The following is a 115,343-nucleotide window of genomic DNA, read 5'->3' as shown; positions in this document are numbered from 1 at the left end:
GTGGCCGCAAGCCGCCGCGCCTGATTGCGAGCGAGGTAGCGGAACGCGCGCATTCGTTGGGCGCCCACCGAAATCGTGATGGCGAGGAAGGCGAGAGCCAGCATGACGATCAGCAGCTCCACGACCACGTCGGGCGAGAGGTTCCAGTGATCGGGGTCGGCGAGGTTCATGAGCGCGACGGCGGCCAGCGACGCCACGATCTCGAGGGTGCCGTAGTAGGTCGCGATCCAGGCGATGGGGAAGACCCACAAGAAGCCGAGGCTCGGCTGGCTGAGGGTCAGCAGCCCGATCGCGACGATGTCGACGAGGGGCAGGACGAAAGCCGCGTGCTTGGGGATCCGCGCCCACGGTGTGACGAGGGTCGCGATCGACGCGATGACGATGACGAGGATGCCGAAGAGGAAGCCCGGGGTGGCGAGCAGGCCGACGTCGAGGACGCCGACCGCGACGGTGATCGCCACGACGCTGAAGGTGAAGATCAACTGCCATTGCCACACCGACCGGACGCGCGTGCCGATCAGCTGGTTATCCGCCCAGCGGCTCTCCACTGCGTGGCGTTCGGTTGTCGGCATCAGGTTGGCTCCGCCGCCAGTGTGGCACGGATCGAGGGACGCCCGTCAATGCGCGCTCGCGCCCGGAACGAGGACCGCACGCACCGTCTTGACGAGGATGACGATGTCGTTCGTCAGCGACCAGTTCTCGACGTAGTAGAGGTCGAGGCGTACCGCGTCCTCCCACTCCATCGTCGAGCGGCCACTGACCTGCCAGAGACCGGTGATCCCGGGGCGAGCGAGCAGGCGGCGTTTGGCCGCGTCCGTGTAGAGGGCGACTTCGGCGGCGATCTGCGGACGGGGGCCGACGATGCTCATCGACCCGCCCAGGACGTTGAACAGCTGGGGTAGCTCGTCGAGCGAGTACTTGCGGATGAAGCGCCCGATCGGCGTGATGCGGGGATCGTTCTGGATCTTGAAGAGCGGCTTCTCGCTCGTGCCCTGCGCTTCGAGAAGCGCCTTCAGCTCCTGGTCGGCGCCGACGCGCATCGACCGGAACTTGAGCATGTGGAAGGGGATGCCCGACAGGCCGATGCGCTGCTGGCGGTAGAGCAGCGGGCCGGGCGACGACATCTTCACGGCCAGGGCGACGCCGGCGAGAACCGGGGAGGCGACGACGATCAGGGTGACGGAGCAGACGATGTCGAAGGTCCGCTTGACGAGGCGCTGGCCCTTGCCGAACTTCGGCGTCTCGACGTGGATGAGGGGCAGTCCCGACACGGGGCGAGTGTGAATCCGGGGACCGGCGATGTCGGCGATGCCCGGGGCGAGGACGAGATGCTGGCGGCCTGATTCGAGGCCCCACGAGATCTCCTTCACCTTGTCCACGGGGAGCTCGTCGGTGCTCGTGACGACAACGGTGTCCGCACCGCAGGCGGTCATCGCATCGGCGACTGACGTGATCGATCCCATGATGGGGATGTCGGTTCCGGGGATGGTCTCGGCGACGGCACCGGTCGGAACACACGCGCCGACGAGGTGGTATCCGGCCGTGGGGGTTCGCAGAAGCTCGGTCGCCGTCTCGAGCACCGAGCGCCGGGACCCCACCAGGAGCACTCGTGCCGAGAACGCGCCGGATGCCCGCTGCGCGACGAGCCACTGACGCCACAGCCACCGTTCGAACAGCAGCAGAAGGATGCCGAGCGGCAGGCTGATGAGCAGGAACCCGCGGGCGACCTCGGTCTGCGTGAGGAAGGCGACGATCGCGATCACTCCGAAAAGGGTCACGCTGGACCGCGTGATCCTGGTGTACTCGACCGTCCCGCCGCCGATGACGCGGTGATCGCGGGTGTCGGCGAGGCTGAGGGTCAGCATCCACACGAGGATGAGGGCGGCCGAGAACCCCCAGTAGGAGACCTCGCCGGCGACGCGCCCCGTCTGTATCGCGAGATCCGCGGCGCCGAGACCGAACCAGGCGATCTGCGTGCCGTAGACGACCCAGATGAGGACGAGCAGATCGCTGAGCCACAGGCGGCGGGCGTACGTGCGGCGCCAGTTCCGTACCGGTTCGGGGCGGCGGACGCGTACGACGGTGGCGCCGCTCTCTTCCGAATCCGTCGTCATGGTGTCTGCCATGCTTCCGCCACTCCCCCCGGAACACCCATTGCCTGAGCGAACGCTAGCAGTGCGGTGTGACGGAGATGTGACGACGATGACCTCATGCGTCGCCGTCGGTGAGCGCGGGCAGGCGGAGCACGGCTGACACGCCGCGGCCCGCCTCGGAGGTCACGGTGACGTCGCCGCCGTTGCGCCGCGCGAGATCGCGCGCGCTGCCGAGGCCCAGCCCGACGCCCGACGACCCGCGGCCCTCGGCTTCGGGCCCGCGGTAGAACCGGTCGAAGGCTTGACGCAGGGTGGTCGGCGACATGCCGGGGCCGTCGTCGGTCACCGAGATGAGCACGTCGTCGTCGACACGGGTGGCCTCGAGTGTGACGGTGCCGTTTTCGGCGAAGGTGACGGCGTTCGATACCAGGTTCGAGAGGGCACGCTCGGCGTCGCCGTCGCTCGCCCGCACGACGAGACCGCACGGCTCGGTGATGATCGAGGCGCGTCGGGTCGAGGCTTCCGTGGCGAACGCGGTCTGCACGCGCGAGATGAGGGAGTCGACGGCGATCGCGTCGCTGCTGTGCGACTCTCGGGCGTCGATCATCGTGTCGATGAGGCCCTGCAGTCGCTCGGCGCCGCGGCGCGCGGCGCCGAGCCACGAGCGCTGCTGATCGTCGAGCCGGGTGTCGAGCAGCAGGTCGGTGTATCCGAGCATGTTCGTCAGGGGCGTGCGGAGTTCGTGGCTCGTCGCCACCGCGAAGTCCTCGCGCTGGCGCTGCAGCTCGAGCTGCTCGGCGAGGGCGGCGACGCGAGCGCGTTCGGCTCGGGCGATGTCCTCTGCCGCGGTGAGGGCGATCGCGGCGTTGGCGCGTCCTTCGTACCGCGCCGCCGAGACGAGCAGGCTGAAGACCCCCACGGTGCTCATGAAGACCACGAGGGTCACCGGTGAGGTGCGCGACGCCGCCAGGTCGAAGCCGAACGAGCCGCCGGCGGTGAGGGTCAGGAGCAGAGCGGCGACGCAGATGAGCAGGGACTGGACGATCGCGAATCGGATCGGGAAGCGAAGGCACGCCGCGGCCAGGACCGCGAACACCAGGAAGCTCACCTCCGTGGCGCCGCCGGGGCCGAAGGTGAGGAAGAGAGTGGCTGCAGCGACCGCGGCGTGGACAGCGACTTCGATCGGATTCGCCCGGTGTCGCTCCCGGGCCGGGAGGACGGCGAGCGCCCCGATCAGCATCACCGCAGAGCCGTGCGACGCGAAAGCGACGATCGCCACCGAGGCGAACGAGGCGCCGGCGAGTAGCGCCCCCGTGCCGGCGATCGTGAGTCCCAGCACCAGCGCACCCAGCAGGGCCGCGCTGACGAAGCGGACGGCGTTCCCGAGTGTGTCGAGCCGGAACGAATCCCGCTGCCGACCGAGGGCTGCGAGGAAGACCACGATCTCGACGGTGTTGCACAGCCCGTACAGCAGGCCGAGATACCAGGGTCGGCCGACGAGGATGTTCGTCGTGACGGTGGCGAGGGGGATGGTCAGCATCAGCCACGTGCGGCCCTGCCGCGGCACCCGGAGGGCGAACCAGGCGGCGGCGCCCGCGGCGGGCCACCACCAGGCAATGGGGAGCTCGGGCGACTGGAGCGTGAGACCGGCCAGACTCGTCACGAAGAGGCAGGCGAGGGCGGTGAACCAGTAGCCCCAGCGACGCCCGCGCGACCACCCCGTGGGAGGCGCCTTCCCTGCGGCGGTGGCGGTCGTCACGCGTACACCGTACATCGCGGTCATCCCGCGTGTAGTCTCGTGCCATCGCCGATGTCTCGATCGGCTAGTGAAACCCCGAGGTAGGCCGCAATGGCATCTGTCCTGGTCGTCGAAGACGACATCGACGTGGCCTCGCTGCTCAGTTACGTACTCCAAGGTGTCGGGCACGATGTCGAAGTCGCGCACGACGGTGGTGCCGGGCTCGAGCGGGCTTTCCAGCGGCATCCCGACATGGTCATCCTCGACTGGATGATGCCGATCAAGACGGGCATCGAAGTGTGTTCCACGCTGCGCGCCGACCCCGACTTCTCGTCGACGCGCATCCTCATGCTCACCGCTCGCTCGTCCCCCCAGGACGTCGCTCAGGCGCACGCCGCGGGCATCGACGACTACGTCGTGAAGCCGTTCACGCCGCGTCAGTTGCGCGAGCGCGTCGCGGCTCTGCTCGAGACCGCCTGACTTAGGTCGTGGCGCTCGGCGCCGACGGCAGCGGGAACAGCCCCTCCAGGACGACGCGGTCGCCCGCCTGACGCAGGACCGTGCGCGCTCCGCGCGTTCCGATGCCGGCGACACGTTCACCCGTCGACGGAGTCGCCGCGGCGAGGATGCCGGGACTCGAGACGCGAGCGGTGATCGCCTCGCCGCTGCGGTCGATCCTGATGTCGGCCCACCGGGCGCCGGAGTGCTTGACGGCATTCACGAGCCCTTCATTGATGAGACCGTGAACGGCGTCGGCGACGGCCGGGGCCGACAGCCCGGCGCGTGCGTCATCTGCGACGGTGAGCGTCACGTCCATCACGACCGACCACGCGCGCACGAGGTCGTCGATGTCCTCGCCGTCATCCGTCGTAGGGGTGTCACCGGCGCGGACCTCGTCGAGGATGTCGTCGGTCTGCGTGCGGAACGCCTCGAGGGTGCCGACATCGGGGACGTTCTCATCGACGTGCGCCGCGAGGATCACGCACCGCCCCTGCAACCGGCCGTGCAGCACGTCGATCGCACGCTGCAAGGGCGCCGCGGTCGTGTCGACCTCGGCGGCGAGCCGGCGGGCCGACGCGAGCAGCACCGTCGTGGCGCGTCGCTCTTCTATGCGGGCTCGTCGGTAGGCGTCGACGGACAGGCTGATGACGGCAGCGACGAGCGGCACCCCGAGGAGGGGAACGAGACCGAGCGAGCCGACGGCCGGGATGAGGGTGAACGTGAGCGTCATGACGGCGGCGCCGGCCGCCAGCCACACGGCCAGGAACACGATGCCGCGCAGTCGGGGTCGCAGACGGCGAGCGGCGCGGAGGAGGACGAAGGCGACGAGATCGATCGCGACGCATGCCACGATCGCGGTCGCCGCAACCGACGGTCCGCCGTGCGCCAGGCCGAAGGGCAACGTCGCGGCGACATAGGTCAGCCCGACGGCGAGCGGAGGCGTCGCGCCGAGCCTGCCCATGACGGGAAGGCGCCGGCGCTCGCCGAGGTCGTCGTCAAGGGTGCCCGGCGCGGGTCCGGTGGGAAGCGAGTCGAGGTGGTGGGATGCCGCGCGCACGCTGTTCGAGTAATCGCGCACCCGCTCGTAGGTCACCTCGGACGCGAGAAGAGCGTCGCGCGAGGTCCGCAGCTCGTCCACGAGACGGTGGCGTGCGGCCGTGGCCGCGTCGCGCAGGCGACGGACCTCGGCGATGCCGGCACGCATCTGCACTCCCGCGAGCTGAAGGCGTTCCGTCGTGGCACGAAGGCGGCGGTGGTAGATGATGGCGACGGCGCAGACGGTGAACAGCGCGACGCAGGTGACGAGGTTCGTGGTGATTCGCGTCGTCCAGTTGCCGCCGGTGGACGTCGCGAACACGAGGGTGCTGATCGCGCCGTTGACGAACGGACGGATGCCGGAGATCGCCATGGTCGCGCCGGCGACCACGAACCCTCGAGCGACGCGGTTCGTGAGGCGCCGTTCGCCCCACGCGGCGGCGAGGCCGATGGCGATGAGCAGGGGAGATCCGAGGGCGGCGACCGTCACGCCGCGGAGGTAGCCACCGAAAGACGGCGATCCGACGCTCGGGACACTGAGCAGCACACCGACGGCGAGGGCGAGGATCAACGACCAGCGCGTGAAGTACTCACCGCTGACGAACGTCGCCCCCAGGGCCCGCCAGACGCGGACGGCGCTGCGCATCACCGCGGCGTGCTGACGAGGTCGTCCCCCGCCCAGACTCGGATCGCGTCGGCGGTGACGGCGAGAGCGACGGGGCCGTCGGCATCCACGTCGAGGCACTCGAGAGGGGCAGCGTCGGGTGCGAGGGATGACACCTGCAGCCCGTCGCAGTCCGAGCGCACGAGGGCGCCGATGATCTGCCCGTCGCCCACGTCGAGGGCGGTGACCCCGTCGCCGATCTCGGTCGTCTCGCCGTCGGTGATCTCGTACGCGGTGCCGTCGCAGATGAACGCGGCCGTCTCGCCCGAAGCGCGAAGGGCCCAGGGCTGCTCGCACGGTGCGTCGCGGCGGGCGCCGTCGAGGACGACGGTCGACCCGTCGAGGTAGGTGGACTGCGGGAGGAGGTCGTCGTAGGGCGACCAGAACCGCCCCTTCGTGAAGGTGCGCAGGGCCTGCGTTTCGCAGTCCGCTCCGACGTCGGCGACGATGTCGGCTTCGGTCTCGGCGAAGGGGGTGAGATCGCGCAGCTGCGCGATGTCGCGATAGGTGGGGGTGACGTCGGACCAGGTGGCGCCGTCGTCGTCGGAGCGCTCGATGATTGGGGCAGCGTCGCCGCACTGTCCGGCTGTTGCGCGCCACATGGCGCCGGCGCCGACCGCGAGGAAGCGCTCGGCGGCATCGGGCGCGGTGGGTTCCTCGGCGGAGGCGATCGGCGTCGGGGTCGGGGTCGATGAGGGGGAAGAGCCGATCGATGGTGCGGGCTTCGCGACCGTCTCGGGGCCGGCCCCACGTCCGCGGTCCAGCGCGAGCACCACGAGAGCGCCGACGGCGACGGTGAGCGCGACCACGAGGACCGCGATCACCGCCGAGGGCATTCCGCGGCGGACGGGCGAGCGGTGTGCCATGCGTCAGCGAGTGCCGACGTCGCCTGCGCTTCGCGCGTCGCGTCGCGAGTCGAAGCCGGTGTCGCCGATCAACGAGGCCGTATCGGGGACGACCGCGACCGGCGTCTTGCGCTTACGTCCGCGGGCGGCTTTGGGCTGCTCCTGCGTGTAGCCGTAGCCATACCCGTAGCCGTACCCGTTGTAATAGGAGTCAGGTCCGCGGGTGGGCACCATCGACATGACGAACCCGGCCACCTTCGCGCCGACCGTGTGCAGCGCCTCGACGGCGCCTTCGAGCTGGTGCCGCGTGACTCGACCGGCCGAGGCGATGAGGATCGCGCCGCTCGTGCCGCGGGCGAGGATGGCGGCGTCGGTGACGGGCAGCAGCGGGGGAGCGTCGCACAGCACGACGTCGAAGTCGCGCTCGAGCACCTCGAGGAGGGTCGCCATCTGCTTCGACCCGAGCAGCTCGCTCGGGTTGGGCGGGATCTTGCCGGCGGGCAGCACGAAGAGGCTGCGGCCACCCCACGGGAGCATGACGTCGCCGACGCGCACACGGCCGATGAGCACGTCGGTCAGGCCGACGCCGCCTTCGATGCCGAGGTATTCGGCGACCTTGGGCTTGCGCAGGTCGGTGTCGAGCAGTGCGACTTTCTTGCCGGCGTCGGCGAGGGCGATCGCGAGGTTGATCGTCGTGGTCGACTTGCCTTCACTGGGAACCGAACTCGTCACGACGAAGCTCGCACGGCCACCCATGTCGAGGAACTGCAGGTTGGTGCGGAGCGCGCGGAACGACTCGGCCCGCGGGCTGAGGGGGTCGGCGTGGACGATGAGCGGGCGCTCTTTCGCCTTCGCGTCGTAGGCGATCGCACCGAGCGACGGGGCGGCCGTGATGCCCTCCGCGTCACGCGGGGTGCGGACCTTGTTGTCGAGGACGGTGCGCAGGACGGCGACGCCGACGCCGAGTGCGAGGCCGACGAGCACGCCGAGCGCGAGGTTGAGCGGGACGTTCGGGCTGGCCGGCGCGAGAGCGGGCTGCGCGTCGCTGACGCGGGTTAGCCGCACGGGGCTGCCGCCCTCGATCTCGGGTTCGATCTCGGGGACGACTTTCGAGAGGCTCGCCGCAGCTTGGTTCGCAAGGTTGGCCGCGACGACAGGGTCGGGGTCCGTCGCGGTGATCGTGATGATCGTTGTGTTGAGTGCCGAGGACGCCGTGATTTGCTTCTCGAGTGCGTCTGCCGTCACCCCTAGGTCGAGGTCGGCGATCACCGGGTTGAGGACGATCGGGGTCGTCACCAGCCCGACATACGTGTTGATGCGGGTCTGCGCGAAGTTGGCGCCCTGCTGGATGTCGGATGCCGTTCCGCCGGTCTGCGTCGATACGGCGACGCTGCTCGACGACTCGTACACGGGCGTGCGGGTCAGAGAGTATGCCGCTGCCGCGCCCAGGCCGACCAGCGTCAACACGACGATGATCAGCCAGTTCTTGCGGAGGACGCGGATGTAGTCGCTGAGCTCCATGGTGCCTCTCGTGGTGCCGCCCGGCGGGCGTAGGGTCAATGCGGCTCAGTCTGCCATAGGGGTGTGTCGGACAAATGACGCGAGAGGATCGCACCGTGACCTATCTCCCCGACGACGTGTACGCCCTCATAGAGGAATCGGTGCCCGTCTTGTGCGTCGACTTCGTGCCGGTACGAACGAACGCACAGGGTCGCGAGGTCGGTCTCATCCTGCGCGATTCACCGTTCGGAGCCGTGTGGTGTCACCTCGGCGGGCGTGTCATGCGTGGCGAGACGCTCGTGAGTGCACTACGACGTCACGCCTCCGACACCCTGGATGTTGATATCGCCGTTGACGCGAACGCGCAGCCACATCACGTCTACGAATGGTTCCCGGTCGAACTCGCTCCGCGCGACGGAACGAAGCATGGACAGGATCCACGCAAGCACTCCGTCGGGTTGTCCTACGTAATGGAGATAATCGGCGAGCCCGCGCCCCGAAACGAGGCGACGGCGTTCGGCTACTTCCCCGTCGACGACCTCCCCGAACCGATGTGGCCGGGATCGGAAGCGTTGGTGCGCCACTTACTCAGCTGATCCGGTCGCCGATCCACCAGTCCGAGATCCTCGCCATCTCCGCGGCGATCGATTGGTGCCGGGGATGTGACCGAAACGCCGCGAATGCTTCGGCGTCTGAGAACTCGGCTTCTTCGATGACGATGCGTCCCTTGCGCTCGTCGAGAGATCGCGCGATGTGCCAGCTCACTATTCCCGGCAGATCCGCAAGTGAGGTCAGCTGCCCGATGGCATGCGCCACATCGTGCTCGTCGACATCGTCATGGACCCGGAAGAGCACGATGTGGCGATACGCCATGGACTCACTCGCGAATGCTGTCGACGTGGTCGCGGTACCACGCGACCGTGCGCTCGAGTCCCTCTTGCAGACTGATCCTGGCGGTCCAGCCGGCCTCCGCCAACTTGGAGACGTCGAGCAGCTTCTGCGGGGTGCCGTCAGGCTTGGTGGTGTCCCATTCGGTCTCGCCGCCGAACCCGGTCACGTCGGCGATCGTCTCCGCGATCTCGCGGATGGTGACGTCGCTACCGGTACCGACGTTTACCTGATCGGGCCCGTCGTAATGCTCCATCAGGTGCAGAACTGCGTCAGCCATGTCATCGGAGTGCAGGAACTCACGTCGTGGGGTTCCCGTGCCCCAGTTCGTGACGGCGGGAGCACCCGCTTTCGCCGCCTCGTCGTAACGACGAATGAGCGCGGGGAGGACGTGCGAGCCCTTCGGCGAGAAGTTGTCGTTCGGTCCGTACAGGTTCGTCGGCATGGCGCTGATCCACGGCAGCCCGTACTGGCGGCGCACGGCCTGCGTGTGAAGGATGCCGGCGATCTTCGCGATCGCGTACGCGTCATTCGTGGGCTCGAGGTGCCCCGTGAGCAGCGAATCCTCACGGATGGGCTGCTCGGCGAGCTTTGGATAGATGCACGACGATCCGAGGAAGGCGACCCGTTCGACGTCATTGGCGAGCGCCGCGTCGAGCACGTTCGTCTGGATCCGCATGTTGTCGGAGAGGAAGTCCACCGGATAGGTGCTGTTGGCGAGGATGCCGCCGACCTTGGCTGCCGCGAGGACGAGGTACCGCGGCTTGATCTCGGCCATGTAAGCGAAGACGTCGTCGCGGTTCTTCAGGTCGAGATCTGCGGAACTCTTTCCGACGACATGGGTGAAACCCTCCGTCTCGAGTTTCCGAACGATCGCCGACCCGACGAGACCGCGGTGCCCGGCGACGTAGAACGTCGCATCGCGATCGAGCTCGCTCGGCGTATAGGTGACTCCGTCGGTGGCGGTACTCACGCGGTTCCCCACGACGCCAGCTTCACGGTGTCGATCCATTCCGGACCCTTTTCGAGTGCTTCCACGTCGGCGTCAACCATGAGCTTGGCCAGTTGCTTCCCATCGATCGTCGGGACCCAGCCGAGCTTGTCCGCTGCCTTCGACGGGTCGCCGATGAGGGCGTCCACCTCGGTGGGCCGCAGGTAGCGCTCGTCGAACTTCACGAACTCCTGCCAGTCGAGCCCGACGTGACCGAATGACGTCTCGAGGAAGTCCTTAATCGTGTAGCCGACGCCCGTGCCGAGGACGAAGTCTTCGGGCTCGTCGGCCTGCAGCATGCGCCACATGCCCTCGACGTACTCCGCGGCGTAGCCCCAGTCGCGGATCGACTCGAGGTTGCCGAGATAGAGATCCTTCTGGACGCCGGCTTTGATGCGGGCGACGGCACGCGTGATCTTTCGCGTGACGAACGTCTCGCCTCGGCGAGGCGACTCGTGGTTGAAGAGGATGCCGTTGACGGCGAACATGTCGTACGCCTCGCGGTAGTTCTTCACGATCCAGTACGAGTAGAGCTTGGCAACGCCATAGGGCGAGCGCGGGTAGAACGGCGTGCTCTCGCCCTGCGGCGGGGGCGTGGCTCCGAAAAGCTCTGAGGTAGACGCCTGGTAGAACCGCGTCTTGATGCCGGAGAGGCGGACGGCCTCGAGCAGTCGGACCGTGCCGGTGCCCGTCGTATCGGCCGTGTGCTCAGGCTCGTCGAAAGACACGCGCACGTGCGACTGCGCGGCAAGGTTGTAGACCTCGTCGGGGTTGATCTCGCTCATGAGAGTGACCATGCGGGCGCCGTCGCTCAGGTCGCCGTAGTGGAGGAAGAGCTTCGCCGACGGATCGTGCGGATCGACGTACAGGTGGTCGATACGGTGCGTGTTGAAGGTCGATGCTCGACGGATTAGTCCGTGCACCTCGTACCCCTTCGACAGCAGTAGCTCGGCAAGATATGAGCCGTCTTGGCCAGTGATGCCCGTGATGAGTGCGCGCTTGGTCAAAATTGTTCCTCCCCTAGTGACGGCCCACAGCCTAGCGGCAGGTTGTTGCGGGTAGGTTGCGCCGCCAACTCAGCCAGCAAGGCCACTCTGATCACGCCGAAAGGAGATTGCTCACAGCTCTAGACCAAGCTGCCCAAGCCGCGTTTATATCCAGAACCCGCTCTCGATAGGCCCGTCCAGAAGCTCCAAGACTTCCTGCGAGACTGGGCTCTGAACCGATCGCAAAAACGGCGTTCAAAAGATCTTCAGGCCGGCCGGCCTCGACGACTAATCCTGCGCCTGCATTTCGCACCTCGTCCGCTGTGATTCCTTGCACGTCGGTCGCAGCGACAACAGGCCGCGCGGCGTCGAAGTACGAGGTCAGTTTGCTTGGGACGGCCATCCCTGAGACTCCAGGTTTCTCATTAACCAGCAGGACGTCTGCGGCGGCCAAGGCAAGTCGGAACTCTCGATCCTCAAGCGAGTCAACGAAGCGGAGTCTTTCGATTCCTGCAGCGATCGACTGAAGGTGAGCGCGCTCGGATCCGTTGCCGAGGAGAATGAATAGAACGTTTGCGCCTTGCGAATCTGCCAGGCGAGCTGCCTCGACAACGTTTTCCAGACCCTGCTTAGCCCCCATGTTTCCCGCGTGCACCGCTACCGTCCGGTCGGTCGGCCACCCGAGCGCGTCGCGGGCTGCATCTCTATCGGTTGCCTCAGCGGGCGGGAGGTGTGTCCAATTCCGCACAACTGTGATGCGCTGCCTGTCGACACCGAGGTTGTTGGCAACCCAGTCCGCAAATCTCTGATGCACCACTACAACTTGATCGGCTTCCCGTAGTGTCCAAGACTCAACTCCTCGCGTGACCGTGGAGGCCAGTCGATTGCCCTGGCCCGTCTCAGCAAGCCCGAGCGTATAGATGTCCTGCACCCATACGATCAGCGGTCGTCGGCGAAGCCGGAACTTGTTTCGGAACGCAGCTAGCGCGCTTGCGAACAACGATGGTGAGACGCAGATGATCACTGCCCCTTCGGTGCGCGCGAAGAAGAGTCTCACTCCGAAGCTGAGCTCTGAAGCGAGCCGCTTGAAGCCGCGAGGCGGACTGGGCACATAGTGACGTAGCCGCCGAACTCGGAGTCCTGCAACCACTTCCGTTCGCGACCACTGGCCGTAACCTGCGCGTATCTTCCACTCTGGATAATGAGGGTGGGTGGTGGTCACATCCACACGATGACCGAGAGCATGAAGGCCCTTCGACAGTGAGCCTGCGTAGGGCGCGTTCCCCGTCGGCTCCGGAGGGTAGTGAAGACTGAGAATGGAGACTCCTGGAAGTGGCATCACAAGGTGACAATATCCAAGCCGAGCCGGTCATCGACCTCTCTCAGGCTCCTGGTGAGCGAGCTGCCTGGGGGCGGCCAGCCTGGGTCGTCTATGCCTGGGCAATCGCTGAGCGGTTGCTGATCACCAATTCATGGCAGATCAGCTCTCGTCTTCGCGTTGCCACGCTGCGCCTCTTCGGGGCAGAGATTGGAGCCAACGTCATTTATCGGCCGAGGACCCGCGTCGCCTTCCCATGGAAGCTGAAGATCGATGACAGGGCGTGGATTGGTGAGGGGGTCTGGATCCACAACCAGGATGTCGTGAGCATCGGGCACGACGCGGTCGTGAGCCAGGAGGCGTTCATTACGACTGGAAGTCATGCCCACCGCATCAACATGGCTCTTATCACCCGTCCAGTCACAATCGAGGCGGGCGCATGGGTGACGAGCCGCTGTATCGTGCTTGGAGGGGTGACTATCGGTCGGAATGCTCTCATTAAGGCGGGGGTCCGCGTGGATGCGTCCGTTCCCGCGGGCACAATTTGGGACGCAAGCGGAGTCGTGGGACGGAGATTTTCGTGAGTGGATCGAAGGTATCCCAGCAACCTCGCTTTGTTGCGTATTTGGCCGTCCTCCCCTTCTATAGAGAGCGCTGCATGCGGTTGTTGACGTCTGCGCTAGGGGGCGACTTCCAGGCATTTGCGGGCGATCGCCACATCGATGCGACGGTGCGAACTGGAATCTCCCACGATATGTATGCGCCCGTGCTAAATCTCCGGTTCGGTGGAGCGCTCTTCCAGATTGGCGGATGGTCGCGGGTCATCAAAGCCGAGGTCGCGATACTCGATCTGAACCCGCGCAGTCTGAGTGCTTGGATCCTCCTGCTCCTTCGTCGGGGGCTGGGGCGTCGAACTCTTCTGTGGGGCCACCTCCATCCGCGGTCTGGTGCGGGGTCGAGGACGAAGGCTCTCAGGGAAAAGATGCGTTCTTTGGGACACGGGACAATCTTGTACGGCTACGACAGTGTGGTACCCGCGTTGACGAGCCTCCCCGCAAATCCTGTCTGGGTTGCCCCCAACTCGCTGTACGACGCGGAGGAAATGCTGCCCGCTCAGCTCGATTCAGATTCGAATCGGTTCGTCTACGTTGGTCGGTTGGTCGGCGAGAAAAAGGTGCATTTAGCAATACGGGCCATCGAGCGCTTAGTCCAAGCCGGTAGGAACGTCGGTTTGGACATCGTCGGTCAGGGGGAGGATGAGTCGATGCTTCGAGATCTCGCCTATGAATTAGGGGTCTCAGCAAATGTCACCTTCCACGGTCAGATGGCGGACCCCGTGGACCTCTTCAATGTCTACTCCCGGTCAGTTGCCGCGCTGTCGCCAGGCTACGCAGGGCTGAGTCTCACTCAGAGCGTCGGATTCGGAGTGCCGATATTGGTGGCGCGCGAAGAGCCACACGCGCCGGAAATTGAGCTCGCCCGTCTCGGAGGGGTTGAGTTTTTTGAATCGGACGACGTCGACTCTCTCGCGCAGACGATGCTCGGCGCCTTGGAGCATGCCGGTACACAGGACCGGAAGGCTCTCTCGGAGAGGGTTCGCGGCGCTTACTCGGCCGCAGCGATGGCCGAGGGATTGATCCGTGCGCTTCAGGAGGCGCCACAAGAAATCGACAGTTCCGGTTGGCCGACAGGGTTAGGAACTCATCTTGGGTGAATCGACTCGGAGCAGGATACCGAAGCCACTAATTCGCGTGGTCCGATCCCTACTCGCAGCTCGCCAAGTCGGAACCAACGTCACGTTTGGTCCGGACCTTAGGTTGGGCTTGGGGAGCTTCGTATCCAGTCCTCACGGGCTCACCATCGGCTCAAACGTCGCCATCGGGCAGCGAACTCACATAGAAGTAGATGGCAGGATTGGCGACTTCTGCCTCATCGCCAGACACGTTCAGATCGTCGGCCGACTTGATCACGAAATAGACCAGGTAGGCGTTCCTATGGCTGAGTCGACATGGGTGGGGGATCGAGTTCAGAGGGACAGCGACTCCGTTCAGATTGGCCGAGATGTCTGGATTGGTGCAGGTGCAATCGTGGTCGGCGGTGTCGAGATTGGAGAGGGGGCCGTCGTCGCTGCTGGAAGCGTGGTGACCCGCTCGGTGGAGCCGTATTCAATCGTCGGCGGGAATCCTGCTCGGGCGATTCGGCAAAGGTTTAGTTCTACCGAAGCTTCGGAACATTCCAAGGAGTTGGACCGTCGATCACTCCGGTGATGATCTTCCGAGAAATCTTGGACGTGTGTTGCGACGGGCGATCTCACGCGGGAGACGGGGGCCGCAGCTCGCAACTCGGTTCAAGTCTTGTGAGCGGCGCGCAGTATGGCGACCATGGTGATGAGTTGACCAAGAATTGGAGCCAGCGGGAGCCCAACTGGCGACACCCATCCACTAATCGCGAGAGTTGCCAGCGTCACGCACGTTCCAGTCCCGATGGCCAGGGCTGCCGGGCGGGCTCGGTCGATTGAATAAAGGAACGCCTGCGCTGTGCGGCTGATACCGCTGACGGCGGCGGCTATGACTAAGGCTGCGACAAAGGGTGCGGATCCTGAAAAGCCCGGACCAAGTGCGTGCTCGACGACCCACGCGGCTGGCGTCGCAATGACCACAGCGGCGCCAGCGGACGCGATCGCAAACTTCCGCATCTTCTTATAGATGGATCTCTTTGTTGCGGTGTCGCTGGCGCTCATCTGCGGGACGGCGATGGTTACGACTGCGTTCGTGACCAGGTTGACGGGGCCGGCCAGCCGAACGCCGAGGCTATAGAAGCCTGCGGTCGCCGCATTCCCGAATAGGCCGACTATCGTCGGCTCCAACTGAGATGCGCTGGACGTCACAGTCGCTCCCCAGTAAGCTGAAGCGCCTTTAAATGTCAGCCTCATCCGGTGCGGACGGCCGATATACCGAAGCCAAGGTGCAGCGGCGAGGACGGAAGAGCCTACAAATCCCAGTCCTGCCCACAGAGCGACGTCAGTTGTTAGCAAACCCACGATGACGCCGGCCAAGGCAAATAATCGCTGAGCCACGAGGAAGATGGCGGCTTTAAGCACCTCACGTCTGCCGGAGAGTATCCCTTGGGTCAGATCGCTGACTTGTTCAGACGCACCTGCCGCGCCTGCCAACCAGATAAAAGGCCCGGTTCCCGCCAAGCTCTTTTCCGATATGACGCCGGCACATGCGATCAGCACGAGCAAGACGAGGATTGCAATCGTGCGCCAGGCGATCATCGAGCGGAGAACATCAGGGGCTTTCCGGGACGCGTAATTGAGTCGGAGCGCATAATTGTTGAGACCCAACCCGGTTACGGCCGAGCATAGAATGTAAATTGAGAATGCGATCGAGAAGACTCCGAAAAGAGTTGCGCCCGCTCCCCGAGCAATAACGAGGAGTGAGACCGCCTGGACGATGGCCGCTAAGCCGACTGCGGCGATCCTGACGACGAAGCCACGACGCATCAGAGCATCCGAAGGCGTTTCGCGAAGTCAGACGGCGTTGCCCCGCTAGTGCCTCCTACCCTGCCTGCTGAGACAGCCGTCGTGATCGCGCGACCCAGGTCGCTCGGGGAGAGCCGTGTGCTCAGCACGTGACGTGGCCACGCGCGGGATAGCGCGTGCAAGGATCGCGAGCCTGCAGTGACGACTGGCGTGCCGGCAGTCATAGCTTTTCCGGCGATTCCGCTGGGCCCCACGTTCGTATAAGCGAGAACGACGCAAGACGCTTCCAGGATGAGTGCGTCGAGTTCGGAATCGCTCAGGTGGTCCTGGATGACAATGACTGGCCGCCCGGCACTTGTCATCGGGCTCATCCATTGCTCGAGAGTCTCAGGCGCGACGGAAGACTTGCCGGCGATGATAAGTCCGATTCGTGTAGCGCTCTTGGAGACGGCATCGGCGACGACATCGATGTTCTTTCGTGCGTTTATACCGCCGACGACTGCGGCCCATCCAGATGCTTCAGAATCGCGGCCACAAATGCCTTTCGCCCAATCCCGCGAGTCCTGAGTGGTTGTGAAGACGACCGGGTCAGGCACTCCCCAACGACCCCAAGAACGCGCGTGCGAGTCGGTCAGGGTCAAAACCCCCACTCGAGCGTGCCGAAGGCGCACGAGGGATCGGATGGAGGCTTTGACGAGTGTCTGCATTGCCGCGACGACGGTCGAGGAGTGCTGCCCGTCGGGGCGCATTACAAGCAGTCTCAGCGACTCGACCGACTTGGGAACTTTGTTCACGGCGAGCCACGCTAGCCAGGAGTCGCCATCGGGAAGCAAGATGGTCCTCGCATCTGACGCACTCGCGGTCGCCAGCACATCCGAGGGGGCGAACGACGCAGGGTGAACTACGCGAACTGTGTTCTGATCACTCAAATGTATCGACCAGTCGCGGGACGCAACGGCTTCTCGGGTGGCCGCGATCAGGTAGTCCTCGCCGTTACGGTGGAGGTCGTCGACAAGGTGCCGCACGTACGTCAAGCGATGTCCCTCGTGATTCGGAACGACTATCAGATTCATGGTGTCCTGCGTTCGTCGATAGTTGTGAGCGACCGTTGTCCAACGGGAAGCTACCAGTCGCTTGTAACGCCGGTGGGTCCTTCCGTTGCGGGAGCAACTAGGTTTCTGAGGGAAGTTTGTTGCGGTGGGCAGAAGGTGTATCGTATCCCTTTGGTGCCTGCGCCCTGCTGGCCTCGCACCGCGAACGTGAGCCCTCCACTGGCGTGTTCGATCGGTATCCCGAGCGAACCACCCCGGAGTGGGATTCACGAACTCCTCCGTTCGAATCTATGAAAGCAGCACTACTGTGACGCGCACTTACACGCCCAAGGCTGGTGAGATCACCCGCGAGTGGGTGGTCATCGACGCATCCGACGTCGTTCTCGGCCGCCTCGCCTCGCACGCTGCCACGCTCCTGCGCGGCAAGCACAAGCCCACGTTCGCGAACCACGTCGACACCGGCGACTTCGTGATCATCATCAATGCCGACAAGGTGGCCCTCACCGGCCAGAAGCTCGAGCAGAAGAAGGCCTACCGCCACTCGGGTTACCCGGGCGGCCTCAAGTCGGTCACCTACTCCGAGCTCCTCGAGAAGAACTCGGTTCGCGCTGTCGAGAAGGCCGTCCGCGGCATGCTCCCCAAGAACAGCCTGGGTCGTCAGCAGCTGACGAAGCTGAAGGTCTACCGCGGTGCTGAGCACCCCCACGCTGCCCAGCAGCCCACCACGTACACCTTCGACCAGGTCGCCCAGTAAGCGCCGCCGAGAAGAATAAGGATTATCTGATGGCGAAGATCGCTGATTCCCTCGACCAGACCCCTGAGAACTACTCGACCGAGACCCCGGCCGCCGCTGAGGCTGCCCCGGTCCGTCCCGTGCTCTCCGTCCCCGGTGCCGCTGTCGGCCGCCGCAAGCAGGCCATCGCCCGCGTGCGCCTGGTCCCCGGCTCGGGCACCATCACGGTGAACGGCCGCACGATCGAGGACTACTTCCCCAACAAGCTGCACCAGCAGCTGATCAACGACCCGTTCACGGTCCTCGGCCTCGCCGGTGGCTACGACGTGATCGCCCGCATCTCGGGTGGTGGCCCCTCGGGCCAGGCCGGCGCCCTGCGCCTCGGCATCGCGCGGTCGCTGAACCAGATCGACGAAGAGAACAACCGCCCGACCCTCAAGAAGGCCGGCTTCCTCTCCCGTGACGCTCGCGTCAAGGAGCGCAAGAAGGCTGGTCTCAAGAAGGCGCGTAAGGCTCCTCAGTACTCGAAGCGTTAATCCTTCGATGGCACTGTTCGGGACGGACGGTGTGCGGGGCCTCGCGAACGGCCCCCTCACCGCCGATCTCGCGCTCACCCTGGCCCAGGCGACCGCTGTCGTCCTGGGCCAGGGTCGTATCGCGAACGCACGCAAAGCCGCCGGCAAGCGCCTCACCGCTGTCGTCGCACGCGACCCCCGGGTCTCCGGGCACTTCTTGAGCGCGGCCGTCGCCGCGGGGCTCGCCTCGTCCGGCGTGGACGTCCTCGATGCCGGTGTCTTGCCGACCCCTGCCGCCGCCTTCCTCGTCGGCGACATCGACGCCGACTTCGGCGTCATGATCTCGGCGTCGCACAACCCGGCACCCGACAACGGCATCAAGATCTTCGCGCGCGGCGGCGTCAAACTGCCCGATGTCGTCGAACGGCGCATCGAAGAAGCGATGACCGGCCCGAAGCTCGCGCCCACCGGGGGAGCGGTCGGTCGTATCAGCCGGTTTGCCGATGCCGAAGACCGCTACGTCGTGCACCTGCTCGCGTCGCTGCGCACCAGCCTTCGTGGGCTGCACGTCGTGCTCGATTGCGCGCACGGCGCCGCGTCCGGAGTCTCGCCCGAGACTTTCCGCGACGCGGGCGCCAAGGTCACCGTCATTGGCGCCGACCCCAACGGCCTCAACATCAACGAAGGCGTCGGCTCCACCCACCTCGACGTTCTCGTCGCCGAAGTGCTCCGCACCGGCGCCGACCTCGGCATCGCCCACGACGGCGACGCCGACCGCTGCCTCGCCGTCGACGCCGACGGCCGCATCATCGACGGCGACCAGATCATGGCGATCCTCGCGGTATCGATGAAACAGCGCGGGCTGCTGAAGGACGACACGCTCGTCGCCACCGTGATGAGCAACCTCGGCCTGCACCGAGCGATGGCCGACAACGCCATCCACCTCGAAACGACCGGCGTCGGCGACCGTTACGTTCTCGAGCGCATGAACGAGGGCGGGTTCTCGCTCGGCGGTGAGCAGAGCGGCCACGTCATCATGAGCGAGTACGCGACGACGGGCGACGGTGTCCTCACGGGACTGCACCTCGCCGCGGAGGTCGCGCGTCAGCGCAAGCCGCTGTCGGAACTCGCAAAGGTCATGACCGTCTTCCCGCAGGTGCTGATCAACGTCAAGGGCGTCGAGCGGTCGCGTGCCACCGATGCCGACGTACTCGCTGCGGTCGAGGCCGTCGAAGCGGAACTCGGCGACACCGGCCGAGTGTTGCTGCGCCCGTCGGGAACCGAACAACTCGTGCGGGTCATGGTCGAAGCGGCATCGGAAGAGGATGCGAAGCGGGTCGGCGAGCGCCTGGCGGAGGTTGTGCGGGGCTGACGTGGATCTGTACTAGCGGCCAAGCCTGTCCGGTCTGCGCCGTCGCGCCTGATCTCGACGATGCGACGTGGGCGCAAGGATGCCGTGCTCGGTGTACTCAGCGACTCGACGTGTCACGAGACGACGGAGTGGATCTACCTGCTCCTGGTCTGGCTCGGCACGATCTTCCCTGCGTGGACGATCACCTGGCGTGTGTGGGACGACGCTGTGCAGCAGTATGAAGCTCCTGTCACCATCCAGGCAGACACGGGTGCTCGCACGCTCACTGTCTACAACGGAAGCAAGCCGGGAGCGGGTTCGCACTACCCGTGCGAGAACAGCAACGTGTCGCGGTTCCTCGAGACGCTGCCGGTCGAGCCGACCGCCGTGATGCTGAGCTTTGGGTACAACAGTGCGCTGGCCTACTACCGCGACTCCATCATGGAGACACAGAGGTGGGTCTCGGGTACTACCCGAAGACCGAGCTCATCGCTGTCGCGCAGCCGCCGAAGGGCAACCTCGACCCGGATCAGGCGAACAGCCTGAAGCGATCCCGCGACGTACGCGACGTGGCCCTCGCGAACGGATGGGGGCTGATCGACGCGGCGCAGGCGTTCCTGGACTACGGCAACTTCACTGCCGACCTGATAAGCAGCGACGGCATCCACCCGAATGCAGCTGGATCACAGGCGTGCGCGGACGCGGCCAAGCGCTACTTCATCCCGGACGCGGGGTCCACGCCTTACTGGACGCCCGCACCGACTATGGACCGGTTCTTCATCCCGGCGAAGTCGTTCGACGTGACGCTGCTATCCGGGCGTGTGCGAGATCGGGAAGACCCCGGCGAACGTGCCTTGCTTCCGGTTCTCCGACTCGAACGACAACATCATCGCCGCGGTCGCGGACGTGCCCCCATCGTGGGCAGCCGTCAGCGTCTACGCTCTGTGGTCGACGGCGGGCGGGTCCACGAACTCGGTCGTCTTCTACGTCGACTGGATGAAGCTCACCGATGGGGTCGGTGTGCCCCTGTCCGGCTTCACCCCGGCGGGCTTCACGACCGGGACGAAGAACGTGGTCAACTCGCAAGCTGCGGTCACCTCGCGATCGACGAAGGTCCACTCGTGCGAGTCATCCAGCGGCGGTCGTCCCATCGTCTTCCGGGTGCGGCGTGACGGGCCTGACGCCGCAGACACAACCAGCGTCGAATGGTACTTCTACGGGCTGATGGTGGAGCGGGCCGAGTAGGTCAGCGTCGCTTCGCGGTGCGGACGAGATACGCGACGCTGAAGATCAGGGCGAACGACGCCGCACCCCAGAACAGGGGAGCGATGGCGGTCCGGTCGTCCCAGATCAGAAGGCAGACCACCGCGGCGACGACCCCGGTGGGGAGGGCTGAGTACAGCGCGAGGCGCTGCGTGTCAGTCCACTGAATCTCATCGACGAGACGAAGCGTAGCGCGTGAGCGGCCGGGCGGGGACTATGTCCTCTGCTCGGCCGCTTTCGTCATTTCGGCGGTTGGCGTCGCGGAGAGCAAGCGCGGCGACGAGCAGGCTCGCTGCGAGTAGTGCTGCGCGGTTCTCGGCCCACGGCGAGAAGAGGACGTCCCACACTCCCTGGATGCAGACGAGCGCGACCAGCGGGTACAGGCGTCCGCTGGCGCGGAAGAGCGTCACGACGAACAGAGCGATCAGGGCGAGCGGGAAGATCGCGGCCAGGATGCCACCGGTCACCCACGACTCGAAGAGGATCGAGTGGAGCGAGATGCGACCGTCGGCGCGCACCCACATGCGGTAGTAGGACGGCAGATCGTACATGCCGATCGAGTTCGCGAACTGGGCGCCCAGGCCGAGCGTGTCCGTGCGGATGGCGTTCGGGTTGCCCCAACCGCCGACCGGGTTCTGAACGATGGCTGCGAGGGACAACGGGGGCTCGACTCGTCCACTCAGGAGCGCCGGCCCGCCGCCGCTCAACTGCCACTCCGTCTTCGAGCGGAGAGACTCGCCGAACGCACCGGATTCGATGACCGCAATGAGGACGGTCGAGATCCCGATGAGGAACCCGGCGACGATGCCTGCGCGCAGCCACCAGTAGCGGCTTGACCCGGCCCGGGAATGGAAGACCCATGCGACGATCGCCGCGAGGCACAGGCCGGAGAACGATCGGTATTCGAGTGCGAGGCTAGCGACTGCGAGGCCCCCGAGGGCGATGATGGGCAGCAGGCGGTGGGCGCGGCTCGTGATGTAGAGGATCGCGGCTGTCGCTGGGAAGGCGATCCCGTATTTCCAGATGACTTCGAGCTCGCGAGACCCGTCCCACCCGACGACGACGAAGTAGACGACTGTGGCCGCTCCCGCGATTGCGAGCATCGCCGCGGCGTCGTCAACAGTCCCAGCTACCTTCGAGAAGCCCGTGAGACAGAGGGCGAAGACGACGACGCCGAGGATGTGCGTCGTGTACCACCCGGCAGGGGAGTAGGCGCCAGCGATAAACATCGCGACGACGGCGAGGGCCGCGGACCACAGGATGCTTTTGACCCACCGTGTCCACGGTGCCGCTGCGCGCATGGGCAAGAGCGCGGCCGACAGAACTGTCGCGGCCGGGACCATCGAAGAGATGACCGGCACGGCTGCGGACAATCCCATGCCCCAGCGGAGGGCCGACGGTCGTCGCGGTGCCGCGATCTTGTCAGTCCTCATGGGCGCGATCCTACCCGCGAGCTGAGGAGCCCGTTGACGCTGGGTCTATCGAGAAAGACCAGCGTTGATGGATGCCGCGAGGACTTGGTAGCCCTCCTCGTTCGGGTGGACCTTGTCTGGCCCGATCAGATCAGGACGCCCCTCAAGGGGCTGGCCGAGGTCCAGGAAGGTCGCGTCAACCGATTCTGCGGCGGCCCGCTCCCATTCGGCGAGGTCGTTGAGTTCATCGGGCGCGGTCTCGTCCTGCCACAGGGGAGACGTCACGTAGATAGTCGCGTCGGGTAGTTGAACGCGCAGCTCCTCGAAAAAGGCACCGATTGATTCGCGGAGGACATCGGGGTTTGCGCCGACGCCGTTCCGGCCACCATTGACGACAACGATCTCCGGATCGATCTTGACCGCAGCGGGGATCTGCTCGATAAAGGACTCGCAGTAGTCAGCGCCACACGCTGTACGCGCCTGCTCGACCGTCTGATCTGGGTTCGGAATGAAACCCGTGCCACCCCGAGCAAGGTTCCTGCTGGACCATTTCTGCTCCCGTGCGATCGCAGTTACGTAGCCACCCTTCTTGCTCCCGGCGCCCGTCGTGTACGAGTCGCCGAAGAACACAGCGACAGGTGGTCGCTCCGTCAACGTCCACTCCACCGGGCGCAGCTCGCTTGCAGAGGTGGGGCTGGGCCGATCGAGGATGGATGGGACAGCAACGGCCGCAACGATGGCCAAGAACGCAGAGGCTCCCGCGACACCCCAGACCGGCATGCCGCCGTACTGCTGCGTCCAAAAGCTCGCCTGTGACCGCGGACGTTGCCGGCGAAGTCGTTTCCCCATGCGCTCGATCATATCGACGCGATGAGACGGCTCTCATCTCTGCCCAAACGAACGCTTGAGCACCGATGCGGAGCCTCGTGTGCAGAGCTGCTTGTGGCCACGAAGCGTGCGTGGACCTCCCCTAAGCAGGCCCGTCGCACTTGCGGCGCCGTCGCTGAGGCTCAGGTGGTCCTCCAAGCAAGCCCATCACGACCCGCAACCCACGACCGCGAACCGAGACATCCCCCGCCACCGGGTAGTTTTCTGATCGGCAGTGACCGATCGGGAGGAGACAGGACGCCCTCGACGGCCACCGCCCGGCAACGCATCCAGGGGTCGGACCTCCCCGCGGATGGGCGATCCTTCTGGTGCTTATGCGTCACTCCTGGCCGCAGGTCTTCGGCGGTGCCGGCGTCGGCGCGTCAGCGTAAGCCGCTGTCGGAACTCGCGAAGGTCATGACTGTCTTCCCGCAGGTGCTCATCAACGTGAAGGGCGTCGAACGCTCGCGCGCCACCGATGCCGACGTGCTCGCCGCGGTAGAGGCCGTCGAAACGGAACTCGGCGACACCGGCCGGGTGTTGCTGCGCCCGTCGGGCACCGAGCCGCTCGTGCGGGTCATGGTCGAAGCGGCGTCCGAAGAAGACGCGAAGCGGGTTGCGGAGCAACTTGCGGAGGTCGTACGCGGCTGAGGTCACGTCTGCAGGAGTGGCCAAGACCGAACAGGTCACAGCGGCATCCATAGATGACCCGCTCGAATCGCCCCCACTCAACAGTCCCCACGACTGAGCGGGGGCGATCCGACGTTGATGGTCGGAGCTCCGCACCGTTGCGTGCGACCCCCCGGCCGCTGAGCCGACCACCCGAAATGTTCGGAACCCTGCCGAATTCGGATTGGCCCGGGCACTCCGCGAACGGACGCGTAAGTGCAGAACGACCCGCGGGACCACAAGTGCGTCGGTGGCAACGTGCGCCCACCCGCTACTCTCTGATCGGCAGTGACCGATCGGGAGGAGACCGGATGCCCTCCACGGCCGTGAGCCCACATCGCATCGAAGGGCTTGACCTCCTCCGCGGGCTGGCGATCCTGCTCGTGCTGCTGCGGCACTCGTGGCCGCAGGTGTTCGGTGGCGCCGGCATCGTCGGGGTCGTCGTGTTCTTCACCCTCAGCGGGTATCTGATCACCGGCATCCTCGTCTCCGACGTTCGACAGCACGGGCGGGTGCGGTACGGGCGGTTCTACCGCAACCGCGCGATCCGGCTGGTTCCCGCTCTGGCCTTCCTCCTCATCGGGTTCGTCATCGTCGAAGGCGTCATCGACCTCATCGACACGCGCGACGCGGTGTGGCGCACGGTGGTGCTCGCCGCGACCTACACGACGAACATCCCCGGCCTCGAGCCCACCAGCCGCTCGATGACCCACCTGTGGACGCTCGCGAACGAGGAGCAGTTCTACCTGGTGTGGCCGCTCCTGCTGGTGTTCGGCATCCGTTTCCGAAAGCTTCGTGCCGTCGTTTTCGGAGCGGCGGCCGTCGTCGTGGTCGCCCTGGCCGTCACGATCGTTGTCCACCGGGACGACCCCACCTTCCTCTACACGCTGCCGACCACGTGGACCATCGCCATGATCATCGGCGCCGCTGCCCGACTGGCGCAGGTGAGGCTCAACTGGATCATCACGGAACGCCGGCGACCGTGGGTGGCCGGGGCAGCGGTCGCGGGTCTCATCGCGCTCGTGTTCATCCCGGATGCGAAGAGCTCGCTCATCGTCTACGCCGTCGGCGGTGTGCTCATCGGCGTGCTGACCGTCGCGCTCATCTGGTACCTGCGGACCATCCCCACTGTCGCCTCGATCGCGAAGCCCCTCCTCGGCCTCGGTGTGGTCTCGTACGCGGCCTACCTGTGGAACTACCCCGTCACGTTCTGGGCGCGCGACCTCGCGCCGAACAGCTGGCCCTGGATCGCCTCCATTGTCACCATCGGGCTCGCGACCGTCAGCTGGTTCCTCGTCGAGCGGCCGTTCAATAGGTTCAAGGCCCGGGTAACTCATCCGACCGCAAAACACCAGGGCCTCGCGGCATCCCCCTCCCGTTCGTAGCGTTGACGGTCCCGGAACGTTCCGCTCCCGGGACATCGACGAAAGGACCAGATCATGGGACTCGACGACAAGATCAAGAACACCGCCCAGGACCTCACCGGCAAGGGCAAGGAAGCGGCCGGTAAGGCCACCGACAACGAGCGCCTCGAGGCTGAAGGTCACAAGGACCAGACCGAGGCCAACGTCAAGCAGGCCGGCGAGAACGTGAAGGACGCGTTCAAGTAAGCCACTGACGCGAACGCCCTGGCCCTCGGGCCAGGGCGTTCTGCATGTGCATCGAGCGGCGCTATCTCAGCTCCAGGTGTGCACCGGCTCGTTCGTGTGCATCGCCTCGCGGTACTCGAGCAGCGTGGTGCGGAGAGCGTCGTCGCGCTCCATCCCCGAGCGAGCCCGCATTCGACGGGCGAACCATTCGGCGCCGTTCGTCCTCGTCACGCAGCGGCCCTCGATGATCCCGAGGTAGCGGTCGCGCTCGTGGGGCGGAACGCCCCACGCATCGAGGCCCTCCGCGGCGAGGGGCAGCAGGGTGTCGAGGATCAGGCCCGTCGCGGGCACCTGACCGGTACCCGGCCACGACAGCTGCGCGTCGATGCCCACGCGCGCCGCCGACTGGAAGTTCTCCTGCGCGGCGGCGAACGGCATCCGCGACCACACCGGGCGCTCATCCTCCGCGAGCGAACGCACCAGGCCGAAATAGAACGCGGCGTTCGCGACCGTGTCGACCACCGTCGGACCCGCCGCGAGGATGCGGTTCTCCACACGCAGGTGCGGCATTCCGTCGGCGATGTCGTACACCGGGCGGTTCCACCGGTACACCGTGCCGTTGTGCAGCTTCAGTTCCGCCAGCGACGGCACGCCGCCCGACTCGAGCACCTCGAGTGGGTCCTCATCGTCGATGATCGGCAGCAGCGCCGGGAAGTACCGGACGTTCTCTTCGAACAGGTCGAACACCGACGTGATCCAGCGTTCGCCGAACCACACCCGAGGACGCACGCCCTGCGCCTTCAACTCCTCGCTACGTGTGTCGGTCGCCTGCTCGAAGAGCGGAATCCGCGACTCGCGCCACAGCTCCCGGCCCAGCAGGTAGGGCGAGTTCGCCGCCACCGCGAGCTGCGCACCCGCGATCGCCTGCGACGCGTTCCAGTACGACGCGAACTGCGCGGGCGAGGTCTGCACGTGGAACTGCGTGCTCGTGCACGCCGCCTCGGGCACGATCGAGTCGGCCGTCGTCTCGAGTCGCTCAGGCCCGGCGATCGAGATCGCGATGTCCTCACCGCGCGCGTCCAGCACCTGCTCGTTCAGCAGGTCGTACCGCGAGTCCGGGCTGAGGGTGTCGCTGCTCAGATGACGCTGCGCCAGGGTGGGCAGGATGCCGATCATCACGAGGTGCGCGCCGAGGTCGGCGGACCGCACCTCGGCGTCGTTCAGTCGCTTTCGCATGCCGTCCTCGAAGGTCGAGAGACCGCCCTCGCGCAGCTTCGCGGGCGGCACGTTGATCTCGACGTTGAAGCGACCGAGCTCCGTCACGAACGCGGGATCGGCGATCGCCCTGAGGACCTGCTCGTTTCGCATGGCGGGGTCCCCGACGGCGTCCACGAGGTTCAGCTCGAGTTCGAGCCCCGTCATCGGGTCATCGGTGTCGAACCGGGCTTCGCGCAGCATCCGTTCGAAGACGTCGAGGTTCCGACGGATCTTCTCGCGATGAAGGGTGCGGTCGGCACCCGTGATCTCCTGCTTCTCGACTTCTTCTCCCACCCCGCCACGATAGGTCGGGCCGTCGCGAGCGCCGGGGCCGTTGACAAGCGTCGCGCTCGTCCCGCGTTCGTCATGTTCTCGGCAGACACTCTCGCCGAGGGGCCTCCGCCGCTAGACTGACGCCGGGCCGACAGGCCTCTTTCTGGGGAAAGAACGACGAATGGCTGGGCGGGCACCCGAACTCGCTGCGCAGCGGCGCATCATCCTCGGCGTCCACGTGTGGTGGGATGCCGTCACCAGTCGCGCCTTCTTCACGCGAACGGCGCTGTGGATCAGCCTGATCGTCTCGCTCACGGTCATGGCGCCGTTCCAGCACTTCTCCGGTCCCTCCGGCTATCTGCAGGTCGTGGTCATCGCGGTCGTCGGATGGGCGACCCTCGTCGCCGCGCTGATCCCCGTGGCCCGCGCGGAGAGACGGATGCGGCGGGCGACGGCTCGCGGCATCCTCGTCCTCGCGGCCGTCGTCATCGCCGCGATCCTGCGTCCGTTCGTCAACGAAGGCGTGTACGTCCTGGTGTTTGCCGGGACGCCGGACTTCAGCGGTCTCACCGCCCGCATCACCTCGAACATTGTCGTCTGGGTGGCGGGGCTGTCGATCATCGCGATGACCGTACGATCGATCGAGCTCACCCGCGGCAGCCGCGCCCGTCTCAGCGCGGCCATCGTCACGCTGACCGACGGGCGGCGCCGCCTGGCCCGATTCGAGTCCGAGAACCGCGAGGTGCTCAGCCCCCTCATCTCTCGGCTTCGTCGCAGCCGTGAGGAGATGCTCGCCGGGACGATCGACTTCGTCGCGGTCCGCGACTACTCCGAGGAAGTCCGCACCGCCAGCCACCAGCTCGAGGAGCGCAGCGGGCTCGACCTGCGCGTCATCGCCGCAGCGGCCGAAGAGCAGCCGGCCGACGCGCCGCCGCGGTCCGCGCTGACGATGCTGAGACCCACCCCGTTCGCGTTGACCGGTTTCGTCTTCTTCCTCGGCGCCGTCCCGCACGTGCACCACCTCGCCGGCCCGTGGGTCGCCGGGGGAGCGATCCTGCTCGGCATGCCGGTCACCCTGGCCGCCGACCTCGCCATCCGGCTCCTCACCCGGGACGCGCCGCCGTCGCGACGCGGACGCATCATCGTCGGCACGTGGATCGCCGCCGGGGTCGTGATGACCCTCGTCGCGCACCTCTTCATCGCCCCGAACGACCCCACGCGCCTCGTTCCGCTCGCGTCGCTGCCGCTCGTCGCCCTCGCGCTCGCCGCCTGCACCGACGCCATGGCCCGCGCGTCCGACAGTGCGCACCGGCTCGAGGTCGTGCTCGCCCTCGTCGCCCGGACCCTGACCGCGAAGACCGCCTCGGCACGCCGGCCGCTGCGCAACGCCGCGCACGTCCTGCACGGACGCGTGCAGGGTCGCTGCGTCCTGCTCGCTGCCGCGGCGGACGAGTGGGAGCTCACTCCGGACGACGTCGCGACGTTCCGCCGAGAGACGGATGCCGCCTTCGATTCGATCCTCGCGTTCATCGCCGAGGTCGACTCCGCCGCGCTCGAGGGGACGGTGCAGAGCGCCCACGAGGATCTGTCCGAACTCGTCGCCACCTGGCGATCCGTCGTCGGGGTCGACAGCACCATCTCGCGCGCCGCGACGGACGCGCTCACCGACCCCGCGCTCTCCCGCCGCGTCGCCACCATCGTCAACGAGGGTTTCGTCAACGCGATCAAGCACTCCATCGCCAAGCAGGTCTGGGTCGACATCGACGTCACGGGCGATGCGCTGCTCGTGCGGACCTGGTCGACCGGCATCCTCGACAAGGAACCCGTCGTCGCCCCTCAGTTGCGCGGCATCAGCGTGCTGGGCGTCGGCGCCCGCATCTACCAGCAGGGCGACGCGGTCGTGCTCGAAGTCCCCGTGCCGCTGAACCCCGAACGCGACCAGGTGCCGGCACCCATCGCGGTCCTGCCGCGCCGTGCGTGGTGGTCGCGCCGCCCCGCGGGGGCGTCCCGGGTCGGCTGACTCTCAGTACTCCAGCAGAGCGGCGACCACGAGGGCGATCACGCCCAGCGCGACGACGATCACGGCGGCATACGCCCACCACCGCAGACCCGGTGGCTTCGGAGCGGAACGCTGACGCGAACGGCGGTGCGACGAACGACCGGACATCGGTGACCTCCTCAGACGGCAGCGCGGATGCGCTCAGACTCGAGTGATCGGCACCGTTGGCGAAGACGTGCCGCTCACCGTAGCGGACCGACGTGTCCGGAGGATGACGGCTGCGGTTCAGCGGCTCGCGAGCAGGAGATCGGCGGTCCGGAGTGCGAGCGCCATCTGCGTCAACGCGGGGTTCGCCGTCAGAGCACTCGGGAACGTCGAGTTGTCGCAGATCCAGAGGTTCTCGATCTCGTGCGACCGACCGGATGCGTCCACGACGCTGTCGGTCGGATCGTCACCCATCCGGGCCGTCCCGAGCGTGTGGCATGAGCGCTGCAGGACCCGCGTGCTGCGGGCACCCGCGGCCCGCAGGATCCGCTCCATCACCGCGACGCCGTGCCGGTCGATGGCCCGCTCGTTGTCCCCCTGCGAGAACGTGATCTCGGCCCGCGGCATCCCGTCTTCGGCGAGCTCGTCGCTGAGGGTCAGGGCGTTGCGGTCGTCGGGGAGGCATTCGCCGTTCATGCCGACGCCGGCGCTGAACGGGTACGCGCTCATGGCCGACATGAGGTCGTCGCCCCAGAGCCCCGCCCCGCGGACGAGTTGCGTGCCGAAGTTCAGCGGCATCACGCCGAGGCTCTGCAGCAGGTAGCCGCCCACGAAGTCGGCGTCGTCCGGACGCACGAAGTCCTCGCTGATGATCGACGATGGGTACCCGCGGTAGCCGCGGATCGGCTCGTCGAACGTGCCCCACACCTGGACGCCGCCGTGCGCCATGAACCCGCGGCCCACGACGCCGTTCGCGTTGCCGACTCCGGTGTGCAGCAGCAGCCGCGGCGTCTCGACACCGCCGGCCGCGAGCACGAGCGCGGCGCAGCGCTGTCGGTGGTCGGCACCGCCGGAGCGGTACACGACGGCCGTGACGGTGCCCGAGGCATCCCGTTCGATCCCGTGGACGAAGGCGTCGGGGCGCACCTCGGCACCGGCGGCCACGGCGGCAGGCAGGTACGTGTTCGCGGTCGTCGCCTTCGCGCCGAAGCGATCGCCCTGATGGATGTCGCCGTTGTCGAGCGTCGCCGAGCGCACGCCGTAGTGCGGCTGGTCGCGGTCGCGCGTGAGGATCGCCGCCGGTCCGTCGGTCGCCGTGATGCCGAGTGCCTCGCACCCGCGGATCATCACGTCGGACGAGCCGTTGCGCCGCACCGGCGGGTAGGCGTACGAGCGCGAGGGGTCCCACGGGTAGTGCGCCGGTCCGCTGACGCCGATGTCGGATTCGACCCGCTCGATGTAGCGGATCAGCTCGGCGTGATCGATCGGCCAGTCGCGCCCCTCGCCCGTGTCGGTGCGCAGGCGCAGGTCGCGCGCATCCGGGCGCGGCGTGAACGCGCCCCAGTGCAGCGTGCTTCCGCCGACGCCGTAACCGCTGTTGTTGGGCCCGAACGCCGTCGGATCGTCGCCGCCGCTGAGGCGCTCCGACATCCAGTTGATCTTCGTGGACTCGAGCTCATCGGGGGTGAACTCGCTCGGCGCGAAGTCCGGGCCCGCCTCGAGCGCCACGACCCGCAGGCCCGCCTCGGCGAGACGCGCGAGCAGGGGAGCGCCGCCGGCACCCGTCCCCACGACGACGACGTCGACGACCTCGTCCAGATCGAACCTCTGCATGCCCGGGTGATCCGTCACCCGGCGATGATCGCCGGTCACGCGGCTCCCTCCACCACTGTCTCGCCGAGCTCGCTCGGCTCCCATGTCTCTCGTTCGCCCGCCGAGACGGCGGACCATCCCGCCGGACGCGGGCCGGTACCGCCGACCGCGAAACCGTCGAACCCGATGCGCGCGAGCGACGCCGGGTGGGCCAGCCACATGCGCAGCAGATCGTTGCGCGCATCCTCGAACCACGAGCGGATGCCGTCTGCCCCAAGGCCCGCCGCGTCGATGCCGTCGGTGATGAGCCGCACGATCAGGCTGCGCTGCTCGGTGACCTCGCCGGGCCACACCGCGGCGATCGCGTCCAGGCCGCGGGCGTACGCGATCGGATCGGCGGGGGAGCCGAGCGGACGCCAGCCGTCGGTGCCGCCCTCGGCGAGCATGTCGTCGATGCGCGACGCCAGGTCGATGGACGGCCCGTCGCCCTGCGGCACGAGCAGCGCCGCGAGCGCACGGAGCGTCTCGACCTGAGCACGGTTCAGCGTGCGGGGCGCGCGGCCCCGGTCATCCGCGATCGCGCGGTGGGCGAGCGTCCGCCGCACGGCGACATCGACGCGCGACGACGCGATCACGCGCCCCCACTCCGCCGGCACCACCGGAGCCGCCGCGCGGATCGCATCCCACGTCTCGGCAAGCACCGCGGCGACCCGCTCGGGAGCCTCGTACGGCAGCAGGTGGCCGACGCCTGGCATCCGCTCGACGCGGGCGCGGGGGTATACCTCGGCGATCAGATCGGGCTGCGCGTCGGCGCCGAGCGCCTCGTCGTCCTCGCCCGCCAGTACGACGACGGGCAGGTCAAGCACGCCCACGAGCGACGTCGCGTCCTCGAGGCTGCCCGCGGTGAGCCAGTCGCGCCACGCGGATGCCGGTTGCCGCACGACGGCATCGATCGCCGCGTCGTTCACGTCGGCGGAAAGGGGGGTGGCGACGTTCGCCGTGACGAAGGCGGCGGCATCCTCCCGTGACAGGTGGTCACCCTGCGCGGTGGCGAGCATCTCGGCGCGCTTGTCGTCGGGCATCGGCTCCGGCGTCGGGGGAGAGGGAGCGAGGAGCACGGCGCCCGCGAGCCCGAAGACCTGCTCGGTGCCGGCCAGCACGCGCGCCATGACGCGAGCGGCGACTTTGCCGCCGAGGCTGTGTCCGCACACGAGGAAGGGGCCGCCGTCGGCCTCCGCCGCGATCCGCTCGAGCGCGGTGTCGGCGAGGTCGTCGACGGATGCCGCGCGCCCCCGATCGAGCAGATCGATGCCGACGACGCGGAGCCGCGGATCGGCCGAGGCCGCGACGGCGCCGGCAGAGGCGGCATCCAGTCCCAATCCCGGCAAGAAGAAGACGGTGCACTCGTGAGGGTGGTTCGCAGCGCTCGGCACGGCTCAACTGTAGGAACGCGGATCATCTCGTCGGAACGCTTGCGCCCGGGATGAGCACCTGCGATCATCCCGGCGTCGGCGGCCCGATTCCGGGCGCCGGATTCGGACATCGAGCTCAGATTTCGATGGGATACCGATTCCCGATCCGAATCCGACGCCACCATCCGAATCCGGCACGCGCCCTGCCTCGCCTCCCGGACGGGCGCAAGGGGGTGAACCGATGCCCCGCCCCGACCTAACGTGTCGGGCATGACCGACCAGTACACGTTCGACAACCCCGTCACCCGCTACGCCCGCGTCGAGCCGCCCGTGCAGCACCAGCCCGAGCCCGGCGTGCAGGCGCGGATGACGCCGGTCCCCGACCTGGGCGAGCACACGTACCGGGGGTCCGATCGCCTGCGCGGACGCAAGGCGCTCGTCACGGGCGGCGACTCGGGCATCGGGGCGGCCGCGGCCATCGCGTTCGCGCGCGAGGGAGCCGACGTCGTCATCGTGCATCTGCCCGACGAGAGCGAGGATGCCGACCACGTCCTGCAGGTCATCGCCGAGGCCGGTGTGCGCGGCCACGCCATCGCCGCCGACATCGCCGACCCCGCGCGCTGCCGCGACCTCGTCGCCGAGGCGGCGGAGTTCCTGGGCGGCATCGACATCCTCGTCAGCAACGCCGGAAAGCAGGTCGCCGTCGAGCGCGTCGAAAACCTCTCCGACGACCAGTTCCGCACCACGTTCGAGACCAACGTCTTCGCGTTCTTCTGGATCGTGAAGGCCGCGCTCGCCCACATGCCGGCCGGGGCATCCATCATCAGCACCGCCTCGCTCGAGGCGTACAAGCCCGCCCCCGACCGCCTCGACTACGCCGCGACGAAGGCGGCGGTCAACAACCTCTCGAAGGGTCTCGCACAGCAGTTGGCTCCCCGCGGCATCCGGGTCAACGTCGTCGCGCCGGGCCCGGTCTGGTCGGCGCTGCAGGTCAGCGACGGCGTCTCGGACGAGCAGATGAAGGCCTTCGACGAGGAGAACGAGTACAAGCGGGCCGGGCAGCCCGCCGAGATCGCGCCCGCGTTCGTCTTCCTCGCGTCTGCGGAGTCCAGCTACGTCTCGGGCGAGACCCTCAACGTCAACGGCGGGATGGTCACGCCCTAGCGGTCAGCGCGTCACCGACAGAGTCAGGGGAGGGGATGCCGGTGCCTTCGGCGCGGTGAAGATCGCTCCGACGTCGACCCGGGACCCCTGCGTGAGGTTCGCGAGCCCCCACTCCGTGCCCGAGCAGCTGATGCGCGCACTCGCCGTGCCGGGACTCGCGACGCGGCACGACATGCCCCACGCGCTGTCGACGGCGGTCGCACCGGGCGATGCCCACGACGCCGTCCACGAGCGCACCTTGACGCCCGACGAGGCCGTGAGGGCGAGGGCGATCTGATACTTCGACGGCCACGAGCTCGTCACGGTCAGGGTCGCCGAGACGCCGTTCGAGGACGCGCTCGTCGACTTTCCGACCGAGGGGTCGGGCGTCGAGCCGGGCGCGGGCTGCTGCGGGGACGGCCGCGGCGCGGGCGTCGGAGCCGGGGCGGCGGGATAGCGCACGTTCCTCGGCGTCAGGATCGGCTTCAGCGCGGCGAGCTTGGTCTTCTCGCGCGTGTACCAATCGTCCTTCAGCAGGCCGCCGGTGTCGCCGCTGTTCGGGTTGAACGACCAGTACGCCCAGCTCATGCGCCGGTCCTTCAGATACTGGACGAGCTTCGACAGCCACTTCTTGTCGGACGAGGACTGCAGCTTCGTGCCGAACTCCCCGACGAACACCGGGGCGATGTTCTTCGTGACGATGTAGCCCCACTGCTTGTCCCACAGCGCGCGGAGGTTCTCGGGGTAGCGCTTGTCGCGGAACCACGGCTGGTCGAACACCGTCGACGGGTACTCGTGCGGCGAGTAGACGACCCGGTTCTTCACCTTCAGGGTGACCGGCTTCGACTTCACGCCCGTGAGGTTGCCGCCCCACCACGTGCCCTTGCCGTCAGCGCCGTACTGCACGCCCTCGACGATGATGAGCAGCCTCGAGTTGACGGTGTGGATCGCATTGCCGGCGCGCATCGCTGCGGCGCGCCAGTCGCGGGAGCTCACCCCGCAGCCCCAGCACGCCTTGCCGCGCGGCTCGTTGTGCAGGTCGAAGCCGATCACCGTCGGCTGATTCTTGTAGCGCTTGGCGAGCATCTTCCAGTCCGAGATCCACCGGGACTCCGAGTACTTCTTCGTGTACCAGAGCTCGGACTGGGCGTCGGAACCCGGCCGGTGCCGGTCGAGGATCACGCGCAGGTTGTACTTGCGGGCGCTCGCGATCACGGCATCCATCACCGACAGCGCCGAGGCCTTCGCGAGCGTCGGGTTGAGCGCCGTGTTGACGGAGCCGACCGACCTCTTCGTCAGGCATTCGTTCGAGAACGGCAGGCGCACGGTGTTGAAGCCCATGCCCGCGATCTGCGCCATGCCCTGGTCGAGCGTGATCGACCACAGCCCGTGCGGAGCGCACGTGTCGGTCTCCATGCCGAACCACGACGTGGCCTTGAGGGTCACAGCCTTGCCGCTCGAGGCGTCCACGATCTTCGACCCCTGCGTCCTCAGCCAGGGGAGCGTGGCGGCATCGGCCGTGTCGGGGGTCGAGGCGACGCCGAGGGATGACGTCAGCACCACTGCGGCCAGGACCGCGAGCACGCGTCGCAGCATCGGAAAAACCCCCGTCGAGAGCGGCAGAACAGCCGCGATGGAACACCGAGTTCTCAGAGTACGGGACACGCCGCCTCTCGCGCGCGTGCGTCCCGCGCGTGAGGGGCGTCGGCGTCGGACTAGAGTTGCCGCAATGTCCCCCGATGAGACGCCGACGACCATCGACTCGTTGTACCGCGAGATCCCCCGCGCCGAGTGGGCCCGCATGGCGGCCGGCGTGGAACAGCCGCTCACCGAGAACGAGGTCGTCCAGCTGCGCGGCATCGGCGACCGTCTCGACATCACCGAGGTGCGCGAGGTCTACCTGCCCCTCAGCCGCCTGCTCTCGCTCTACGCCTCGGCCACCAAGCGGCTCGGTTCCGACACGGCGGACTTCGTCGGCGAAGCGGATGCCACGACCCCGTTCATCGTCGCCGTCGCGGGGTCCGTGGCGGTCGGCAAGTCGACGGTCGCCCGTCTGCTGCGCGAGCTGATGAGCCGGTGGCCCGGTACGCCGCGCGTCGAACTCGTGACGACCGACGGCTTCCTCTACCCGAACGCCGAGCTCGAACGCCGCGGGATCATGGACCGCAAGGGCTTCCCCGAGTCGTATGACCGCCGCGCGCTCGTCGAGTTCCTCGTCGCCGTGAAGTCTGGGGAGCCCGAGGTGCGGGCGCCGTACTACTCGCACATGCGGTACGACATCATCCCCGACGCGCAGGTCACGGTCCGCCGCCCCGACGTCATCATCGTCGAGGGCTTGAACGTCCTCGCGTCCGCGCCGAACCCCCATGACATCGCCGTCAGCGAGCTGTTCGACTTCTCGATCTACGTCGACGCCGATCACGACCACATCGCCCAGTGGTACGTGAACCGGTTCCTCGCGCTCCGCGAAGCCGCCTTCTCGAACCCGAACTCGTTCTTCAAGGTCTTCGCCGACATCTCCGACGACGAAGCCGTCTCACGGGCGCTGGGGTACTGGAACGACATCAACCTGCCGAACCTGCTCGAGAACGTCGAGCCGACCCGGCACCGCGCGAAGCTCGTACTCCGCAAGGCCGCCGACCACACCGTCGAGACGGTGCGCCTGCGCAAGCTCTGACTTTCATCGCCCATAACACCGGGACGATAGGATCGCCGAGGCTCTGTCTTCACGCTGGGCCGCGACATGACAGGGGGAGCCATGAAGGGCATCATTCTCGCCGGGGGGTCGGGCACGCGACTGCACCCGATCACGCTCGGCGTCTCGAAGCAGCTCATCCCGGTGTACGACAAGCCGATGATCTACTACCCGCTCACCACCCTGATGCTGGCCGGGATCCGCGACATCCTCATCATCACGACGCCGCACGACGCCGAGCACTTCGAACGGCTCCTCGGCGACGGGTCGCAGTTCGGCATCTCGCTGACGTTCGCCCAGCAGCCCTCGCCCGACGGTCTCGCTCAGGCCTTCACGATCGGCGCCGACCACATCGGCGACGACTCCGTCGCCCTCGTGCTCGGCGACAACCTCCTCTACGGCCCGGGTCTCGGCTCCCAGCTGCAGCAGTACCGGAAAGTCGACGGCGGTGCCGTCTTCGCCTACTACGTCGCGGAGCCCAGCGCCTACGGCGTGGTCGAGTTCGACGGCGACGGCAAGGCCATCTCGCTCGAAGAGAAGCCCGCCCAGCCCAAGAGCAACTACGCCGTCCCCGGGCTGTACTTCTACGACAACGACGTCGTCGAGATCGCTCGCGGGCTGAGCCCGTCGCCCCGCGGCGAGTACGAGATCACCGATATCAACAGCGCCTACCTCGCGGCGGGCAAGCTGCAGGTCGAGGTCCTCCCGCGCGGCACCGCGTGGCTCGACACCGGAACCTTCGACCAGATGCTCGACGCCGGCGAGTACGTCCGCACGATCGAACGGCGCACCGGACTCAAGATCGGCGTTCCGGAAGAAGTCGCCTGGCGGCAGGGCTTCCTCAGCGACGATGAGCTCCGCGAGCGCGCCGAGAAGCTGATCAAGTCCGGATACGGCACGTATCTGCTCGACATCCTGAACAGGGGCGAATGACCATGGCACACCTCCTCGTTACCGGCGGCGCCGGCTTCATCGGCTCGAACTTCGTCCACCACGTCGTCGCACACACCGACCACACCGTCACGGTGCTCGACAAGCTCACGTACGCGGGTAACGAGTCCTCGCTCGCCGGCCTCCCCGAGGACCGCGTGAACCTCGTCGTGGGCGACATCGCCGACGCCGAGCTCGTGGACGGCCTCTTCGAGAAGGCGGATGCCGTCGTGCACTACGCGGCGGAGTCGCACAACGACAACTCGCTCCACGACCCCCGGCCGTTCCTCGACACGAACATCATCGGGACGTACACGCTGCTCGAAGCAGCACGCCGCCACGACACCCGGCTGCACCACATCTCGACCGACGAGGTCTACGGAGACCTCGAGCTCGACGACCCGGCGCGGTTCACGGAGCAGACTCCGTACAACCCGTCGTCCCCGTACTCCTCGACCAAGGCGGGCAGCGACCTGCTCGTCCGCGCCTGGGTACGCTCGTTCGGCGTCCGCGCGACGATCAGCAACTGCTCGAACAACTACGGGCCGTACCAGCACGTCGAGAAGTTCATCCCGCGACAGATCACAAACGTGCTGCGCGGCATCCGTCCCAAGCTCTACGGCAAGGGCGAGAACGTGCGGGACTGGATCCACGCCGACGACCACTCGTCCGCCGTGCTGACCATCCTCGACAAGGGTGAGATCGGCGAGACCTACCTGATCGGCGCCGACGGCGAGAAGGACAACAAGACCGTCGTCGAGCTGATCCTGCAGCTCATGGGCGAGTCGCCCGACGCCTACGACCACGTCACCGACCGCGCCGGTCACGACCTGCGCTACGCGATCGATTCCACCAAGCTCCGCACCGAGCTCGGCTGGACCCCCACCTACCGCGACTTCGAGGCGGGTCTCGCCGCGACGATCGACTGGTACCGCGAGAACGAAGCGTGGTGGGCTCCCGCGAAAGACGGCGTCGAGGCGTTCTACGCCAGCAAGGGACAGTGACCGTGACCGATTTCGGTAAAGCTCTCCGCTCCACCGAAACCGGCATCCCCGGCCTCGTCCTCTGGGACCTGCCCGTCCACGGCGACAGCCGCGGCTGGTTCAAGGAGAACTGGCAGCGCGAGAAGATGACGGCTGCGGGTCTTGCCGACTTCGGGCCCGTCCAGAACAACATCTCCTTCAACGATGCCGCGGGGACGACCCGCGGCATCCACGCCGAGCCGTGGGACAAGTGGGTATCCGTCGCCAGCGGCCGGATCTTCGGCGCATGGGTCGACCTGCGCGAGGGGCCGACCTTCGGCGCGGTGTTCACCGCCGAGCTCGACCCGTCGCGCGCGATCTTCATCCCCCGCGGCGTGGGCAACTCGTACCAGACGCTCGAGCCCGACACCTCGTACACGTACCTCGTCAACGACCACTGGTCGCCCGACGCGTCGTACTCGTTCCTCAACCTCGCCGACGAGACGGCCGCGATCGACTGGCCGATCCCTCTCGCCGACGTCGAGATCTCGGCGAAGGACCGCGCCCACCCGCGGCTCGCCGACGTCGTGCCGATCCCTGCGAAGAAGACCCTCGTGGTCGGTGCCGGCGGACAGCTCGGACGCGCGCTGCAGGCGGCCTATGCCGATGATGCGAGCGTCGAGTTCGCCGCCCGTGCGGACCTCGACCTGACGGGCGATCTGTCGGGCGCTCGCCGCTGGCGCGACTACAGCACGATCATCAACGCGGCCGCCTACACGGCCGTCGACGGCGCCGAAACCGACCGTGCGGGGGCGTGGGCGGGGAACGTGACGGCCGTCGCGCAGCTCGCCAGGATCGCCGCCGAGAACGGCATCACCCTCGTCCACGTCTCGAGTGACTACGTGTTCGACGGCACCGCCGACGCTCCCTACACCGAGGCTGAGCCGGTCGCGCCGCTCGGCGTGTACGGCCAGACCAAAGCCGCCGCCGACGCGATCGTCGCCACCGTTCCCCGCCACTACGTCGTTCGCACCTCGTGGGTCATCGGCGAGGGCAAGAACTTCGTCCGGACGATGGCCTCCCTCGCCGAACGCGGCATCGCGCCGTCCGTCGTCGACGATCAGATCGGGCGTCTCACCTTCACCGACGACCTGGCGGCCGGCATCCGGCACCTGCTTTCGACGGGCGCGGCGTACGGCACCTACAACCTCACCGGGTCGGGGGATCACGCCTCGTGGGCCGACATCGCCGCCGAGGTGTACGAGCTGACGGGCAACGACCGTGCCGCGGTCACCGGGGTCTCCACGGCCGACTACTTCGCCTCGGCGACGGATCCCGTCGCGCCGCGACCGCACTGGTCGGTCCTCGACCTCGGCAAGATCGAGGCCGCCGGCTTCGCACCGCGCGACTGGCGGGACGCCCTCCGCAGCTACCTGAGCTGACGGCGCCCGGACCGGCGCACCCGGCGCCACACGGCCAGCGCGAGCATGCCGACGGCTGCGCCGGTGAGGTTGGCGACGATGTCGAGCACGCTCGGCACGCGCGCCGCGAGAACGAGAGCCTGAGCGGACTCGATCGTCACGGTCGCCACGAGCGCGATCGGCAGCACCAGTTCGCGCGCCCGGCGCAGGATCAGCGGCAGGAGCACCCCGAACGGCACGAACAGCGCGATGTTGGCGGCGAACTCGACCCGCGGGCCGGTGATCGCCGGCACCCGGCGCGACAGCGCGTCGATGAGCGGCGCGACGCCCGCGTCGACCGGCGTCGGCCAGAACGCGATGAGCGCCAGGGCGATCAGATAGCCGGCGAGAGCGAGGACGGGGACGGATGCGCGCCGCACCCGAGGCGGCGGAACGGTCGCCGGCAGCGGCGGCCGCGGGGGGATCGATTGCGGCGGGATCGGTCGCGGGGGAATCGGCGGGGCGTCGGGCATCGGTCCTCCTCGAGGGGCTGACGCGACGCTGCGGTGTGAGCGACGAGTCTACGACCGCCGGCCCGACGCTCCGCCGGATGTCACCTCGAGTAGTTGCCGAACACCTGCGTGTAGAACGGCAGGCCCTTCGAGGAGCACGCGACGCCGATCCCGATCCGGTTGTACGAGCCGAGGATGTTCGCCCGGTGGCCCGACGACGTCATCCACGCGGCGTTGACCTTCTGCGGGGAGTAACCGAACGCCACGTTCTCGCCGGCACGCGTCCAGCCCGACGGGATCTGCGAGGAGTACCTCGGGTTGTGGCTCATCCGGTTCGCGGCAGCCTGCTTGCCCGACCAGTTCACCGCGACCGTCGACATGGCCGAGTTCAGCGTCAGCGCCTTCTTGCCGTTCGCCTTCCGGGCGGCGTTCACGTCGGCGAGGATCCGCTTCTGCACCGCGGACTGCGTCGTGCCGGTGCACGACGTCGACACGGCAGCGGATGCCGCCGTCGCAGGCACGACGGCGAAGGTGAGGGCCAGCGCCGCCGTCAGGACGAGGGCGGAACGGCGATGACTGAGGGGTCTGCGGGCGAGGGGGGATGCGGACATGGGGGGACTCCGTCGTGTGGGGGCACGGCCGTGCGGGGGACACGGCCCCTCATACGTACCAAAAGGGATGCCGCCTCGCCAGGCCCTGCCGGGCCGACGCGCCCGATGGTCGGGCCCACGTCGGAGTCCCAGCCGGCCGCGCCTAGCATGGAGCCCATGTGTGGAATCGTCGGATACGTGGGGCCTCGTGACAGTCAGGCCATCCTCCTCTCGGGCCTCGCCCGCCTTGAGTACCGCGGTTACGACTCCGCCGGTATCGCCGTCATCGACGGCGACGGCGATCTCGAGATGCGCAAGCGCGCCGGCAAGCTCCAGATCCTCCGCGACGACCTCGCCGCCCACCCCATGTCCGACGGCACCACCGGTATCGGTCACACCCGCTGGGCGACCCACGGCGGACCGACCGACGTCAACGCGCACCCCCACCTCGCCGACGACGGCAAGCTCGCCGTCATCCACAACGGCATCATCGAGAACTTCGCCGAGCTGAAGGACGAGCTGCTCGCGCAGGGCTACACCTTCGAGAGCGAGACCGACACCGAGGTCGCCGCCGTGCTGCTCGGACGCGAGTTCGCGGCATCCCACGACCTCGTCGCCGCTTTCCGCGCCGTCGTCGCCCGCCTCGAGGGTGCGTTCACGCTGCTCGCGATGCACCAGGACCAGCCCGGCCTCGTCGTCGGCGCTCGCCGCAACTCCCCGCTCGTCATCGGCCTGGGCGAGGGTGAGAACTTCCTCGGCTCCGACGTCGCCGCCTTCGTCGAGCACACCCGCAACGCGCTCGCGATCGGGCAGGACCAGATCGTCGCGATCACGCCGCAGGGCGTCGAGGTCACCGACTTCGCCGGCGGCGCCGTCGAGGTCGAACCGTTCGAGGTGGTCTGGGACGCCTCGGCCGCCGAGAAGGGCGGCTGGTCGTCGTTCATGGCGAAGGAGGTCTCGGAAGAGCCCGAAGCCGTCGCCAACACGCTGCGCGGCCGCCTCCAGGACGGCGCCGTCGTGATCCCCGAGCTCGACGGGCTCGACGACCTGTTCACCGGCATCCACCGCGTCATCGTCATCGCCTGCGGCACCGCCGCCTACGCGGGCATGGTCGGCAAGTACGCGTTCGAGCAGTGGACGCGGGTCCCCGTCGACGTCGAACTCGCGCACGAGTTCCGGTACCGCGACCCGGTGATCGGCCCCGACACCCTCGTCGTGTCGATCTCGCAGTCCGGCGAGACGATGGACACGCTCATGGCCGTCAAGTACGCCCGCGAGCAGGGCGCCAAGACACTGTCGATCTGCAACACGCAGGGGGCGACGATCCCGCGCGAATCCGACGCGATCGTCTACACCCACGCGGGCCCCGAGGTCGCCGTCGCCTCGACGAAGGCCTTCGTCGCGCAGATCACGGCGCTGTACCTACTGGCGCTGCACATCGGTCGCGTGCGCGGCTCGCTCTCGTCCGAGACCTCGCACGACGCGGTGGCCCAGCTCGAGGCCATCCCCGCCGGGATCGCCCGCGTGCTCGAGACCGAGCAGGAGCACATCGAGCAGTTCGCCCGCTGGATGGGCGACACGCAGTCTGTCCTGTTCCTCGGCCGCCACGTCGGGTACCCGATCGCCCTCGAGGGCGCCCTCAAGCTCAAGGAGCTCGCCTACATCCACGCCGAGGGCTTCGCCGCCGGCGAGCTCAAGCACGGCCCTATCGCGCTCATCGAGCCGGGCCAGGCCGTGTTCGTCATCGTCCCGTCGCCGCGTGCGTCGAGCGAGCTGCACAAGAAGGTCGTCTCGAACATCCAGGAGATCCGTGCCCGCGGTGCACGTGTCATCGCCGTCGCCGAGGAGGGGGATGCCGCCGTCCTCCCGTTCGCCGACGAGGTGCTGCGCATCCCGCTCGCGGGTCCGCTGTTCGAGCCGCTGCTGGCGGTCGTGCCGCTCCACATCTTCGCGATGGGCCTCGCCACGGCGAAGGGCCTCGACGTCGATCAGCCGCGCAACCTCGCGAAGTCCGTCACCGTCGAGTGAGTCAGGCCGGGCCCGTGCCCGTGCCCGACCCGAAGCGCGCGCTCCGCGCCTCATCGACCCAGGCGCTCAACTGCCATGGCGCGAATCGGAACAGTCTCGCGACGTCCGCCTCGGGGTAGCCCGCCTCGAGGACCGCGGCCACCGCGAACTCCTTCATCGAGGCGAACTCCCGGCCCTCGAGGGGTCCGGTCCGCAGATCGCGGAAGCTGCGCAGCGAATGCGCGGGAGCCCTCCGCGTCGGGTGCGGCGTCTCCTCGTAGTGAGCCGAGATGACGTACCCGGGTGGCGGCGTGTGCGCGGGGGTTTCCGCGGGCGCGACCGGCTGAGACGCGGTCGGGGCGTAGGGCGCGTACTTCCAGGGCTGCGTCGGCTGTGGCGGTGGCGACGCTGGCTGCGGTGGTGTCACGGGTGGTGCCGCTGCCGTGACGGGCTCCGGCTCCCACGGGGCCGGCATGTCGAGCGGCTGGTACCCCGGCGGCGGTTCCGCCAGCAGGTGGGCGTCGGGCCAGAGCAGCGACGCGTCCTCGGGAGCGACGCGATCGGGCGGCGTGAACTGCGGCGCGGGAGTGGGAACGCCTTCTGCGGAGGTGCTCATCGTGACGTCCTCTTCGGGTGAGGTGATGTCAGAAACTCGACGGGATGCTGCTGGTTGCGCTCACGATATCGATCCACGTCGGCCGCGTCGAGGGATCCGGGGCACTCCCGTGCATCCGCCTCGACACCTCCCAGACACACCGCCGAGAAAAGATCGACCCGGGAATCTGGTAGAAACGACCGGGGTGTCGAGGACTCGGCGCCGTCATGGAGGGACTCTCACGATGCGACTTTCTGTCATCGGATGCGGCTACCTGGGTGCCGTCCACGCCGCCGCGATGGCCTCGATCGGCCACGAGGTGGTCGGCATCGACGTCGACGAGCGCAAGATCGCGACCCTCGCCTCGGGTAAGGCGCCCTTCTTCGAGCCCGGTCTCGCCGAGATCCTCGCTGACGGCATCGCCTCGGGCCGGCTCTCGTTCACGACCGACTTCGCCGCCGCCGCGGGGGCGAAGGTCCACTTCGTGGGTGTCGGTACGCCGCAGGTCAAGGGCGGCTACGCGGCCGACCTCACTTACGTCAACGCCGCCGTCGACGCCCTCCTGCCCCACCTCTCCGAGGGCGACATCGTCGCCGGCAAGTCGACCGTTCCGGTCGGGACCGCGGCATCCCTCGCCCCCCGCGTCAGCGAGGCGGGCGCAACGCTCGTCTGGAACCCCGAGTTCCTGCGCGAAGGCTTCGCCGTCCAGGACACGGTCGACCCCGACCGTCTCGTCGCCGGCGTTCCCGCCGGTGAGGAGGGCGAGCGGGTCACGCAGGTCCTCCGCGAGGTGTACCACCCCTCGATCGCGAAGGGCACGCCCTTCATCGTGACCGACTACGCCACCGCCGAGCTCGTCAAGGTGTCGGCGAATGCGTTCCTCGCCACGAAGATCAGCTTCATCAACGCCATGGCCGAGATCGCCGAGGTCGCCGGTGCCGACGTCACGATGCTCGCCGACGCGATCGGCCACGACGCGCGCATCGGTCGCCGCTTCCTCGGAGCCGGCATCGGCTTCGGCGGCGGCTGCCTGCCCAAGGACATCCGCGCCTTCTCGGCCCGTGCCGAAGAGCTCGGCCGCGGCGAGTCCGTCGCCTTCCTGCGCGAAGTCGACGAGATCAACATGCGTCGTCGCGACCGCGCCGTCGACCTCGTCGTCCAGGGCCTCGGCGGCAGCGCTTACGGCAAGAAGGTCACCGTCCTCGGCGCGGCGTTCAAGCCGCACTCCGACGACATCCGCGACTCGCCCGGTCTCGACGTCGCCGTCCGCCTGCACGGCCTCGGAGCCATCGTCTCCGTCACCGACCCCGAGGCGATCGAGAACGCCCGCCGTCAGCACCCGCAGCTGTCCTACGTAGCCGACCGCGATGAGGCGCTCACGGGCGCCGAAGCGGTGGTCCTCGTCACCGAGTGGGACGAGTACCGTCGCGAGCTCGACCCCGAGCACGCCGCGCAGCTCGCCGCCGGACGCATCGTCGTCGACGGTCGCAACGCCCTCGACCCGGCCGCCTGGCGCGCCGCCGGGTGGACGTACTACGGCATGGGTCGCCCCTGACCGTTCACCCCTGATCGGGGGTCCGGGCTCCGGCGGGTGGTGTCACTGCCCGCCGGAGATCACGCCGCCCGCGGCGAGGAGCAGAAGCATCGTCGCGTTGTAGACGACGTGCACGAGCACGGCGCCCCAGATGCGACCCGTGAGGATCACGAGCGTCGCGCACACGAGCCCGACGGCGCCCACCGAGATCGACTCCGCGACCGGCAGCGACCCGTCCACCACGTGGATGAGGATGAACGTCGCCGTCGACACGAGAACGGCAGCGACCGCCGCGGCCAGCCGTCCGGCGGGGCGACGAAGCAGCGAGTAGACCGCCACCAGGATCACGGTGCGGAAGAAGAACTCCTCGACCGCCGGGCCGATGAGTCCCGCGGGGAGAGCCTCCGTCAGCAGCCACGAGGGGGTCGGGTCCGCCGTCGGGAAGGGGCGGGATGCGGCATCCGTCACCCACCCGTCGAGAAGGCGGAGCCCGAGGCCCAGGGCGAGCGCGTAGACGAGGTCGGCCGCGCGGAACCGCAGCAGGCCCGCGGGCCATCCCCGGCGGAAGGCCACCGCGACGGGGACGAGCATGCCGACCCACAGAACCACGGTCGACGCGAGGGGCGCCCACGGGTTCGTCCACAGCAGCTGGACGAGCGACCCGGCGAAGATCGCCGCACCGAGGCTGAGCAGGGCCACGACGAGGAGGCTGCCGTTCCAGGAGCGGACGGCCGTCCCACCCAGGCGCCAGTCGGTGCGTCGCTGCCGCCGCCCTCGACGGCGTGGCGCGTCGACCCCCGTCTCGGAGGGCGGCTCCGAGACGGGATCGGCGGTCGTGTGGCCGTCGCTAAGCTGATCCTGCACGGGCCTACCGTATCGGGTGCCCGTCCGCGTCCCGCCGCAGCGCCGTCGTTCCGCCGAGCACCGAGGTGGGGCCGTCGGCGAGGGGCGAGCCGCGGCATCCGTTCCGAAGGGGTACCGCGTGATCCACATCCTGACCGTCTGCACGGGCAACATCTGCCGCTCGCCGCTGGCAGCGCTCGTTCTGCAGCACCGTCTCGGGGACCTCGGGGTGACCGCGACGAGCGCCGGTGTGCGCGCCCGCGGCGGTGACCGGATGCCGGTCGAAGCCGCCGAGCTGGCGGCAGGGTACGGCGTGCCGGCCGATCGCATTCAGGCCCACGGCTCGCGCTTCTTGACGGAGGGCCTCCTCCGGGAGCCCGACCTCGTGCTCGCGATGGACCGCGAGCACCGGCGCGGGATCGTCGAGCTCGCCCCGTCGAAGCTCCGGTCGGCCTTCACCATCCGCGAGTTCGAACGACTCGCCGCCGCGACCTCCGACGACGCGATCCGGGCCGGTGCGACGGGTAGCGATCCCCGCGAGCGGCTGCGCGGTGCGCTCGCCGTCCTCGCCGGGCAGCGGGGGCTCGTCCTGCCGCCCGGCGACCCCCTCGACGACGACGTCGTCGACCCCTACGGCCGCTCGCGGGAGACGTATGCGCGCTCGAACGCGCAGCTCGCGCCGGGCCTCGACGCCGTCGAACGCGTCGTGCGCCTCGCCGTCGCCTGAGCCGCGCCCGATCGCGCCCCGTCGCCTGAGCCGCGCCCGCCGCCGCGAACCCTGAGGCCGAATCACCAGCGACGCGCCGAATCACCACCCGAATGCGTGCCAGCGCCTGGTGACTCGGCACGCGGGTGGTGATTCGCGGCGCCGCCGCAGGCGCGCTCGTCTCGAACGCGGCGTGTGCTCTGCAACGCCGCCCCGCCTCGCCGTCGCCTGAGCCGCGCCCGATATCCTGATCTGATGCCGTAGAGCGCGGCGACAGGAGGCGGGATGATCATCGGAATCGGTGTCGACCTCGTCGACATCCCGCGATTCGAGCGCTCGATCGAGCGCACCCCGAAGCTCATGACCCGGCTGTTCACGGCCTCCGAGCAGACCCTCAAGCCCCACTCGCTGGCGGCTCGCTACGCCGCGAAGGAAGCGCTCATCAAGGCGCTCGGCGGTTCCGAGGGCGTGCACTGGACCGACATCGAGGTGGCCTCCGAGCCCTCGGGCCGCCCCGTCTTCGCGCTGTCGGGTGAGACGGCGGCGACCGTCGCGGGCCGCGGCATCCAGACCGTCCACCTGTCGCTCTCGCACGATGCGGGACTCGCGACGGCGTACGTCATCGCGGAGTCCGCGTCATGAGCCGGATGCCGCAGGGCGTGGCCCGTGAAGCGGTGATCGACGTCGGCGCCATCGAGCACAACGTCCGCCACCTCGCTCGGCTCACCGAGTCCGAGGTCATCGCCGTGGTCAAGGCCGACGGCTACGGTCACGGTGCCGTGCGGTCGGGTCGCGCGGCCCTCGACGGGGGAGCGGCGCGCCTCGCGGTCGCCGACATCCCCGAGGCGCTGCAGCTGCGGGACGCCGGGATCGACGCGCCCGTGCTCGCGTGGCTCCACGCGCCGGGCGCCGATTTCGCCGCTGCCGCCGCCGCCCGCATCGAGCTCGGCGTTTCGAGCCTCGAGCAGCTCCGCGCCGCCGCACGGGCCGGATCGCCGGGTCGGCCCGTGACCGTCCAGCTCAAGGTCGAGACCGGCCTCGGCCGCAACGGCATCGCCCCCGCCGACTACGGGGTCGTGTTCGCCGAGGCCGCCCGGTTCGAGCGCGAGGGTCTCATCCGCGTGCTCGGCATCTTCAGTCACCTCTCCAACACCTCGGACGCCGATGACCGCACCGCGCTCTCGCGGTTCACGGTCGCGCAGGCGGCCGCGGAGGGAGCGGGCCTCCGCCCGCCGCTGCGTCACATCGCGGCCTCGCACGCCGCCATCGGCCTCCCCGAGGCTCGGCTCGGCTGCGTCCGCCTGGGCGTCGCGATCTACGGCCTGTCGCCGTTCGAGGATCGCTCCTCGGCCGACCTCGGCCTGCGTCCCGCCATGACGCTCCGCGCCTCGGTCGCCGCCGTCCGCCGCGTCCCCGCTGGTCAGGGCGTCTCGTACGGCTACCTGCACCGCACAGCGCACGAGTCGACCCTCGCGCTCATCTCGGTCGGATACGCCGACGGAGTGCCGCGCGCGGCATCCGGAGCGGGTCCCGTCTCGATCGGCGGGCGGACGTTCCCCGTCGCCGGCCGCATCGCGATGGACCAGTTCGTCGTCGACGCGGGCGACGAGCCCGTCGAGGTCGGCGACGAGGCCGTGCTCTTCGGCGACCCGGCGACCGGCGTCCCGTCCGCGACCGACTGGGCCGATGCGGCGCACACCATCAACTACGAGATCGTCACACGCATCGGACCGCGTGTGCCGCGGCGGGAGGTGCGGTCATGACCGGCATCGAACAGTTCGAGGGGCGCCGCGAGATCGCGTCGCCGGACGACATGGAGGCGCTCGGCCGCGAGCTCGGCGCCGTCCTCACCGCCGGTGACCTCATCGTGCTGACCGGTCCGCTCGGGGCGGGCAAGACGACCCTGACCCGCGGGATCGGCGCGGGCCTCGGCATCCGCGGTCCCGTGCAGAGCCCCACGTTCGTCATCGCGCGCACGCACCCGTCCGAGGTGGGCGGTCCGCCGCTCGTGCACGTCGACGCCTACCGGCTCGGCTCGCCCGCCGAGCTCGACGACCTCGGCCTCGACCCCGACAACTCCGTCACGATCGTCGAATGGGGCCGCGGCATGGTCGACGGTCTCGTGGACGCGTGGTGGGAGCTCGAGATCGAGCGCGGCTGGAGCGGCACCGGCATCGACAACGCCTGCGGCACGACCGGCCACTACGCCGCGGAGCTCGAGGACGCCGCTCCCCGCATCGTCACCGTCTCGCGGCGCTCCTGACGCGGCGCGGCATCCGCTCGCCCGGATACCCTTGACCCTGTGATTCTCGGCATCGACACCTCCCTCGGCACGGCCGTCGCCGTCACCGACGCCGACGGTGCCATTCGGGCCGATGCCGCCAGCGCCGACGCTCTCGGCCACGCCGAGATCATCGGCACGCTGCTCGAGACGGTGATGACGGATGCCGCGCACGGCCCCATCGGCGCGACCGGAGCTCCCGAGCCCGTCGGCCTGACCCACGTCGCCGCGGGCATGGGCCCGGGTCCATTCACGGGACTCCGGGTCGGGATCGCGGCGGCGCGCGCGTTCGCCCTGGGCCGCGGCATCCCGGTCGTCCCGGTGCGGAGCCACGACGCGGCCGCCCTCGCGGTGCTGCTCGCCGACCCGTTCGCCGACGTGCCCCGCTTCGCGGTCGTGACCGACGCGCGCCGCAAGGAGTTCGCGTTCACGGTCTACGACGGCATCGACGACGACGGCCTGCCGGTGCGCGTCACCGACGCGACGCTCGTGAAGCGCGACGACATCGACGCGGCGCTCGCAGAGCACGACGCCGAGCGGCGCGACACGACCGTCATCCCGGGAGTCATGGTCGCCGTCGTCGCGGCCCGCGCGGTCGCGGCCGGTCGCGTCGAGGACATCGGGGAGCCGCTCTACCTGCGCGCCCCCGACGTCACCATGCCCGGCCCGCGGAAGAAGGTCGGCCAGTGACCCTCCGTACTGCCACCGGCGACGACCTCGACGACATCATGCGCCTCGAGCGCGCCTCGTTCCCGACCGACGCCTGGAGCGACGTGCTCATGGCCGGCGAGCTCGCCTCGCCCCACGGCCGCTACGTCGTCGACGTCGAAGCGGGCCGCCTCGTCGGGTACGGCGGTGTCCGCGCCGTCGAGGGCGCAGCGGATGCCGACATCCAGACCATCGCGATCGCCGCCGACGCGCGGGGTCACGGTCGAGGCCGCGCGCTCCTGCGCGAACTGCTGACGACCGCCCGCAGTCGCGGCGCCCGCGAGATGTTCCTCGAGGTCCGAGCCGACAACCCCGGCGCCACCGCGCTGTACCTGTCTGAGGGCTTCGTCGAGGTCGGCCGCCGCCCCCGCTACTACCAGCCCGACGACGTCGACGCGGTCGTCATGCAGCTGAACCTCGTCGCCTGGGAGGCGCGGACCACGGCGGCCCCGACGGCCGAGAGGGGCTGGTGCTGACATGACGCGCGAACCCCTCGTGCTGGGTATCGAGACGAGCTGCGACGAGACCGGCATCGGCATCGTCCGCGGCCGCACCCTGCTGTCGAACACGATCGCGAGCTCGATGGACGAGCACGCCCGCTACGGCGGCGTCGTGCCCGAGGTCGCCGCCCGGGCCCACCTCGAGGCGCTGCAGCCTGCGATCGAGGCGGCGCTCGCCGAGGCGCAGGTCACCCTCGCCGACATCGACGCGGTCGCCGTCACGAGCGGCCCCGGCCTCGCCGGCGCCCTCATGGTCGGCGTCGGCGCCGCGAAAGCGCTCGCCGTCAGCCTCGACAAGCCGCTCTACGCCGTGAACCACCTCGTCGGCCACATCGCCGCCGACATCCTCACCGGCGACGAGGTCGAGTACCCCACCGTCGCCCTGCTGGTCAGCGGCGGACACACCTCGCTCCTGCTCGTCCGCGACCTCGTCTCGGACGTCGAGCTCCTCGGCGAGACGATGGACGACGCCGCCGGCGAGGCCTTCGACAAGATCGCCCGCATCCTCGGGCTGCCGTATCCCGGCGGACCCGAGATCGACCGCGCCGCAGCATCCGGAGATCCGAACGCCATCCGGTTCCCGCGCGGCATGTCCCGCGCGTCCGACATGGCCGAGCATCGGTACGACTTCTCGTTCTCGGGTCTCAAGACCGCCGTCGCGCGGTGGGTCGAGCAGCACGAGGCGACGGGGGAACCCGTGTCGGTGCCGGACGTCGCGGCATCCTTCCGCGAAGCGGTCGTCGACGTCCTCGTCACCAAGGCCCTCGACGCCTGCGCCCGCCACGGAGTGCCGCGCCTGCTGCTGGGTGGCGGCGTCATCGCGAACAAGCGCCTGCGCGACGTCGCCCTCGAGCGCGCCGAGGCCGCTGGGGTCTCCGTCCGCATCCCGCCGCTCTCGCTCTGCACCGACAACGGCGCCATGATCGCCGCGCTCGCCTCGGAGCTCATCATGAGCGGCCGCCCCGCCTCGACCCTCGCCTTCGGTGCCGACTCCACCCTGCCGGTCACCACGATCCAGGTGGCGGCGTCGTCATGACCGACGAGCGGATGCCGCGCCCCACCGCTTCGACGCAGGGTCCCGCCTCCCCGTCTCAGGGGCCTGTGGTCGAGCCGGCGTCGGAGGACGTCGCGCCCGCACCGACCGACTCCGCCCTCCCCGGTGCCCACCGCGGCGGCTTCCGGCGCGAGCTGACGCAACCGCTCCCCGTCGCCCCGCCCCTGGCGGTGCACCCGGACCCGGCAGAGGACGCCTCGCCCGACGTGCGGTGGATCCCGCCGACGCCGGTGCTGCCGCGAAGCGCCGGATGGTCGGTGCTGTTCGGCGGGCTCGGCCTGATCCTCGCGTGCTTCGTCGGCTGGGGCTTCCCGGTCGGGGTGATCGGCGTCGTCCTCGCCGTCCTCGCGCTCCGCCGCCCGTGGGAGAAGCGCGAGACAGCTCTCTGGGGCCTGGGACTCAGCGTCGGGTCGCTCCTGTACAGCGCCGGCTGGCTGTGGTGGGCAGGGACCCAGGGCGCGCTCTTCGGCTGAGTCAGACCCGGTCGGCCAGAACCGCGACTCGCTTCGCCTTCGGACCCTCGCCGAGTCGCGTGAGGATGAGCGTCGCCGACGCGTCTCCGCGCAGCGTGAGCTTGCGGCGGAACTGCGCCGGATCGACATCCACGCCGCGCTTCTTGATCTCGACGGTGCCGATCCCGTTCGCCTGCAGGGCGGCGTTGATCGCCGGCACCTTCACCGGCAGGACCTCGCGCACGCGGAACGACTGCACGAACGGATTCGTCAGCGCGGCATCCGACGTCAGGTAGGCGATGCCGTCGGCGACCATGCCTGCGTGCAGGTCCCGCGCCACCTCGCCGATCAGGCGAGCGCGGATGACCGCGCCCTCCGGTTCGTGGAGGAACGCGCCGAGCTCGCGGACCGGCTCATCGGGGGAGTCGGCCGGGGCGGTGAGCTCCGCTGCCGACCCGCCGCGGATGACGAGAGCCGACCGCCGCACACCCTCGCGCCGCAGCGACCCCGACCAGAGCACGAGCTCGACGGTCGAGCCGTCGACGCTGATCCACTGCGCCTCCACCCCGTCGGGGATGAGGTCGCGGTCGAGTCCCGGACCGAGCTTGATGCCCACCGGCATCCGCTCCGCCAGTGCGAAAGCCCACTCCAGCGACGGCGACCAGTCCTCCGGCCGGGTGCGCGAGGTCTCGGAGTGACCCGCGGTGCGGCGGGCCGGGTCGAGCCAGACGGCGTCCCAGCCGTCGAGGTCGGTCTCCTCGGCGAGGCCGCTCCGGATGGTGACCGCCTCGCCGAACGGTGCGAGGTTGTAGGCCGCCAGGGCTGCGGTGGTCTCATCCGCGTCGACGGCCAGGACGTCGAGCCCCAGGCCCGCCAGGCCGAGGGCATCGCCCCCGATGCCGCAGCCGAGGTCCGCGACGCGCTGCACCCCGGCATCCCGGAATCGCCCCGCGTGACGCGCGGCGACCTCGAGGCGTGTGGCCTGCTCGAGTCCCGCTCGGGTGAAGAGCATACGGTCCGCGAACGGGCCGAACTTCGCGGCGGCCCGCACCCGCAGGTGGGCCTGTCCGACGACGGCGGACACCAGGTCGGGGGAGTGGCCCGCGGCGCGCAGACGCGAGACGGCGGCGGCGACCTCGGTGGTGGATGCCAGGGGTCCGACCGCGTCGACCATGCGCAATCCCTGCGGTGTCAGGAGGGCGGTCAGCTCGGCCTGTTCCATCCGGCCAGCCTAGGCGCACCGGCATCCCGATCACTGTTGGCACTCGCGTTGCATGAGTGCCAGCCGCGCCCTAGACTTTCGTTAGCACTCTCGGTAAGCGAGTGCTGATGAGTCTTGAAGCAGGACCCCACCAGCAAGAAAGAGGTAGAACGTGTCGGTTTCCATCAAGCCGCTCGAAGACCGCATCGTCATCAAGCAGGTCGAGGCCGAGCAGACCACCGCAAGTGGCCTGGTCATCCCTGACACCGCCAAGGAGAAGCCCCAGGAGGGCGAGGTCGTGGCCGTGGGCCCCGGCCGCATCGACGACAACGGCAACCGCGTTCCGCTCGACGTCGCCGTCGGCGACCGCGTTCTGTACAGCAAGTACGGCGGCACCGAGGTCAAGTTCGGCGCCGACGAGTTCCTCGTGCTCTCGGCTCGCGACGTCCTCGCGGTCGTCGTCCGCTGACACGCAGCACCTTTCACAGGGCCCGGATGCTTCGGCATCCGGGCCCTGCGTCTTCCCCTGGCAGGATCCGCGCGAACGTCGGCAGTCACGGTGCTGACGGCGGTGTCATGACCGTCGTAGGCTCGTACTCATGACACCTGAGGATGCCGCCCGCGAGAAGTCCCTCGGCGGTGTCTTCGTCTTCTCGGCCTACGTTCTCTGGGGCTTCCTCCCGCTCTACTTCGTCAGCCTCGCCCCCACGACGCCGTGGGAGGTCGTCGGCTGGCGCATCGTGCTGAGCCTCGTCTTCTGCGTCGCGCTGATCGCCGTCACCCGCGGCTGGGGGCGGATGCGCGCCATCCTCCGGGACCGACGGCTCATGCTCTGGACGCTCGTCGCCGGCCTGCTCATCTACGTCAACTGGCAGGTGTTCCTCATCGGCACCCTGACCGGTCATGTCGTGGAGACGAGCCTCGGCTACTTCATCAACCCGATCGCCACCGTCCTCCTCGGCGTGCTCGTTCTGAAGGAGCGCCTGCGCCCCGCGCAGTGGGTCGCCGTCGGCATCGCCGTCGCGGCCGTCGTCGTCATCATCGTCGCGGTCGGAGACGTGCCGTGGATCGCCCTCGCCCTCGCGGCGAGTTTCGCGACGTACGGTCTCGTCAAGAAGCGGATCGGACCCTCGGTGGATGCCGTCAGCGGCCTCACACTCGAATCGTTCTGGCTCGTTCCCATCGCCGTCATCCAGCTCGTCGCGGTCGGAGTGACGTCGGGGCTCACGATGGGGCGCGAAGGCTCCGGCCACATGGTCCTCCTCCTACTCGCCGGCGCCGTCACCGCCATCCCGCTGCTCTTCTTCTCCGCCGGTGCCAGGCGCACGTCGCTGACCGTGGTCGGCATCCTGCAGTTCATCGCGCCGGTCATGCAGTTCCTCACGGGCGTGCTCATCCTGCAGGAGCCGATGCCGTTCGAGCGGTGGATCGGTTTCGGTCTCGTCTGGGTCGCCATCGCGGTGTTCGCGGTGGACTCGCTCCTGGCCTCCCGCCGCGAACGTGCCCGCGCGGTGACCGCCGTCCCCGACCCGGTCTGATAGAGCCGGACGCCGCTTTCCCCGCCGTTATGGGAGCGTGCCCACCTCGTTACACATCGTTAACGAACGGCAACATTGCGGAGACGGGCTCACCGCTAGGTTGATCACACCGGGCCGGGCCCGATTCGACCCGTGTCACCACAGCAAGGAGCACAATGTCCGTCTTCACCCGATCGCGCGTCGCGAAGGCCATGGGCGGCATCGCCCTCGCCAGCGCGACCGCCCTCGTCCTCGCCGGCTGTGCCGGCTCCCCGACCGCACCGGCATCCTCGGCCTCCAGCGGCCCCGCCGTCGAGCGCGACGAGCTCACGCTCAAGCTCGGGACGGTTCTGCCCCAGACGGGAAGCCTCGCCTTCCTCGGCCCGCCCGAAGAGGCCGGTGTGCTCCTCGCCGTCAACGAGATCAACGAGGCCAAGAAGGGCATCACGGTCGACCTCAGCGCCGGTGACTCGGGTGACACCGACAACAAGGCGTACGAGACCACCGTGCCCCGCCTCCAGAACGAGGGCGTCTCGGCGATGATCGGTGCCGCGGCATCCGGCGTCAGCAAGCTCTTCCTGGACAGCAACGTGTCCGAGGGCATCATCACCTTCTCGCCCGCCAACACGTCGCCCGACTTCACCGACTGGGACGACGACAACCTCTACTGGCGCACCGCGCCGAGCGACCTGCTCCAGGGGGAGGTCCTCGCGAACAAGATCGCCGAAGACGGCAAGAGCACGATCGGCATCATCTACATCAACGACGCGTACGGCACGGGCCTGCGCAACGTGGTCAAGGAGGTGTTCGAGGGCACCGGAGGCGAGGTGGTCGCGGAGGCCTCGTTCAACACCGGCGACACCTCGTTCGACGCCCAGGTCGCCACGGTGGCCGCGGAGAACCCCGACGCCATCGTCGCGATCACGTTCGACGAGTTCGCCACGATCGCGCCGCTGCTGGTCAACGCCGGTCAGGACGCGAAGAACTTCTACCTGGTCGACGGAAACCTCAAGCAGTGGGGCGACGACGTCAGCGTCTCGCTCGAGGGTGCTCAGGGCACGACCCCTGGACCCGTGCTCGAGGACGACTTCGTCGAGCGACTGAACACCGCTTGGACCGCTGCGGGTAACAGCGAGCTCGAGGACCAGTCCTACGCGGCTGAGTCGTACGACGCCGCCGTCCTGCTGGCCCTCGCCGCGCTGGCGGCCAACGACGCCACCGGCCCGGCGATCGCCGGCAAGCTGCAGGAGGTCTCCGGCGGCAGCGGTGACGGCACCAAGTGCACGACGTTCGCGGAGTGCGCCGACATCATCCTCGGCGGCGGCGTCGCGGACTACGACGGCTACTCCGGTCCGATCACCTTCGACGAGAAGGGCGACCCGACCGAGGCCACCATCGGCATCTTCCAGTACGGCGCCGACAACACCCACACGCGCATCAACTGAGACGCGTCACTGAAGACGACCCCCGGGGATCACTCCCCGGGGGTCGTCTTCTTTCTGCGCGCGTAGCGGATGCCGCGCATGACGAAGCCCCCGTCAGCCGAAGCAGCGGGGGCGTCGTCGTGAGGTGGTCAGTCAGTCGGTGCCGAGGGTGCCGAGGTAGAGGCCGATCACCTTCGGGTCGTTCAGGAGCTCGCGGCCCGTGCCCTCGTAGGCGTCACGACCCTGGTCGAGCACGTACCCGCGGTCGCAGATCTGCAGGCAGCGACGAGCGTTCTGCTCGACCATGATCGTGGTCACCCCGGCCTTGTTGATGTCTGAGACGCGGATGAAGGCGTCGTCCTGGCGGACGGGGGAGAGGCCGGCGCTCGGCTCGTCGAGGAGGAGGACCGACGGGTTCATCATGAGGGCCCGCGACATGGCGACCATCTGCCGTTCACCGCCCGAGAGGGAGCCGGCGCGCTGCTTCAGGCGCTTGCCCAGCTCGGCGAAGATCGACGTGACGAACTCGAGCCGCTCTTTGTAGGCGCTGGGGCGCTGGTACAGCCCCATCTGCAGGTTCTCCTCGATCGAGAGCGACGGGAAGACGTTGTTGGTCTGCGGGACGAACGCCACGCCTCGACGCACGAGGCTGTCGGACTTCAGCCCGATGATGCTCTCGCCGTCGACGTTGATCTCGCCGCCGCGCACCTTGACCATGCCGAAGATGGATTTGAGGAGTGTCGACTTGCCGGCGCCGTTCGGGCCGATGATGCCGATCAGCTCACCCTTGCGGGCGACCAGGTTCGCGTTGTTGATGATGTTGATGCCCGGCAGGTAGCCGGCCAGCAGATCGCGGACCTCGACGACGATCTCGCGATCGTCGACCGCGCCGACCTGAGGGGAGGTCGCTCCGGATGCCTCGGTCATTTGTCCTCTTTCTCGGCGTCCGCGATCGAGGACGCCTCCTCTTCTTCGATCTCCGCGAGCATCTCGCGAGCGGACTCGTCCAGCTCGCCCGGGACGCGGCCGGTCACGACGCCGAGGTCGACATCCTGGTGACTGCCGAGGTAGGCGTCGATGACCGCCTTGTCCTGCATCACGGTGTCGGGCGGTCCTTCGGCCACGACCTTGCCCTCGGCCATCACGACGACCCAGTCGGCGATGTGACGGACCATGTGCATGTCGTGCTCGACGAAGAGCACGGTCATGCCGAGCTCTTTCAGGTCGAGGATGTGGTCGAGGAGCGACTGCGTCAGAGCCGGGTTCACACCGGCCATGGGCTCGTCGAGCATGACGAGGTTCGGGTCGCTCATGAGCGCGCGCGCCATCTCGAGGAGCTTCCGCTGTCCGCCGGAGAGGCTCGCGGCGAAGTCCTTCTCCTTGGCGTCGAGCTTGAACCGCGCGAGGAGGCCGCGGGCCTTCTCCTCGATCTGCTTCTCCTGCGTGCGCCACAGCTTCGGCAGGAAGCTCTGCCAGAACTTCTCCCCTCGCTGTCCGGGTGCACCGAGCTTCATGTTCTCGAGGACGGTCAGCAGGGCGAGCGCCTTGGTGAGCTGGAAGGTGCGGACCTGGCCCATCCGGGCGACCTTGAAGGCCGGGATGCCGGCGAGGTTCTTGCCGTCGTACGACCAGCGCCCGCTGTTGGGCTTGTCGAAGCCGCAGAGGAGGTTGAACAGCGTGGTCTTGCCCGCGCCGTTCGGTCCGATGAGCGCGGTGATCGCGTTGCGAGGGATCTCGAGGTGCTCGACATCCACTGCCGTCAGTCCGCCGAAGCGACGCTGGACGTCGTCGATCACGAGGATCGGGTCGTTCTTCGCGACGCCGGGGACGTTGTCGCCCTTGGCGAGACCGGTGGTCTTCGGGCGACGGACCGACCCGGTCGGCGTAGCCGTCGCGGCCGGGTTGTCGGGGGTCAGATCACTTGACAAAGGTCATCTCCTTCTTGTTGCCGAGAAGGCCCTGCGGTCGGAAGATGACCAGCAGCATCAGCGCGACTCCGACGAGGATGAAGCGGAGCGTACCGGCCTGGATGCTCGTCATCGGCAGGAATCCCTGCGACGCGAGCTCGGGGAGCATGTTGCCGAGCAGCGCCATGACCATCCAGAAGAGGACGGCGCCGATCGACGGGCCGAAGATGGTCGCGGCGCCGCCGAGCAGCAGGATCGTCCAGAGGAAGAACGTGAGCGACGTCGTGTAACTGGAGGGGACCACCGCCGAGGGCAGCACGAACACGATGCCGCCGAGGGCGCCGATCATGCCACCCACCACGAGCGCCTGCATCTTGTAGGCGAAGACGTTCTTGCCGAGAGCGCGGATCGCGTCCTCGTCCTCGCGGATGCCCTTGAGGACGCGACCCCAGGGGCTGCGCACCAGGGACCAGACCACGAACAGCGCGATCGCCAGCATCAGGAGTCCGAACACGCGCACCCACAGGCCGTCCGCGTTGAACGTCCACGGTCCGAAGCCGTACGTGCCGTCGGGGAACGGGTTCGCATCCCGGAATCCGCCGTGGTAGTTGCCGAGACCGTCGGCCGAGTTCGTGTACTCGTCGAACACCTGCGTGGTGAAGAGGAGTCGGACGATCTCCGCCGCCGCGATCGTCACGATCGCGAGGTAGTCGGCACGAAGACGCAGGGTCGGGATGCCGAGCACGAGAGCGAAGACGGCCGCGAGCAGGAGCCCGATGATCATCCCCAGCCACCACGGCAGACCGAAGCTGAGAACGGAGATCGCGTAGCCGTAGCCGCCGAGGGCCATGAAGCCTGCCATGCCGAAGTTCAGCAGGCCCGCGTAGCCGAAGTGCACGGCCAAGCCGGTCGCCGCCAGGGCGTACGCGATGGTGATAGGACTCAGCAGATAGCTGAGCGTGTTTCCGACGATGGCACCCCAGTCCACGGGCTACCCCAATCTCTCTTTACGGCCCAGCAGACCCTGTGGTCGCACGAGCAGGATGAGGATGAGTACGACGAGAGCGCCCGCGTACTTCAGGTCTGAGGGGATCCACAGCGTCGAGGTCTCGACGACGATGCCGACGATGAGGGATCCGAGGAGGGCGCCGAATGCGGTGCCGAGTCCGCCGAGCGTGATCGCCGCGAAGATCAGCAGCAGCATCTGCGTGCCCATGTCCCATTTGACGCCCGGGCGGAAGTAGGCCCAGAGCACACCCGAGAGCGCGGCGAGGACGCCGGCGAGGATCCAGACGATCCGCACGACGCGGTCGACATTGATGCCGGAGGCGGCGGCGAGCTGCGGGTTGTCGGAGATCGCTCGCGTCGCCTTGCCGATGCGCGTTCCGAGGAGGAAGTACGCGACCGCGAGGATGACGAGGATGCTAACGCCCATGCTGATCAGGTCGATGTACGACACGGAGATCGGCCCGAGCTGGATCGGCGCCGGGCTGGCACCGGGCAGCTGGTACGTCGACCCGCCGATGACGAACTGGTACGTGTACCGCAGGGCCAGTGAGAAGCCGATGCTGACGATCATCAGCTGGACCACCCCGAGCCCTCTTCGGCGGAGCGGGCGCCAGATGGCGGCATCCGAGGCGAGCCCCAGCGCCGCACCTCCCAGGAGCGCCGCGATGATGCCGAGCCAGAGCGGCAGCTGCCACATCGTGCTGAAGATCATCGCGATGAGCGCGCCCCAGGTGACGAGCTCACCGTGGGCGAAGTTCGAGAGCCCCGTCGTCCCGTAGATGAGCGCGGCGCCCATGGCTGCGAGGGCGAGGAGCAGGCCGAAGTTCAGGCCGTTGAAGAGGCGCGACGCGAGTTGATCGACGAACGACACCGTCTGCCGCTGGCCCTCCCCGAGGAAGAGGTTGACGATCTTCGAGCCGGTGAGCCCGAACTCGACCTCCTGCGACGCGGAGTCGCCCTCGACGATGACGCCCTCGGGGAGGGTCGACTCGTCGACGGTGAGGGTGTAGGTCGCCTTCTCGGGGACGTACAGCCGCCAACGGCCGTCGGTGGTCGTGATGGTGGATGCCTCGAATCCGTCGCCTTCGACGGAGAGGCCCACATCGGGAACGGGCTTGTCATCGAAGGTGATGACTCCCGCGAAGTAGAACGAAGTCTTCTCCTGGTCGTCTCCCGGGTTGTCGGGAGCCGCTGCGAAGGCCGCTGAGGGCATCGCGCAGAGGAGCACGATCGCCGCGAAGAGTAACGCGGCGAGGGCGGACACCCGATGTGTCATCCGCCCCGGGCGACGGACAGTGCGCGTCGTCGGGGTGATCGCCACTGGCACCTCCTGAGTTGAGTGGTCGAACGCGCCGAGGGGTACCAGTGTTCGGTGGCTTCGGCGACACCTGAACGTATTGGTTGATTGTTGCCTGCGTGTTTCGGTGGCGCAACTCGGACGCGCGGGCGAGGAATACAGGGAGCCCCCCGACGCTTAGAATCTTCGAGACCGAGAAGGAGCGCGCATGAGCGACCACAACGACCCGTTCGGATTCGTGGGACTGACGTACGACGACGTCCTGCTGCTGCCCGGCCACACGGACGTCATCCCGTCCGAGGCCGACACCTCATCCCGGGTCACGAGGCGCATCACCGTCGCGACCCCGCTTCTGTCCGCAGCGATGGACACCGTGACCGAGGCCCGCCTCGCCATCGCGATCGCACGCGAGGGCGGCATCGGCATCATCCACCGCAACCTCTCGATCGCCGATCAGGCGAAGATGGTCGACCAGGTCAAGCGCAGCGAGTCCGGCATGATCACGGACCCGATCACGACGACCCCGGACGCCACCATCGAAGAGGTCGACACCCTCTGCGGCCAGTACCGCATCTCGGGGCTTCCCGTCATCGACGACGACGGGAAGCTCGTCGGCATCGTCACGAACCGAGACATGCGCTTCGTCTCCGGCTTCGAGCGTCAGACCACGAAGGTCCGCGACGTCATGACCGTGGACGGCCTCGTGACCGGTCGGGTCGGCATCGGCGCCAACGAGGTGATCGCGCTCTTCGCGCACCACCGGGTCGAGAAGCTGCCGCTCATCGATGACGACGGCAAGCTCGCGGGTCTCATCACCATCAAGGACTTCGACAAGAGCGAGAAGTATCCCCTCGCGACCAAAGACGACCAGGGTCGACTGCGCGTGGGAGCGGCGATCGGCTTCTTCGGGGACGCGTGGGAACGCGCGGAGGCGTTGCGGGATGCCGGTGTCGACGTCATCGTGGTCGACACGGCCAACGGCCAGTCCGCCGGAGTCATCGACATGGTGAAGCGGATCAAGGCAGACGAGTCGTTCGCGCACATCGACGTGATCGGCGGCAACGTCGCCACTCGTGAAGGCGCGCAGGCTCTCATCGACGCCGGAGTGGATGCGGTCAAGGTCGGCGTCGGTCCGGGTTCCATCTGCACCACCCGAGTCGTCGCCGGCGTCGGCGTCCCCCAGGTCACCGCGATCTACGAGGCGTCCCTCGCCGCGCGTGACGCGGGCGTCCCGATCATCGCGGACGGCGGACTTCAGTACTCCGGCGACATCGCGAAGGCCCTCGTCGCCGGTGCCGACACCGTGATGCTCGGCTCTCTCCTCGCGGGGACCGACGAGTCGCCGGGTGAAGTGGTCTTCCAGGGCGGCAAGCAGTTCAAGCTCTACCGGGGGATGGGATCGCTCGGGGCGCTCCAGACCCGCGGCAAGAAGACGTCGTACTCGAAGGACCGATATTTCCAGGCGGACGTCCCGAGCGACGACAAGCTGATTCCCGAAGGCATCGAGGGGCAGGTCGCGTACCGCGGACCCGTGTCCGCCGTCGCCTACCAGTTGGTCGGTGGGCTGCGGCAGTCGATGTTCTACGTCGGCGCTCGCACGGTGGAGGAGCTGAAGGCCCGAGGCAAGTTCGTCCGGATCACCTCGGCGGGCCTCAAGGAGTCCCACCCCCACGACGTCCAGATCGTCGTCGAAGCGCCGAATTACAAGCGCTGACAGGAATCCGGGGACTCGACACGCCCGGGATGCGAGGCAGATTTGCCGAGTCCCCGATCCCCGCGTAACTTATTACTTGTTCGCCCCACAGGGAAGAGCGAGAGGCTGAAAAGCCCGCCGCCCCCTCAAGCTGGCGGACCACCCCCTCCAAGAAGAAACAGTCGCTCAGCGATTGGGTCTGACCTCAGGTCTAGGACGGGTCATCGGGACGTGCTCTCCGCCGTCATCCGAACTCCATGATCTCTCGAGATCACCGGCGTGTCGGGTTTGACGGTTTCAGAGCGTCGTCCTAAGGTAGAGAAGTTGCCTCACTACGAAGCCCTGCGGGGTGGTGTGGGAGCATCCGATCCTTGAGAACTCAACAGCGTGCACTTGTCAAATGCCAAATAACCTCGATCTCAGCTTTGGCTGAGGTGAGATTCCTTTGGATCAAAGTCCGGCACTTCGGTGTCGGCAACGGATAGTCAGCAATGATTTATCTCTTTGGTCAGTTCAAACTCGCTGCTTCGGCCTATTCCGGTCGTTGTCAGTATTTTTCTTTTACGGAGAGTTTGATCCTGGCTCAGGATGAACGCTGGCGGCGTGCTTAACACATGCAAGTCGAACGGTGAAGCAGAGCTTGCTCTGTGGATCAGTGGCGAACGGGTGAGTAACACGTGAGCAACCTGCCCCTGACTCTGGGATAAGCGCTGGAAACGGCGTCTAATACTGGATATGAGCTGCGATCGCATGGTCAGCAGTTGGAAAGATTTTTCGGTCTGGGATGGGCTCACGGCCTATCAGCTTGTTGGTGAGGTAATGGCTCACCAAGGCGTCGACGGGTAGCCGGCCTGAGAGGGTGACCGGCCACACTGGGACTGAGACACGGCCCAGACTCCTACGGGAGGCAGCAGTGGGGAATATTGCACAATGGGCGAAAGCCTGATGCAGCAACGCCGCGTGAGGGATGACGGCCTTCGGGTTGTAAACCTCTTTTAGCAGGGAAGAAGCGAAAGTGACGGTACCTGCAGAAAAAGCGCCGGCTAACTACGTGCCAGCAGCCGCGGTAATACGTAGGGCGCAAGCGTTATCCGGAATTATTGGGCGTAAAGAGCTCGTAGGCGGTTTGTCGCGTCTGCTGTGAAATCCCGAGGCTCAACCTCGGGTCTGCAGTGGGTACGGGCAGACTAGAGTGCGGTAGGGGAGATTGGAATTCCTGGTGTAGCGGTGGAATGCGCAGATATCAGGAGGAACACCGATGGCGAAGGCAGATCTCTGGGCCGTTACTGACGCTGAGGAGCGAAAGGGTGGGGAGCAAACAGGCTTAGATACCCTGGTAGTCCACCCCGTAAACGTTGGGAACTAGTTGTGGGGTCCATTCCACGGATTCCGTGACGCAGCTAACGCATTAAGTTCCCCGCCTGGGGAGTACGGCCGCAAGGCTAAAACTCAAAGGAATTGACGGGGACCCGCACAAGCGGCGGAGCATGCGGATTAATTCGATGCAACGCGAAGAACCTTACCAAGGCTTGACATATACGAGAACGGGCCAGAAATGGTCAACTCTTTGGACACTCGTAAACAGGTGGTGCATGGTTGTCGTCAGCTCGTGTCGTGAGATGTTGGGTTAAGTCCCGCAACGAGCGCAACCCTCGTTCTATGTTGCCAGCACGTAATGGTGGGAACTCATGGGATACTGCCGGGGTCAACTCGGAGGAAGGTGGGGATGACGTCAAATCATCATGCCCCTTATGTCTTGGGCTTCACGCATGCTACAATGGCCGGTACAAAGGGCTGCAATACCGCGAGGTGGAGCGAATCCCAAAAAGCCGGTCCCAGTTCGGATTGAGGTCTGCAACTCGACCTCATGAAGTCGGAGTCGCTAGTAATCGCAGATCAGCAACGCTGCGGTGAATACGTTCCCGGGTCTTGTACACACCGCCCGTCAAGTCATGAAAGTCGGTAACACCTGAAGCCGGTGGCCCAACCCTTGTGGAGGGAGCCGTCGAAGGTGGGATCGGTAATTAGGACTAAGTCGTAACAAGGTAGCCGTACCGGAAGGTGCGGCTGGATCACCTCCTTTCTAAGGAGCACTGCACTCTTCGGAGTGACAGAGCCGGTTTCGAGACGAATGTTCTCGACCGGAGCTCATGGGTGGAACATTTGACGAGGTGTCGGAGGGTGACTTCCGGATCTAGTACGACCTTCGGGTTTGGAACGGTTCGGGGTGAGGCTTCTGACACATGCACGCTGTTGGGTCCTGAGGGACCGGATGGAAGTCCGAACCTCTGGGCCTTTTCTTGTGCCGGCGATTGCTGGTGCGGGGAAGGTACCGCCCGTACTTTGAGAACTACACAGTGGACGCGAGCATCTTGCGAGCTGATCTTTTGATCGGTTCGTGAAAGATGATCTTAAAGATCATTAGTCAATTTCGATTGACGATTCAACTCATGTGATTTCAAGTCTTTAAGAGCAAACGGTGGATGCCTTGGCATCTGGAGCCGAAGAAGGACGTAGCAATCTGCGATAAGCCTCGGGGAACTGATAAGCAAGTTTTGATCCGAGGATGTCCGAATGGGGAAACCCCGCTGGGCGGCGTGCCGACCTAGTGACTCCCGCCTGAATATATAGGGCGGGTAGAGGGAACGTGGGGAAGTGAAACATCTCAGTACCCACAGGAAGAGAAAGCAACCGCGATTCCGTTAGTAGTGGCGAGCGAAACCGGAACAGGCTAAACCGAGTACGTGTGATATCCGGCAGGAGTTGCGTATTCGGGGTTGTGGGACTTTTCAGATAGTTCTGCCGAACTGTCGGCGTTACAAGAATGTATAGACGAACCGCATTGAAAGGCGGGTCATAGAGGGTGCCAACCCCGTAGTCGAAATGCTTCTCTTGACGCGAAGAGTATCCCAAGTAGCACGGGGCCCGAGAAATCCCGTGTGAATCTGTCAGGACCACCTGATAAGCCTAAATACTCCCAGATGACCGATAGCGGACAAGTACCGTGAGGGAAAGGTGAAAAGTACCCCGGGAGGGGAGTGAAATAGTACCTGAAACCGTTTGCTTACAAACCGTTGGAGCCTCCTTAGTAGGGGTGACAGCGTGCCTTTTGAAGAATGAGCCTGCGAGTTAGCGATATGTGGCGAGGTTAACCCGTGTGGGGTAGCCGTAGCGAAAGCGAGTCTGAATAGGGCGATTCAGTCGCATGTCCTAGACCCGAAGCGAAGTGATCTATCCATGGCCAGGTTGAAGCGACGGTAAGACGTCGTGGAGGACCGAACCCACTTAGGTTGAAAACTGAGGGGATGAGCTGTGGATAGGGGTGAAAGGCCAATCAAACTTCGTGATAGCTGGTTCTCTCCGAAATGCATTTAGGTGCAGCGTTGCGTGTTTCTTGCCGGAGGTAGAGCTACTGGATGGCCGATGGGCCCTACAAGGTTACTGACGTCAGCCAAACTCCGAATGCCGGTAAGTGAGAGCGCAGCAGTGAGACTGTGGGGGATAAGCTTCATAGTCGAGAGGGAAACAACCCAGACCACCAACTAAGGTCCCAAAGCGCGTGCTAAGTGGGAAAGGATGTGGAGTTGCTGTGACAACCAGGAGGTTGGCTTAGAAGCAGCCACCCTTGAAAGAGTGCGTAATAGCTCACTGGTCAAGTGATTCCGCGCCGACAATGTAACGGGGCTCAAGCACGCCACCGAAGTTGTGGCATTGACATTATTGGTAGGCCTTCGTGGTCCAGCCGTGTTGATGGGTAGGAGAGCGTCGTGTGGCCAGCGAAGCGGCGGTGTGAACCAGCCGTGGAGGCTACACGAGTGAGAATGCAGGCATGAGTAGCGAAAGACGTGTGAGAAACACGTCCTCCGAAAGACCAAGGGTTCCAGGGTCAAGCTAATCTTCCCTGGGTAAGTCGGGACCTAAGGCGAGGCCGACAGGCGTAGTCGATGGACAACGGGTTGATATTCCCGTACCGGCGAAGAACCGCCCAAGCTAATCCAGTGGTGCTAAGAGTCCTAACCCGGCTGAGTGGATCCCTTCGGGGTGAAGCCGGCCGGTCTAACGCTCGACCCCGTTCTGGTGCGGCTAGCGTATTAACAGGTGTGACGCAGGAAGGTAGCCCAACCCGGGCGATGGTTGTCCCGGGGCAAGTGCGTAGGCCGAGAGATAGGCAAATCCGTCTCTCACAGAGGCTGAGACACGATGCGGATAAAAAGTGGGTGATCCTATGCTGCCAAGAAAAGCATCGACGCGAGGTTCTAGCTGCCCGTACCCCAAACCGACTCAGGTGGTCAGGTAGAGAATACCAAGGAGATCGAGAGAATCGTGGTTAAGGAACTCGGCAAAATGCCCCCGTAACTTCGGGAGAAGGGGGGCCTTCCGCTTATTAGGATTTACTCCGAAAGGGCGTGGAGGCCGCAGAGACTAGTGGGTAGCGACTGTTTACTAAAAACACAGGTCCGTGCCAAGTCGCAAGACGATGTATACGGACTGACGCCTGCCCGGTGCTGGAAGGTTAAGAGGACCGGTTAGCCGCAAGGCGAAGCTGAGAATTTAAGCCCCAGTAAACGGCGGTGGTAACTATAACCATCCTAAGGTAGCGAAATTCCTTGTCGGGTAAGTTCCGACCTGCACGAATGGCGTAACGACTTCCCAACTGTCTCAACCGCGAACTCGGCGAAATTGCATTACGAGTAAAGATGCTCGTTACGCGCAGCAGGACGGAAAGACCCCGTGACCTTTACTACAGCTTGGTATTGGTGTTCGGTGTGGCTTGTGTAGGATAGGTGGGAGACTTTGAAGCGGTGACGCCAGTTACCGTGGAGTCATTGTTGAAATACCACTCTGGTCACTCTGGATATCTAACTTCGAACCGTAATCCGGTTCAGGGACAGTGCCTGGTGGGTAGTTTAACTGGGGCGGTTGCCTCCCAAAAAGTAACGGAGGCGCCCAAAGGTTCCCTCAACCTGGTTGGCAATCAGGTGGCGAGTGTAAGTGCACAAGGGAGCTTGACTGTGAGACTGACAGGTCGAGCAGGGACGAAAGTCGGGACTAGTGATCCGGCAGTGGCTTGTGGAAGCGCTGTCGCTCAACGGATAAAAGGTACCTCGGGGATAACAGGCTGATCTTGCCCAAGAGTCCATATCGACGGCATGGTTTGGCACCTCGATGTCGGCTCGTCGCATCCTGGGGCTGGAGTAGGTCCCAAGGGTTGGGCTGTTCGCCCATTAAAGCGGTACGCGAGCTGGGTTTAGAACGTCGTGAGACAGTTCGGTCCCTATCCGCTGCGCGCGTAGGAAATTTGAGAGGATCTGACCCTAGTACGAGAGGACCGGGTTGGACGAACCTCTGGTGTGCCAGTTGTTCTGCCAAGAGCACCGCTGGTTAGCTACGTTCGGGATGGATAACCGCTGAAAGCATCTAAGCGGGAAGCCGGCCTCAAGATGAGATTTCCATACCTTCGGGTGAGAGGCTCCCAGCCAGACTACTGGGTTGATAGGCCGGATGTGGAAGCGTGGTAACACGTGAAGCTGACCGGTACTAATAAGCCGATGACTTGATAACACACCGTTTAGGTGCTTGCGTCCACTGAGTGGTTCTCGATGTACGGTCGAGAACCGCATAACGAATAATCGTTGTGCAGACTGAAACATCAATAGTGTTTCGGCGGCCATAGCGTGAGGGAAACGCCCGGTTACATTCCGAACCCGGAAGCTAAGCCTCACAGCGCCGATGGTACTGCAGGGGGGACCCTGTGGGAGAGTAGGACACCGCCGGACTTCTTTCGATCGAAAGCCCCGACTAATGCTGGTCGGGGCTTTCGTGGTTAACGCGCACTTTTGCTATCCCGTGAAAGGTCCTTTCCGATAAGCTGGTCGGCTCCGCTCTCGGAGCGGAAGGACCATCTCGTGTCGCACATCGACGTTCAGAACGTCTCACTGTCTCTGCCCGACGGGCGCCCCCTTCTCGACAACGTCACTTTTCGTGTGCCGTCGGGGAAGACGACCGCTGTCATCGGCCAGAACGGTGCCGGCAAGACGACTCTGATGAGAATCGTCCGCGGTGAGGTGTCTCCGCACGCGGGTGTCGTCACGATCGACGGGGCGCTCGGCGTGATGGACCAGTTCATCGGACACGGAGCCGATGGCAGCACGGTTCACGACCTTCTGATCACCGTTGCGCCGTCTCGCGTCGCACAGGCGGCGCGCGAGCTCGAGGAGGCCGAGAACGCCGTCATCGAGGAGGACTCCCTCGACTCGCAGATGCGGTATGCCGGGGCCATCGCCGACTACGCGGATGCCGGTGGTTACGAGTACGAGACGGTGTGGGACACCTGCACGGTCGCGGCTCTCGGCATCCCGTTCGACCGCGCGCGGTATCGCGACCTTTCGACTCTCTCGGGGGGAGAGCAGAAGCGCTTGGCGCTGGAGGCGCTGCTTCGCGGGACGGACCAGGTCCTGCTGCTCGACGAGCCCGACAACTATCTCGACGTGCCGGGCAAGCGGTGGCTGGAGGAGCGCCTGCGCGAGACGGCGAAGACCGTCCTTCTCATTTCGCACGATCGCGAACTCCTCGCCCGCGCGGCGGACCGGATCGTGACGCTCGAAGCTGGCCCGGCGGGGAGCGCCGCCTGGGTCCACGGGGGTGGGTTCGCCACCTACTACCGCGCACGCGAAGAACGGATGTCGCGGCTCGACGAATTGCGACGGAGATGGGATGAACAGCACGTCGCCCTCAAGAGGTTTGTCGCAGACATGAAGGTGAAAGCGGCCGCGAGCGATGAGTTCGCCTCCCGCTACCGGGCAGCCCAGACGCGCCTACGCCGTTTCGAGGATGCCGGGCCGCCCGAAGCCCGACCTATCGAGCAGCGCCTCGACCTCCGGTTGCGGGGTGCTCGGACAGGCAAGAGGGCGGTCGTCGCCGAGGCCCTCGAGCTGAGCGGGCTCATGCGCCCCTTCGATCTGGAGGTCTGGTTCGGCGATCGAGTCGCCGTCCTCGGATCGAACGGCTCGGGGAAGTCGCACTTCCTCCGGCTGCTCGCCGGTGGCGGCACCGACCCCGACGCGCTGCTCGGCCATGTGACCGACGCCGGAGCGGCGCTCGAACGCGTCGAGCACTCCGGACGAGTCAGTCTCGGCGCGCGCGTCGTTCCGGGATGGTTCGCTCAGACGCACCAGCATCCCGAATTCTCGGGGCGAACCCTGCTCGACATCCTCCACCGCGGCGACAGCGACCGGAGCGGGATGCCGCGCGACGCCGCCAGCTCGGTACTCGACCGCTATGGCCTCGTCGCTCAGGCCGAGCAGGTGTTCGACCGGCTGTCGGGTGGGCAGCAGGCCCGCTTCCAGATCCTGCTGCTCGAGCTGTCCGGAGCGACCCTGCTGCTGTTGGACGAGCCGACGGACAACCTCGACCTGGTGTCAGCGGAGGCTCTGGAAGGGGCGCTCACGTCCTTCGAGGGGACGGTCCTCGCCGTGACGCACGACCGCTGGTTCGCGCGATCGTTCGACCGCTTCGTGGTCTTCGGCGCGGACGGCGAGGTGTACGAGTCGGACGCGCCGGTCTGGGACGAGCGACGCGTGAGCCGGGCACGCTGACGGCGGGCAGGGGAGAGGGCCTCGACGGTAGGCTGGCAGGGTGACCATGGAAATCGAGCTCGGCCGCGCCAAGCGTGCGCGCCGCGCGTATGCCTTCGACGACATCGCCGTGGTGCCTTCGCGCCGCACACGCAACCCCGAGGACGTCTCGACCTCCTGGTCGATCGACGCGTACAGCTTCGGCATCCCCGTGCTCGGTGCTCCGATGGACTCCGTCATGAGTCCCCGGACGGCCATCATGCTCGGCCAGCTGGGCGGTCTCGGCGTCCTGGACCTCGAAGGTCTGTGGACCCGCTACGACGACCCCGAGCCCCTGCTCGCCGAGATCGCGGCGCTTCCCGCCGACGGTGCGACGCGACGCATGCAGGAGCTCTACTCGGCACCCATCAAGCCCGAGCTCGTCCGTGACCGGCTCGCGGAGATCCGTGCGGCGGGGGTCACCGTCGCCGGCGCCCTGACTCCGCAGCGGACGCAAGAGCTCTACGAGACCGTGGTCGCGGCAGGTGTCGACCTCTTCGTGATCCGCGGCACGACCGTGTCCGCCGAGCATGTCTCGAGCGTCGACGAGCCCCTCAACCTCAAGAAGTTCATCTACGACCTCGACGTCCCCGTGATCGTCGGAGGCGCCGCGACCTACACCGCGGCTCTGCATCTCATGCGCACCGGCGCAGCCGGCGTCCTGGTCGGATTCGGCGGAGGTGCGGCATCCACCACCCGTGCGACGCTCGGCCTGCACGCGCCGATGGCGACGGCGGTGGCAGACGTCGCCGGCGCGCGCCGCGATTACCTCGACGAGTCCGGCGGGCGTTACGTGCACGTCATCGCCGACGGGGGAGTGGGCACCTCGGGCGACATCGTGAAGGCCCTCGCCATGGGCGCGGATGCCGTCATGCTCGGTGTGGCCCTCGCCCGCGCCACCGATGCTCCGGGACGCGGCTTCCACTGGGGGCCCGAAGCGCATCACGCGAAGCTCCCGCGAGGTCGTCGGGTCGAGGTCGGCCAGGTCTCCTCGCTCGAGGAGGTCCTGTACGGGCCGGCTCCGGTCGCCGACGGCACGGCCAACCTGATCGGTGCACTTCGCAAGTCCATGGCGACCACCGGGTACTCGGATCTCAAGGAGTTCCAGCGCGTCGAGGTCGTCGTCGCGCCGTACGCGTCGTCCCACTGATGACCGCCACCCCGTCCGTCGACGATCTTCCCGAGGTCTTCCCGCCCACGCTGCGGGAAGTCATGGTCCGCCCGTTCTGGATCGGGATGCTGGGGCTCGCCCTGCTCGTCGCCGGGATCTTCGCGTGGCTCGGGCAGTGGCAGCTGGGGAACGCGATCGACACCGACCCGCCACCGGCGGGCATGACGGAGCAGGTGCGTCCCCTCGGCGACGTTGTGAGACCCGGCGCATCGCTGCCCGAGCCGCTCGTCGGCCAGCGGGTCCAGGTCAGCGGTTCGTTCGTGGCGGGCGACTTCCGCGTCGTCACATCCCGCTTCGACGACGGAGAACCGGGCTACTGGGTGGCGGGCCAGCTCCGCGTCGATCCTTCGACGACGGGAACCGACGGGCCGACCTCCCTCGCGGTCGCCGTCGGGTTCACGCCGGACCGAGCCGCAGCAGACGAGGCCGTGTCGACGCTCAACGCGGCACCGCCGCAGAACGTCGACCTCAGCGGGCGACTCATCTCGGACGAGGGCGCGAAGGAGCCGCCCCGCGGCGGCGATCCGTTCGAGATCAGCGCTATGTCGCCGGCCGCGCTCCTGTCCCAGTGGAGCGACACCGTCGAGCTGGACGTCTACCGCCCGTACCTCGTCTCGGCCGATGCGTTCGGAGGGCTGCGCGGCATCCACTCGCCCGCGCCCACCGAGCTGTCGTCGGTCAACTGGCTCAACATCTTCTACGCCGTCGAGTGGGCGGTCTTTGCGGGCTTCGCGTTCTACATGTGGTACCGGCTGGCCCGCGATGCGTGGGAGAAGGAAGTCGAGGCCCTGATCGGCGAGGACGACCCCGAGGGCGACGAGGAGCCCTCGGCGCGCCCGTAGACTGGAAGCCATGCCCGTTCAGCCCAAACTCGCCTCTTTTCCGGCGATCCGCGGCGCCCTGAAGTTCTACCAGATCGCATCGATCATCACCGGCGTGGGCTTGCTCCTGCTGGTCGCCGAGATGATCCTCAAGTACACGCCGATCCACGTCGAGCTGTTCGCCGGCGGTTCCGGAGGGCTGCTGTGGTTCGCCACCGCGATCCCGAGCCCCGACTGCCAGTGGTTCTCCCTGTTCGTCCCCGGCAGCAGCACATGCGACATCGCCTCGACGGGCGACGGGGTGAACATATCCCTCGCGATTCTGATCGTGCACGGCTGGTTCTACGTCGTGTACCTCTTCGCGTGCTTCCGCGTCTGGAGTCTGATGCGATGGGGCTTCCCCCGCTTCATCGTCCTTGCGCTCGGCGGCATCGTGCCCCTCCTGTCCTTCTTCATGGAAGCGAAGGTCGCCCGCGAGGTCAGGGAGTACCTGACCGCGAGGGAAGCCGCCGCATCCGCCCCCATCGAAACCCCCACGGAGACCCGGTGACAGAGCAGACCGAAACCTCCCAGCGCCCCGTCCTGGTCGTCGACTTCGGCGCCCAGTACGCGCAGCTGATCGCCCGCCGCGTCCGCGAGGCAGGCGTCTACAGCGAGCTGGTCCCGCACACCGCGACCGCCGCGGAGATCGCCGAGAAGAACCCGGTCGGGATCATTCTCTCGGGCGGCCCGTCGTCGGTGTACGAAGAGGGCGCTCCGAAGCTCGATGCGGGCGTCTTCGAGCTCGGCGTCCCCACCCTCGGCATCTGCTACGGCTTCCAGGTGATGGCGAAGACCCTCGGCGGCGAGGTCGCGAACACCGGCCTCCGTGAGTACGGCGCGACGGATGCCACGATCGTCACCGACAACGTCCTGCTCGAGGGTCAGCCCGTCGACCAGAACGTCTGGATGAGCCACGGCGACCAGGTCAGTGCTGCTCCCGCCGGTTTCGAGGTGCTGGCGCGCACCGCCGCCACCCCGGTCGCCGCGTTCGCCGACGACGTCCGCAAGCTCTACGGCGTCCAGTGGCATCCCGAGGTCAAGCACTCCGACCACGGTCAGCGCGTGATCGAGAACTTCCTGCACAACGCGGCAGGCCTCCCCGCCGACTGGAACAGCGACAACGTGATCGCCGAGCAGGTCGAGAAGATCCGCGCGCAGGTCGGTTCGGGCCGCGTCATCTCAGCTCTCTCGGGTGGCGTGGACTCGGCGGTCTCGACGGCGCTCGTCCACAAGGCGGTCGGCGATCAGCTGACGGCCGTCTTCATCGACCACGGGCTCCTCCGCAAGGGAGAGCGCGAGCAGGTCGAGAACGACTACGTCGCCTCGACCGGCGTCCGCCTCATCACCGTCGACGCCCGCGAGACGTTCCTGGACGCCCTCGCGGGTGTCAGCGACCCGGAGCAGAAGCGGAAGATCATCGGTCGCGAGTTCATCCGCGCGTTCGAGAAGGTCCAGTCCGACCTCATCGCCGAAGCCGCGGCGGACGGCGATCCCATCGGGTTCCTCGTGCAGGGCACGCTGTACCCCGACGTCGTCGAGTCCGGCGGCGGCAGCGGGACGGCCAACATCAAGAGCCACCACAATGTCGGCGGTCTGCCTGAGGACCTGCAGTTCGAGCTCGTCGAGCCGCTGCGAACCCTCTTCAAGGACGAGGTCCGCGCCATCGGTCGCGAGCTGGGCCTTCCCGAGGCCATCGTCGGTCGGCAGCCGTTTCCGGGGCCAGGCCTCGGAATCCGCATCGTGGGCGAGGTCACCGCTGACCGTCTCGAGATCCTGCGTGACGCCGACGCCATCGCCCGTGCGGAGCTGACCAAGGCCGGCCTCGACGGTGAGATCTGGCAGTGCCCCGTCGTGCTGCTCGCCGACGTGCGTTCGGTCGGCGTTCAGGGCGACGGTCGCACCTACGGCCACCCGATCGTCCTGCGTCCCGTCTCGAGCGAAGACGCGATGACGGCGGACTGGACCCGTCTGCCGTACGACGTGCTCTCCAAGATCAGCAACCGCATCACCAACGAGGTGCGCGAGGTCAACCGGGTCGTTCTCGACGTCACGTCGAAGCCCCCGGGGACCATCGAGTGGGAGTGAGTCGCGGGGGACACCCCCGTGACCATGCACTCCGCCTCCTCTTGACAGAGGACACACCGCGCCGCCAGAGTGAGCGCGGGACCCAGCCCCTTTCTGCACCACCGTCTGAGGAGGGGGTGAGGCGTTGATCGAGCGTTCGCGAACGCAGCCGTACGCGCAGTTCTTGCTGGCCGCGGCCAGCCTCATCGTCGTGCTCATCCTGGGCACCATCGACAGCGAGCGCGTCACTCCGCTGCTGCTCGCCGGGTTCGGCGTCATCGTGCTCAGCACGGCGGCCATGACCGCGATCTGGCTCGTGCAGCCGACTCGGCGCACCGTGTGGCTCGCCGCCGTGCCCCTGATCCAGATCGTCGCGTGCGTTCCGCTTCGGGATGCCGCCGTCGAGGCGCTGCCCTCGTCGTCGATGCTCATCATCTTCCCCCTGGGCTGGCTCGCCTTCGCCTTCCCGCCCGCGGCCGTCGTGGCCGGAGTCCTGCTCACTGCGCTCGGCCCGCTCGTGCAGATCCTCGGGAGCGGCGGCTTCCGCGGCATCGGCGACGTCATGGCCGTCGCGGCGCTGCCGATCCTCTCCGCGCTCGTCGCGGTCACCGTCGCCCTCATCTCGCGGGACCTCGCCCGCATGCGAGCCCGGATGCAGAGCGTGTCGGACGACCTCGATCAGGCGCTCCGCTTGTCGGATCGCGACACCGCGATGTTGCGCGCGACGCTCGACGCCACCGACAACGCCGTCGCCGTCTTCGACCGTGACGGGCGCCCCATCCTCCTCAACGCCGTAGCGGCGGAGATCAGCGGTCGATCGGGGATCGACGAGGTCGACCGAGACGGCTTCGCCTCTCTCATCTGGCGAGCGGACCCGTCCATGTCGTCCGAGGCGACCGCCGCCGACTTCGTCGAACGCGTGCGTTCGGGCGATTTTGCGGCGCCCCGCACCGTCGAATTCGGCGGAGATCCCCGCCGCGTGATGCAGGTCATCGTGCGACCGGTCGTCGCCGGGGGCGACGAAGTCGGCATCGTCATCGTCGGACAGGACGTCACAGATCTCGTGAGTGCCGTCGAGGTCCGTGATCGCTTCCTGAGCACCGTCGGGCACGAGTTCCGCACTCCGCTGACCGTGATCCTCGGCCACACCGACATCGCCCTCATGCACGGTTCCGCCGAGGCCGAGCGGTGGGAGGCCGTCGAGCGTTCCGCCGAGCGACTGCTTCGTCTCGTCGAACGCCTGATCGCCGCCGGACAGACCACACGCGATGTCGAAGCCCGCTCGGGAGCATCGCATGTCGGACCGGTCGTGAAGCACGCCGTGACAGAGGTCGCCGGCCGCGCCAAAGAGCGGGGAATCGGCATCCGGATCGGAACGATGCCCGAGCGCGCCGCTCGCATCGCCGTGCGCGACCTCGCATCGATCCTGGAGGAGCTCCTGCGCAATGCGGTCGAGTTCACGCCCGTCGGCGGCCCCGATGTCGTCGTGTCGGCGCAGGAGGACGGCCGCGACATCGTGGTCACGATCGCCGATCAGGGCATCGGCCTGACCGAACAGGAACGCGTTCTCGCATTCGAGCGCTTCTACCGGGCGCCGTACGCCCACGACGCAGCGATCCCCGGCACGGGCATCGGTCTCTCGAACGCCGCATCCCTCGCCGACGCGTACGGCGCGAGCGTCACTCTCGAGCCGAACGGCGCCCGCGGCACCGTCGCGGTCCTGCGCCTCCCGTCCTGAGTCCCGGCGCGCCGGCGGGCGCGGCGCGCCCGGGCCCGCCGGACGATCGCCGAGACTGCACGCGCGCGCCGAGACCGCGGTGCGGGGCTGCTGTCTCGCGCGCCGCGTGCTGTCTCGCGCGACGCGTGGAGTCTCACGCGACGCGGGGCCGGCGCCTCGCGGCGCGCGGGAGGCGCGCGCCGGCAGGCGGGCAGCGAGCCCACTGGGCGCCGAGACTGCACGCGCGCGCCGAGACCGCGGCGCGGGGCCGCGGTCTCGAGCTCCACGTGCAGTCTCGCGGAGAGGGAGGTGCGCGCCGGAACGACGAAGGCCGCCCGGTTTCTCGGACGGCCTTCGTGTGAGCGGAACCTAGCTCAGTCGTTGCCGCGCAGGATCGCGATCAGGCGCAGGATCTCGACGTAGAGCCAGACGACCGTGACCATGATGCCGAAAGCGCCGACCCAGCCGAACTCGCGGGGAGCACCGTTGCGGGCACCCTGCTGCACGAGGTCGAAGTCCTGGACGAGGGAGTACGCCGCCATCAGGACCACGACGATTCCGATGACGAGTCCGAGGGGGATGCCGAAGATCTCGGCGCTGTAGAGGCCGAAGCGACCGTCGATGACGCCGGTCCACATGAGCACCAGGTTCACGAGGCCGAAAACCAGGTATCCGCCCAGGGCGATCATGAAGATCTTGTTCGCCCGCTTGCTGACCCGCACCTTTCCGTTGGCGAACAGCGCCAGTGTGACACCGACGACCGAGAGGGTCGCGATGGTCGCCTGGATGACGATGCCGCTCCACTGCACCTCGAAGAAGGCCGAGATACCGCCGACGAAGAGGCCTTCGGCTGCGGCGTAGGCCCAGATGAGGGCCGGGCGGACCTTCTTGCGCGACGTGAAGGTGATCACGAGGGCGAGGACGAACCCGACGAGGGCGCCGATGATCCACGGCATGATCGTGAGCCCGACGGGACGCGTCGCGTCGAGGGTGCCGCCGAGGGTCCAGAACCAGCCCACGAGGGCGGTGACGAGAAGGATGCCGAAGAGGCCCGCCGTCTTGAGGACGGTGTCCTCGACCGTCATGCGGCCCGTGTCAGCGGACGACGCAGTCGGAGCCGCGTACATCCCCTCGAGCTGGGCGTTGGACGCCACGTCGGCGGCCTGGTGCGAGGCTGCCGCGTAGTTCGTCTGGGCTGCCGGAGGAGTCAGGCCGGGGCGCTGCTCCTGGAAGACCGGATTGTTGAAGGCAAAATTGCCGGACGCTGCCATTGTGTGTCTCACTCCAAAAGTCGACTCACAGCGCTGTGCTGTCGATCCAGCGTATCGGACGGGGAATGCGCGGGTGGGGACCGCCGCTGTGAGAGGACTATGAGGGTGGTACGGCGCCGCGCACATCGGGTTTCCCGCGCCGACCCGGTGGTTAGCCTGGGCGCATGTCGCGTCGTCGCCCGCTCGTCATCGGTCATCGTGGAGCCCCGGGGTACCGCCCCGAGCACTCCCTCGCCTCGTACGAGCTCGCCCTGGACCTCGGCGTCGATGCGGTGGAACCCGACATCGTGTTCTCGCAGGACGGTGTCGCCGTCATCCGACACGAGAACGAGATCGGCTCGACGACCGACGTCGCGGATCACCCCGAGTTCGCGTCGCGACGCGTCACCAAGGAGGTCGACGGTGCGAGCCACACCGGGTGGTTCGTCGAGGACTTCACCTGGAACGAGCTCGCCACGCTCCGGTGCCGGGAGAGACTCCCGCTCCTCCGCTCTCGCAGCGCCGCATTCGACGGCCGGCATCCGATCATGCGCCTGCGGGAATTGCTCGACCTCGTCGCCGCAGCGGGCGAGCGCGAGGGGCGGGCCATCGGCATCGTCCTCGAAGTCAAGCACGCCACCTATTTCGCGTCGCAGGGGTACGACGTCGCCGGGCTGCTCGCGGCCGAACTGCAGGACGCAGCCTGGAACTCGGGGGCGCGACAGCTCGTCATCGAGTCGTTCGAGCAGCCGATCCTGCAGCGGATGCGGGACCGCGGCATCCGGGCCCGCTACATCTACCTGCTCGAAGCCGAAGGCCGCGCCGTTGATCTCGTTGCGGCGCAGGGCCCCGACGCCCCGACGTACGCGGATCAGCTGACGGCCGGCGGGCTGGACCGTCTCGCCCACGAGGTCGACGGGATCAGCCTCGACAAGCGGGTCATCCTCGAGGACCCGGGCGTCGTGGGGGATGCCCACCGGCGCGGGCTCGAGGTCTACACGTGGACCTGCCGCCCCGAGAACGCGTTCCTCGCCCCCGAATTCCAGCGAGGAACGGATGCTGCATCGTTCGGCGATTGGGAGGGCGAATGGCGGCGCATCGCGGATGCCGGTGTCGACGGGGTCTTCGTCGATCACCCCGACCTGGGGGTCGCGTTCTTCGGACGCTCAGACACCGACCGGTAGAATGGATGCCGGTGCGTCAGCACCCCGTGTAACTACCTGATCCGTGGAGAGTCAAGGCGGCACGACGCCTCGTCCGCACGGAGGTCACACATGCCCCTCACCGACTCGACGCCGGTGCGCCCGGCCGAACGCGACAGTCCGATCCGCACGCTCGCTGCGAGCATCGGCATCGGCTACTTCGCCATCGCGCTGATCGCGCGACTGCCCTACGCCATGATCGTCGTCGGCGTCCTGACCATGGTCGTCGACGCCCGCGGGTCGCTCGCGGTCGGCGGACTCACCTCCGCCATGGTCGGGCTCGGCACGATCGCGACCGGTCCGCTCATCGGCGCCGCCGCCGATCGTTGGGGGCAGCGTCCCGTCCTGCTGCTCGCCTCGCTGGTGCAGAGCATCGTGCTCGTCGCGCTCGTCGCCGTCGCGTACGGCGAGACACCGGACGGGCTCCTCCTGCTCGTGTCGGCGCTCGCGGGAGCCACCGCCCCGCAGGTGTCGCCGATGTCGCGTGCGCGTCTGGTCGGCGCCATCGGTCGTATGCGCGTCGACGCATCCGCGCGCGGACGGCTGCAGGAGTCGACGATGGGGTACGAGTCCGGTGTGGACGAGATCGTCTTCGTCTTCGGCCCCGTCCTCGTCGGCGTCATCGCGATCGCCGCCACCCCCGCCGCTCCGGTCCTCGCCGCGGCGGCCCTCACCATCGTCTTCGTCACCACGTTCGCGCTCCACCCGACAGCGCGCACCGCAGGTCACGCCACGGACGCCGGCGAACGCGAACCGGCGCGTCGGATCGCGCGCCCCGGCATCCTTCTTGCCGCCGGCGGCACCTTCGCGACCGGCCTCTTCTTCGGTGCCATGCTGACCTCGCTCACCGCTTTCGCCACGGAGGGCGGCTTCCCGGAGCAGACCGCCATCCTCTACGGGATCATGGGAATCGGGTCCGCGATCCTCGCCATGAGCGTCGGTCTTCTGCCGAGGCGGTTCGCCCTGCCGTGGCGGTGGATCGCATTCACGGTCGTTCTGCTCGTGGGCGCGGTACTCGCCGCCGGTGCAACCGGGGCGATCTCGATGGGGTGGGCGCTTGCCCTCGCCGGGTGCGGAATCGGTCCGACCCTCGCAACGCTGTACGCCCTCGCGGCCGCACGCTCGCCGCGAGGCCGCGAGGCGACCGTCATGGCGATCCTCGGCTCGTCCGTCGTCGTCGGCCAGGCGCTCGCGAGCATGGTCGTGGGGTCGCTGGCCGAATCCGCCGGGGCGGTGACCGCCCTGTGGGCGCCCGTCGTCTCGGCCGCGCTGCTGCTGGTGTTCGGCCTGGCCAACCTCCGAGGCCACCGCGCCGTTCACTGACGGGACACAGCCACCCCCTAGGGTGAGCCCTATGACTACTGCCGGCATCGTCGCCGAGGGGGTGCGACGGTCCTTCGGGGACGTCCACGCCGTCCGCGGCGTCACCTTCCAGGCGCCCGAAGGCGCTGTCACGGGACTCGTGGGACCCAACGGCGCGGGGAAGACGACGCTGCTGCTCATGTTGGCCTCGCTCCTCGCCCCCGACGCCGGCACCATCCGCATCGGAGGGGTCGACCCCGTCACCGAGCCGGCTGCGGCTCGCGCGAAGCTGGGCTGGATGCCCGACAGTCTGGGCGCGTGGCCGTCCCTGTCCGCTCGTGAGACGATCGCCGTCACCGGCCGTCTCACCGGACTGGGCAAGGATGCGGCGGCGGCCCGCGCGGCGGAGCTGCTCGCGACAGTGGGGCTCGAGACGCTGGGCGACGCGCCGGCGCGCGTTCTCTCGCGCGGGCAGAAGCAGCGGCTCGGGCTCGCGCGCGCGCTCGTCCACGACCCCCGCGTGCTCCTGCTCGACGAGCCGGCGTCCGGGCTGGACCCGCAGGCACGGATCGACCTCCGCCTGCTGCTGCGGTCGCTCGCCGCGGAGGGACGTACGGTGCTCGTCTCCAGCCACATCCTCTCCGAACTCGAGGAAGTGGTCGACGACGCGGTCTTCATGGTGCAGGGCGAGACGGTCAGCTCGGAGCGGGTCGCTGAAGCCGCGGGGCGCGCCCGTACGTGGCGTGTCCGCCTCGCGGATCGGGATGCCGTCGCCGCTGCTCTCCCCGTCGCACAGGCGCTCGGGCTCGATGTCGCGACGATCCCCGTCGACCGCCGCGACGTCCTCCTGCGCTTCGAGGGGGAGGCCGCCGCTGCCGCAGGGCTCGCGGCCCTGGTGGCCGCAGGCCTGCCTGTGGCGGAGTTCTCGGCGGCCAGCGGCATCCTCGAACACACCTTCCTCGACCTCGAAGGGGGTGCGCGATGAACGCCTCGCGCCTGTGGACCATCGCCCGGCTCGACCTGACTCAGCGCATCCGCACCGTCGCCTGGTACGTGATGCTCGGCGTCTTCGCCCTCATTCTCGTCGGGACGACCGCCCTCTCGTTCCTCTCCTTCTCGGGCCAGGAGGACTCCGGCCCCGGGGTCTACTCCGTCGTGGTGCTGATCACTCTGCTCCTCGTCGTCCTCGTGTCGCCGACCCTCAGCGGGAACTCGATCAACGGTGACCGGGATGCCGCGACCCTCGCCGCGCTGCAGGTGACCCAGGCGACGACGACCGAGATCGTCCTCGGCAAGTTCCTCGCCGCCTGGCTGACCGGGCTCGCCTTCGCCGCCGTCGCGGTGCCCTTCCTCGTGATCGCGACTCTGGGGGGCGGAGTCGAGCCGCCGACGGTTCTCGCGTCGACGGCGATCCTCGTCCTCGAGACGGGCGTCGTCGCCGCCCTCGGGACCGCGATCAGCGGTGTGCTCTCCCGGCCGCTCTTCTCCGTGGCCGCAACCTATCTGGTCGTCGCGGCGCTGACGCTCGGGTCTCCGATCGCCTTCGGCCTGATCGGTTCGAGCATCACCTCGGAGCGTGTCGACCGGTATCAGGCGGCCGAGTACGACGTCGACGGGGCTCCGATCTGCAAGGACGGTGTGACCCGCTGCGCCTCGACGCCGGAGGACTGGGTCTGCAGCGAGTGGGAGACCACGGTCTCGCCCATCATGCGGTTCGACTACGTCTGGTGGATCCTCGCCGCGAACCCGTTCGTGATCCTCGCGGACGCCACGCCGGGCGGATTCGACGATGAGGGCTATCCGGAGGATCTCTTCAGCGGGGTGAAGTCCACCGTCCGTCAGGCGCAGATCGCTCCGGAACTCGTCTCGTCGTACAGCGAATGCCAGGAGCCCGAGGCGGACGGACCGACCCCCGAGGACATCGTCGCCGCAACCGTGCCGAGCTGGTTCGTCGGCCTCGGCGGTCAGATCGTCCTCGCGGCGCTCCTGCTCTGGTGGGCGATCATGCGCACGCGCACGCCGGCCCGTCGGCTACCGCCGGGGACTCGCATCGCCTGAGCTGCGCCGGGTGAGGATCCTCTCATCTGCACAGATTCCTCTTGGGAGATCGAGAGGGGGTGCATAGCCTCCTATCAGCCTCGGCTGCGGCATCCGTCTCGGACGGTCTGCGCACCCCGCCGAGCGCTCTTCCCAGAAGGAAAGGCGGTCCCCCTTGCACCGACGCATCCTGGCGGTCGCGGGCGTCCTCGCGCTCTCGCTGCCCACGACCGCGGCTCTCGCCGCCACACCAGACGACGATCCCACGGCGCGCTTCGATCGCAGCGTCTCGACCGGCGCGCTCGACAGTGACGTCTCCGCGGCGGCGATCGACCCGGACCGGCAGGTCTCGGTCGTCCTCGAGATGGAAGGCGAGCCCGTCGCCGTCGTCGAGGCGGAGGAGGGGCGTTCCCTCAGCAAGAACGAGCGCACCACCGTCAAGAAGGACTTGAAGGCGGCGCAGGACAAGATCCGCTCCGGAATCACCCAGCGAGGCGGCAAGATCCGCGCGCAGATGCAGTCCGCCTACAACGGCATCCAGGCGACGATCCCCGCCGCGCAGCTCGACGACGTCGCCGCCCTCCCCGGTGTCGTGGCCGTGCACCCCGTCGTCCGGCACGAGCTCGACAACGCCGTCTCCGTGCCGTTCCTCGGGGTCCCCAAGGTGTGGGAGAGCACCGGCTACACCGGTCAGAACGTCAAGGTCGCGATCATCGACACCGGCATCGACTACACCCACGCCGGATTCGGCGGCCCCGGGACGATCGACGCGTACGAGGCTGCGGCCGCGGCATCCGATCAGCCCGCAGACCCCGCCCTGTTCGGCCCGAAGGCTCCCCGCATCAAGGGTGGCATCGACCTCGTCGGCGACGACTACGACCCGTCCGGCACCGGCGACGCCCTCATCCCGAAGCCCGACGCGAACCCCCTCGACTGCGAAGGCCACGGCTCGCACGTCGCCGGCACGACCGGCGGCTCGGGTGTCCGCGCAGACGGATCCACCTACACCGGCCCCTACGACGAGTCGACGCCATCGGTCGACTTCCGCGTCGGCCCCGGCGTCGCGCCCGAAGCCGACCTCTACGCTGTGCGCGTGTTCGGCTGCGACGGCTCCACCGAGATGACCATTCAGGCCATCGACTGGGCCGTCGACAACGGCATGGACGTCATCAACATGTCGCTGGGCTCCTCGTTCGGCACGGGCGACGACCCGAGCGCCGTCGCGGCGGCCAACGCCGTCGGTGCCGGTGTCGTCGTGGTGGCCTCGGCGGGCAACTCCGGTCCGAGCCCCTACCTGACCGGGTCTCCCGGCAGCGGTGACGGCGTCATCGCGGTCTCCGCGATCGACAGCACCGCCTCGTTCCCCGGCGCCATCCTGACGGTCGGCGGCAAGAAGGTCGAAGCGATCAACGCGAACGGCGCCTCGCTCGACGGCCTGGGCGAACTCACCGTCGTGCGACTGACGAACGACCCCGCGACGCCCGCCAACGAGGCGCTCGGATGTGCGGCATCCGATTACACCCGTGTCGGCGTCACCCCGGGCGGCAACCAGATCGCCGTCGCCGAGCGTGGCACCTGCGCACGTGCGGCCAAGGCGATCTTCGCCCAGCAGGCCGGTGCAGCAGCGGCGGTCATGGTCAACTCGACCAACGACCTGCCGCCCTATGAGGGTGCCATCACCGAGAACCCCGACGACGGAACGCCGTACGAGGTCACCATCCCGTTCTTCGGGGTGCGCTCGTCGGACGGCGCCGCATTCGTCGATGGTGCGACGGTGACGGTCGCGGCTCAGGAGATCGCGAACCCCGCCTTCCGCGGCTACGCCTCGTTCAGCTCGTCGGGACCGCGCAGTGGGGACAGCGCGATCAGCCCTGACGTCGCCGCGCCCGGCGTGTCGATCTCGTCCGTCGGTGTCGGCACCGGCAGCGACTCGGCTGTCCTCTCGGGCACGTCGATGGCCGCGCCGCACGTTGCCGGCGTCGCCGCCCTCACGGTGCAGGCGCACCCGACCTGGGACACCGAGCAGATCTCGGCGGCCCTCGTCTCGACGGCGGACCCGGACGCGGTCGCGGGCATCGATCCGACTCGCGGCGGAGTCGGCCTCGTCGACACGGCCCAGGCGGTCGCCACGACGGTCACCGCGACCGGGGACGTGTTCCGCACCGAGAGCGGCCGCATGCGCGAAGCGGCTCTGAGCTTCGGCTTCGACGAGTCGACCGGCAAGCTCGACAGCACGAAGACGGTCACCGTGCGCAACGACGGCAAGAAGGCGGTCACGTTCCGCGTATCGACCGCACCGTCGGCGCAGTCGCTGAAGGCCAAGGTCACGACGAACACCAAGACGATCACCGTCCGCCCCGGGCGGACCGCGACCTTCCGGGTGTCGGTCTCGATCGCGGCATCGTCGATCCCGAGCTCGCTCTCGGCTGACGACCAGTTCTCGTTCTACGAGGTCTCGGGCAACGTCGTCCTGACGTCGAAGGGCTCGACGCTGCGGGTTCCTTACCTGCTCGTCCCGCGCTCCAACAGCGACGTGACGGTCAAGGGAGCGCTCAGTTCGCGCGGACGTGTCACCGACGGTGACCGCACGCTCGAACTGAACAACCGCAAGGGCGCTCTGGACGCGGCGGCGGACGTCTACACGTGGGGTCTGTCGGACAAGAAGGATGCCCCGAAGTCCCTCACCGACACCGGGTACGACCTGCGCGCCGCCGGGGTGCAGTCGTTCGCGACGACCGGAGGCGACCACCTGGCCGTCTTCGCCGTCAACACCTGGTCGCGGTGGTCGAATGCAGCCTCCAACGAGTTCGACGTCGTGATCGACTCGAACCGTGACGGCACCCCCGACTGGGTCGTGTTCTCATACGACTCGGGCGCCGTGCGCTCGGGTTCGGTCGACGGTGTCGCCGAGGTCTTCGTCCAGAACGTGAAGACCAAGGAGCTCATCCCGAGCGGATTCCTCGCCCAGGCGCCGACGGACAGCAGCACCATCCTGCTGCCGGTGAGCCTCGCTGACCTCGGCATCACGGGACCGTTCGACTACACCGTGCAGTCGTTCAGCGGCACGACCGACGGAAGCGACGCTTTCGACGGAAAGGCCACCTACGACCTGAGCAAGCCCGCCTTCGGCAACGGCCAGTACGAGGTCGTCCCGAAGGGTGGCAAGGCGTCGGTGACGGTGCGGACCAGTGCCGGGGCCTACGCCGCGCAGAAGCCGCTCGGTGCGATGGTCGTCGTCGTCGACAACGAGTCGGGCGCTGACGAGGCGCTGCTGGTCAAGACCAACTAACGCTCACGGAACCGAAGGGGCGGTGCGTCGAGGACGCGCCGCCCCTTCGGCATCCGTCATCAGCGTTCGCAGAGGCGCGGCTCATCTCCGGTGCCGAAGCGGTAGTCGAAGGTCTGGTCGTCCACGCGGACGACGACGCGGTACCCCTCGACGATCGCCTGCGTGTACGCCATTCCGGGAGCGGGGCAGCCGAGGGACCCGTCCGAGAACTCGACGCGCTCGGAGGAGACCAGGGCCGGATCGCCCGAGACTCCGCGCGCGGAGAGATCCGCTGTCAAGGCGGCCCACTTCGCCGGAGGCAGGTCCGAGGCGGACCCGGTAGGTCCGAGAGGAGCGGGGCTCGCAGTGAGGAACGGGGGTCGGCTCGCGGCCGGGCTCTCGCCGGGAGTGGGCATGGCGGCTCCTTCCGTCGCGCAGGCGGTGAGGGTGAGGCCGGCCCACGTGACGACCGCCGCGGCGGACATGAGACGTGTGCGCATGGGGGCACCTCCTTCAGAAAGGCTACGCGCGTCGCGCGCGCCGGGGCAGGGGGTAGTGCGCGTAGCCTGAGCCGATGATCCCTTCGGCTGCTCGAACTGCCTTGGACGTCGTCGACTGGCGCCGGCGCGTCTTCGCCCTCTACGACGTCGTACGGGCCACGCCAGATCCCGAGGCTGCGCACCAGCTGTGGCGGAGCGGGCGGAACGAACTGCTGGCGCACCACCCCGCGACGCCGATCCTCGCCGAGGATCGAACGGGCTTCGACGGGGTGCCGGTCGCTCCGTACGACCCGAGCTGGCGGTTCGAGGTGCCGCTGCAGCCCACGGAACCCGGCGGGTTCGAGTTCGCGACCGGGACCGACGGGGTGGTCCCCTTCGAGCGGGTCGCCGTCGTCGAATTGCCCGATGTCGGCTCACTCGATGTGTGGCGTCTGACGACGTACGGCGGCGGGCTCTTCATCCCGCTGCGGGACGCACTGGCGGGGAGGCCGGACGGGACCTACGGTGGCGGCAGATATCTGATCGACACGATCAAGGGCGCCGACCTGGGAATGGATGCCGGAGCCGGCACGATCGTGCTCGACCTGAACTTCGCTTACAACCCGTCGTGCGCCTACGACCCGGCCTGGGCCTGCCCGCTCGCCCAGCCCGGAAACGTGCTGGCCGCGGAGGTTCCGGTCGGCGAACGCTACGCAGGCGTCTGATCCCGAGCGCTCCGGCGTCGGGCGCGCCACGCTGCCCACGCGCCGGTCGACCACAGGGCGACGAGCACGAGCAGCGGTTGGAAGAGCAGTCGGATGCCGCGGGCGAGGTCGGTGTCGAGTCCGAACGCGTCGGTGCCCCGCACGAACTGCTCGATGTTCCCGGGGAAGATGGCGACGAAGAACGCCGCGACGGTCCATCCGACGGCGACGCGGTGACGGCCGACGAGCAGCGCGAGCCCGAGCGCGATCTCGACGACTCCGGAGGCGACGACGACGAGGTCGGTGGGGAGCGGCAGCCACCGCGGGACCTGGGCGACGAACTCCTCGCGTGCGAAGGTCAGGTGAGCGATGCCGGTGAACACCAGCCCCGCACCGAGGAGCAGACGGGCGATCGTTCGCGGCGCGTTCACGGCTCGAGCGTACCGACGCCCCGTGCGTCGGGCTCGTCGGCTGCAGTGGACGCGACGGCGGGAGTCGAACCCGCTGCACATCCGGTATGACCCGGTGCCCGGGACCACCCGGACCGTCGCGATGTTGTCACGCTAACCCGGACGGCGGACGTCGCCGCAGGGAATGACCACAGATGACGCGGCGTGTCGGCATGTGACGGTGATCACTGGTCCTTCTTGCCGTTGCCGTTGCCGTTGCCGTTGCCGTTGCCGCTATCGCCGTTGCCGTTGTTGCCGTTGCCGCTACTGCCGTTGCCGTTGTTCGTGGTGCCGTGGACGGCGGAGTTCTCGTTCGCTCGCTCCTTGGCCCTCTGGTTCGCGTTCTCCTGAGCGGGCTGGCTCGGGGCTTCAGGCTCGGCATCCACGGGTGCGGGGTCGGCTTCGCGCAGCGTGGATTCCTCCGCGGTCTCGTCGGTCGAGGTGTCGACGGTCACGACGGCCTGCTCCCCGCCGTCGACGACGAGCTCCGCGGGCGCGGGGGACGTCGGTTCGCTGATGGTCTGTTCCGGCGCCGGACGGCCACCGGGGGTGCCGTCGGCCCACCATGAGCTGAGGAGGACGATGTGGACCGCGGCGACGACCCCGACGGCGCCGGCGATGATCCATCCGCGCGAGCGGCGGGTGCGCCTGCGCGACCTGGTCGCCCGGCCGGAGGCTCCGCGTGTGATGACGGCGGGCGGCGACGCGCTCACCGCCCGCGTCACGGGCTCGGCGCTCGCCGGGGCGATCTCGAAGGCCTGCGTCTCCTGGTCGAGGGTCGACGCGGTGGGACGCGGCACGCGGACGAGGCTCGTCGGCAAGGACCGCGCACGCAGCGCGACGTCTCCCGCGGTAGGGCGGTCGCCGGGGTCCCGCGCGATCATGTCGCCCAGCAGCGAGGACCACTCCGGGCCGAGCCACGCGGGGATCTCCGGCGTCTCGACCAGGCGCGCCATGACACGGCCGATGCCCGACGCCTCGGGGAAGGCACGATCGCCCGTGATCGTCTCGAGGGCGAGGAGGCCGAGCGCGTAGACATCCGCGGGCGGACCCGCGAGCTCGCCGCGGACCTGCTCGGGGGCGAGGTACGCCGCGGTGCCGATGACCGTCCCCGGCGTCGTGTGACGGGTGCTGTCGGCGAGGTAAGCGACCCCGAAGTCGGCGAGCTTCGCCCAGAATCGGCGGCCGGGGAGTGTGGAGGGCGCGAGGAGCACGTTCGACGGCTTCACGTCCCGGTGCACGATCCCGGAGCGATGGACGACATCGAGTCCCGAGGCGAGCTCGCCGATGAGGCCGGCTGTCTCGTCGGCATCCAGCGGTCCGCTCTGCAGAGCCGCGGCGAGCGACTCGCCCTCGATGAACTCCATCACCAGGTACTCGGGTTGCCCCGGAACGATCTTGGCGTCGTAGAGCGTGACCAGAGAAGGGTGGTTCAGGGAGGCGAGCAACGACATCTCGGTGCGCGCGCGGGGGAGGATCGCCGGATTCTCGGACTCGGCACGCATGATCTTGATCGCGACCGTACGGCCGAGGACGACGTCCTCGGCGCGGAAGACCCGCGCCATTCCGCCTTGCCCGACGCAGGGGCCGAGGACGTACCGTCCGTCGAGCATGCCCGACGTGACGGGCTCGTCGGACGGTTCGGTCACGGCCACTCCTGCGGATGTCCCGGACACGCGTGTCCGCCCCTACGCCGCTCGGGTAAAGCGACACCACGAATGTAGAGGGTCGATCGCGTCAGGTCTGGCGGGTTGACTCGTGCGTGGATTGATGTAAGCGGCCCGCTGCGAGAGATCGCTGCGCCGCACGCAGAAGACCTGCGACTCCGGCGATGGCGACGAGCCCGCCGATCACGAGCAGGCCGATCGCGACGGCGGGCCCGATCTGCGCATCCGCCACCGTGTCGATCAGCGTGGTGGTCGCGCGGGTCGAGGAGGTGACGCCGTACCCCGCGGCGGCGATCGCTGCGAATGTGAGGCCCCACACGATGGCTGCCCAGCGGGTCCGTGGTCCGTCGGTGCGACGAGCGGATGCCGCGGGTTCGTCGATGGTCGGAGGCTCCAGGTCGTCGAGCGGGGTCGTGGGTGCGTCGGTCATGACGGGTTCCCTTCGGAGTCGAGGGCGGAGGTCAGGTGGAACTCGACATAGCCGGAGTCCTGCTCGATCAGTAGTGCCTCGGACGTATCGGACGATGACGGGTCTCCCAAGGTCAGGGTGTATCGCGTGCGCCCGTCGGGCAGTGCGACGGCGTCGACGCCGTCGAGATCGTCCAGAAGGACGAAGCCGTCGGACGGCATCGACACCGCGGCCCACGCGTCCCCCACGATGATCTCCGCCGTCACGCTGACGCCGTCGTCCACGGCCACCACGGTGCCCCCCGATCGCTTCTGAACGTGCGCGCGCCCGTCGTCCCTGCCGGTCTCCTGCAGTGAGATCCACAGATGGCCCCACGGCTGAGCGAACGTGTCGCCGCCGTTGCTGAGCGATCCGTCGACGTTGGAGATGCTCCCCGTAGAGAAGTGCAATTCCCGCCCGACGGTGACTCCCGTGGCCGCGGCGCCTCCGAGGAGTGTGACGGCGGTGACGAAGGCGAGGAAGCCGCTGCGGCGTCGCAGAGCGCCGGAGGCCGTCATGGCGCCGGCGAGGACCAGGGCCGCCGCGAACAGTCCGGCGGCGATCGGGTCGCCCCCCGCCGTCGACAGTGCGACGATCGTCCCCGCGATCACCGCGGCGCCGACGGCGAGCGCAACGAACGCGAGCGGGGCTCGAGGTGCGATCGCGTGCCGCTCCCGCCGCTTCGCGGCCGCCTCCGCCGCGAAAGCCGCGGCGGACTCCTGGCGCTCGCGGCGCAGCTGGTCACGGGCGGCGCGCGCGGCATCCTGCTGTTCCCGGCGCCACGCCTGATCCTGTTCCTTCCAGGCGGCGTGCTGCTCGCGCCACCGGGCGAGGTCGTCCTCGGTCGCGGCGCCGGCGGGTGTCTCGGGCTCGGCCGGCGCGTCCCGATCCGGAGGTGGATCGGAGACGGCCGACTCGGGGGCGTCCGGCTCGGGGGCATCCGGCTCGGCGGGGCCGGCGGTCGCTGCCTGAACGCGCCGCGGGCGCCACGGTGTGGCGACCAGCACGGCGACGACCGAGAACACGATCGCCGCAGCGGCGAGGAGGAGGACCACGACCCCGACGTCCCCGAGGTAGGCCCCGCCGAGGACGACCAGGCTAGGGACGCCCAGGATGAGCGGAAGCGGTGCGGGGACGAAGGATGCCGCGATGAACAGGAGCGCTCCGACCTGACCGGCGTGGAATCGGCGGTGCCAGGCCTCCTGGGCCGGGATCCGGCCCGCGGTGTCGGGGAGGAACGCCCACGCCGCCCCGTAGACCAGCGCCACCGGGAACCCGATGATCGCGAGGACCACGAGGATGCCGCGCACGATCAGCGGATCGACCCCCCACCGTGCGGCCGCCCCGGCAGCCACCCCTCCGAACCAGCCGTCCATGCGCATGACGCCGAGGGTCGAGGTCCACTCGAAGAAGCGGTCGCCCCCACCGGGCACGGAGGAAGGCTGATCGACGGGCGGTGCGCTGGTCTGCGGCGAAGGCATGTTCCGAGCATGGTCGGGGCGGCGTCGGGCTGCCATCAGGGGTCACCCTGATCCGTCCCTGATACCTCTTCTGGAGGATGTCCCGGGGTGAGGCGCGGTGGTTTGATGTGGACATGTCCTCCCTTGCGACCGCGCCGGATGCCGCGGCCCGCCCGGTCCGCCCGGTGCGTCCGATGCGCAGGCCCGCCCGCCCGCCGCTCGCACGGCCGCGGACGATGGCGGTGACCGGTGTCGCCGCAGGCCTTGCCGACCACCTCGGCGTCTCCGCGACCCGCGTGCGGGTGCTGCTGGCGGTCGCCACCCTCGTCGGGGGCGCGGGCGCCGTGTTCTACGTCTGGTGCTGGATGTTCATGCCCATGAAGCCTGGCGAACAGACACCGACGCGGCGCGTTCCCGTGGCGTGGCTGCTGATCGGCGGCGCAGGAGTCGCTGTCACGGGGGTGCTCGCCGCGGCGCAGCAGGACGCGGTCGTCCGCATCGAGCTTCCGCCCGCAGGAGCGCTCGGATACACCTGGGTGTTCTGGTCGACCGAGCCCTGGGTCGCCGCGGCGACGGTCCTCGCGACCGCGGCGGGCGTGTGGGCCGGCGCCATCGACCGCGTCGACCCTGCGCGCGGTCCTCACCACGCGATGGTGGTCCGCGTCCTCGCCGCCGTCGCGCTCGCCCTCGTCTTCCTGGCCGTCCTTCCGCTGGCCGACGTGCGCGGTGCCCGCGCGGTCCTGGGCGAGCTCGCTCTGCCCCTGATCAGTGCCGTGATCATCGCGGCATCCGCTCTCCTTCAGGCCTGGCGCCGCCTCGTCGACGATCGCATCGGCCGCGTGCGCGAGGAGCAGCGGGCGGCCATGGCGGCCCACCTGCACGACTCTGTCCTGCAGACGCTCGCACTCATCCAGAACCGCTCAGAGGCGTCGAGCGAGGTGTCGCGCATCGCTCGAGCCCAGGAACGCGAGCTACGCGCCTGGCTCTACGACGGCGATTCACCTGCCGACAGCGACCTCGCGACCGACTTGCGCGACTACGCGGGAGCCCTCGAGCTCGACTACCCGGTCCGCATCGAGGTCGTCTCCACCGGCACGTCCACCGAGCGGGCGAGCGGCGAGCTGGCGGCCGCGGCGCGAGAGGCGATGCTCAACGCCGCGCGGCACGCGGGCGGCGAGATCTCGGTGTACATCGAGGGAGCGGCATCCGCTGTCGACGTCTTCATCCGCGACCGCGGCGCCGGGTTCGACCCGGCAGCAGTCCCGGCGGATCGCTGGGGCGTGCGCGAGTCGATCATCGGGCGGATGCGGCGAACCGGCGGGACCGCGGTCATCCGCTCGGTTCCCGACGTCACGGGCACCGAGGTGCGGCTGAGCCTGCCGACGGGAGGCCGGCGTGAGTGACGCATCGCGCGGCGGCGAACCCGTCCGGGTCGTCATCGTCGACGACCACTCGATCTTCCGGTCCGGGCTCCGGGCCGACCTCGACTCCTCCGTCCGCGTCGTCGGCGAGGCGGCGGATGTCGACGGTGCCGTGGCGGTCATCGCTTCGGAGCGGCCCGATGTCGTCCTGCTCGACGTGCATCTGCCCGGCGCAGAGGGCGCCGCCCATTCGCTCGGCGGCGAGGCGGTCATCCTCGGCTCGGCGGAGACGTCCACGCGCTTCCTCGCGCTGAGCGTGTCGGATGCCGCCGCCGACGTCGTCCGGGTCATCCGCGCCGGCGCGCGCGGGTACATCACCAAGGGATCCTCGGGAGCGGACGTGAGCCGCGCCGTGCACGCGGTCGCGGGCGGGGATGCCGTGTTCTCACCGCGGCTGGCGGGGTTCGTCCTCGATGCCTTCGGCGCCGCGGCGGGGGAGACGGCCTCGGTCGACGACGAACTCGACCGCCTGTCCGGGCGTGAGCAGGAGGTCATGCGGCTCATCGCCCGGGGGTACGCCTACAAGGAGGTGGCGCGGGAGCTGTTCATCTCGGTCAAGACCGTCGAGACCCACGTGTCGTCGGTGCTGCGGAAGCTGCAGCTGTCGTCCCGTCATGAGCTGACGGCATGGGCGTCGGAGCGGCGCCTGCTGTGATGGGGCCGGAGGCTGGGGTCGCGGCATCCCGGAAAAAGAATTCTATGTATACATATACTCCGTCTGTGATTTCGCGATTCCGGAACCGGGTCTCGACCACCGCGGTCGTCGCCGTCTGGTGCGCCCTCGTCGTACCCGCGGTCCTCTGGGCCCTGGGGGAGGGGACCGCGCTGGCGATGTCCTTCGCCATGGCGAGCGCCGTCACGTGGATCGCGGGCGGACGCGCGGCGGGGCTCTGGTGGCGTTCGTCGATCGGGCGCCGTGTGCCTGTCGAGCCTGCGGCGAGGGGGGCCGAGCGGATCGCCCTGCTCGTGTGCATCTGCGACGACCTCGACGAGGCGGCGATCATCCGCAGTTCCCGCCAGGACGTCCCGGTCGGCGTCGTGCTGCTCGACGACTCGGCGGACGCCGGCGCGAGGGCACGCGTCGATGCGCTCGCCGTCTCGCGCGGCTGGCAGGTGATCCGCCGTGAACGCAGATCCGGCTTCAAAGCGGGCAACCTGAACGCCGGGATCGCACGGCTCCGCGGCCGCTACGATGCCTACCTCATCTGCGACAGCGACGTCGTCCTGGACGCCGGAGTCGCGCGGGTCTGCGGGGCGGAGCTCGCCGACCCGACGGTCGCCGTCGCACAGGCCTCACCCTCGGCATCCATCGGCAAGACCCGCTTCGCGCGCTACTTCGGGCCTCTGCTGGCCACCCACCTCGGTGTCACCCGCCGGGGGCGTGCAGCGCACGGGGTGACCGCCTTCCTCGGACGCGGCGCACTGGTTCGTGCCGCGGCCGTCGACGACGTCGGCGGGTTCCCCGAGGCGGTCGCCGAAGACCTCGCCATGACCGTGCGACTGCGGCGGCGGGGGTGGCGGGTCGTCGATGCCGACGTCGCTTTCACCGAGGACTACCCGATCGACTACGCGGCCTTCCGGGTGCAGATGCGCAAAACCGCCGAGGGGGCCGTCGAGTTCCTGCGCCGCCCCGGGCGGATGCGCGGGCTCCGCGTTCGCGAAGCGCTCGACCTCGCGCTCGAGACGGCTCTCGTCCCGGTGACCGCCCTCGCCGGGGCGGCGACGCTCGTCACGGGAGCGGCGCTCGCCGGCACCGGTACGCCGCCCCCGGTCTGGGTCATGATCGTGTCCGCGCTCGCCGCGGCGGCACCGCTCCTGCCCGAGGCGGTGCGTCGGGCGCGGTCGCAGCGACTCGCCGCGGGAATCGCCTTCGCCCTCGCCGCGGGACTGCTCTACGCCTCCACGACGTTCGTCGTCCTCGCCGCCGTCGTCCGCACGGGGCTCGGCCGGCGGGCGACGTTCTGGGTGACGCCCAAGACCACGTCCCGGCGCGGAGCGGCCGACACGGCAGCGGTCCTGCGGGACGAGATGCTCCTGGTCCCGCTTCTCGCCGTCGGCGCCGTCCTCGTCTCCGGCTCGCCGCTGGCAGCGGGCGGCCCGCTCGGTCCCGCTGCGCTGGCGGCACTGTTCACCGTCGGCATGCTGCGGCGCCGGTCTCGCACCGATCGGGCGCTCGTGCCGATTCCGTCCACACGACACGCGACGGCGATGCCGCACCGCACGCCCGCGGCGACCATCCCGCACCGCTCGCGGACGCTGGCCGGCTGACCGCCCGTACGCCGAGCGTCGCGCGGTTGCAAGGGGGAGTCGCGGATGCCGCGCGCCCGGGTACCTTGCCTGCATGCCCCGCACCACCCCACGACTGACGGCGGCGCAGTTGGCGCTCGGCCTGCGCCGAGCCGGCGGGGACATCTTCACTCCGCGGCGCCTGATCCTCGCCCTCAAAACCGCCATCGCGGCGGGGATCGCCTGGTTCTTCGCTCCGTTCGTGCCGTTCGCCGACGCCGAGTACTCGTACTACGCACCCCTCGGCGTTCTCGTGAGCATGTACCCGACGGTCGCCGACTCCGCGCGCGCCGGCGTCCAGTCGCTCATCGGTCTGGCCTGCGGCATCGCGATCGGGTTCGGCGGACTCGCCCTCGTCGCCGCGGGAGCGCCCGGGATCGTCGCCCTCGCGCTCGTGGTGCTCGTCGGAGTGACGCTCGGCGGCATCCGAGCCCTCGGTGTCGGACGCGACTGGGTGGCCCTCGCCGGACTGTTCGTGCTGCTGCTGAGCAAGAACGATCCCGACGGCTTCTCGTCGTCGTACCTCGCCACGATGGCCTTCGGTGTGCTCGTCGGCGTCGTCGCGAACTTCGTGCTCGTCCCGCCCTTGTATCTGCAGTCCGCACGCGACCGCCTGTCCGAGTTACGCGCCGCCGTCGCCTCCGCGCTCGACCGCGCAGCTGATTCGGCGGGGAAGGCAGAGCCCGACCTCCCCAGCCTCCGGGAGGACGGCGACGCGCTCGCCGAGTTGGTCGTCGCCGTGGCCGCCGATGTGGACGAGGCATCCCGGTCCGAAAGAGCGAACATCCGCGCGCGGGGCGTCGGCGGAGTCCACGATGAGAACGCGCAGCGATGGTGGGGACTGGAGCGGGCGGCGTATCTCACCCGCGATCTGCTCGACGTCCTCGGGCAGCATGAGCGTCTCGACGAGCGGCACGGCGATCCTGCTCTGCTCGACGCCGCAATGCGGCGGGTCGCGGAGCTCATGGCCACTCCGCCCGCCGACGACGAGATGACGACGAGGGTGGATGCCGCATGGCGGGCCATCGACGCCTACGCGGAGTCCCTCCCCGCCCCCGATGGAACCTCCGACGCCCACGATCAGCCGGGGCTGTGGCTCGCTGCGACACTCGGACGCATCACCGACATCTCGCGGCGGGTCTCCGACGCGCTGGCCTGAGCACGCGGCAAGCGGATGCCGGGCGTCGGTGTCGGCGGTCGAACGTAGACTCGTGGGGACATGAGCGACTCCATCAAGCCCGTCATCGTCGGCGCCGGAGCGCCCCGCTCCGCGGGCGATTCCCGCCCCGACGAGGACCTCCTCGCCGGCCTGAACCTGCCCCAGCGCGAGGCCGTCACCCACCGCGGACCGGCGCTGCTGATCGTCGCGGGTGCGGGCTCGGGCAAGACGAGCGTGCTCACGCGACGCATCGCCTCTCTGCTGCGCACGCGCGAGGCGTACCCGAGTCAGATCCTCGCGATCACCTTCACCAACAAGGCCGCGGGCGAGATGCGCGAACGCGTACACCAGCTCGTCGGCGACAGTGCGCAGGGCATGTGGATCTCGACCTTCCACTCCGCGTGCGTGCGCATCCTGCGCCGCGAGGCCGACCAGTTCGGCTTCACGAAGAGCTTCACGATCTACGACTCCGGTGACTCCCGCGCGCTCATCAAGCGCCTGGTCAAGGAGCACGAGGGCGACTCGTTCGGCTTCACCCCCGCCGCCGTTCAGGGGCGCATCTCCAAGCTGAAGAACGAGCTGGCCGATGCCGAGTCCTACGCCCGGCAGGCGAACATGAGCGACCCCGCCGAGCGCGTCTTCGTCGAGATTTTCGCGGACTACCAGCGCTCGCTCCAGAAGGCCAACGCCTTCGACTTCGACGACCTCATCGCGCAGACCGTCTACCTCTTCCGTGCGTTCCCGCACGTCGCGGACGTGTACCGCAAACGGTTCCGGCACGTCCTCGTCGACGAGTACCAGGACACCAATCACGCCCAGTACGCCCTCATCCACGAGCTGACCCGGCCCGTCGTCGGCAAAGCAGGCGATGCGTTCTCGAGCGGCGGCATGATGATCTTCGAGCCCGATGAGGCCCCCGAGATCGAGGGCGCATCGCTCACCGTCGTCGGCGACTCGGATCAGTCGATCTACGCCTTCCGCGGCGCCGACATCCGCAACATCAGCGAGTTCGAGCGCGACTTCCCGGGTGCCAAGGTCGTGCTCCTCGAGCAGAACTACCGCTCGACGCAGAACATCCTGTCGGCCGCGAACGCCGTCATCGGCCACAACTTCGACCGCAAGGACAAGAAGCTCTGGACCGACGTCGGTGACGGTGACCCGATCATCGGGTTCACCGGGTACTCGCAGCACGACGAGGCGCAGTTCGTCGCCGACGAGGTCGAGGCCCTGCATCGCAAGGGCGTCGATTACTCGCAGGTGGCCGTGTTCTATCGGACGAACTCCCAGTCCCGTGCGCTGGAGGAGATCTTCATCCGCTCCGCCGTCCCGTACAAGATCATGGGCGGCACGAAGTTCTATGACCGCGCCGAGATCAAGGACGCCATGGCGTACCTCATCGCGGTGGCGAACCCCGCCGACGAGATGGCGGTGCGCCGCATCCTGAACCGGCCGCGACGCGGCATCGGCGACGTCACCGAGACCGCGATCGCCCGATACGCGGCATCCGAGGGCATCACGTTCCGCGACGCCCTCGCGAACGCGTCGGCGCTCGGCGTCGGGGCGAAGGTGCAGAAGGCGATCGCCGAGCTGGATGCCGTCCTTGTCGAGGCATCCGAGATCATGCTCCCGAGCTCGGGCGAGATTGCGCCGTCGACGTCGGTGACCGAGGGACTTCGCGTCCTGCTCAACAAGTCCGGCTACTACGACGCGCTGCGGATGTCGAAAGACCCGCAGGACGAAGCGCGCGTCGAGAACCTCGACGAACTCGTCGCCGTGACGCGAGAGTTCGCCCGTAACAACCCCAACGGGACGCTGCTCGACTTCCTGACCGAGGTGACGCTGGTGTCGGATGCCGATGACCTCGACGATGCCAGCGGTTCGGTATCGCTCATGACGATGCACACGGCCAAGGGCCTCGAGTTCGACGCCGTCTTCGTGACCGGAGTCGAAGAGGACCTCATTCCGCACCGCATCTCGGCGGGGGAGCCCGGCGGCCCTCAGGAGGAGCGGCGCCTGTTCTACGTCGCCCTCACGCGTGCCCGCAAGCGACTGCACCTGTCGCTCGCGATGACCCGCGCGCAGTTCGGCGAGGTGTCGGCGGCGATGCCCAGCCGGTTCCTGCAGGAGATCCCGCACGAGCTGATCGACTGGCGGCAGTCGCCGGGCGACGTGAACTCGCGCGGCGGCATGCAGTCCCGAGCTCTGAACGGTCGGCCCGGAGGCGGCTCCCGGTTCGGCGGATCCGAATCGAGCCGGTACGGCGACGACCTCGTGCCGCTCCCGAAGCGGGAGAAGTCCGACGCGCTCGCGAAGTTCGCCAACCGCATCCCGGCCAAGATCCGCGACAACGGCGACATGGAGCTCGCGGCGGGCGACCGCATCCGTCACGACGACTTCGGCGAGGGCAAGGTCGACATGGTCACCGGCGAGGGCGCGAAGCGGGTCGCCCACGTCCGGTTCGACACCGCAGGCCCGAAGAAGCTCCTGATCAAGGTCGCGCCGATCACCAAGCTCTGAGTGAACAGCCGCGTCGTTCCGGTGTGTCAGACTGTGCCCAGCGATTCGCTGGGAATTCGCTGATAGCGCGCGACGGGGGTCGCGGGACTGGGGAAATACATGGGCGCATCGCTGCGCCGTCGTTCGGTTGCGCTCGCAACCGGCGCGGCACTTCTGACGGGCACAATCTGGGCGCTGCCGCAAGCAGCCATCGCTGACGACGCGAATCCGACCGGGTCGATCACCGGCACGGTGACGGGGGATCAGATCGCGGTCGGCGACGGTCTCGCGACCGCATGGCTCGACGCAGGATCGCACTACGAGGTCTACTACGGATCGATCAGCGCGAACGGCACGTACTCGATCACGGGACTCCCGGCGGGCACGTACCACGTCGGTTTCAACGAGCTCGGCTACGACGACGGGGAGACCGTCACCAGCTGGATCGAGTGGTACAACGACTCGTTGACGCTGGAGGACGGCACGCCTCTGGAAGTGGGAGACGGGCCAGTCACCGGTATCGGCGCCGACCTCGACACGATCGGAAAGGTTGCCAGCAACCCCGTCATCTCCGGTACGGCGACCGTCGGCAGCAAGCTCACTGTGTCCCGCGGCGCATGGCCGGCCGGCGCTGAGCTCCAGTACGAGTGGTATGCGGGCGAGGAACTCCTGCAGGAGGGCACCTCCGCCTCCCTCGTCCTCGGCGCGAACGCCGTGGGCAAGCGGGTCTCGGTCGACGTCTACGCCTACCTCTATCCGACGGGCACGCCGTCGAATGACACCATCCAATTCAAGCGCACTCTCGAGACGGCACCCGTCAAGGCAGCCGCGCTCCAGGCGAGCACGCCGTCGGTGAGCGGAACGGCGACGGTGGGCGCCACGCTCACGGTCAAGGCAGGCACATGGGCGAAGGGGGCATCCCTCTCGTACCAGTGGTACGCCTCGGGAAAGAAGATCAACGGCGCGACGAAGTCGACGTACAAGATCTCGTCCTCGCTCGTCGGCAAGAACATCACGGTGACGGTGACCGGCAAGAAGGCCGGCCACGTCACGACCTCGAAGGGGTCGAAGGCGACGGCGAAGGTTGCGCTTTCGGCGACGCCCACGATCTCGGGAAGCGCCAAGGTCGGTCAGAAGTTGACCGCGAAGCCCGGTCGCTGGACCTCCGGTACCCGCCTGACGTACCAGTGGTACGCGAACGGCAAGGCGATCTCGAAGGCGACGAAGTCGACCTTCACCGTGCCCTCCAACCTCAAGGGCAAGAAGATCACGGTCAAGGTCACCGGCACGAAGTCCGGCTACGCGACGGTGAGCACCACCTCGCGCGCCACCGGCGCGGTAGCGGCGAAGTCGACAGCCAAGCCGGCTGGTAGCCAGGTGGCCAAGCCCTCGAGTAAGACCTCATGCCCGAAGAGCCACCCCATCAAGGGGAACCAGACGACTCGTCACACGAAGGACTGGATCTACCACGTGCCGGGTGGGCAGTACTACAACGCCACCCATCCCGAGCAGTGCTTCGCCACAGCAGCCGCGGCACAGAAGGCTGGGTACCGCGCGTCCAAGCGCTGACGGGAAGCGGGTCGCGCAGGGCGTGAACTCTGCGCGACCCGCATCGCATCGCGCGTACGCTGAGCACATGGCTCTGTTCTCCCGCCGTCCGAAGAAGAACTCCGACGGGTCCGATGAGGTTCCCGTCGACGCGCAGGCGGACCTCGCCGACGTTCAGCAGGACGTGAGCGCGGCAGTCGCCGCGGAACAGGCGGATGCCGAAGACGTGCCGTTCGTGCCGATCTCGATGTCGACCTACGGTCAGCCGGTGCAGCGCCCCGAGCAGCAGCGTCTGCCGCAGGTCGAGGAGACCGCCCCCGAGCGGACCGAGGGGCGCCCGGGCATGCCCGACAACACCCTCCTGCTCACCGCGCTCACGGAAGCACCCGAAGAGCCCGACAACGCGGCGATCCTCGGCGTGACGCGCCAGGCGCTGCAGGGCACCCTCTACCTGCGCATCATGGGCGACGCCCAGGCGCAGGTCGCCGCGGGCGAGCCCCTGCGACTCGCGATCTCGATCATGAACGACAAGAAGTTCCTGCTCGCGTACACGGGAGCCGCCGCGATCCAGGCCGGTCTCGGCGACGACCCCGAGGGGGCGAACACGTCCATCCTCGGCCAGCCGGCCCAGAACGTGCTCCGGAACGTCGTCGACGCGGGCTACGACGGAATCGTCTTCGACCACGCCGGTCCTGGCCGTCGCATCGTCCTGCCGACGGGACTCATCTCGCGCGCCCTCGACCAGGCCGACCCCGAATTCACGATCAAGAACCTGCTCGCAGGTCCGCGGACGCCCGAGACGGCTCGCGCCGTCGTCGATGCGCTCGTCGCCCGCGGCGGGTGGATCGCCGCCGGCAGCCGACCGGACGGCAGCATGGGCGTCGCCGAAGCGCGATCCGCCGAAGGCACCCGCTATCTGCAGGTTTTCTCCCACCCCCTCGAGATCCTCACCCTCCGTCGCGAGGACCAGCCCATGCCGCTGACCGCAGCGCAGCTGGGGCAGGCGCTCAAGAGCGAGCCGGAGCTGAGCGGCTTCCTCGTCGACGCCGCCGGACCCTGGATCCGGCTCGAGCGCGAGGAGCTCGATGCGCTCGTCACGATCGCCGACGCGGCGGAAGCGGTCGACGGCGCAACCGAATCCGACGAGGACTGAACCGGCGGGGCAAGCCCCTGGCCGCGCCGAAGGCCCCCACCTAGGGTGGGCGCATGGCGTCGGAGCGGATCACCCTGCAGCTTCCGGAAGGCAGAGAGCTCTCGCTCTCGAGCCCCAACCGGATCGTCTTCCCCGAACCGGGGATCACGAAACACGAACTCGCCGAGTACGTGATCTCGGTCGCCGACCCATTCCTGCGCGCCAACGGCCACCGGCCCGTGTCGCTGGAGCGGTTCCCAGCGACGGTCGACGGCGAGAGCTTCTTCTCGAAGAACCCACCGAAGGGCGCGCCCGAGTACGTCGACCAGGTGATGTGCACGTACAACAGCGGTCGGCGGCATCCGCAGGTCGTCCTCAACGAGACGGCTGCCATCGTCTGGGCGGTCCAGATGAACACGGTCGTCTTCCATCCGTGGGCCTCTCTCGCTGCGGACACCGACAATCCCGTCGAGTTGCGCATCGACCTCGACCCTCAGCCCGGCACGGACTTCGCCGACGCCGCCGCCGTCGCGCCGGTCCTTCGAGAGGTGCTGCGTGAGGCCGGCCTCGAGTCCTGGCTCAAAACGAGCGGCAATCGCGGCATCCACCTCTTCTGCCCGATCGAGCCCACGCACGAGTTCCTCGACGTCCGTCATGCGGTGATCGCCGCGGGCCGCGAACTGGAGCGACGGATGCCGGAGAAGGTCACCACCAACTGGTGGAAGGAGGAGCGCGGCGAGCGCATCTTCATCGACTTCAATCAGGCCAACCGCGACCGGACGATGGCCGGCGCCTACAGCCCGCGGGCCCTCCCCGGCGCCACGGTCGCCACCCCGATCACGTGGGATGAGCTCGCCGACGGCGTCGACCCCGCCGCGTTCACGGTGCGGACGGTGCCCGACCGACTCGCGGCGATCGGCGATCCGTGGCAGGACCTGCAGGCGTCCCCGGGGCGCATCGACACCCTGCTGGAGTGGTGGCAGCGCGACCTCGAGGCGGGCCTCGGCGAACTGCCGTTCCCGCCGGAGTTCCCGAAGATGCCGGGGGAACCGCCGCGCGTGCAGCCCTCGCGGGCGAAGAAGGACTGACCGGCGGTCAGTTCGCGGTGACGGTGTCGACCTTCTCCTCGACGGGTGGCCGGCGTCGCGCCCACCGTGCGGGGGTGTTCGGGCCGTCCCACACCTGGATGATGCCCCACGCCGCCGCGGTGAGAGGGACCGCGAGGATCGCCCCCACGATTCCGCCGAGGACCGTGCCGATCGTCAGGGCGATCAGCACGGCGAACGCATGCAGCTTCATCGACCGGCCCATGAGGAACGGCTGCAGGAAGTTGCCCTCGAGCTGGTTGACCGCGACGACGATCACGACCACCCAGATCGCCGCGACCAGACCGTTGGTGACGAGGGCGACGAGCGCCGCCAGGATCCCGGCGACCGTTGCTCCCACGATCGGGATGAACGCCAGCACGAACACGAGCGCACCGAGCGGGAGGGCGAGCGGGATCTGCAGGAAGAGCAGACCGATTGTGATGCCGATCGCGTCCACCGCGGCGACGGCCGCCGTGCCGCGGAGGTACGCCCCGAAGGTATGGACCGCCTTGTGGCCCACGCGCACGGCGCGGTCGTAGTCGGATCCGCGGAACGGACGGATGAGGAACTCCCACAGCCTCGGGCCGTCCTTCAGGAAGAAGAACAGTGTCACGATCATGAGGACGAGTCCGGTGAGGAAGTTCGCGACAGCGCTCACTCCGGCCAGTGCGCCGGAACCGAACTGCGCGCTGGTGAGGAAGTCGGTCGCGGTGCCGACCCACTCGTCGATCTGCTTCTGGTCGATGTCGAAGGGCAGCGTCTCGGCCCACGCGAGCACGCTCTGGAACCCGTCCTGCGCCTTCTTGGACAGGTCGTCGAACTGATCGCGGACGGCGTTGACCACGAGCCAGCCGATCCCCCCGAGCACGACGACGAACGCGAGCAGCGTGAGGATGGTCGCGAACACCGACGGGATGCCGATGCGCCGCAGCCAGGCCATGAGGGGCGCCGCCGCCGACGCCACGATGAGGGCGAGAAGGACGGGGATGACGACGACGGTGAGCTGCAGCATCCCGAGGATGAGCGCAGTCGCGATGACCCCGACGATGATCACCTGCAGGGACCGGGTCGCGAGGGTGCCGAAGCCGTCCGACCACATGCTCGCGGGTTTGCCGGCCGCCGCCGTGCGGACGGGCCGTCCGTCGTCGAGACGCACTGAGCGGGGAGATGACGAAAAGAGGCCCATGCTGCGACCCTACCGATCCGCCTTCTCGTGCGAGGGCCCTTGACTCAGTCGAGCACGTCAGCCAGGTCGTAGGCCGACACGGTCTCGAGCTGGTCGAATCGGCAGGAGGCGGCATCCCGATCGGGACGCCACCGCTGGAACTGCACGGTGTGGCGGAACCGGTCGCCCTCGAGCTGGTCGTACGCGACTTCGAGCACGCGTTCGGGACGGAGTCGCACGAAGGACGTGTCCTTCGAGGCCGCGAAGCGCGACCGGTCGGACTCGCCTGTCACCGCCTCGCCGTCCTCGTCGCGGACGACGAGCGGCGCGAGCTCGTCGATCAGCTCGAGCCGGCGCGCATTGCTCCACGCGGCGACGCCGCCGACCTGGCGCAGTGTGCCCTCGCCGTCGTGAAGGCCGACGAGGAGCGACCCGACCCCCTGACCGCTCTTGTGGATCCGGTAGCCCATCGCGACGACATCGGCGGTCCGCGCGTGCTTGATCTTGAACATCGTGCGCTTGTTGGGTGCGTACGGAAGGGCGAGCGGCTTCGCCACGACGCCGTCGAGACCGGCGCCCTCGAACTCGGCGAGCCAGATCTCGGCGAGAGCGGGGTCCGTCGTCGTCCGGGTCAGGTGGATCGGATGCGGCACGCCGCGCAGCAGGTCCTCGAGCTGGGCGCGCCGCGTCGAGAACGGCTCGTCGCGGAGGTCGCGGTCGCCGCGAGCCAGCAGGTCGAAGGCGACGAACATGGCCGGTGTGGTCTCGCTGAGCATCGCGACGCGGGATGCCGCGGGGTGGATGCGCTGCGACAGGTGCTCCCACTGCAGGCGCTGGGACCCGGGCTCGCCGTCGGCGACGACGATCTCACCGTCGAGCAGGCACGGCTCGGGCACAAGCCTCGAGATCGCGTCGACCAGCTCGGGGAAGTACCGGGTGAGGGGCTTCGATCCGCGGGATCCGATCTCGACCTCCGCGCCGTCCCACCCGATCAGCGCACGGAACCCGTCCCACTTCGGTTCGTAGAGCAGGCCGCCGGTGGTCCCCGCCGGATCGGGGACGGCGGGGACGGACTTCGCGAGCATCGGTGCGGGGATCTCGTACATGCGCTCATCCTGCCCGCCCGGCATCCGTGCCGGAACGGGGTTGCGCGCCGCGCTCAGGCGAAGGCGCCGACGCCCGTGATGTCGCGGCCGAGCAGCAGCGCCTGCACCGACTCGGTGCCCTCGTACGTGTGGATCGCCTCGATGTCGGCCATGTGCTGCATGACGCCGTTCTCGAGGAGGATGCCGTTGCCGCCCAGCAGGTCGCGCGCCGTTGCGGCGACGCGCCGCGCGGCGCGCGTGTTGTGGAACTTCGCGAGCGACGCCTGCGTCGGGCGCAGCCCGCCCGCCGCTTCGAGGTCGGCGAGGCGACGGCAGTACAGCTGCATCGCGGTGAGGTCTTCGAGCATGTGCGCGAGGCGCTCCTGCACCATCTGGAAGCGGGCGAGGGGCTTGCCGAACTGCACGCGCTGCTGCGCGTACTGCAGTGCCGCCTCATAGCAGGCGGTCGCGTGGCCGAGCGCCGACCACGCGACTCCGGAACGGGTCGCGTAGAGGACGGTGGAGGCATCCTTGAACGTCCGGGTGCCGGGAAGGACCGCGTCGGCGGGGACGCGGACGTCGTCGAGGGCGATGTGAGCCTGATGGATGCCGCGCAACGACGCCTTTCCCGCGATGACGGTGCCGGTGTAGCCGGGGCGGTCCTGCTCGACGAGGAAGCAGCGGACATTGCCGTGGTGCTCGTCGCCCTCGTCGTCGACACGGGCCCAGACGAAGGTGATGCCGCCGGATGCGCCGTTGCCGATCCACTTCTTCGCGCCGCGCAGCACCCACTCGTCGCCGTCGCGGCGCGCGACGGTCTCGAGCGAGACCGAGTCCGAACCGTGGTCGGGCTCGGTGAGCGCGAAGGCGGCCGGTACCTCGAAGCGGGCCACCGGGGTCAGCCAGCGCTCCTGCTGCGCGTCGCTGCCGAACAGGGCGAGCGTGCGCAGGGCGAGACCGCCCTGGACGGCGAGGACCGTGCCGAGTGAGCCGTCCCCGCGCGAGATCTCCATGTTCACGAGGCCCGCAGCCAGCGGCGTGAAGTGCGTCAGCCGCGGGTGGTCGACGCCGTCGTTCAGCAGGTCGAGTTCGCCGAAGCGCCGGGCGATATCGAGCGGGTACTCGGCGGTGTCCCACGCGTCCCGCATCCGGTCGCCGACCTCGTCCACGAAGCCCTGCGTCCGCTCCCACACGTCGCGGTCCGCATCGGGGATGTCGGCGAAGACGGCGTAGTAATCGGTGTCGAGGCGGCCGAGCACGTCGTAGCGGCCGGACGCGCCGCCGGGCAGGTCAGTGGTCATCGCGCCAGGATACGCCCGGCTGAGATTCAGTTCCACTCCCCGTGGAACGCCGTGCCAGGTCAGTCGCGCAGAGCGCCGAGCCGACGGGCGACCTCGGCGGGCGGCATCCGCCGGGGGAAGGTCGCCACGACGATGTCGTCGTCCGCCGCGGGTTCCGGATCGGGGTGCACGCCGAAGCGGCGCAGCAGCTCGTCGTAGGCGGTCTCGAGGACGGCGGCGGGAACTCGCGTGGAACCGCGCAGCAGGCGGCGCAGGACGTGATTGTGCACGGCGGTCACGGAGGCGGCGAACGCCACCGCGTCGACGGGATCGAGCCCCGGGACCGAGCGGCGCAGGTACTCGTCGAAGACGCGCTCGTAGCGGAAGACCGTGACGATCTCGCGGTCGCGCAGCGACGGCACCTGCCGGACGACGGCGTACCGGCGGCGAGCGACCTCGGGATCCGACGCGAAGTGCCGGAAGATCTGCACCGACGCCTCGCACACCGCCGCCCAGGGGTTCTCGTGCGTCTCGGTGAGGTAGGCGCGCAGTCGGTCGAGCAGCAGCTCGTGGTCGGCGAAGACGACGTCGTCCTTGCCGCCGAACTGGCGGAAGAACGTCGAGCGGGACACCCCTGCGGACTGGGCGATCTGCTCGACCGAGGTCTGCTCGTAGCCGTGCTCCGCGAACAGCGCGAGCGCGGCGGCCACCACTGTGCTGCCCGTGGGACGGAGGTCGTCGGCCATGGACGGAAGCCTAGTGCGCACCTGGTTCTGTCAAGGCCTGTGCCTCTTCTCCCGGGCTCGCCTTGACTCGGCGCATGTCCTCCCTGTGGAAGCAGAATCCGTCCGAGACCGCCGGCACCCCGTTCGACCCCGATGCGCGTCACGATGTCGTCGTGATCGGCGCCGGCCTTACCGGCCTGGCGACGGCGTACGAACTGGCGCGGTCCGGGGTCGACGTCGCCCTCCTCGAGCGCGGCGGTGTCGGCGAGCTGGCCTCGGGGTCCAACACGGGCAAGGTGTCGCTCCTGCAGGGCACGACGCTCTCGTCGCTGCGGTCGGGGCACCCGGCATCCCTCGTCCGCGCCTACGTCGACGCCAACCGCGACGGCTTCGCGTGGATGACGGATACCGCAGAGCGGCTCGGTGTCCCGCTCACCTCGCGGACCGCCTACACCTACGCCCAGGCCGGCGAGGGACGGCGTTCCGTTGCGCAGGAATACGAGGCGGCCCGCGAGGCAGGGCTCGCCGTACGTCTCGTCGGCGAGGACGAGCTGCGCGCCGCGGCCGTGCCCATGACGGCCGCCGTCGCGCTAGACGATCAGCGGGCGATCGATCCGATGCGGATGCTCGCGGCGCTCGCCGACGCGTTCGTCGCCGCCGGCGGCACGCTCCACCTGGGCGTCGAGGTCAGTGGCGTGAAGGTCTTCCCCGAGCCGCGCGTCGAGACCGACCAGGGGACGGTGTTCGCCTCGCGCGTCGTGGTGGCCACCGGCATCCCGATCCTCGATCGCGGGCTCTACTGGGCCAAGGTGAGCGGGATGCGGTCCGCCTGCGTCTCGTTCACCCTCACCGCGCCGCTGCCGGACGGCATGTACCTCTCGGCCGACGAGCCGACGCGCTCGGTGCGCACGGTCCTCCCCGAGGACGGCCCGGCGGACGTCGCGCAGATCGTCGTCGGAGGCGCGGGCCACCCCGTCGGGCGTGCCGAGTCGGAGCGGGCGATGCTCGACGAGCTGTCTCGCTGGGCGCAGCAGACGCTGCCGGTGGGGGAGGAGACCCACCGCTGGTCGGCGCAGGACTATACGTCCCACAACCGGATCCCCTTCATCGGCACCATGCCGCGGTCGCTCGGACGGGTCCGCTTCGCGACGGGCTACGCGAAGTGGGGGCTCACGAACGCGCCGGCGGCGGCGCTGCGCATCGTCAGCGAGCTGCGCGGCGAGAAGATGAGCGAACGTCCGCGGTGGATGACGCAGATCGGCACTCGTCTCACGATGCCGGCGGACATCGCTCAGGGCGCTCTCGAGAACGCGAAGGTCGGCCTCGCCGCGGCGAAGGGGTGGGCGGGAGCGGAGACCGAGGCCGTTCCCGTGCCGCAGCCCGCCGAGGGGGAGGGTGTCGTCGCGCAGCGTGCGGGCCGTCCGGTCGCCATCTCGACCACCGGCGGCGAGACGCGCGCCGTGAGCGCCGTCTGCCCGCACCTCGGCGGCATCCTGGAGTGGAACGACCTCGAGTGCACGTGGGACTGCCCCCTGCACGCGTCGCGGTTCACGGCATCCGGCGAACGCATCGAAGGTCCCGCGACACGAGGGCTTCGACCGGTCGACTGAGTCAGGATGCCGCAGCGATGACACCGGTGATGATGAGGGTGACGAGCGTCGTCCACAGCACGATCGCGGTGCCCTGCCAGAAGAGGACGGTACGAGTGGGGACGCCCGTCCCTTTCAGCGCCGCCGCCGTGAACTGCGTCGGGAGGATGAGGGGGCCCAGCAGGCTCACGCCCGGCGTCCCGTACCGGTGGTAGGCCTTCTGGAACTTCTCTGAGCGCGCCGACGGTGCCTTCTCGGAAGCTCCGGCGCGGGTGGTGACCGCGCTCCGGACGCGAGCGGTCGCGAGCACGACGATCGCGACGCAGAGGAAGTTGCCCGCGGCGCCGGCGACGGCGGCGATGACGGGGTGGATGCCGCCGACGATGCCGATCGCGGCGGCACCCTCTCCCTCGATGAAGGGCACGGCGCCGGCGAGGGCGACGACCAGCGGCTGGACGAGATCGGGCATCTGCGCCACCAGGTCCTGGAAGCCGGCGACGAGATCGGAGACGGGGTTCGACATGATGTCCTCTCGGGAGTGGCGACCGGATCTCGTATCGCCGTGACCCCAGTCCACCGGCTGGGGCCCGAGCGCGGCAGTGCCGCCCCGTCACTCATCGGCGGGAGGTTCGGCGGGCCGAGGGGTGACATTCGTCATGGTCGTACTGTGGCCGTGTGAGCACGCCCGTCCCCACCCCGACGCAGACCGCGGCCTCGCTCGCGCGCGGCGTGACGGCGACCGGGTGGTACATCGCCACCTCGATGGTGTTCTTCCTGCTCGGGACCGTCGCCGTGTGGGGGCTCGTGGTCCTCATCGCCCGCGAGGGATGGCGCAACCCCGTCACCCTCCTCGTCTACGTCGTCTCGGCGGTGGTCGTCGTGGTGGCCACGGTTCTGCTCCTCACCCGCTATCGCCGCGACGGCGACCTCGACGACAGCGACCGCCCTTCCTGGCGACGCAGGTTCCTCTCCCTCCCGGTCATCGCGGCGGTCCTCGCTTCCATCGCGCTCGGCGTGGTGGCGGGCTCGGCGCTCCTCGGCGCCGCTCTCGTCGGCGCCACCCTCTGCCTCGTCCGCTGGGGCCCCGGCATCCGGTGGCGCGGTGTCGTGCTGCTGGAGATCGCCCTCGTCGCGCTCTGGCTGCTCGAGCAGGCGGGGCCGATGCCGCGGAGCGACGCGTTCGTGCTCGTGTTCTTCGCCGTCGTCCTCCCGATGACGCAGGCGCTGTCGCTCTGGTCGTGGGACGTCGTGCTCGAACTCGATCGCGCCCGCCGCACCGAGGCGCGCCTCGCCGCCGTGCAGGAGCGGCTCCGCCTCGCCGGCGAGCTCCACGACCTGCAGGGGCACCACCTGCAGGTGATCGCCCTGCAGCTCGAACTCGCCGAGCGCATGATCGAACGCGATCCGGATGCCGCCGCCCGCCAGATCGCGCTCGCGCGGACCTCGGTCGACGAGGCCCGCGACGGCACGCGCGCGCTCGCCGGACGCTTCCGCGGGGTGCCGCTCCCGGACGAGCTCGCCAACGCGGCAGACCTGCTGCGGGCAGCCGGCCTGGCGGTTGCGCTCGACGTCGCCGGGGACGCGGCATCCGCTCCCGCCGACCTGCTGGGACCGGTGATCCGCGAGTGCACGACCAACGTGCTCAAGCACGGCGGTGGTGCTTGGGCGAGGCTCGGGCTCGAGCGGGTCGGCGACGTCTGGCGTCTCACGATGGCCAACGACCCCGGACCCGGATCGACGATCGGCTCGGGCGCGGGACTCGAGGGCATCGCGCACCGCATCGGGGTGGCCGGCGGCGACGTCGCCTCGAGTCGCGACGACGCATCATTCACGCTCGTCGTGACGGTGCCGGCAGACGGGAGTGCCGCATGATCCGCGTCCTGATCGCCGACGACGAGGACATGATCCGGACGGCGCTGGCCACCCTCCTCGCGCTCGAGGACGATCTCGAGGTCGTCGCCGAGTGCCCCGACGGCGAGACGGCCGTCGCCCGCGCTCTCGAGCTGCGCCCCGACGTCTGCCTGCTCGACCTCGAGATGCCGGGGATCGACGGAGTCGAGGCGGCCGCCCGCATCCGCCAGCGCATCCCGGCTCGATGCGTCGTCGTCACCCGGCACGCCCGCCCGGGAGTCCTGCGCCGTGCGCTGAGCGCCGGTGTCGACGGCTTCGTCCCGAAGTCTCGGCCCGCCGGCGACGTCGCCGCGGTGATTCGCGAGGTCGCGGCGGGACGTCGCTACGTCGACCCCGAGATCGCCGCCGACGCGCTCAGCGACGAGCGCTCGCCCCTGACCGACCGCGAGCTCGACGTGCTGCGCGCCGGAGCTCGCGGCGAGACGATCGCCGACATCGCGGCATCCCTCCATCTCTCGGCCGGCACCGTCCGCAACCACGTGTCGTCGATCCTCGGCAAGCTCGGGCTCGCGACGCGTCAGCAGGCGGCGATCACGGCACGCGAACGCGGCTGGATCTGACGGATGCCCCGCGACGAAACCCCGCACGAAGAAGGCCTGTCCGGCGGCAACGCCAGCGGCGCCGTCGTCCGCATCGGCGACACCGTCCGGAAGCCCTGGGCGGCCTCGACGCCGAGCGTCACCGCCTTCGTCGCCGCCCTGCGCGCCGGCGGTGTGGATGCGCCGGAGCCGCGGGGACGCGACGACGCGGGACGCCAGGTGATCGAGTTCGTCCCCGGCGACATCGCGATCGAGCGAGGGACGATGGCTCCCGCCGAGCTCCGCCGCGTGGGCGCCATGGTGCGGGAGATCCATGACGCGAGCGCTGGCTACGTCGCCCCGGAGGGCAGCGTGTGGGAGACCGCAATCGCCGCGCCCGGGACCGACCTCGTCTGCCACAACGACCTGGCGCCCTGGAATCTCGTGGTGGGGGAGCGGTGGGTCTTCATCGACTGGGATGCCGCGGCCCCCAGCACGCGCCTCTGGGACCTCGCCTACGCGGCGCAGTCCTTCGCGCTGAACGACACGTCGGCGGCCCCGGTCGATGCCGCCCGCGGGCTGGCCGCCTTCGCCGACGGATACGGTGCCGATGCGGCGCTTCGGCGCGCGCTGCCCGCCGCGATGGCCGAGCGCACCACCGCGATGCACGAGATGCTCCGCCGCTCCCACGCCGCCGGAACCGAGCCCTGGGCGTCGATGTTCCTGGAGGGGCACGGCGACCACTGGCGGCTGGTCACCGACTACGTCGAGCGCCATCGCGAGGTCTGGGTCGCCGCGCTGAGGGAGTGAGTCGCCCCTGCCGAACGAGGGGATCGGGGCGCGGGGCACTCAGGCGCGGGTAGTAGGCTTTTCGACCGGGCGATCTCTCGACATCGAGATAATTCCGCGCCCGTCACCCCCACCGTCGCCCAGCGAAGGATTGCAGTGGACCTTTACGAGTACCAGGCACGAGACCTGTTCGAGAAGTACGAGGTGCCGGTGCTCGCCGGCATCATCGCCGACACCCCTGAGGAGGCGAAGGCGGCTGCCGAGAAGATCGGCGGTGTCGTCGTCGTCAAGGCTCAGGTTAAGACCGGAGGTCGCGGCAAGGCCGGCGGCGTCAAGGTCGCCAAGACTCCCGACGAGGCCTACGCGGCAGCTGAGGCCATCCTCGGCCTCGACATCAAGGGCCACGTCGTCCAGCGCGTCATGGTCGCCCAGGGTGCCGACATCGCCGAGGAGTTCTACTTCTCCGTGCTGCTGGACCGCTCGAATCGCTCCTACCTGAGCCTCTGCTCGGTCGAGGGCGGCATGGAGATCGAAGAGCTCGCCGTCGAGCGTCCCGAGGCGCTCGCGCGCATCGAGGTCGACCCGCTGCAGGGCATCGACAAGGCCAAGGCCGTCGAGATCGCGAAGGCCGCGAACTTCCCCGAGGACCTTGTCGAGAAGGTCTCGGACGTGTTCGTCAAGCTCTACGACGTCTACAAGGGCGAGGGCGCGACCCTCGTCGAGGTGAACCCGCTCGTCCGCACGGGCGCCGGTGACATCGTCGCCCTCGACGGCAAGGTCTCGCTCGACGAGAACGCCAGCGAGGTCCGCCACCCCGAGCACGAAGAGCTCGAGGACAAGGGCGCCGCCGATCCGCTCGAGGCGAAGGCGAAGGCATCCGGCCTCAACTACGTCAAGCTCGACGGTCAGGTCGGCATCATCGGCAACGGCGCGGGCCTGGTCATGTCGACCCTCGACGTCGTCGCCTACGCCGGCGAGAACCACGGCGGCGTCACGCCCGCCAACTTCCTCGACATCGGCGGCGGCGCGAACGCGCAGGTCATGGCGTCGGGCCTCGACGTGATCCTCGGCGACGAGCAGGTCAAGAGCGTCTTCGTCAACGTCTTCGGCGGCATCACGTCGTGCGTCGCCGTTGCCGAGGGCATCGTCAAGGCCCTCGAGATCCTCGGCGACGCGGCCACGAAGCCGCTCGTCGTCCGTCTCGACGGCAACCAGGTCGAAGAGGGTCGCGCGATCCTCGCCGAGGCGAACCACCCGCTCGTCACGCTCGCCGCCGGTATGGACGAGGGCGCCGACAAGGCCGCCGAGCTGGCGAACGCCTGAGGCGCGCCGAGACTACTGAGATACAGGGACCACAGACATGTCTATCTACCTCAACAAGGACTCCAAGGTCATCGTCCAGGGCATCACCGGCGGTGAGGGCACCAAGCACACCGCCCTCATGCTGAAGGCCGGGACGAACGTCGTCGGCGGCGTCAACGCCCGCAAGGCCGGCACGACCGTCACCCACGAGAAGCCGCACGAGGGCGAGGTCGACCTCCCCGTCTTCGGCTCGGTCGCCGAGGCCATCGAGAAGACCGGCGCCGACGTCTCCATCGCGTTCGTGCCGCCCGCCTTCACGAAAGACGCCATGATCGAGGCGATCGACGCCGAGATCCCGCTGCTCGTCGTCATCACCGAGGGCGTCCCCGTCGGCGACACCGCCGAGGCGTGGGCCTACGCGAAGAGCAAGGGCAACAAGACCCGCATCATCGGTCCGAACTGCCCCGGCATCATCACCCCCGGCGAGGCGCTCGTGGGCATCACGCCCGCGAACATCACCGGCAAGGGCCCGATCGGCCTCGTCTCGAAGTCGGGCACCCTGACCTACCAGATGATGTTCGAGCTCCGTGACCTCGGCTTCTCGACCGCCATCGGCATCGGCGGCGACCCGGTCATCGGCACGACGCACATCGACGCCCTCGAGGCGTTCGAGGCCGACCCCGAGACCAAGGCGATCGTCATGATCGGCGAGATCGGCGGCGACGCCGAAGAGCGCGCGGCCGACTACATCAAGGCGCACGTGACGAAGCCGGTCGTCGGCTACGTCGCCGGCTTCACCGCCCCCGAGGGCAAGACCATGGGCCACGCCGGCGCCATCGTCTCGGGCTCGGCGGGCACCGCGCAGGCCAAGAAGGAGGCCCTCGAGGCCGCCGGCGTGAAGGTCGGGAAGACCCCGTCCGAGACCGCCGACCTGATGCGCGCCATCATCGAGGCGCTCTAAGTCAGACAGAACGAAGGGGCGGATGCCGAGGCATCCGCCCCTTCGTCGTTCCCGCACCCCGCCGCAACGACCGAGGTCCCGATCGGGCCGGGAATGCGCGAGGCATCTCCGGCCCGATCGGGACCTCGGGGTTCCGCGGGGCTCAGGCGCCGACGAGCGCCTCGATCGGTCCGCGGGCGAAGTAGATCACGAAGCCGGCGGCGACGACCCACAGCAGCCAGTGGACCTGCTTGGCCTTGCCGGCGAAGACGTTCACGACGACCCAGCTGATGAAGCCCGCTCCGATGCCGTTGGCGATCGAGTAGGTCAGCGGCATGACCGTCGCGGTGAGGAACACCGGCAGCAGGACGCTGAAGTCCGACAGGTCGATGTTCTTGATCTGCGCGAGCATGAGGGCGCCGACGAGCACGAGGGCCGCTGCCGCGACGTACCCGGGGACGATCGAGGTGAGCGGCGTGAAGAACATCGCCAGGAGGAACAGGACACCCGTCACGACGTTCGCGAGGCCGGTACGAGCGCCCTCGCCGATGCCCGAACCCGACTCGACGAACACGGTCGCCGACGACGACGAGGTCGCACCACCCGCGATCGCGCCGACGCCCTCGACGATGAGCGCCGACTTGATGCGCGGGAAGTCGCCCTTGTCGTTCGCGAGGCCGGACTCCTTCGCGAGGCCCGTCATGGTCCCCATCGCATCGAAGAAGTTCGAGAACACGAGCGTGAAGACGATCATGACGACCGACACGATGCCGATCTTCGCCCAGTCGAAGCCGAAGTCGATCTTGCCGACGAGGCCGAAGTCCGGGAGGGCGACGATCTGCAGCCCGCTGACCTGGAGGCCGAGGGCGGTCGGCCAGATCGCGTTGACGATGTAGCTGATGACCGTGCCGCCGACGAGTCCGATGAGCAGTGCGCCCTTGACGCGGAGGGCCATCAGGATGCCGGAGAGGAAGAGCGTGACGACGAACATGACCGTGCTGATCGTCGTGATCGAGCCGCCGACGCCGAGGTCGAGCGGGGGAGAGGCGTTGCCCGTAGCGGTGACGAAGCCGGCGTTGACGAAGCCGATGAAGGCGATGAAGAGGCCGATGCCTACTGTGATCGCGAGCTTCAGCTGCACGGGCACGGCATCGAAGATCATCTTCCGCAGGCCCGTCGCGGCGAGCAGCACGATGATCAGACCGTTGATCACGACGAGGGCCATGGCCTCGCCCCACGTGACCTGGCCGACGACCGAGAAGGCGAGGAACGCGTTGATGCCGAGTCCTGCGGCGAACGCGAACGGCAGGCGCGTGACGAGTCCGAAGAGAATCGTCATGACACCGGCGGTCAGGGCCGTCGAGGTCGCCACGGCGGTGTTGCTGAGGGTCACACCGTCGACGTCGGGGGTCGACAGGATGATCGGGTTCAGGATGACGATGTAGGCCATCGTCACGAAGGTGACGATGCCGCCGCGGACCTCCGTGCCGACGGTCGAGCCGCGGCCGGTGATGTCGAAGTAGCGGTCGAGGAAGGAGGGGGATGCCGGGGCTGCGGCACCGCGGGTGGCGCGGGAAGTCGTGCTGTTCACCCTCCGAGGGTAGTGGGTCGTCGCGCGCCCGGTGGGCGGCGCGTATCCTCGCGGCATGCACCGCATCTTCGGCACGCCCTTCGCCGCGGTCTATCCCCTCTACCTGGCGAAGGTGGAGCGCAAGGGGAGGACGAAGACCGAGCTCGACGCGGTCGTGACGTGGCTCACCGGATTCGACGACGACGCCATCGCCGCGCAGGTGGCGACGGGGGCGACCTTTGCAGAGTTCTTCGAGGCGGCGGACCTCAATCCCGCGGTGTCGATGATCACCGGTGTCGTGTGCGGAGTCCGCGTCGAGGACATCGAGGACCCCCTCATGCGCCGCATCCGGTATCTCGACAAACTCGTCGACGAACTGGCCAAAGGCACCTCGCTCGAGAAGGTGCTGCGGAGCTGACGCCGCGCCCGGTGCGGGAGCCGGGTTCGCAGGCTCGCCGCGGGTAAGGTCGGTTCGTTGTGAATCGCCTGCTCGTCTCCCTCCTCGCCGCCGTCGACGCCCTCGTGACCGTCGCGGTCGGCGTCGGTGTCGTCCTCGCGCCCGTCACGCTCGTGTGGGTGTTCGGGATCGGCGGGGATGCCGATTGGGCGGCGCTCTGGCCCGCCGCGGCGACGATCTGGCAGCTGGGACACTTCGCCCCCGTGGCCGTAGCGCTCCCGGCGGACTTGGTCGCTCTCGCGGGCCTCCCGGCGAAGGGGGCCGACTTCACGGTCTCGCTCGCGCCGACCGCGCTGGCCGTCATCACGGCCTTCTCAGCGTGGCGCTCCGGCGCTCGCGCTGCACGAGCCGGAGCGTGGCTGACGGGGGTGCTCGCCGGAACGGTCGCGGTCGCGGTCCTGTCGACGATCATCGCCCTCACCGGTCGCGCCGACGTCGCCGCCGTCGACCTCCTCGCGGCGGTCGCCGGTCCCGCGCTGGTCTTCGCGGTGCCCGCGGTGCTGGGGGCGATCGTGCGAGCGTGGAGCGACGGCGACGACGGGCTCGTCGACGCACTGTCGGAACGCCTTCCCGACGACGTGCAGAACGCCGTCGACGCCGGTGTCAGAGGTGTCGCGATCGCGGTCGCGGTGATCGTCGGTCTCGGCGCCGTCATCCTCGCCGTCCTCTTCTTCATCCGGGGCGGCGAGGTCATCGCGCTGACGCAGGCGGCGCAGACCGACCTCGTCGGTGTGGTCGTCCTCGCGCTCGGCAGCATCCTCTACCTGCCCACGCTCGTCCTCTGGTTCGCGGGGTTCGCGGTCGGGCCGGGGTTCGCGATCGGAACCGGCACGGCGGTGTCGCCGGCGGGAACGAGCCTGGGTGTCGTGCCCGGCATCCCGGTCCTCGGCGTCCTCCCCGACTCGACGTCGCCGTGGCTGCTGCTGCTGGCTCTGGTCGTGGTGGGTGCCGGTGCTCTCGCCGGTGCGGTGGCACGCGGATCGCTGCTGGTGGGTTCGCCGACGGATGCCGAGCCGCTGCGGCCGCGCCTCGTCGCCCTCACGGTGCTCGTCCTCGGAGCGGGTCTCGTCGTCGCGGTGCTCTCGTGGGCCGCACAGGGCGCGATCGGACCGGGACGCCTCGCGCAGGTAGGACCCGAGCCGTGGTCGATCGCCCTGCTCGCCGCTGTCGAGATCGGTGTCGGAGCCGCCGTGGTGCTCTTCTCCCCGCGGGGCGAGGACTCCCTCGATCGGGAAGGACGCCACGCCGACGCGGATGAAGCGGACGCGGACCGAGAGCCGGCGGCGCCCGCAGCGGCGGCATCCCGTCGTGAGCCGGCCGGCCAGGCGTCGCCCGATGAGTTCCCCACGGCCCCGCTAGACTGAGCCGGTGCTCACGGTCGCCGTCCTCATCTCGGGCACGGGATCCAATCTGCGTGCTCTTCTCGACGCCGCGAACGAGCCCGGTTTCCCCGCCCGCGTGATCGTCGTCGGCGCCGACCGGCAGGCCGACGGCTTCGCTCACGCCGAGGCGTACGGTATCCCGACCTTCATGGTCCCGTTCCAGGAGTTCGAGACCCGAGAGGCATGGGGCGAGGAGCTGCTCGCCCACCTCGACGTGTGGCAGCCGGATCTCGTCGTGCTGAGCGGCCTCATGCGATTGCTCCCTGCCGCAGTCGTCGCCGCCTGGGCGCCCCGTCTGATCAACACGCACCCCGCGTACCTGCCGGAGTTCCCCGGCGCGCACGGCGTCCGCGACGCGCTCGCCGCCGGTGCCGCGCAGACCGGTGCGAGCGTCATCGTCGTGGACGACGGTGTGGACACCGGGCCGATCCTCGCGCAGGAGCGTGTTCCGGTCCTCCCCGAGGACACCGAGCACACCCTCCACGAGCGCATCAAGCCGGTGGAGCGCCGCCTGCTGATCGACGTCGTCCGCCGCATCGCGACGGGCGAGCTCGCCCTCACCCCCTGAACCGACACCGAACGCCCCCGACCCGAGGAGTTCCGCCATGGCCGGCC

General features: G+C 68.4%; 101 protein-coding genes, 1 tRNA gene, 3 rRNA genes and 1 pseudogene (2 of these 106 running past the window's edge). 65 read left to right on the top strand and 41 right to left on the bottom strand.

The features are described 5' to 3' along the window. The 3 genes from BLP38_RS09705 to BLP38_RS09695 form a co-directional block, all read right to left on the bottom strand. Positions 1-572: the 5' end (the start) of a sensor histidine kinase gene (locus BLP38_RS09705; RefSeq protein ID WP_091356675.1), read on the bottom strand. It extends 1,078 nt beyond the left edge of the window; the window shows 572 of its 1,650 coding nt (coding positions 1-572); its start codon is at positions 570-572; its stop codon lies beyond the left edge, outside the window. Positions 573-617: 45 nt separating this feature from the next. Next, a complete protein-coding gene (locus BLP38_RS09700) occupies positions 618-2,126 on the bottom strand; it encodes a sugar transferase (RefSeq protein WP_091356672.1) in 1,509 nt (502 codons plus the stop codon). A gap of 82 nt (positions 2,127-2,208) precedes the next feature. Next, positions 2,209-3,852: a sensor histidine kinase gene (locus tag BLP38_RS09695; protein WP_172824692.1), complete on the bottom strand. Its 1,644-nt coding sequence runs from the start codon at positions 3,850-3,852 to the stop codon at positions 2,209-2,211. 90 nt (positions 3,853-3,942) lie between these two features. Between BLP38_RS09695 and BLP38_RS09690 the strand changes: the two genes are divergently transcribed. Beyond that, a complete protein-coding gene (locus BLP38_RS09690; protein ID WP_091356666.1) occupies positions 3,943-4,311 on the top strand; it encodes a response regulator transcription factor in 369 nt (122 codons plus the stop codon). A 1-nt stretch (position 4,312) separates the two neighbouring features. Here the strand turns inward: BLP38_RS09690 and BLP38_RS09685 are convergent, their stop codons facing one another. Genes BLP38_RS09685 through BLP38_RS09675 form a run of 3 tightly spaced genes read right to left on the bottom strand, consistent with a single transcriptional unit; the run spans position 4,313 to position 8,397 of the window. Continuing rightward, positions 4,313-6,013, bottom strand: a complete 1,701-nt coding sequence (locus BLP38_RS09685; protein WP_091356663.1) for a hypothetical protein — start codon at positions 6,011-6,013, stop codon at positions 4,313-4,315. Then, positions 6,013-6,897 (bottom strand): hypothetical protein, encoded by an 885-nt coding sequence (locus BLP38_RS09680; protein WP_091356659.1) that lies wholly within the window; start codon positions 6,895-6,897, stop codon positions 6,013-6,015. Before BLP38_RS09680 ends, BLP38_RS09685 begins: the two co-directional genes overlap by 1 nt. 3 nt (positions 6,898-6,900) lie before the next feature. Further along, positions 6,901-8,397, bottom strand: coding sequence for a polysaccharide biosynthesis tyrosine autokinase (locus BLP38_RS09675; protein ID WP_091356656.1), 1,497 nt, complete (start codon positions 8,395-8,397; stop codon positions 6,901-6,903). A gap of 95 nt (positions 8,398-8,492) precedes the next feature. Between BLP38_RS09675 and BLP38_RS09670 the strand changes: the two genes are divergently transcribed. Beyond that, a complete protein-coding gene (locus BLP38_RS09670; RefSeq protein ID WP_157681092.1) occupies positions 8,493-8,972 on the top strand; it encodes a DUF4916 domain-containing protein in 480 nt (159 codons plus the stop codon). On the opposite strand, the gene BLP38_RS09665 is transcribed toward BLP38_RS09670, so the two are convergent. The 4 genes from BLP38_RS09665 to BLP38_RS09650 form a co-directional block, all read right to left on the bottom strand. Beyond that, complete coding sequence (locus BLP38_RS09665) at positions 8,965-9,231, bottom strand: Dabb family protein (protein WP_231916473.1); 267 nt, start codon at positions 9,229-9,231, stop codon at positions 8,965-8,967. The genes BLP38_RS09670 and BLP38_RS09665 overlap by 8 nt on opposite strands. Before the next feature lie 22 nt (positions 9,232-9,253). After that, entirely contained in the window at positions 9,254-10,276 is a 1,023-nt protein-coding gene (locus tag BLP38_RS09660) for a GDP-L-fucose synthase family protein (RefSeq protein ID WP_091359734.1), read from the bottom strand. Beyond that, positions 10,234-11,262, bottom strand: a complete 1,029-nt coding sequence (gene gmd / locus BLP38_RS09655; RefSeq protein WP_091356645.1) for a GDP-mannose 4,6-dehydratase — start codon at positions 11,260-11,262, stop codon at positions 10,234-10,236. Before gmd ends, BLP38_RS09660 begins: the two co-directional genes overlap by 43 nt. A 91-nt stretch (positions 11,263-11,353) precedes the next feature. After that, the gene (locus BLP38_RS09650) at positions 11,354-12,580 is read right to left on the bottom strand and encodes a glycosyltransferase family 4 protein (RefSeq protein WP_091356641.1); all 1,227 of its coding nucleotides are present in this window, start codon (positions 12,578-12,580) and stop codon (positions 11,354-11,356) included. A gap of 988 nt (positions 12,581-13,568) precedes the next feature. Between BLP38_RS09650 and BLP38_RS14240 the strand changes: the two genes are divergently transcribed. Both BLP38_RS14240 and BLP38_RS14430 read left to right on the top strand, forming a co-directional pair. Continuing rightward, positions 13,569-14,273, top strand: a complete 705-nt coding sequence (locus tag BLP38_RS14240; RefSeq protein WP_157681091.1) for a glycosyltransferase — start codon at positions 13,569-13,571, stop codon at positions 14,271-14,273. Between the two features lie 280 nt (positions 14,274-14,553). Continuing rightward, positions 14,554-14,826: a DapH/DapD/GlmU-related protein gene (locus BLP38_RS14430; RefSeq protein WP_091356637.1), complete on the top strand. Its 273-nt coding sequence runs from the start codon at positions 14,554-14,556 to the stop codon at positions 14,824-14,826. A gap of 80 nt (positions 14,827-14,906) precedes the next feature. Here the strand turns inward: BLP38_RS14430 and BLP38_RS09630 are convergent, their stop codons facing one another. Together BLP38_RS09630 and BLP38_RS14460 are read right to left on the bottom strand one after the other, a co-directional pair. After that, entirely contained in the window at positions 14,907-16,064 is a 1,158-nt protein-coding gene (locus BLP38_RS09630) for a lipopolysaccharide biosynthesis protein (RefSeq protein ID WP_091356634.1), read from the bottom strand. Continuing rightward, entirely contained in the window at positions 16,064-16,750 is a 687-nt protein-coding gene (locus tag BLP38_RS14460) for a glycosyltransferase (protein WP_442922942.1), read from the bottom strand. Before BLP38_RS14460 ends, BLP38_RS09630 begins: the two co-directional genes overlap by 1 nt. Positions 16,751-17,402: 652 nt before the next feature. Here BLP38_RS14460 and rplM point away from each other — a divergent pair. From rplM to BLP38_RS09600, 5 genes are all read left to right on the top strand, one after another. After that, positions 17,403-17,849 (top strand): 50S ribosomal protein L13, encoded by a 447-nt coding sequence (gene rplM, locus BLP38_RS09620; RefSeq protein WP_065570908.1) that lies wholly within the window; start codon positions 17,403-17,405, stop codon positions 17,847-17,849. Positions 17,850-17,878: 29 nt separating this feature from the next. Then, positions 17,879-18,364, top strand: coding sequence for a 30S ribosomal protein S9 (rpsI, locus tag BLP38_RS09615; RefSeq protein WP_020098671.1), 486 nt, complete (start codon positions 17,879-17,881; stop codon positions 18,362-18,364). A 7-nt stretch (positions 18,365-18,371) separates the two neighbouring features. Next, entirely contained in the window at positions 18,372-19,715 is a 1,344-nt protein-coding gene (gene glmM, locus BLP38_RS09610) for a phosphoglucosamine mutase (protein ID WP_091356628.1), read from the top strand. 84 nt (positions 19,716-19,799) lie between these two features. Then, positions 19,800-20,240, top strand: coding sequence for a hypothetical protein (locus tag BLP38_RS09605; RefSeq protein ID WP_091356624.1), 441 nt, complete (start codon positions 19,800-19,802; stop codon positions 20,238-20,240). Positions 20,241-20,513: 273 nt separating this feature from the next. Next, positions 20,514-20,939 (top strand): hypothetical protein, encoded by a 426-nt coding sequence (locus tag BLP38_RS09600; protein WP_091356621.1) that lies wholly within the window; start codon positions 20,514-20,516, stop codon positions 20,937-20,939. A gap of 188 nt (positions 20,940-21,127) precedes the next feature. Here BLP38_RS09600 and BLP38_RS09595 read toward each other — a convergent pair whose 3' ends face one another. Next, positions 21,128-22,390: a hypothetical protein gene (locus tag BLP38_RS09595; RefSeq protein WP_091356617.1), complete on the bottom strand. Its 1,263-nt coding sequence runs from the start codon at positions 22,388-22,390 to the stop codon at positions 21,128-21,130. Positions 22,391-22,435: 45 nt separating this feature from the next. Next, complete coding sequence (locus BLP38_RS09590) at positions 22,436-23,230, bottom strand: SGNH/GDSL hydrolase family protein (protein ID WP_091356613.1); 795 nt, start codon at positions 23,228-23,230, stop codon at positions 22,436-22,438. Positions 23,231-23,614: 384 nt separating this feature from the next. Here BLP38_RS09590 and BLP38_RS09585 point away from each other — a divergent pair. From BLP38_RS09585 to BLP38_RS09575, 3 genes and pseudogenes are all read left to right on the top strand, one after another. Beyond that, positions 23,615-23,887: pseudogene (locus BLP38_RS09585) on the top strand (phosphoglucosamine mutase); the annotation flags it as partial. Positions 23,888-24,216: 329 nt separating this feature from the next. After that, positions 24,217-25,290: an acyltransferase family protein gene (locus BLP38_RS09580; protein ID WP_157681090.1), complete on the top strand. Its 1,074-nt coding sequence runs from the start codon at positions 24,217-24,219 to the stop codon at positions 25,288-25,290. Positions 25,291-25,344: 54 nt separating this feature from the next. Continuing rightward, a complete protein-coding gene (locus BLP38_RS09575) occupies positions 25,345-25,515 on the top strand; it encodes a CsbD family protein (RefSeq protein ID WP_091356606.1) in 171 nt (56 codons plus the stop codon). A 66-nt stretch (positions 25,516-25,581) separates the two neighbouring features. On the opposite strand, the gene BLP38_RS09570 is transcribed toward BLP38_RS09575, so the two are convergent. Beyond that, positions 25,582-27,045: a glutamate--cysteine ligase gene (locus BLP38_RS09570; RefSeq protein WP_091356603.1), complete on the bottom strand. Its 1,464-nt coding sequence runs from the start codon at positions 27,043-27,045 to the stop codon at positions 25,582-25,584. A gap of 160 nt (positions 27,046-27,205) precedes the next feature. Between BLP38_RS09570 and BLP38_RS09565 the strand changes: the two genes are divergently transcribed. Next, positions 27,206-29,044 (top strand): hypothetical protein, encoded by a 1,839-nt coding sequence (locus BLP38_RS09565; RefSeq protein WP_091356599.1) that lies wholly within the window; start codon positions 27,206-27,208, stop codon positions 29,042-29,044. A 3-nt stretch (positions 29,045-29,047) separates the two neighbouring features. Here BLP38_RS09565 and BLP38_RS14330 read toward each other — a convergent pair whose 3' ends face one another. The 3 genes from BLP38_RS14330 to BLP38_RS09555 form a co-directional block, all read right to left on the bottom strand. Continuing rightward, the gene (locus BLP38_RS14330) at positions 29,048-29,191 is read right to left on the bottom strand and encodes a hypothetical protein (RefSeq protein ID WP_165971335.1); all 144 of its coding nucleotides are present in this window, start codon (positions 29,189-29,191) and stop codon (positions 29,048-29,050) included. Positions 29,192-29,308: 117 nt separating this feature from the next. Further along, complete coding sequence (locus BLP38_RS09560; protein WP_231916472.1) at positions 29,309-30,859, bottom strand: GMC family oxidoreductase; 1,551 nt, start codon at positions 30,857-30,859, stop codon at positions 29,309-29,311. 17 nt (positions 30,860-30,876) lie between these two features. After that, positions 30,877-32,253, bottom strand: coding sequence for an alpha/beta fold hydrolase (locus tag BLP38_RS09555; protein WP_091356592.1), 1,377 nt, complete (start codon positions 32,251-32,253; stop codon positions 30,877-30,879). A 249-nt stretch (positions 32,254-32,502) separates the two neighbouring features. Between BLP38_RS09555 and BLP38_RS09550 the strand changes: the two genes are divergently transcribed. Next, positions 32,503-33,396 carry an SDR family oxidoreductase gene (locus BLP38_RS09550; RefSeq protein WP_091356588.1) on the top strand — a complete coding sequence of 298 codons (894 nt, stop codon included), beginning with the start codon at positions 32,503-32,505 and terminating at the stop codon, positions 33,394-33,396. A gap of 3 nt (positions 33,397-33,399) precedes the next feature. On the opposite strand, the gene BLP38_RS09545 is transcribed toward BLP38_RS09550, so the two are convergent. Beyond that, the gene (locus tag BLP38_RS09545) at positions 33,400-34,971 is read right to left on the bottom strand and encodes a cellulase family glycosylhydrolase (protein ID WP_091356584.1); all 1,572 of its coding nucleotides are present in this window, start codon (positions 34,969-34,971) and stop codon (positions 33,400-33,402) included. A 133-nt stretch (positions 34,972-35,104) separates the two neighbouring features. Here BLP38_RS09545 and coaA point away from each other — a divergent pair, with 133 nt between their 5' ends. From coaA to rfbD, 4 genes are all read left to right on the top strand, one after another. Then, entirely contained in the window at positions 35,105-36,052 is a 948-nt protein-coding gene (gene coaA / locus BLP38_RS09540) for a type I pantothenate kinase (RefSeq protein WP_091356580.1), read from the top strand. Between the two features lie 81 nt (positions 36,053-36,133). Further along, on the top strand, positions 36,134-37,003 hold the full coding sequence (gene rfbA, locus BLP38_RS09535) for a glucose-1-phosphate thymidylyltransferase RfbA (protein ID WP_091356577.1): 870 nt from the start codon (positions 36,134-36,136) through the stop codon (positions 37,001-37,003). A 2-nt stretch (positions 37,004-37,005) separates the two neighbouring features. Then, positions 37,006-38,004, top strand: coding sequence for a dTDP-glucose 4,6-dehydratase (gene rfbB / locus BLP38_RS09530; protein ID WP_091356574.1), 999 nt, complete (start codon positions 37,006-37,008; stop codon positions 38,002-38,004). Continuing rightward, positions 38,001-39,404, top strand: coding sequence for a dTDP-4-dehydrorhamnose reductase (gene rfbD, locus BLP38_RS09525; RefSeq protein WP_091356570.1), 1,404 nt, complete (start codon positions 38,001-38,003; stop codon positions 39,402-39,404). The genes rfbB and rfbD overlap by 4 nt, the downstream gene beginning before the upstream one ends. Here the strand turns inward: rfbD and BLP38_RS09520 are convergent. Both BLP38_RS09520 and BLP38_RS09515 read right to left on the bottom strand, forming a co-directional pair. Beyond that, complete coding sequence (locus tag BLP38_RS09520) at positions 39,392-39,895, bottom strand: VanZ family protein (protein ID WP_091356566.1); 504 nt, start codon at positions 39,893-39,895, stop codon at positions 39,392-39,394. The genes rfbD and BLP38_RS09520 overlap by 13 nt on opposite strands. A gap of 80 nt (positions 39,896-39,975) precedes the next feature. Then, positions 39,976-40,485 carry a CAP domain-containing protein gene (locus BLP38_RS09515; protein WP_091356562.1) on the bottom strand — a complete coding sequence of 170 codons (510 nt, stop codon included), beginning with the start codon at positions 40,483-40,485 and terminating at the stop codon, positions 39,976-39,978. 156 nt (positions 40,486-40,641) lie between these two features. On the opposite strand from BLP38_RS09515, the gene glmS reads away from it, so the two are divergent. Beyond that, positions 40,642-42,492: a glutamine--fructose-6-phosphate transaminase (isomerizing) gene (gene glmS / locus BLP38_RS09510; protein WP_091356559.1), complete on the top strand. Its 1,851-nt coding sequence runs from the start codon at positions 40,642-40,644 to the stop codon at positions 42,490-42,492. A 1-nt stretch (position 42,493) separates the two neighbouring features. Here glmS and BLP38_RS14395 read toward each other — a convergent pair whose 3' ends face one another. Next, positions 42,494-43,087 carry a hypothetical protein gene (locus BLP38_RS14395; protein WP_091356555.1) on the bottom strand — a complete coding sequence of 198 codons (594 nt, stop codon included), beginning with the start codon at positions 43,085-43,087 and terminating at the stop codon, positions 42,494-42,496. Between the two features lie 223 nt (positions 43,088-43,310). Between BLP38_RS14395 and BLP38_RS09500 the strand changes: the two genes are divergently transcribed. Beyond that, the gene (locus BLP38_RS09500) at positions 43,311-44,621 is read left to right on the top strand and encodes a UDP-glucose dehydrogenase family protein (protein WP_091356552.1); all 1,311 of its coding nucleotides are present in this window, start codon (positions 43,311-43,313) and stop codon (positions 44,619-44,621) included. A gap of 42 nt (positions 44,622-44,663) precedes the next feature. Here BLP38_RS09500 and BLP38_RS09495 read toward each other — a convergent pair whose 3' ends face one another. After that, entirely contained in the window at positions 44,664-45,464 is an 801-nt protein-coding gene (locus BLP38_RS09495) for a CPBP family intramembrane glutamic endopeptidase (RefSeq protein ID WP_091356549.1), read from the bottom strand. Positions 45,465-45,480: 16 nt separating this feature from the next. Between BLP38_RS09495 and BLP38_RS09490 the strand changes: the two genes are divergently transcribed. The 8 genes from BLP38_RS09490 (at position 45,481) to BLP38_RS09455 (ending at position 51,165) form a co-directional block, all read left to right on the top strand. Further along, positions 45,481-46,170 carry an arsenate reductase/protein-tyrosine-phosphatase family protein gene (locus BLP38_RS09490; RefSeq protein WP_231916471.1) on the top strand — a complete coding sequence of 230 codons (690 nt, stop codon included), beginning with the start codon at positions 45,481-45,483 and terminating at the stop codon, positions 46,168-46,170. Between the two features lie 264 nt (positions 46,171-46,434). Beyond that, entirely contained in the window at positions 46,435-46,791 is a 357-nt protein-coding gene (locus BLP38_RS09485) for a holo-ACP synthase (RefSeq protein ID WP_091356546.1), read from the top strand. Continuing rightward, on the top strand, positions 46,788-47,912 hold the full coding sequence (alr, locus tag BLP38_RS09480) for an alanine racemase (RefSeq protein WP_172824690.1): 1,125 nt from the start codon (positions 46,788-46,790) through the stop codon (positions 47,910-47,912). The genes BLP38_RS09485 and alr overlap by 4 nt, the downstream gene beginning before the upstream one ends. Then, positions 47,909-48,412, top strand: a complete 504-nt coding sequence (tsaE, locus tag BLP38_RS09475; RefSeq protein ID WP_091356539.1) for a tRNA (adenosine(37)-N6)-threonylcarbamoyltransferase complex ATPase subunit type 1 TsaE — start codon at positions 47,909-47,911, stop codon at positions 48,410-48,412. Before alr ends, tsaE begins: the two co-directional genes overlap by 4 nt. Before the next feature lie 39 nt (positions 48,413-48,451). After that, positions 48,452-49,120 (top strand): tRNA (adenosine(37)-N6)-threonylcarbamoyltransferase complex dimerization subunit type 1 TsaB, encoded by a 669-nt coding sequence (tsaB, locus tag BLP38_RS09470; RefSeq protein WP_091356536.1) that lies wholly within the window; start codon positions 48,452-48,454, stop codon positions 49,118-49,120. After that, complete coding sequence (gene rimI, locus BLP38_RS09465; RefSeq protein WP_091356532.1) at positions 49,117-49,614, top strand: ribosomal protein S18-alanine N-acetyltransferase; 498 nt, start codon at positions 49,117-49,119, stop codon at positions 49,612-49,614. The genes tsaB and rimI overlap by 4 nt, the downstream gene beginning before the upstream one ends. Position 49,615: 1 nt before the next feature. Beyond that, positions 49,616-50,674: a tRNA (adenosine(37)-N6)-threonylcarbamoyltransferase complex transferase subunit TsaD gene (gene tsaD / locus BLP38_RS09460; RefSeq protein WP_091356528.1), complete on the top strand. Its 1,059-nt coding sequence runs from the start codon at positions 49,616-49,618 to the stop codon at positions 50,672-50,674. Beyond that, a complete protein-coding gene (locus tag BLP38_RS09455; RefSeq protein WP_091356525.1) occupies positions 50,671-51,165 on the top strand; it encodes a hypothetical protein in 495 nt (164 codons plus the stop codon). The genes tsaD and BLP38_RS09455 overlap by 4 nt, the downstream gene beginning before the upstream one ends. Before the next feature lies 1 nt (position 51,166). On the opposite strand, the gene BLP38_RS09450 is transcribed toward BLP38_RS09455, so the two are convergent. Further along, a complete protein-coding gene (locus BLP38_RS09450; RefSeq protein ID WP_091356520.1) occupies positions 51,167-52,366 on the bottom strand; it encodes a class I SAM-dependent methyltransferase in 1,200 nt (399 codons plus the stop codon). Between the two features lie 151 nt (positions 52,367-52,517). On the opposite strand from BLP38_RS09450, the gene groES reads away from it, so the two are divergent. The 3 genes from groES (at position 52,518) to BLP38_RS09435 (ending at position 55,307) form a co-directional block, all read left to right on the top strand. Beyond that, positions 52,518-52,814, top strand: coding sequence for a co-chaperone GroES (groES, locus tag BLP38_RS09445; protein ID WP_017203655.1), 297 nt, complete (start codon positions 52,518-52,520; stop codon positions 52,812-52,814). Between the two features lie 130 nt (positions 52,815-52,944). Further along, complete coding sequence (gene rarD, locus BLP38_RS09440) at positions 52,945-53,883, top strand: EamA family transporter RarD (protein ID WP_091356517.1); 939 nt, start codon at positions 52,945-52,947, stop codon at positions 53,881-53,883. Positions 53,884-54,038: 155 nt separating this feature from the next. Further along, positions 54,039-55,307 (top strand): ABC transporter substrate-binding protein, encoded by a 1,269-nt coding sequence (locus BLP38_RS09435; RefSeq protein WP_091356513.1) that lies wholly within the window; start codon positions 54,039-54,041, stop codon positions 55,305-55,307. Positions 55,308-55,439: 132 nt separating this feature from the next. Here the strand turns inward: BLP38_RS09435 and BLP38_RS09430 are convergent, their stop codons facing one another. The 4 genes from BLP38_RS09430 to BLP38_RS09415 are packed head-to-tail and all read right to left on the bottom strand — an operon-like array spanning position 55,440 to position 59,477. Further along, on the bottom strand, positions 55,440-56,213 hold the full coding sequence (locus BLP38_RS09430; protein ID WP_091356510.1) for an ABC transporter ATP-binding protein: 774 nt from the start codon (positions 56,211-56,213) through the stop codon (positions 55,440-55,442). After that, positions 56,210-57,214 (bottom strand): ABC transporter ATP-binding protein, encoded by a 1,005-nt coding sequence (locus tag BLP38_RS09425; RefSeq protein ID WP_172824689.1) that lies wholly within the window; start codon positions 57,212-57,214, stop codon positions 56,210-56,212. The genes BLP38_RS09430 and BLP38_RS09425 overlap by 4 nt, the downstream gene beginning before the upstream one ends. Beyond that, on the bottom strand, positions 57,204-58,181 hold the full coding sequence (locus BLP38_RS09420; RefSeq protein WP_091356507.1) for a branched-chain amino acid ABC transporter permease: 978 nt from the start codon (positions 58,179-58,181) through the stop codon (positions 57,204-57,206). Before BLP38_RS09420 ends, BLP38_RS09425 begins: the two co-directional genes overlap by 11 nt. Positions 58,182-58,184: 3 nt before the next feature. After that, a complete protein-coding gene (locus BLP38_RS09415) occupies positions 58,185-59,477 on the bottom strand; it encodes a branched-chain amino acid ABC transporter permease (protein ID WP_091359722.1) in 1,293 nt (430 codons plus the stop codon). Positions 59,478-59,706: 229 nt separating this feature from the next. On the opposite strand from BLP38_RS09415, the gene guaB reads away from it, so the two are divergent. The 10 genes from guaB to BLP38_RS09365 all read left to right on the top strand — a co-directional run bounded on the left by guaB (position 59,707) and on the right by BLP38_RS09365 (position 74,640). Further along, entirely contained in the window at positions 59,707-61,212 is a 1,506-nt protein-coding gene (guaB, locus tag BLP38_RS09410) for an IMP dehydrogenase (RefSeq protein ID WP_091356504.1), read from the top strand. 539 nt (positions 61,213-61,751) lie between these two features. Further along, positions 61,752-63,274 (top strand): 16S ribosomal RNA (locus BLP38_RS09405). A 373-nt stretch (positions 63,275-63,647) separates the two neighbouring features. Continuing rightward, positions 63,648-66,753 (top strand): 23S ribosomal RNA (locus BLP38_RS09400). 98 nt (positions 66,754-66,851) lie between these two features. Next, positions 66,852-66,968 (top strand): 5S ribosomal RNA (rrf, locus tag BLP38_RS09395). The 16S, 23S and 5S rRNA genes sit together here, the layout of an rRNA operon. A gap of 129 nt (positions 66,969-67,097) precedes the next feature. Next, positions 67,098-68,786: an ABC-F family ATP-binding cassette domain-containing protein gene (locus tag BLP38_RS09390; protein ID WP_091356502.1), complete on the top strand. Its 1,689-nt coding sequence runs from the start codon at positions 67,098-67,100 to the stop codon at positions 68,784-68,786. 46 nt (positions 68,787-68,832) lie between these two features. Next, complete coding sequence (locus tag BLP38_RS09385) at positions 68,833-69,954, top strand: GuaB3 family IMP dehydrogenase-related protein (RefSeq protein ID WP_065569716.1); 1,122 nt, start codon at positions 68,833-68,835, stop codon at positions 69,952-69,954. Further along, complete coding sequence (locus tag BLP38_RS09380) at positions 69,954-70,817, top strand: SURF1 family protein (RefSeq protein ID WP_091356499.1); 864 nt, start codon at positions 69,954-69,956, stop codon at positions 70,815-70,817. The genes BLP38_RS09385 and BLP38_RS09380 overlap by 1 nt, the downstream gene beginning before the upstream one ends. 10 nt (positions 70,818-70,827) lie before the next feature. Beyond that, positions 70,828-71,346, top strand: a complete 519-nt coding sequence (locus BLP38_RS09375) for a DUF3817 domain-containing protein (protein ID WP_091356496.1) — start codon at positions 70,828-70,830, stop codon at positions 71,344-71,346. After that, positions 71,343-72,923: a glutamine-hydrolyzing GMP synthase gene (gene guaA / locus BLP38_RS09370; protein WP_091356492.1), complete on the top strand. Its 1,581-nt coding sequence runs from the start codon at positions 71,343-71,345 to the stop codon at positions 72,921-72,923. Before BLP38_RS09375 ends, guaA begins: the two co-directional genes overlap by 4 nt. Before the next feature lie 124 nt (positions 72,924-73,047). After that, on the top strand, positions 73,048-74,640 hold the full coding sequence (locus BLP38_RS09365) for a sensor histidine kinase (protein WP_091356488.1): 1,593 nt from the start codon (positions 73,048-73,050) through the stop codon (positions 74,638-74,640). Between the two features lie 353 nt (positions 74,641-74,993). Here the strand turns inward: BLP38_RS09365 and BLP38_RS09360 are convergent, their stop codons facing one another. After that, complete coding sequence (locus BLP38_RS09360; RefSeq protein ID WP_091356484.1) at positions 74,994-75,890, bottom strand: Bax inhibitor-1/YccA family protein; 897 nt, start codon at positions 75,888-75,890, stop codon at positions 74,994-74,996. Between the two features lie 164 nt (positions 75,891-76,054). Here BLP38_RS09360 and BLP38_RS09355 point away from each other — a divergent pair, with 164 nt between their 5' ends. The 5 genes from BLP38_RS09355 (at position 76,055) to BLP38_RS09335 (ending at position 83,699) form a co-directional block, all read left to right on the top strand. Beyond that, positions 76,055-77,053: a glycerophosphodiester phosphodiesterase family protein gene (locus tag BLP38_RS09355; RefSeq protein ID WP_091356480.1), complete on the top strand. Its 999-nt coding sequence runs from the start codon at positions 76,055-76,057 to the stop codon at positions 77,051-77,053. A gap of 90 nt (positions 77,054-77,143) precedes the next feature. Further along, complete coding sequence (locus BLP38_RS09350; protein WP_091356477.1) at positions 77,144-78,394, top strand: MFS transporter; 1,251 nt, start codon at positions 77,144-77,146, stop codon at positions 78,392-78,394. Positions 78,395-78,425: 31 nt separating this feature from the next. Beyond that, the gene (locus BLP38_RS09345) at positions 78,426-79,358 is read left to right on the top strand and encodes an ABC transporter ATP-binding protein (protein ID WP_091356474.1); all 933 of its coding nucleotides are present in this window, start codon (positions 78,426-78,428) and stop codon (positions 79,356-79,358) included. Continuing rightward, complete coding sequence (locus BLP38_RS09340) at positions 79,355-80,431, top strand: ABC transporter permease (RefSeq protein ID WP_091356470.1); 1,077 nt, start codon at positions 79,355-79,357, stop codon at positions 80,429-80,431. Before BLP38_RS09345 ends, BLP38_RS09340 begins: the two co-directional genes overlap by 4 nt. Positions 80,432-80,585: 154 nt before the next feature. Continuing rightward, positions 80,586-83,699, top strand: coding sequence for a S8 family peptidase (locus BLP38_RS09335; protein ID WP_091356466.1), 3,114 nt, complete (start codon positions 80,586-80,588; stop codon positions 83,697-83,699). A gap of 59 nt (positions 83,700-83,758) precedes the next feature. Here BLP38_RS09335 and BLP38_RS09330 read toward each other — a convergent pair whose 3' ends face one another. Continuing rightward, a complete protein-coding gene (locus tag BLP38_RS09330; protein ID WP_091356463.1) occupies positions 83,759-84,178 on the bottom strand; it encodes a hypothetical protein in 420 nt (139 codons plus the stop codon). A gap of 74 nt (positions 84,179-84,252) precedes the next feature. Here BLP38_RS09330 and BLP38_RS09325 point away from each other — a divergent pair, with 74 nt between their 5' ends. Beyond that, positions 84,253-84,882: a DUF1684 domain-containing protein gene (locus BLP38_RS09325; protein WP_091356460.1), complete on the top strand. Its 630-nt coding sequence runs from the start codon at positions 84,253-84,255 to the stop codon at positions 84,880-84,882. On the opposite strand, the gene BLP38_RS09320 is transcribed toward BLP38_RS09325, so the two are convergent. The 5 genes from BLP38_RS09320 to BLP38_RS09305 form a co-directional block, all read right to left on the bottom strand. After that, entirely contained in the window at positions 84,867-85,292 is a 426-nt protein-coding gene (locus BLP38_RS09320; protein ID WP_091356457.1) for a DoxX family protein, read from the bottom strand. The two genes, BLP38_RS09325 and BLP38_RS09320, sit on opposite strands and share 16 nt — an antisense overlap. A 46-nt stretch (positions 85,293-85,338) precedes the next feature. Further along, positions 85,339-85,413, bottom strand: a tRNA-OTHER gene (locus BLP38_RS14230). 82 nt (positions 85,414-85,495) lie between these two features. Beyond that, complete coding sequence (locus BLP38_RS09315) at positions 85,496-86,959, bottom strand: serine/threonine-protein kinase (protein WP_091356454.1); 1,464 nt, start codon at positions 86,957-86,959, stop codon at positions 85,496-85,498. 88 nt (positions 86,960-87,047) lie between these two features. After that, the gene (locus tag BLP38_RS09310) at positions 87,048-87,407 is read right to left on the bottom strand and encodes a hypothetical protein (RefSeq protein WP_091356452.1); all 360 of its coding nucleotides are present in this window, start codon (positions 87,405-87,407) and stop codon (positions 87,048-87,050) included. Beyond that, positions 87,404-88,906 (bottom strand): PspC domain-containing protein, encoded by a 1,503-nt coding sequence (locus BLP38_RS09305; protein WP_172824687.1) that lies wholly within the window; start codon positions 88,904-88,906, stop codon positions 87,404-87,406. Before BLP38_RS09305 ends, BLP38_RS09310 begins: the two co-directional genes overlap by 4 nt. A gap of 113 nt (positions 88,907-89,019) precedes the next feature. On the opposite strand from BLP38_RS09305, the gene BLP38_RS09300 reads away from it, so the two are divergent. The 8 genes from BLP38_RS09300 (at position 89,020) to ligD (ending at position 100,015) form a co-directional block, all read left to right on the top strand. Continuing rightward, positions 89,020-90,288 (top strand): ATP-binding protein, encoded by a 1,269-nt coding sequence (locus tag BLP38_RS09300; RefSeq protein WP_231916470.1) that lies wholly within the window; start codon positions 89,020-89,022, stop codon positions 90,286-90,288. Next, positions 90,281-90,961: a LuxR C-terminal-related transcriptional regulator gene (locus BLP38_RS09295; RefSeq protein ID WP_091356444.1), complete on the top strand. Its 681-nt coding sequence runs from the start codon at positions 90,281-90,283 to the stop codon at positions 90,959-90,961. The genes BLP38_RS09300 and BLP38_RS09295 overlap by 8 nt, the downstream gene beginning before the upstream one ends. Positions 90,962-91,026: 65 nt before the next feature. Next, positions 91,027-92,574 (top strand): glycosyltransferase family 2 protein, encoded by a 1,548-nt coding sequence (locus BLP38_RS09290; protein ID WP_231916469.1) that lies wholly within the window; start codon positions 91,027-91,029, stop codon positions 92,572-92,574. A gap of 73 nt (positions 92,575-92,647) precedes the next feature. Further along, positions 92,648-93,751 (top strand): FUSC family protein, encoded by a 1,104-nt coding sequence (locus tag BLP38_RS09285; protein ID WP_091356439.1) that lies wholly within the window; start codon positions 92,648-92,650, stop codon positions 93,749-93,751. Between the two features lie 60 nt (positions 93,752-93,811). Beyond that, positions 93,812-96,268 (top strand): ATP-dependent helicase, encoded by a 2,457-nt coding sequence (locus BLP38_RS09280; RefSeq protein ID WP_091356435.1) that lies wholly within the window; start codon positions 93,812-93,814, stop codon positions 96,266-96,268. A 99-nt stretch (positions 96,269-96,367) separates the two neighbouring features. Then, positions 96,368-97,816 (top strand): sunset domain-containing protein, encoded by a 1,449-nt coding sequence (locus BLP38_RS09275; protein ID WP_091356431.1) that lies wholly within the window; start codon positions 96,368-96,370, stop codon positions 97,814-97,816. Positions 97,817-97,883: 67 nt separating this feature from the next. Next, entirely contained in the window at positions 97,884-98,948 is a 1,065-nt protein-coding gene (locus tag BLP38_RS09270) for an SseB family protein (RefSeq protein WP_091356428.1), read from the top strand. A 53-nt stretch (positions 98,949-99,001) separates the two neighbouring features. After that, positions 99,002-100,015, top strand: a complete 1,014-nt coding sequence (gene ligD, locus BLP38_RS09265) for a non-homologous end-joining DNA ligase (protein ID WP_091356425.1) — start codon at positions 99,002-99,004, stop codon at positions 100,013-100,015. Positions 100,016-100,022: 7 nt separating this feature from the next. On the opposite strand, the gene BLP38_RS09260 is transcribed toward ligD, so the two are convergent. Genes BLP38_RS09260 through BLP38_RS09245 form a run of 4 tightly spaced genes read right to left on the bottom strand, consistent with a single transcriptional unit; the run spans position 100,023 to position 104,291 of the window. Continuing rightward, the gene (locus BLP38_RS09260) at positions 100,023-101,201 is read right to left on the bottom strand and encodes an AI-2E family transporter (RefSeq protein WP_091356421.1); all 1,179 of its coding nucleotides are present in this window, start codon (positions 101,199-101,201) and stop codon (positions 100,023-100,025) included. A gap of 44 nt (positions 101,202-101,245) precedes the next feature. Beyond that, a complete protein-coding gene (locus tag BLP38_RS09255) occupies positions 101,246-102,286 on the bottom strand; it encodes an ATP-dependent DNA ligase (protein WP_091356417.1) in 1,041 nt (346 codons plus the stop codon). A 53-nt stretch (positions 102,287-102,339) separates the two neighbouring features. Further along, entirely contained in the window at positions 102,340-103,566 is a 1,227-nt protein-coding gene (locus BLP38_RS09250) for an acyl-CoA dehydrogenase family protein (protein WP_091356414.1), read from the bottom strand. 59 nt (positions 103,567-103,625) lie between these two features. Then, positions 103,626-104,291 (bottom strand): TetR/AcrR family transcriptional regulator, encoded by a 666-nt coding sequence (locus BLP38_RS09245; RefSeq protein ID WP_091356393.1) that lies wholly within the window; start codon positions 104,289-104,291, stop codon positions 103,626-103,628. A gap of 74 nt (positions 104,292-104,365) precedes the next feature. Between BLP38_RS09245 and BLP38_RS09240 the strand changes: the two genes are divergently transcribed. Next, positions 104,366-105,880, top strand: a complete 1,515-nt coding sequence (locus BLP38_RS09240) for an FAD-dependent oxidoreductase (RefSeq protein ID WP_091356390.1) — start codon at positions 104,366-104,368, stop codon at positions 105,878-105,880. A gap of 1 nt (position 105,881) precedes the next feature. Here the strand turns inward: BLP38_RS09240 and BLP38_RS09235 are convergent, their stop codons facing one another. Continuing rightward, complete coding sequence (locus tag BLP38_RS09235; protein ID WP_091356388.1) at positions 105,882-106,382, bottom strand: small multidrug efflux protein; 501 nt, start codon at positions 106,380-106,382, stop codon at positions 105,882-105,884. Between the two features lie 152 nt (positions 106,383-106,534). Here BLP38_RS09235 and BLP38_RS09230 point away from each other — a divergent pair, with 152 nt between their 5' ends. The 5 genes from BLP38_RS09230 (at position 106,535) to sucD (ending at position 111,340) form a co-directional block, all read left to right on the top strand. Continuing rightward, complete coding sequence (locus BLP38_RS09230) at positions 106,535-107,731, top strand: sensor histidine kinase (RefSeq protein WP_091356385.1); 1,197 nt, start codon at positions 106,535-106,537, stop codon at positions 107,729-107,731. After that, positions 107,728-108,330: a response regulator transcription factor gene (locus BLP38_RS09225; RefSeq protein WP_091356382.1), complete on the top strand. Its 603-nt coding sequence runs from the start codon at positions 107,728-107,730 to the stop codon at positions 108,328-108,330. The genes BLP38_RS09230 and BLP38_RS09225 overlap by 4 nt, the downstream gene beginning before the upstream one ends. Before the next feature lie 3 nt (positions 108,331-108,333). Continuing rightward, the gene (locus BLP38_RS09220) at positions 108,334-109,098 is read left to right on the top strand and encodes a phosphotransferase (RefSeq protein ID WP_091356376.1); all 765 of its coding nucleotides are present in this window, start codon (positions 108,334-108,336) and stop codon (positions 109,096-109,098) included. Between the two features lie 135 nt (positions 109,099-109,233). Then, the gene (gene sucC / locus BLP38_RS09215; protein ID WP_091356373.1) at positions 109,234-110,400 is read left to right on the top strand and encodes an ADP-forming succinate--CoA ligase subunit beta; all 1,167 of its coding nucleotides are present in this window, start codon (positions 109,234-109,236) and stop codon (positions 110,398-110,400) included. A 37-nt stretch (positions 110,401-110,437) separates the two neighbouring features. Next, positions 110,438-111,340: a succinate--CoA ligase subunit alpha gene (gene sucD / locus BLP38_RS09210; RefSeq protein ID WP_064001264.1), complete on the top strand. Its 903-nt coding sequence runs from the start codon at positions 110,438-110,440 to the stop codon at positions 111,338-111,340. A 142-nt stretch (positions 111,341-111,482) separates the two neighbouring features. On the opposite strand, the gene BLP38_RS09205 is transcribed toward sucD, so the two are convergent. Continuing rightward, positions 111,483-112,910: an NCS2 family permease gene (locus BLP38_RS09205; RefSeq protein WP_091356371.1), complete on the bottom strand. Its 1,428-nt coding sequence runs from the start codon at positions 112,908-112,910 to the stop codon at positions 111,483-111,485. 55 nt (positions 112,911-112,965) lie between these two features. Here BLP38_RS09205 and BLP38_RS09200 point away from each other — a divergent pair, with 55 nt between their 5' ends. The 4 genes in view from BLP38_RS09200 to purH are tightly spaced (at most 59 nt apart) and all read left to right on the top strand, a layout consistent with a single transcriptional unit that may run on beyond the window. Next, positions 112,966-113,307 (top strand): DUF2200 domain-containing protein, encoded by a 342-nt coding sequence (locus BLP38_RS09200; RefSeq protein WP_091359716.1) that lies wholly within the window; start codon positions 112,966-112,968, stop codon positions 113,305-113,307. 59 nt (positions 113,308-113,366) lie between these two features. Next, the gene (locus BLP38_RS09195) at positions 113,367-114,710 is read left to right on the top strand and encodes a cell division protein PerM (RefSeq protein WP_091356369.1); all 1,344 of its coding nucleotides are present in this window, start codon (positions 113,367-113,369) and stop codon (positions 114,708-114,710) included. A 4-nt stretch (positions 114,711-114,714) separates the two neighbouring features. Further along, complete coding sequence (purN, locus tag BLP38_RS09190) at positions 114,715-115,296, top strand: phosphoribosylglycinamide formyltransferase (protein WP_091356368.1); 582 nt, start codon at positions 114,715-114,717, stop codon at positions 115,294-115,296. Positions 115,297-115,333: 37 nt separating this feature from the next. Then, a protein-coding gene (purH, locus tag BLP38_RS09185; protein WP_091356367.1) for a bifunctional phosphoribosylaminoimidazolecarboxamide formyltransferase/IMP cyclohydrolase crosses the window boundary here: on the top strand, positions 115,334-115,343 show its 5' portion. The gene runs 1,598 nt beyond the window's last position; only the first 10 of its 1,608 coding nucleotides appear in the window; the start codon lies at positions 115,334-115,336; its stop codon lies off the right edge, out of view.

The organism is Microbacterium sp. LKL04 (assembly GCF_900102005.1).
Lineage (GTDB): Bacteria > Actinomycetota > Actinomycetes > Actinomycetales > Microbacteriaceae > Microbacterium.
Note: the sequence above shows the minus strand (reverse complement) of the source record. Positions and strands in the feature narration are given on the sequence as shown.

Coding starts and splice junctions, on each gene's coding strand:
- BLP38_RS09545 (WP_091356584.1), bottom strand. CDS start 34,971: ATGCTGCGACGCGTGCTCGCGGTCCTGGCCGCAGTGGTGCTGACGTCA.
- BLP38_RS09345 (WP_091356474.1), top strand. CDS start 78,426: ATGACTACTGCCGGCATCGTCGCCGAGGGGGTGCGACGGTCCTTCGGG.
- BLP38_RS09700 (WP_091356672.1), bottom strand. CDS start 2,126: ATGGCAGACACCATGACGACGGATTCGGAAGAGAGCGGCGCCACCGTC.
- BLP38_RS09310 (WP_091356452.1), bottom strand. CDS start 87,407: ATGACCGACGCACCCACGACCCCGCTCGACGACCTGGAGCCTCCGACC.
- BLP38_RS09685 (WP_091356663.1), bottom strand. CDS start 6,013: ATGCGCAGCGCCGTCCGCGTCTGGCGGGCCCTGGGGGCGACGTTCGTC.
- tsaE (WP_091356539.1), top strand. CDS start 47,909: ATGACCGGCATCGAACAGTTCGAGGGGCGCCGCGAGATCGCGTCGCCG.
- BLP38_RS09575 (WP_091356606.1), top strand. CDS start 25,345: ATGGGACTCGACGACAAGATCAAGAACACCGCCCAGGACCTCACCGGC.
- BLP38_RS09550 (WP_091356588.1), top strand. CDS start 32,503: ATGACCGACCAGTACACGTTCGACAACCCCGTCACCCGCTACGCCCGC.
- BLP38_RS09380 (WP_091356499.1), top strand. CDS start 69,954: ATGACCGCCACCCCGTCCGTCGACGATCTTCCCGAGGTCTTCCCGCCC.
- alr (WP_172824690.1), top strand. CDS start 46,788: ATGAGCCGGATGCCGCAGGGCGTGGCCCGTGAAGCGGTGATCGACGTC.
- BLP38_RS09650 (WP_091356641.1), bottom strand. CDS start 12,580: ATGCCACTTCCAGGAGTCTCCATTCTCAGTCTTCACTACCCTCCGGAG.
- tsaD (WP_091356528.1), top strand. CDS start 49,616: ATGACGCGCGAACCCCTCGTGCTGGGTATCGAGACGAGCTGCGACGAG.
- BLP38_RS09580 (WP_157681090.1), top strand. CDS start 24,217: ATGCCCTCCACGGCCGTGAGCCCACATCGCATCGAAGGGCTTGACCTC.
- BLP38_RS09240 (WP_091356390.1), top strand. CDS start 104,366: ATGTCCTCCCTGTGGAAGCAGAATCCGTCCGAGACCGCCGGCACCCCG.
- BLP38_RS09430 (WP_091356510.1), bottom strand. CDS start 56,213: ATGACCGAGGCATCCGGAGCGACCTCCCCTCAGGTCGGCGCGGTCGAC.
- BLP38_RS09520 (WP_091356566.1), bottom strand. CDS start 39,895: ATGCCCGACGCCCCGCCGATTCCCCCGCGACCGATCCCGCCGCAATCG.
- BLP38_RS09485 (WP_091356546.1), top strand. CDS start 46,435: ATGATCATCGGAATCGGTGTCGACCTCGTCGACATCCCGCGATTCGAG.
- BLP38_RS09435 (WP_091356513.1), top strand. CDS start 54,039: ATGTCCGTCTTCACCCGATCGCGCGTCGCGAAGGCCATGGGCGGCATC.
- BLP38_RS09355 (WP_091356480.1), top strand. CDS start 76,055: ATGTCGCGTCGTCGCCCGCTCGTCATCGGTCATCGTGGAGCCCCGGGG.
- BLP38_RS09660 (WP_091359734.1), bottom strand. CDS start 10,276: ATGGATCGACACCGTGAAGCTGGCGTCGTGGGGAACCGCGTGAGTACC.
- BLP38_RS09630 (WP_091356634.1), bottom strand. CDS start 16,064: ATGCGTCGTGGCTTCGTCGTCAGGATCGCCGCAGTCGGCTTAGCGGCC.
- BLP38_RS09300 (WP_231916470.1), top strand. CDS start 89,020: ATGTCCTCCCTTGCGACCGCGCCGGATGCCGCGGCCCGCCCGGTCCGC.
- BLP38_RS09385 (WP_065569716.1), top strand. CDS start 68,833: ATGGAAATCGAGCTCGGCCGCGCCAAGCGTGCGCGCCGCGCGTATGCC.
- BLP38_RS09225 (WP_091356382.1), top strand. CDS start 107,728: ATGATCCGCGTCCTGATCGCCGACGACGAGGACATGATCCGGACGGCG.
- BLP38_RS09340 (WP_091356470.1), top strand. CDS start 79,355: ATGAACGCCTCGCGCCTGTGGACCATCGCCCGGCTCGACCTGACTCAG.
- BLP38_RS09350 (WP_091356477.1), top strand. CDS start 77,144: ATGCCCCTCACCGACTCGACGCCGGTGCGCCCGGCCGAACGCGACAGT.
- BLP38_RS09250 (WP_091356414.1), bottom strand. CDS start 103,566: ATGACCACTGACCTGCCCGGCGGCGCGTCCGGCCGCTACGACGTGCTC.
- BLP38_RS09565 (WP_091356599.1), top strand. CDS start 27,206: ATGGCTGGGCGGGCACCCGAACTCGCTGCGCAGCGGCGCATCATCCTC.
- BLP38_RS14430 (WP_091356637.1), top strand. CDS start 14,554: ATGGCTGAGTCGACATGGGTGGGGGATCGAGTTCAGAGGGACAGCGAC.
- BLP38_RS09255 (WP_091356417.1), bottom strand. CDS start 102,286: ATGTACGAGATCCCCGCACCGATGCTCGCGAAGTCCGTCCCCGCCGTC.
- BLP38_RS09200 (WP_091359716.1), top strand. CDS start 112,966: ATGCACCGCATCTTCGGCACGCCCTTCGCCGCGGTCTATCCCCTCTAC.
- glmS (WP_091356559.1), top strand. CDS start 40,642: ATGTGTGGAATCGTCGGATACGTGGGGCCTCGTGACAGTCAGGCCATC.
- BLP38_RS14460 (WP_442922942.1), bottom strand. CDS start 16,750: ATGCAGACACTCGTCAAAGCCTCCATCCGATCCCTCGTGCGCCTTCGG.
- BLP38_RS14395 (WP_091356555.1), bottom strand. CDS start 43,087: ATGAGCACCTCCGCAGAAGGCGTTCCCACTCCCGCGCCGCAGTTCACG.
- BLP38_RS09500 (WP_091356552.1), top strand. CDS start 43,311: ATGCGACTTTCTGTCATCGGATGCGGCTACCTGGGTGCCGTCCACGCC.
- rfbA (WP_091356577.1), top strand. CDS start 36,134: ATGAAGGGCATCATTCTCGCCGGGGGGTCGGGCACGCGACTGCACCCG.
- BLP38_RS09220 (WP_091356376.1), top strand. CDS start 108,334: ATGCCCCGCGACGAAACCCCGCACGAAGAAGGCCTGTCCGGCGGCAAC.
- BLP38_RS09515 (WP_091356562.1), bottom strand. CDS start 40,485: ATGTCCGCATCCCCCCTCGCCCGCAGACCCCTCAGTCATCGCCGTTCC.
- BLP38_RS09450 (WP_091356520.1), bottom strand. CDS start 52,366: ATGGAACAGGCCGAGCTGACCGCCCTCCTGACACCGCAGGGATTGCGC.
- BLP38_RS09455 (WP_091356525.1), top strand. CDS start 50,671: ATGACCGACGAGCGGATGCCGCGCCCCACCGCTTCGACGCAGGGTCCC.
- BLP38_RS09260 (WP_091356421.1), bottom strand. CDS start 101,201: ATGGGCCTCTTTTCGTCATCTCCCCGCTCAGTGCGTCTCGACGACGGA.
- BLP38_RS09280 (WP_091356435.1), top strand. CDS start 93,812: ATGAGCGACTCCATCAAGCCCGTCATCGTCGGCGCCGGAGCGCCCCGC.
- BLP38_RS09285 (WP_091356439.1), top strand. CDS start 92,648: ATGCCCCGCACCACCCCACGACTGACGGCGGCGCAGTTGGCGCTCGGC.
- BLP38_RS09270 (WP_091356428.1), top strand. CDS start 97,884: ATGGCTCTGTTCTCCCGCCGTCCGAAGAAGAACTCCGACGGGTCCGAT.
- BLP38_RS09360 (WP_091356484.1), bottom strand. CDS start 75,890: ATGGCAGCGTCCGGCAATTTTGCCTTCAACAATCCGGTCTTCCAGGAG.
- BLP38_RS09275 (WP_091356431.1), top strand. CDS start 96,368: ATGGGCGCATCGCTGCGCCGTCGTTCGGTTGCGCTCGCAACCGGCGCG.
- rpsI (WP_020098671.1), top strand. CDS start 17,879: ATGGCGAAGATCGCTGATTCCCTCGACCAGACCCCTGAGAACTACTCG.
- BLP38_RS09325 (WP_091356460.1), top strand. CDS start 84,253: ATGATCCCTTCGGCTGCTCGAACTGCCTTGGACGTCGTCGACTGGCGC.
- sucD (WP_064001264.1), top strand. CDS start 110,438: ATGTCTATCTACCTCAACAAGGACTCCAAGGTCATCGTCCAGGGCATC.
- coaA (WP_091356580.1), top strand. CDS start 35,105: ATGTCCCCCGATGAGACGCCGACGACCATCGACTCGTTGTACCGCGAG.
- BLP38_RS09235 (WP_091356388.1), bottom strand. CDS start 106,382: ATGTCGAACCCCGTCTCCGATCTCGTCGCCGGCTTCCAGGACCTGGTG.
- BLP38_RS09675 (WP_091356656.1), bottom strand. CDS start 8,397: ATGGAGCTCAGCGACTACATCCGCGTCCTCCGCAAGAACTGGCTGATC.
- BLP38_RS14330 (WP_165971335.1), bottom strand. CDS start 29,191: ATGTCCGGTCGTTCGTCGCACCGCCGTTCGCGTCAGCGTTCCGCTCCG.
- BLP38_RS09690 (WP_091356666.1), top strand. CDS start 3,943: ATGGCATCTGTCCTGGTCGTCGAAGACGACATCGACGTGGCCTCGCTG.
- rfbB (WP_091356574.1), top strand. CDS start 37,006: ATGGCACACCTCCTCGTTACCGGCGGCGCCGGCTTCATCGGCTCGAAC.
- BLP38_RS09375 (WP_091356496.1), top strand. CDS start 70,828: ATGCCCGTTCAGCCCAAACTCGCCTCTTTTCCGGCGATCCGCGGCGCC.
- rarD (WP_091356517.1), top strand. CDS start 52,945: ATGACACCTGAGGATGCCGCCCGCGAGAAGTCCCTCGGCGGTGTCTTC.
- BLP38_RS09595 (WP_091356617.1), bottom strand. CDS start 22,390: ATGAGGACTGACAAGATCGCGGCACCGCGACGACCGTCGGCCCTCCGC.
- ligD (WP_091356425.1), top strand. CDS start 99,002: ATGGCGTCGGAGCGGATCACCCTGCAGCTTCCGGAAGGCAGAGAGCTC.
- BLP38_RS09590 (WP_091356613.1), bottom strand. CDS start 23,230: ATGATCGAGCGCATGGGGAAACGACTTCGCCGGCAACGTCCGCGGTCA.
- BLP38_RS09245 (WP_091356393.1), bottom strand. CDS start 104,291: ATGGCCGACGACCTCCGTCCCACGGGCAGCACAGTGGTGGCCGCCGCG.
- BLP38_RS09330 (WP_091356463.1), bottom strand. CDS start 84,178: ATGCGCACACGTCTCATGTCCGCCGCGGCGGTCGTCACGTGGGCCGGC.
- BLP38_RS09305 (WP_172824687.1), bottom strand. CDS start 88,906: ATGCCTTCGCCGCAGACCAGCGCACCGCCCGTCGATCAGCCTTCCTCC.
- BLP38_RS09680 (WP_091356659.1), bottom strand. CDS start 6,897: ATGGCACACCGCTCGCCCGTCCGCCGCGGAATGCCCTCGGCGGTGATC.
- BLP38_RS09415 (WP_091359722.1), bottom strand. CDS start 59,477: ATGACACATCGGGTGTCCGCCCTCGCCGCGTTACTCTTCGCGGCGATC.
- guaB (WP_091356504.1), top strand. CDS start 59,707: ATGAGCGACCACAACGACCCGTTCGGATTCGTGGGACTGACGTACGAC.
- glmM (WP_091356628.1), top strand. CDS start 18,372: ATGGCACTGTTCGGGACGGACGGTGTGCGGGGCCTCGCGAACGGCCCC.